This is a genomic window from Tropicimonas sp. IMCC6043, from assembly GCF_004146235.1.
Classification (GTDB): domain Bacteria; phylum Pseudomonadota; class Alphaproteobacteria; order Rhodobacterales; family Rhodobacteraceae; genus Tropicimonas.
The window spans coordinates 57,672-140,474 of record NZ_SELO01000009.1; the positions used below are offsets into that span (position 1 = coordinate 57,672).

At 65.8% G+C, this 82,803-nt stretch carries 91 protein-coding genes, 1 tRNA gene and 1 pseudogene (1 of these 93 cut by a window edge); 41 read left to right on the forward strand and 52 right to left on the reverse strand.

What is annotated here, in order from left to right:
- Together EU800_RS10985 and EU800_RS10990 are read left to right on the forward strand one after the other, a co-directional pair.
- Nucleotides 1–1,051, forward strand: partial view of a hypothetical protein gene (locus tag EU800_RS10985; RefSeq protein WP_129631861.1) — the 3' portion only. Its footprint begins 242 nt before the window's first position; 1,051 of the gene's 1,293 nt are visible here — the last part of the coding sequence; its start codon lies off the left edge, out of view; the stop codon is at nt 1,049–1,051.
- A gap of 66 nt (nt 1,052–1,117) precedes the next feature.
- On the forward strand, nt 1,118–1,306 hold the full coding sequence (locus EU800_RS10990) for a hypothetical protein (RefSeq protein ID WP_129631864.1): 189 nt from the start codon (nt 1,118–1,120) through the stop codon (nt 1,304–1,306).
- A gap of 6 nt (nt 1,307–1,312) precedes the next feature.
- Here the strand turns inward: EU800_RS10990 and nqrM are convergent, their stop codons facing one another.
- Both nqrM and EU800_RS11000 read right to left on the reverse strand, forming a co-directional pair.
- Nucleotides 1,313–1,552, reverse strand: a complete 240-nt coding sequence (gene nqrM, locus EU800_RS10995) for a (Na+)-NQR maturation NqrM (RefSeq protein ID WP_129631867.1) — start codon at nt 1,550–1,552, stop codon at nt 1,313–1,315.
- Nucleotides 1,553–1,582: 30 nt separating this feature from the next.
- Nucleotides 1,583–2,608 carry an FAD:protein FMN transferase gene (locus EU800_RS11000; protein WP_129631870.1) on the reverse strand — a complete coding sequence of 342 codons (1,026 nt, stop codon included), beginning with the start codon at nt 2,606–2,608 and terminating at the stop codon, nt 1,583–1,585.
- Between the two features lie 242 nt (nt 2,609–2,850).
- Between EU800_RS11000 and EU800_RS11005 the strand changes: the two genes are divergently transcribed.
- From EU800_RS11005 to nqrF, 6 genes are read left to right on the forward strand one after another with little or no spacing between them, the layout of a single operon-like run.
- The gene (locus EU800_RS11005) at nt 2,851–4,200 is read left to right on the forward strand and encodes a Na(+)-translocating NADH-quinone reductase subunit A (protein WP_129631873.1); all 1,350 of its coding nucleotides are present in this window, start codon (nt 2,851–2,853) and stop codon (nt 4,198–4,200) included.
- 3 nt (nt 4,201–4,203) lie between these two features.
- On the forward strand, nt 4,204–5,415 hold the full coding sequence (locus EU800_RS11010) for an NADH:ubiquinone reductase (Na(+)-transporting) subunit B (RefSeq protein WP_129631876.1): 1,212 nt from the start codon (nt 4,204–4,206) through the stop codon (nt 5,413–5,415).
- Entirely contained in the window at nt 5,408–6,214 is an 807-nt protein-coding gene (locus tag EU800_RS11015; RefSeq protein ID WP_129631879.1) for a Na(+)-translocating NADH-quinone reductase subunit C, read from the forward strand. The genes EU800_RS11010 and EU800_RS11015 overlap by 8 nt, the downstream gene beginning before the upstream one ends.
- A complete protein-coding gene (locus EU800_RS11020) occupies nt 6,214–6,867 on the forward strand; it encodes an NADH:ubiquinone reductase (Na(+)-transporting) subunit D (RefSeq protein WP_129631882.1) in 654 nt (217 codons plus the stop codon). The genes EU800_RS11015 and EU800_RS11020 overlap by 1 nt, the downstream gene beginning before the upstream one ends.
- Nucleotides 6,867–7,475 carry an NADH:ubiquinone reductase (Na(+)-transporting) subunit E gene (gene nqrE, locus EU800_RS11025; protein ID WP_129631884.1) on the forward strand — a complete coding sequence of 203 codons (609 nt, stop codon included), beginning with the start codon at nt 6,867–6,869 and terminating at the stop codon, nt 7,473–7,475. The genes EU800_RS11020 and nqrE overlap by 1 nt, the downstream gene beginning before the upstream one ends.
- A gap of 12 nt (nt 7,476–7,487) precedes the next feature.
- Nucleotides 7,488–8,708 (forward strand): NADH:ubiquinone reductase (Na(+)-transporting) subunit F, encoded by a 1,221-nt coding sequence (gene nqrF / locus EU800_RS11030; RefSeq protein WP_129631887.1) that lies wholly within the window; start codon nt 7,488–7,490, stop codon nt 8,706–8,708.
- A gap of 297 nt (nt 8,709–9,005) precedes the next feature.
- Here the strand turns inward: nqrF and EU800_RS26805 are convergent, their stop codons facing one another.
- Nucleotides 9,006–9,347, reverse strand: coding sequence for a phasin family protein (locus EU800_RS26805; protein ID WP_165354630.1), 342 nt, complete (start codon nt 9,345–9,347; stop codon nt 9,006–9,008).
- Between the two features lie 217 nt (nt 9,348–9,564).
- Here EU800_RS26805 and EU800_RS11040 point away from each other — a divergent pair, with 217 nt between their 5' ends.
- Nucleotides 9,565–10,194: a 50S ribosomal protein L25/general stress protein Ctc gene (locus EU800_RS11040; RefSeq protein WP_129631893.1), complete on the forward strand. Its 630-nt coding sequence runs from the start codon at nt 9,565–9,567 to the stop codon at nt 10,192–10,194.
- Nucleotides 10,195–10,515: 321 nt separating this feature from the next.
- On the opposite strand, the gene EU800_RS11045 is transcribed toward EU800_RS11040, so the two are convergent.
- The 4 genes and pseudogenes from EU800_RS11045 to EU800_RS11060 all read right to left on the reverse strand — a co-directional run bounded on the left by EU800_RS11045 (nt 10,516) and on the right by EU800_RS11060 (nt 12,514).
- On the reverse strand, nt 10,516–10,776 hold the full coding sequence (locus EU800_RS11045; protein WP_129631896.1) for a hypothetical protein: 261 nt from the start codon (nt 10,774–10,776) through the stop codon (nt 10,516–10,518).
- A gap of 441 nt (nt 10,777–11,217) precedes the next feature.
- Complete coding sequence (locus tag EU800_RS11050; protein ID WP_129631899.1) at nt 11,218–11,556, reverse strand: hypothetical protein; 339 nt, start codon at nt 11,554–11,556, stop codon at nt 11,218–11,220.
- A 254-nt stretch (nt 11,557–11,810) separates the two neighbouring features.
- Nucleotides 11,811–12,035, reverse strand: a pseudogene (locus EU800_RS27515) (50S ribosomal protein L25); the annotation flags it as partial.
- A gap of 167 nt (nt 12,036–12,202) precedes the next feature.
- Nucleotides 12,203–12,514: an antibiotic biosynthesis monooxygenase gene (locus EU800_RS11060; RefSeq protein ID WP_129631902.1), complete on the reverse strand. Its 312-nt coding sequence runs from the start codon at nt 12,512–12,514 to the stop codon at nt 12,203–12,205.
- Between the two features lie 79 nt (nt 12,515–12,593).
- Here EU800_RS11060 and pth point away from each other — a divergent pair, with 79 nt between their 5' ends.
- On the forward strand, nt 12,594–13,274 hold the full coding sequence (gene pth, locus EU800_RS11065; protein WP_129631905.1) for an aminoacyl-tRNA hydrolase: 681 nt from the start codon (nt 12,594–12,596) through the stop codon (nt 13,272–13,274).
- Nucleotides 13,275–13,292: 18 nt separating this feature from the next.
- Here the strand turns inward: pth and EU800_RS11070 are convergent, their stop codons facing one another.
- On the reverse strand, nt 13,293–13,478 hold the full coding sequence (locus tag EU800_RS11070) for a hypothetical protein (protein WP_129631908.1): 186 nt from the start codon (nt 13,476–13,478) through the stop codon (nt 13,293–13,295).
- A 220-nt stretch (nt 13,479–13,698) separates the two neighbouring features.
- Here EU800_RS11070 and EU800_RS11075 point away from each other — a divergent pair, with 220 nt between their 5' ends.
- Both EU800_RS11075 and EU800_RS11080 read left to right on the forward strand, forming a co-directional pair.
- The gene (locus EU800_RS11075; RefSeq protein WP_129631911.1) at nt 13,699–14,610 is read left to right on the forward strand and encodes a LysR substrate-binding domain-containing protein; all 912 of its coding nucleotides are present in this window, start codon (nt 13,699–13,701) and stop codon (nt 14,608–14,610) included.
- Nucleotides 14,611–14,686: 76 nt separating this feature from the next.
- A complete protein-coding gene (locus EU800_RS11080) occupies nt 14,687–15,067 on the forward strand; it encodes a DUF2237 family protein (RefSeq protein WP_129631914.1) in 381 nt (126 codons plus the stop codon).
- Here the strand turns inward: EU800_RS11080 and EU800_RS11085 are convergent.
- The 10 genes from EU800_RS11085 to ihfB form a co-directional block, all read right to left on the reverse strand.
- Nucleotides 15,053–15,616, reverse strand: coding sequence for a helix-turn-helix transcriptional regulator (locus EU800_RS11085; protein WP_242500507.1), 564 nt, complete (start codon nt 15,614–15,616; stop codon nt 15,053–15,055). The genes EU800_RS11080 and EU800_RS11085 overlap by 15 nt on opposite strands.
- Entirely contained in the window at nt 15,588–16,007 is a 420-nt protein-coding gene (locus tag EU800_RS11090; protein ID WP_129631917.1) for a hypothetical protein, read from the reverse strand. Before EU800_RS11090 ends, EU800_RS11085 begins: the two co-directional genes overlap by 29 nt.
- Nucleotides 16,008–16,113: 106 nt before the next feature.
- Complete coding sequence (locus EU800_RS11095; protein ID WP_129631920.1) at nt 16,114–16,539, reverse strand: hypothetical protein; 426 nt, start codon at nt 16,537–16,539, stop codon at nt 16,114–16,116.
- Nucleotides 16,540–16,736: 197 nt separating this feature from the next.
- The gene (gene trpB, locus EU800_RS11100) at nt 16,737–17,969 is read right to left on the reverse strand and encodes a tryptophan synthase subunit beta (RefSeq protein ID WP_129631925.1); all 1,233 of its coding nucleotides are present in this window, start codon (nt 17,967–17,969) and stop codon (nt 16,737–16,739) included.
- Nucleotides 17,970–18,092: 123 nt separating this feature from the next.
- Nucleotides 18,093–18,326: a hypothetical protein gene (locus tag EU800_RS11105; RefSeq protein ID WP_129631928.1), complete on the reverse strand. Its 234-nt coding sequence runs from the start codon at nt 18,324–18,326 to the stop codon at nt 18,093–18,095.
- Nucleotides 18,323–18,766, reverse strand: a complete 444-nt coding sequence (locus EU800_RS26810) for a Panacea domain-containing protein (RefSeq protein WP_165354631.1) — start codon at nt 18,764–18,766, stop codon at nt 18,323–18,325. The genes EU800_RS11105 and EU800_RS26810 overlap by 4 nt, the downstream gene beginning before the upstream one ends.
- A 179-nt stretch (nt 18,767–18,945) precedes the next feature.
- The gene (locus EU800_RS11115; RefSeq protein WP_129631934.1) at nt 18,946–19,395 is read right to left on the reverse strand and encodes a GNAT family N-acetyltransferase; all 450 of its coding nucleotides are present in this window, start codon (nt 19,393–19,395) and stop codon (nt 18,946–18,948) included.
- Entirely contained in the window at nt 19,392–20,036 is a 645-nt protein-coding gene (locus tag EU800_RS11120) for a phosphoribosylanthranilate isomerase (RefSeq protein ID WP_129631937.1), read from the reverse strand. The genes EU800_RS11115 and EU800_RS11120 overlap by 4 nt, the downstream gene beginning before the upstream one ends.
- A gap of 4 nt (nt 20,037–20,040) precedes the next feature.
- Nucleotides 20,041–20,406, reverse strand: a complete 366-nt coding sequence (locus tag EU800_RS11125; RefSeq protein WP_129631940.1) for a lipopolysaccharide assembly protein LapA domain-containing protein — start codon at nt 20,404–20,406, stop codon at nt 20,041–20,043.
- 13 nt (nt 20,407–20,419) lie between these two features.
- On the reverse strand, nt 20,420–20,707 hold the full coding sequence (gene ihfB, locus EU800_RS11130; protein ID WP_129631943.1) for an integration host factor subunit beta: 288 nt from the start codon (nt 20,705–20,707) through the stop codon (nt 20,420–20,422).
- Between the two features lie 273 nt (nt 20,708–20,980).
- On the opposite strand from ihfB, the gene EU800_RS11135 reads away from it, so the two are divergent.
- The 4 genes from EU800_RS11135 (at nt 20,981) to EU800_RS11150 (ending at nt 23,451) form a co-directional block, all read left to right on the forward strand.
- Entirely contained in the window at nt 20,981–21,907 is a 927-nt protein-coding gene (locus EU800_RS11135) for a cation diffusion facilitator family transporter (RefSeq protein ID WP_129631946.1), read from the forward strand.
- Between the two features lie 118 nt (nt 21,908–22,025).
- Nucleotides 22,026–22,286 carry a PepSY domain-containing protein gene (locus EU800_RS11140; RefSeq protein WP_129631949.1) on the forward strand — a complete coding sequence of 87 codons (261 nt, stop codon included), beginning with the start codon at nt 22,026–22,028 and terminating at the stop codon, nt 22,284–22,286.
- A complete protein-coding gene (locus tag EU800_RS11145; protein WP_129631952.1) occupies nt 22,286–22,948 on the forward strand; it encodes a cytochrome b/b6 domain-containing protein in 663 nt (220 codons plus the stop codon). Before EU800_RS11140 ends, EU800_RS11145 begins: the two co-directional genes overlap by 1 nt.
- A complete protein-coding gene (locus EU800_RS11150; protein WP_129631955.1) occupies nt 22,945–23,451 on the forward strand; it encodes a helix-turn-helix transcriptional regulator in 507 nt (168 codons plus the stop codon). Before EU800_RS11145 ends, EU800_RS11150 begins: the two co-directional genes overlap by 4 nt.
- A 109-nt stretch (nt 23,452–23,560) precedes the next feature.
- Here EU800_RS11150 and EU800_RS11155 read toward each other — a convergent pair whose 3' ends face one another.
- Nucleotides 23,561–24,547, reverse strand: coding sequence for an AraC family transcriptional regulator (locus EU800_RS11155; protein ID WP_165354632.1), 987 nt, complete (start codon nt 24,545–24,547; stop codon nt 23,561–23,563).
- A 113-nt stretch (nt 24,548–24,660) separates the two neighbouring features.
- Between EU800_RS11155 and EU800_RS11160 the strand changes: the two genes are divergently transcribed.
- Nucleotides 24,661–26,166, forward strand: a complete 1,506-nt coding sequence (locus tag EU800_RS11160; protein ID WP_129631961.1) for a DUF1254 domain-containing protein — start codon at nt 24,661–24,663, stop codon at nt 26,164–26,166.
- Nucleotides 26,167–26,248: 82 nt separating this feature from the next.
- Here EU800_RS11160 and rpsA read toward each other — a convergent pair whose 3' ends face one another.
- The 5 genes from rpsA to EU800_RS11185 form a co-directional block, all read right to left on the reverse strand.
- Nucleotides 26,249–27,928 carry a 30S ribosomal protein S1 gene (gene rpsA, locus EU800_RS11165; protein ID WP_129631964.1) on the reverse strand — a complete coding sequence of 560 codons (1,680 nt, stop codon included), beginning with the start codon at nt 27,926–27,928 and terminating at the stop codon, nt 26,249–26,251.
- A 270-nt stretch (nt 27,929–28,198) separates the two neighbouring features.
- On the reverse strand, nt 28,199–29,203 hold the full coding sequence (locus EU800_RS11170) for an aldo/keto reductase (protein ID WP_129631967.1): 1,005 nt from the start codon (nt 29,201–29,203) through the stop codon (nt 28,199–28,201).
- Between the two features lie 15 nt (nt 29,204–29,218).
- Complete coding sequence (locus tag EU800_RS11175) at nt 29,219–29,842, reverse strand: d(CMP) kinase (protein ID WP_129631970.1); 624 nt, start codon at nt 29,840–29,842, stop codon at nt 29,219–29,221.
- 227 nt (nt 29,843–30,069) lie between these two features.
- Complete coding sequence (gene aroA, locus EU800_RS11180) at nt 30,070–31,419, reverse strand: 3-phosphoshikimate 1-carboxyvinyltransferase (RefSeq protein WP_129631973.1); 1,350 nt, start codon at nt 31,417–31,419, stop codon at nt 30,070–30,072.
- Between the two features lie 84 nt (nt 31,420–31,503).
- A complete protein-coding gene (locus EU800_RS11185; RefSeq protein ID WP_129631976.1) occupies nt 31,504–32,217 on the reverse strand; it encodes a tRNA (guanosine(46)-N(7))-methyltransferase TrmB in 714 nt (237 codons plus the stop codon).
- An 86-nt stretch (nt 32,218–32,303) separates the two neighbouring features.
- Between EU800_RS11185 and EU800_RS11190 the strand changes: the two genes are divergently transcribed.
- The 5 genes from EU800_RS11190 (at nt 32,304) to EU800_RS11210 (ending at nt 36,424) form a co-directional block, all read left to right on the forward strand.
- A complete protein-coding gene (locus tag EU800_RS11190; RefSeq protein ID WP_129631979.1) occupies nt 32,304–32,885 on the forward strand; it encodes an HD family hydrolase in 582 nt (193 codons plus the stop codon).
- Nucleotides 32,886–33,157: 272 nt separating this feature from the next.
- On the forward strand, nt 33,158–34,294 hold the full coding sequence (ribB, locus tag EU800_RS11195; protein ID WP_129631983.1) for a 3,4-dihydroxy-2-butanone-4-phosphate synthase: 1,137 nt from the start codon (nt 33,158–33,160) through the stop codon (nt 34,292–34,294).
- A 6-nt stretch (nt 34,295–34,300) separates the two neighbouring features.
- On the forward strand, nt 34,301–34,861 hold the full coding sequence (locus tag EU800_RS11200) for a 6,7-dimethyl-8-ribityllumazine synthase (protein WP_129631986.1): 561 nt from the start codon (nt 34,301–34,303) through the stop codon (nt 34,859–34,861).
- A complete protein-coding gene (nusB, locus tag EU800_RS11205) occupies nt 34,858–35,313 on the forward strand; it encodes a transcription antitermination factor NusB (RefSeq protein ID WP_129631989.1) in 456 nt (151 codons plus the stop codon). The genes EU800_RS11200 and nusB overlap by 4 nt, the downstream gene beginning before the upstream one ends.
- Nucleotides 35,314–35,497: 184 nt before the next feature.
- The gene (locus EU800_RS11210; protein ID WP_207209889.1) at nt 35,498–36,424 is read left to right on the forward strand and encodes a transglycosylase SLT domain-containing protein; all 927 of its coding nucleotides are present in this window, start codon (nt 35,498–35,500) and stop codon (nt 36,422–36,424) included.
- Between the two features lie 22 nt (nt 36,425–36,446).
- On the opposite strand, the gene EU800_RS11215 is transcribed toward EU800_RS11210, so the two are convergent.
- From EU800_RS11215 to EU800_RS11235, 5 genes are all read right to left on the reverse strand, one after another.
- Nucleotides 36,447–37,223: an enoyl-CoA hydratase-related protein gene (locus tag EU800_RS11215; protein WP_129631994.1), complete on the reverse strand. Its 777-nt coding sequence runs from the start codon at nt 37,221–37,223 to the stop codon at nt 36,447–36,449.
- Between the two features lie 80 nt (nt 37,224–37,303).
- Nucleotides 37,304–37,771: a cytochrome c-type biogenesis protein gene (locus EU800_RS11220; protein WP_129631997.1), complete on the reverse strand. Its 468-nt coding sequence runs from the start codon at nt 37,769–37,771 to the stop codon at nt 37,304–37,306.
- Entirely contained in the window at nt 37,768–39,750 is a 1,983-nt protein-coding gene (locus EU800_RS11225; protein WP_129632000.1) for a heme lyase CcmF/NrfE family subunit, read from the reverse strand. The genes EU800_RS11220 and EU800_RS11225 overlap by 4 nt, the downstream gene beginning before the upstream one ends.
- 136 nt (nt 39,751–39,886) lie before the next feature.
- Nucleotides 39,887–40,072, reverse strand: coding sequence for a hypothetical protein (locus EU800_RS11230; RefSeq protein WP_129632003.1), 186 nt, complete (start codon nt 40,070–40,072; stop codon nt 39,887–39,889).
- A gap of 104 nt (nt 40,073–40,176) precedes the next feature.
- Nucleotides 40,177–40,659: a hypothetical protein gene (locus tag EU800_RS11235; protein ID WP_242500514.1), complete on the reverse strand. Its 483-nt coding sequence runs from the start codon at nt 40,657–40,659 to the stop codon at nt 40,177–40,179.
- A 109-nt stretch (nt 40,660–40,768) separates the two neighbouring features.
- On the opposite strand from EU800_RS11235, the gene moaA reads away from it, so the two are divergent.
- Nucleotides 40,769–41,770 (forward strand): GTP 3',8-cyclase MoaA, encoded by a 1,002-nt coding sequence (gene moaA, locus EU800_RS11240; protein ID WP_129632006.1) that lies wholly within the window; start codon nt 40,769–40,771, stop codon nt 41,768–41,770.
- A 104-nt stretch (nt 41,771–41,874) separates the two neighbouring features.
- Here the strand turns inward: moaA and EU800_RS11245 are convergent, their stop codons facing one another.
- The 3 genes from EU800_RS11245 to EU800_RS11255 all read right to left on the reverse strand — a co-directional run bounded on the left by EU800_RS11245 (nt 41,875) and on the right by EU800_RS11255 (nt 44,090).
- The gene (locus EU800_RS11245; protein WP_129632009.1) at nt 41,875–42,465 is read right to left on the reverse strand and encodes a rhodanese-like domain-containing protein; all 591 of its coding nucleotides are present in this window, start codon (nt 42,463–42,465) and stop codon (nt 41,875–41,877) included.
- A gap of 98 nt (nt 42,466–42,563) precedes the next feature.
- On the reverse strand, nt 42,564–43,364 hold the full coding sequence (locus EU800_RS11250; RefSeq protein WP_129632012.1) for a glycosyl transferase: 801 nt from the start codon (nt 43,362–43,364) through the stop codon (nt 42,564–42,566).
- A 69-nt stretch (nt 43,365–43,433) separates the two neighbouring features.
- Nucleotides 43,434–44,090, reverse strand: coding sequence for a DNA-3-methyladenine glycosylase (locus EU800_RS11255; protein WP_242500515.1), 657 nt, complete (start codon nt 44,088–44,090; stop codon nt 43,434–43,436).
- A 158-nt stretch (nt 44,091–44,248) separates the two neighbouring features.
- On the opposite strand from EU800_RS11255, the gene EU800_RS11260 reads away from it, so the two are divergent.
- Nucleotides 44,249–45,463, forward strand: a complete 1,215-nt coding sequence (locus EU800_RS11260; RefSeq protein WP_129632018.1) for an MFS transporter — start codon at nt 44,249–44,251, stop codon at nt 45,461–45,463.
- Nucleotides 45,464–45,532: 69 nt separating this feature from the next.
- Here EU800_RS11260 and EU800_RS11265 read toward each other — a convergent pair whose 3' ends face one another.
- The 3 genes from EU800_RS11265 to EU800_RS11275 all read right to left on the reverse strand — a co-directional run bounded on the left by EU800_RS11265 (nt 45,533) and on the right by EU800_RS11275 (nt 48,533).
- Nucleotides 45,533–46,765, reverse strand: coding sequence for an HlyD family secretion protein (locus EU800_RS11265; RefSeq protein ID WP_129632021.1), 1,233 nt, complete (start codon nt 46,763–46,765; stop codon nt 45,533–45,535).
- Nucleotides 46,766–46,768: 3 nt separating this feature from the next.
- Complete coding sequence (locus EU800_RS11270; protein ID WP_129632024.1) at nt 46,769–47,215, reverse strand: hypothetical protein; 447 nt, start codon at nt 47,213–47,215, stop codon at nt 46,769–46,771.
- A 145-nt stretch (nt 47,216–47,360) separates the two neighbouring features.
- Nucleotides 47,361–48,533, reverse strand: coding sequence for a type III PLP-dependent enzyme (locus tag EU800_RS11275; RefSeq protein WP_129632027.1), 1,173 nt, complete (start codon nt 48,531–48,533; stop codon nt 47,361–47,363).
- Nucleotides 48,534–48,882: 349 nt separating this feature from the next.
- Here EU800_RS11275 and EU800_RS26815 point away from each other — a divergent pair, with 349 nt between their 5' ends.
- Both EU800_RS26815 and EU800_RS11285 read left to right on the forward strand, forming a co-directional pair.
- The gene (locus tag EU800_RS26815) at nt 48,883–49,326 is read left to right on the forward strand and encodes a DMT family transporter (RefSeq protein ID WP_165354633.1); all 444 of its coding nucleotides are present in this window, start codon (nt 48,883–48,885) and stop codon (nt 49,324–49,326) included.
- 108 nt (nt 49,327–49,434) lie between these two features.
- Nucleotides 49,435–50,178, forward strand: coding sequence for a hypothetical protein (locus tag EU800_RS11285; protein WP_129632033.1), 744 nt, complete (start codon nt 49,435–49,437; stop codon nt 50,176–50,178).
- A 65-nt stretch (nt 50,179–50,243) separates the two neighbouring features.
- On the opposite strand, the gene EU800_RS11290 is transcribed toward EU800_RS11285, so the two are convergent.
- From EU800_RS11290 to EU800_RS11300, 3 genes are all read right to left on the reverse strand, one after another.
- Nucleotides 50,244–51,698: an NAD(P)(+) transhydrogenase (Re/Si-specific) subunit beta gene (locus EU800_RS11290; protein WP_129632036.1), complete on the reverse strand. Its 1,455-nt coding sequence runs from the start codon at nt 51,696–51,698 to the stop codon at nt 50,244–50,246.
- Between the two features lie 13 nt (nt 51,699–51,711).
- Entirely contained in the window at nt 51,712–53,286 is a 1,575-nt protein-coding gene (locus EU800_RS11295; RefSeq protein WP_129632039.1) for a Re/Si-specific NAD(P)(+) transhydrogenase subunit alpha, read from the reverse strand.
- 126 nt (nt 53,287–53,412) lie between these two features.
- Nucleotides 53,413–53,877 carry an isoprenylcysteine carboxylmethyltransferase family protein gene (locus EU800_RS11300; RefSeq protein ID WP_242500516.1) on the reverse strand — a complete coding sequence of 155 codons (465 nt, stop codon included), beginning with the start codon at nt 53,875–53,877 and terminating at the stop codon, nt 53,413–53,415.
- Between the two features lie 276 nt (nt 53,878–54,153).
- On the opposite strand from EU800_RS11300, the gene EU800_RS11305 reads away from it, so the two are divergent.
- Entirely contained in the window at nt 54,154–54,648 is a 495-nt protein-coding gene (locus tag EU800_RS11305) for a GNAT family N-acetyltransferase (RefSeq protein WP_165354634.1), read from the forward strand.
- 35 nt (nt 54,649–54,683) lie between these two features.
- Here the strand turns inward: EU800_RS11305 and EU800_RS11310 are convergent, their stop codons facing one another.
- From EU800_RS11310 to EU800_RS11330, 5 genes are all read right to left on the reverse strand, one after another.
- Entirely contained in the window at nt 54,684–55,460 is a 777-nt protein-coding gene (locus EU800_RS11310) for a gamma-glutamyl-gamma-aminobutyrate hydrolase family protein (RefSeq protein WP_129632045.1), read from the reverse strand.
- 102 nt (nt 55,461–55,562) lie between these two features.
- Complete coding sequence (locus tag EU800_RS11315; protein WP_165354635.1) at nt 55,563–57,752, reverse strand: malate synthase G; 2,190 nt, start codon at nt 57,750–57,752, stop codon at nt 55,563–55,565.
- Between the two features lie 469 nt (nt 57,753–58,221).
- The gene (locus EU800_RS11320; RefSeq protein WP_129632051.1) at nt 58,222–58,680 is read right to left on the reverse strand and encodes a chemotaxis protein CheD; all 459 of its coding nucleotides are present in this window, start codon (nt 58,678–58,680) and stop codon (nt 58,222–58,224) included.
- Nucleotides 58,681–58,739: 59 nt separating this feature from the next.
- Complete coding sequence (locus EU800_RS11325; RefSeq protein WP_129632054.1) at nt 58,740–59,789, reverse strand: chemotaxis response regulator protein-glutamate methylesterase; 1,050 nt, start codon at nt 59,787–59,789, stop codon at nt 58,740–58,742.
- A 66-nt stretch (nt 59,790–59,855) separates the two neighbouring features.
- A complete protein-coding gene (locus EU800_RS11330; protein ID WP_165354637.1) occupies nt 59,856–62,870 on the reverse strand; it encodes a methyl-accepting chemotaxis protein in 3,015 nt (1,004 codons plus the stop codon).
- Between the two features lie 29 nt (nt 62,871–62,899).
- Here EU800_RS11330 and EU800_RS11335 point away from each other — a divergent pair, with 29 nt between their 5' ends.
- Nucleotides 62,900–63,598: a cyclic nucleotide-binding domain-containing protein gene (locus tag EU800_RS11335; protein WP_129632060.1), complete on the forward strand. Its 699-nt coding sequence runs from the start codon at nt 62,900–62,902 to the stop codon at nt 63,596–63,598.
- 124 nt (nt 63,599–63,722) lie between these two features.
- Nucleotides 63,723–64,172, forward strand: a complete 450-nt coding sequence (locus tag EU800_RS11340) for a hydrogenase maturation protease (protein WP_165354638.1) — start codon at nt 63,723–63,725, stop codon at nt 64,170–64,172.
- On the opposite strand, the gene EU800_RS11345 is transcribed toward EU800_RS11340, so the two are convergent.
- Nucleotides 64,160–64,879, reverse strand: a complete 720-nt coding sequence (locus tag EU800_RS11345; protein ID WP_129632066.1) for an alpha/beta fold hydrolase — start codon at nt 64,877–64,879, stop codon at nt 64,160–64,162. The two genes, EU800_RS11340 and EU800_RS11345, sit on opposite strands and share 13 nt — an antisense overlap.
- Nucleotides 64,880–64,967: 88 nt before the next feature.
- On the opposite strand from EU800_RS11345, the gene EU800_RS11350 reads away from it, so the two are divergent.
- From EU800_RS11350 to EU800_RS11360, 4 genes are all read left to right on the forward strand, one after another.
- Complete coding sequence (locus EU800_RS11350) at nt 64,968–65,462, forward strand: DUF2478 domain-containing protein (RefSeq protein ID WP_129632069.1); 495 nt, start codon at nt 64,968–64,970, stop codon at nt 65,460–65,462.
- Between the two features lie 111 nt (nt 65,463–65,573).
- Nucleotides 65,574–65,738 (forward strand): hypothetical protein, encoded by a 165-nt coding sequence (locus EU800_RS26820; protein ID WP_165354639.1) that lies wholly within the window; start codon nt 65,574–65,576, stop codon nt 65,736–65,738.
- A 107-nt stretch (nt 65,739–65,845) separates the two neighbouring features.
- Nucleotides 65,846–66,946: a flagellar motor switch protein FliG gene (locus EU800_RS11355; RefSeq protein ID WP_242500518.1), complete on the forward strand. Its 1,101-nt coding sequence runs from the start codon at nt 65,846–65,848 to the stop codon at nt 66,944–66,946.
- A 208-nt stretch (nt 66,947–67,154) separates the two neighbouring features.
- Complete coding sequence (locus EU800_RS11360) at nt 67,155–68,117, forward strand: lysophospholipid acyltransferase family protein (protein WP_129632072.1); 963 nt, start codon at nt 67,155–67,157, stop codon at nt 68,115–68,117.
- A 2-nt stretch (nt 68,118–68,119) separates the two neighbouring features.
- Here the strand turns inward: EU800_RS11360 and EU800_RS11365 are convergent, their stop codons facing one another.
- Nucleotides 68,120–68,839: a thioredoxin family protein gene (locus EU800_RS11365; RefSeq protein ID WP_129632075.1), complete on the reverse strand. Its 720-nt coding sequence runs from the start codon at nt 68,837–68,839 to the stop codon at nt 68,120–68,122.
- Between the two features lie 95 nt (nt 68,840–68,934).
- Nucleotides 68,935–69,399 carry a hypothetical protein gene (locus EU800_RS11370; RefSeq protein WP_129632078.1) on the reverse strand — a complete coding sequence of 155 codons (465 nt, stop codon included), beginning with the start codon at nt 69,397–69,399 and terminating at the stop codon, nt 68,935–68,937.
- Nucleotides 69,400–69,727: 328 nt separating this feature from the next.
- Between EU800_RS11370 and acnA the strand changes: the two genes are divergently transcribed.
- Entirely contained in the window at nt 69,728–72,481 is a 2,754-nt protein-coding gene (gene acnA, locus EU800_RS11375) for an aconitate hydratase AcnA (RefSeq protein WP_129632081.1), read from the forward strand.
- 86 nt (nt 72,482–72,567) lie between these two features.
- On the opposite strand, the gene EU800_RS11380 is transcribed toward acnA, so the two are convergent.
- Both EU800_RS11380 and EU800_RS11385 read right to left on the reverse strand, forming a co-directional pair.
- On the reverse strand, nt 72,568–72,882 hold the full coding sequence (locus EU800_RS11380) for a GYD domain-containing protein (protein ID WP_129632084.1): 315 nt from the start codon (nt 72,880–72,882) through the stop codon (nt 72,568–72,570).
- Nucleotides 72,883–73,047: 165 nt separating this feature from the next.
- Complete coding sequence (locus EU800_RS11385) at nt 73,048–73,722, reverse strand: PEP-CTERM sorting domain-containing protein (protein ID WP_129632087.1); 675 nt, start codon at nt 73,720–73,722, stop codon at nt 73,048–73,050.
- A 296-nt stretch (nt 73,723–74,018) separates the two neighbouring features.
- On the opposite strand from EU800_RS11385, the gene EU800_RS11390 reads away from it, so the two are divergent.
- Complete coding sequence (locus EU800_RS11390; RefSeq protein ID WP_242500519.1) at nt 74,019–74,564, forward strand: hypothetical protein; 546 nt, start codon at nt 74,019–74,021, stop codon at nt 74,562–74,564.
- 37 nt (nt 74,565–74,601) lie between these two features.
- Here EU800_RS11390 and EU800_RS11395 read toward each other — a convergent pair whose 3' ends face one another.
- The gene (locus EU800_RS11395) at nt 74,602–75,351 is read right to left on the reverse strand and encodes a cytochrome c biogenesis CcdA family protein (protein ID WP_129632093.1); all 750 of its coding nucleotides are present in this window, start codon (nt 75,349–75,351) and stop codon (nt 74,602–74,604) included.
- A gap of 128 nt (nt 75,352–75,479) precedes the next feature.
- Here EU800_RS11395 and EU800_RS11400 point away from each other — a divergent pair, with 128 nt between their 5' ends.
- The 3 genes from EU800_RS11400 (at nt 75,480) to EU800_RS11410 (ending at nt 77,827) form a co-directional block, all read left to right on the forward strand.
- Nucleotides 75,480–75,710 carry a sulfurtransferase TusA family protein gene (locus EU800_RS11400; RefSeq protein WP_129632096.1) on the forward strand — a complete coding sequence of 77 codons (231 nt, stop codon included), beginning with the start codon at nt 75,480–75,482 and terminating at the stop codon, nt 75,708–75,710.
- Between the two features lie 19 nt (nt 75,711–75,729).
- Nucleotides 75,730–76,572, forward strand: coding sequence for a fumarylacetoacetate hydrolase family protein (locus EU800_RS11405; protein ID WP_129632099.1), 843 nt, complete (start codon nt 75,730–75,732; stop codon nt 76,570–76,572).
- A gap of 82 nt (nt 76,573–76,654) precedes the next feature.
- A complete protein-coding gene (locus tag EU800_RS11410; protein WP_129632102.1) occupies nt 76,655–77,827 on the forward strand; it encodes a pyridoxal phosphate-dependent aminotransferase in 1,173 nt (390 codons plus the stop codon).
- Between the two features lie 32 nt (nt 77,828–77,859).
- On the opposite strand, the gene EU800_RS11415 is transcribed toward EU800_RS11410, so the two are convergent.
- Together EU800_RS11415 and EU800_RS11420 are read right to left on the reverse strand one after the other, a co-directional pair.
- Entirely contained in the window at nt 77,860–78,501 is a 642-nt protein-coding gene (locus EU800_RS11415) for a DUF924 family protein (protein WP_129632105.1), read from the reverse strand.
- 193 nt (nt 78,502–78,694) lie between these two features.
- Complete coding sequence (locus tag EU800_RS11420; RefSeq protein ID WP_129632108.1) at nt 78,695–80,014, reverse strand: ATP-binding protein; 1,320 nt, start codon at nt 80,012–80,014, stop codon at nt 78,695–78,697.
- Nucleotides 80,015–80,056: 42 nt separating this feature from the next.
- On the opposite strand from EU800_RS11420, the gene EU800_RS11425 reads away from it, so the two are divergent.
- The 3 genes from EU800_RS11425 (at nt 80,057) to EU800_RS11435 (ending at nt 81,764) form a co-directional block, all read left to right on the forward strand.
- On the forward strand, nt 80,057–80,935 hold the full coding sequence (locus EU800_RS11425; protein ID WP_129632111.1) for an MBL fold metallo-hydrolase: 879 nt from the start codon (nt 80,057–80,059) through the stop codon (nt 80,933–80,935).
- A gap of 87 nt (nt 80,936–81,022) precedes the next feature.
- Nucleotides 81,023–81,097 (forward strand) — tRNA-Asn (locus EU800_RS11430).
- 142 nt (nt 81,098–81,239) lie between these two features.
- Nucleotides 81,240–81,764, forward strand: coding sequence for a UPF0149 family protein (locus EU800_RS11435; protein ID WP_129632115.1), 525 nt, complete (start codon nt 81,240–81,242; stop codon nt 81,762–81,764).
- Nucleotides 81,765–81,893: 129 nt separating this feature from the next.
- Here EU800_RS11435 and EU800_RS11440 read toward each other — a convergent pair whose 3' ends face one another.
- Complete coding sequence (locus EU800_RS11440) at nt 81,894–82,409, reverse strand: hypothetical protein (RefSeq protein ID WP_129632118.1); 516 nt, start codon at nt 82,407–82,409, stop codon at nt 81,894–81,896.
- Nucleotides 82,410–82,803: the final 394 nt, after the last annotated feature.

The following is an 82,803-nucleotide window of genomic DNA, read 5'->3' on the forward strand; positions in this document are numbered from 1 at the left end:
TCACGTGCAGGTCCTGCGGGGCGGCCATTCCTGGTTCGTGCGCCGCGCCATGCGGCACCTTCCGGAGACGCTGGGCGAAATCGACCAGGGGCTGCGGGCGCTGAACGCGCAGGCGCATCGCGAGATCTTTGGCCAGATGCAAACCTGGATCGCGATGAACCCCAAGAACGTCACCACCCTGACCGGATTCATCAACGGGATCGCACCGGAACTCCAGAAGCTCGACAGCCCGTTCCGCGTCCTGTCGGATCTCGACAGCCTCGTCGTGCGAATCGCCGACTGGATCACCACGCTGCCCAGCCTCGCGGTGGTCGAAGACGAAGCCCACCCTGCCGCGATGCGCGCGATCCTCGCAAGTCATCCGGATTTCGAGAAGCGCCGCACGACGCGGGGAATCGCCCGCACCGACATGTTCCTGAGCGACGAGACGCATCTCGGCCTCGGCATGGTCGCGGCCTCGCTCGAGCCGCCGGAGCCGACCGTCCACATGGGCGGCAGTTGGCATCTCACGATCGGCCCGGAGCGGGTCGAGCCCTGCTACTGGATGCGTACCTCGGCCGGCCACCGCTTCGGCGCCGCCCTCGAGGAAGGCTACACGCTCTTCGAAGCCGTCCCGGACCCGGCGATGGACCGCGGCGAACCGATTTCGCCCGAGGAACTGGAGAAGATCGAGAACGACGACATCGACGCGATCCAGTTCCACAAGCCGCACGCTGTCGGCCGCCGCCTCGCCGTCATCGCGCCGGAAATGGCTGATATCGCGAAACGGGCCTGCCGCGAGCTGCTCGCCTCCTACGCGATCGACCTGCTCTTCCGGCGGCTTCCGCGCCGCGTGGACGTGACCTGCGTGTCCGTGCACCGGATCCGCCGCGACCCCGACGGGAAACCGGAGGCGGTGATCATGATCGTCGCGGACAAGGGACAGATGGGCGCAACGGTCATCGTCAATTACCGCGGTGCGCGGCTCGTGTCCGAGCCGACGCATGAGACGATCCTCTCGGTCACCCGCGCCGAGATCTGGGCACACAGGCTCAAGCTCACGAAGTCCTGAGCGCGGCAGCTGGCACGCGGGCGCCGACTGTGCGATGACAGTCGTGTCCGCTTCCGGAGGCTTGCCTTGCCCGACACGCTGTCCCTGACGCCGCTGACTGCCACGCTGCTGTTTCTCGTCCTGGTGTTTTCCGGCCGGGCCTTCAGGCAGACCTGGAAGGCGCAGGCGCCGGGCTGGCGGCTCCGGGCATGGCTCTACGGTACACCGGCGCTTCTGGGATTCCTGGCGTTGGCTCTGTTGCCACTGCAGGTCTGAGCAGGCTTAGCGCGACCCCATCTCCGCGGCCATCCGCTGCGCGCGTTTGCAGTGAATCCGGTCGCGCAGCGGCGAATCGGGATCAATGTCCTGCTGGCAGACGACGCACTTGTCCGCACCGGCAATGGCGTTCAGCCCGCCGCAGCTACCCTTGATCCGCATCCGCTGCCCGACAAGGATGACTCCCACCGCCATCGCGAGGAAGACAGTGCCGAGCAGCAGGAAGGCGAGCAGGAAGGTGGCCATCGGATCTCCTTTCGGGGCGTCCTGCGCAGTCTACTCGGCGTCGCGCAGTTTTTCAAAGGCGGGGCTGGCCGCCTTCACGTAATCCTGACCGGCCTCCGACTCGGCCCGCGAGATGAAGAAGACGGCGAGGTCGTTCGCCTCGGCGATCCGCATCCCCTCCTCCGCGCCAAGCACCATCATCGCGGTCGCCAGCGCATCGGCCATCATGCCGTCCTCGGCCAGGATCGTGACCGAGGTCGTCCGGTGGGTGACCGGCCGGCCGGTGGTCGGGTCGATGATATGCGAGTAGCGCACGCCATCTTGTTCGAAGAAATTTCGGTAGTCGCCCGAGGTGGCCATGCCGAGGTCGGAGACAGGCAGCACCATCTCGACCGAGTTTGCCTTGCCCTCCGGCGTCTCTATGCCGATCTTCCATTTCTCGCCTTCGTCGTTCCGGCCTGCGGAAACGAGGTCGCCGCCGATCTCGACGAGGTAGTTCTCGATGCCGAAGCCGCGCAGCGCCTGCGCGACCGCGTCATTTCCATAGCCCTTGGCGATGGCCGAGAGGTTGACGGACACCTCCGGATCGCGCTTCGCCAGGGTCTCGCCGTCAAGGGCGACCAGATCGGCCTGACCGACATGGGTGAGCGCGGCCGCGATCTCCGCATCCGACGGGATCGGATCGCCCGGCTTCTTGGCCCCGAAGCCCCAGAGCTCAATCAGCGGGAAGAGCGTCACGTCGAACTTTCCTTCCGAAAGCGCGTGCACCTTGTCCGCGGCGGCCATGACATGGGCGAACTCGGCCGAGATCGCGACCGGTTCGGTGCTCGCCATACCGTTGAAGCGCGACACCTCCGATTCCTTGTCCCAGTTTGACATCGAGGCATTCACCGCCGCCAGAGTCTCCTCGATGGCCAGGGCGATCTCGGTCTCGGTCACCTCGTCAGGCACGCCGACCGCGGTGACATGATAGGTCGTCCCCATCGTCTCGCCGGAGAAACGATACGTCTCGCCCTCGTCCCCCGAAAAGCAGCCGGAGAGCGCAAGGCCGACGGGAAGGAAAAACAGAGCGCGCATGGAGCATCCCCGCGATACGGACTGGATTTCGGAGGGTCTGGCACCTTTCGGGTCCGGCTGTCAACGCGGAGGCCGGGATGGACCATCCGAGACCGTCACGGCCATGTTGCGCCGCAGCATCGGTCTGATTATGAAGGGAAGGTCTGTATGCTCAAGTGTACGATGACCTTCCCAGCAGGTCGGGCTACACTTGGCGGCAGATCGGAGAAAAGATCGAACCGGAACGGAAGTCGCAGGGACACATGCCCGAATTCTCCTTCAAGAAAGGTCTGGACCTGCCGATAACCGGCGCCCCGGACCAGGTGATCCACGACGGGCCGGCACTCGGCTCGGTTGCGCTGATCGGGCCCGACTCCCTTGGCCTCAAGCCCCGGATGCTGGTCTCCGAGGGAGACAGTGTCCAGCGCGGTCAACCGCTCTATTGCCACAAGGATTCGCCCGAGGTGCTCTTCACTGCGCCGGCCACCGGCCGCATCCGGGCGATCAACCGCGGCGCGCGGCGGGTGCTGCAATCCGTGGTGATCGACATCGACGACATCACCGAGGAGGGCATGGATTTCGGCCCGCTCCCGGACGGCGCGGACGCCGACACGATCGCAGAAAAGATAAAGAAGTCAGGTCTCTGGACGGCGTTCCGCACGCGACCTTATTCGAAGATCCCGCCCGCCGGCAGCCGCCCCGCGGCGATCTATGTCACCGCGATGGACAGCGAGCCGCTGGCACCCGACCCGGCGGTGATCCTTGCCGAGAGGGCGGAGGATTTTTCGGCCGGCCTCGCGGCCGTGGCGCAGCTCAGCGCGGGCAAGACCTGGCTCTGCCACGCCACGGGCGCTGCAATCCCGGGCGGCGACACCGCCGGCGTCGAGGTCGCGACCTTTTCCGGCCCGCATCCCGCGGGCCTTCCCGGCACGCACATGCATTACCTCGGCCCACCCTCGCCGCAGCGCATTGTCTGGACCATCGGATACCAGGACGTCGTCGCCATCGGCCACCTGATGCGGACCGGCCGGCTTGACAGTTCGGTCGTTATCTCGCTCGGCGGTCCCCGCGCCGCCAACCCGCGCCTGATCCGCACCAAACTGGGCGCGAATCTTTCGGAACTCACGGCAGGCGAGATCACCGGCGACGACCCGCTCCGGGTGATCTCCGGCTCGGTTCTCTCGGGGCGGATGTCGGATGGTGGCGCCTTCGACTATCTCGGCCGCTATGCCCGCGCGGTGACGCTGATCACCGAGGACCGCGAGCAGGTCCTGCTCGGCTGGCTGCGCCCGCGGCCCGACCAGTTCGCAGTGATGCCGATTCTGACTTCGGCGCTGGACCGGCTGAAGAGGTTCCCGATCGCCTCCAATCTCAACGGCGCGCGGCGGGCGATGGTGCCGACGGGCGTCTTCGAGGAACTGGTGCCGCAGGATCTCCTGCCGACACAGCTCCTGCGCGCGCTCCTCGTCATGGACACCGACAGCGCCCAGGCGCTCGGCGCGCTGGAGCTCGACGAGGAAGACCTCGCGCTTTGCACCTTCGCCTGCCCGGCCAAATACGAGTACGGCCTCGCGCTGCGCGACTGCCTCACCAAGATCGAGAAGGAGGGCTGAGCGATGGGTCTGCGCGCGTTCTTCGACCGGATCGAGCCGAGTTTCCAGAAAGGCGGCCGGTACGAGAAATATTTCGCCCTCTACGAGGCCGTCGAGAGTTTCCTCTACACCCCCAGGACCGTGGCCACGGTAGCACCGCATGCGCGGAGCTTTACCGACATGAAACGGATCATGACCTTCGTGGTCATCGCCACGATCCCCTGCATCCTCTTTGGGCTCTGGAACACCGGCTACCAGGCCAACCGCGCCATCGCCGATCTCGGGCCGGAGGCGCTGACCGGCTGGCGAGTGGGCGTGATGCAGGCGCTTGGTGGATTCGGGCTCAACCCGGACAACCTGCTGGCCAACATGTTCCACGGCCTGCTCTGGTTCCTGCCGATCTACATCGTGACGCTGGTCGTCGGCGGCATCTGGGAAGTGGTTTTCGCGGTCATCCGCGGCCATGAGGTCAACGAGGGTTTCCTCGTGACTTCAATGCTCTACGTTCTGATCCTGCCGGCCTCCGCGCCGCTATGGCAGGTCGCGCTCGGGATCTCCTTCGGCGTCATCATCGGCAAGGAGGTCTTCGGCGGCACCGGCAAGAACTTCCTCAACCCGGCGCTGGTCGGCCGCGCCTTCCTCTATTTTGCCTATCCCGCGCAGATGTCGGGCGACAGCGTCTGGACGCCGGTCGACGGCTTCTCCGGCGCGACCGCGCTCGGCATCACCGCCCGCGAGGGCGTACCCGGCCTCGCCTCTGCCGATATCACCTTCTGGGACGCCTTCTGGGGCACGATCCAGGGATGCATCGGTGAGACCTCGGTGGTCATGTGCATGATCGGGCTCGCCTTCCTGCTCGTCACCAAGATCGCCAACTGGCGCCTCGTGGTCGGCTGCGTGGCCGGTACCATCGGTTTTTCGGCGCTGCTGAACTTCATCGGCTCCGACACCAACCCGATGTTCGCCATGCCCTTCTGGTGGCACATGGTGCTCGGCGGCTGGGCCTTTGGCCTCGCCTTCATGGTCACCGAGCCGGTCTCGGCGGCGCACACCAATGTCGGCCGCTTCTGGTATGGCGTGCTGATCGGCTTCATGGTGGTGATGATCCGCGTCATCAACCCGGCCTTCCCGGAAGGCATGATGCTCGCCATCCTCTTCGCCAACATCTTCGCCCCGCTGATCGACTGGTTCGTGGTGCGGGCCAACATCGCTCGGAGGGCAAAGCGCAATGCCTGAGAACGACACCAGGGGTTTCTTCGAGCGCTGGAAGGCGCTGCCGGTCGACTCGGTCCCCAAGACCGTCACCGTCGCCGTCGTGCTCTGCCTCTTCTGCTCGATGGTCGTGGCCGCCGCGGCGGTGAGCCTGCGCCCGATCCAGGAGGTGAACAAGCTCCGCGACAAGCAGATCAACATCCTCCAGGTCGCCGGTGTCTACGAGCCAGGGATCAACATCCAGGAGGCGTTCGCCGCCTTCGAGCCGCGGGTGGTGGACCTCGAGACCGGCACTTTCACCGATGAGTTCGACGCCGCCAACTTCGACGACCGTGCCGCGGCCTCCGACCCGGCGCTTTCCGTTGCGCTTGAGGACGACCCCGCCGGGATCGGCCGGCAGAGCCGCTACCAGACGGTCTACCTGCTCAACGACGCGGCCGGTAACATCGACAAGGTGATCCTGCCGATCCACGGCTACGGCCTTTGGTCGACGCTGTACGGCTTCATCGCGCTTGAGGAAAACGGCAACGACATCTACGGGCTCCAGTTCTACGACCACGCCGAAACGCCGGGCCTCGGCGCCGAGGTCGACAACCCGCGCTGGAAGGCGCAATGGGCCAGCAAGGCGCTGCGCGACGAGAGCGGCGCGCTGAAAATCTCGGTGGCCAAGGGCGGCGCGCCCGCCGGCGAGGAACAATACCATATCGACGCGCTCGCGGGCGCGACACTGACCTCGGTCGGCGTCGACAACCTCGTCCGCTTCTGGATGGGCGAAGACGGCTTCGGCCCCTTCCTCGATAATCTCAAGGCGGGAGCACTCTGATGGCGCAGACGAGACGCACATACCTTGTTGATCCGCTGGTCGACAACAACCCGATCACGCTCCAGGTCCTCGGCATCTGCTCGGCGCTGGCGGTGACCTCCTCGCTCAAGGTCTCCTTCGTGATGGCGCTCGCCGTGATATTCGTGACCGGTTTTTCCTCGATGTTCATCTCGATGCTGAGAAACCAGATCCCGAGCTCGATCCGGATTATCGTGCAGATGGTTATCATCGCCAGCCTGGTGATCCTCGTCGACCAGATCCTCAAGGCCTTTCTCTACGAGATCTCCAAGACGCTCTCGGTCTTTGTCGGCCTGATAATCACCAACTGCATCGTGATGGGCCGTGCCGAGGCCTTCGCGATGAAGAACCCGCCGCTCGACAGCTTCGTCGACGGGGTCGGCAACGGGCTCGGCTATGGCTTCATCCTGATGCTCGTCGGCACGATCCGCGAGCTCTTCGGCGCGGGCTCCCTCTTCGGCATCACCATTCTGCCCACGGTCAACAACGGTGGCTGGTACGTGCCCAACGGAATGCTGCTGCTGCCCCCCTCTGCCTTCTTCATCATCGGGCTGATCATCTGGGCCTTCCGGTCCTGGAAGCCGGAACAGGTCGAGGAGCGCGAGTTCAGCATCCAGAAAGTGGAGGCGCATTGATGGAAGGGCTGCTCTCGCTCGCGGTCAAGGCGATCTTCGTCGAGAACCTCGCGCTCTCCTTTTTCCTCGGGATGTGCACCTTCATCGCCGTGTCGAAGAAGATCTCCACCGCCATCGGCCTCGGCATCTCGGTCATGGTGGTCCAGACCATCACCGTGCCAGCCAACAACGTCATCCTGAACGGGCTGCTGAAGCCCGGTGCCCTCTCCTGGGCGGGGTTCGGCGACGTGGACCTGACCTTCCTCGGGCTCATCTCCTATATCGGGGTGATCGCGGCCATGGTGCAGATCCTCGAGATGATCCTCGATAAATACTTCCCGCCGCTCTATAACGCCCTCGGCATCTTCCTGCCGCTCATCACCGTGAACTGCGCCATCCTCGGCGGCTCGCTCTTCATGGTGGAACGCGACTACAGTTTCCCCGAATCTGTGACCTACGGCCTGTCCTCCGGATTCGGTTGGGCACTCGCAATCACCGCCATGGCCGGGGTGCGCGAGAAACTGAAATATTCTGACATCCCGGACGGGCTGCAGGGCCTCGGCATCACCTTCATCACCGCCGGGCTGATGGCGATGGGCTTCATGTCCTTCTCCGGCGTGAAGCTGTAAGGGAGCCGCGAGATGACGACATTCATCCTGGGAGTCGCCCTCTTCACCCTGATCGTTCTGGCGCTGGTGACGATCATAATGTTCGCCCGCTCCCGGCTGGTCGCGCAGGGCGACGTGGCGATCACCATCAATGGCGAGAAGACGATCCACGTGCCGGCCGGCGGCAAGCTCCTGCAGACGCTCGCCGGGCAACATCTCTTCGTTCCCTCCGCCTGTGGCGGCGGCGGCACCTGCGCGCAGTGCCGGGTGCGGGTGCATTCCGGCGGCGGCTCGATCCTGCCAACCGAAGAGACACACATCACCAAGCGCGAGGCCGCCGAGGGTGACCGGCTCTCCTGTCAGGTCGCGGTCAAGCAGGACATGGAGATCGAGGTCCCCGAGGAGGTCTTCGGCGTCAAGAAATGGCGCTGCAAGGTGCGCTCCAACGACAACGTGGCGACCTTCATCAAGGAGCTGGTGCTCGAGCTGCCCGAGGGCGAGAACGTGAACTTCCGCGCCGGCGGCTACATCCAGATCGAAGCCCCGGCGCACGAGCTGAAATACACCGAGTTCGACATTGCCGAGGAATATAGGGAGGACTGGGACCGCTTCAACCTCTGGCAATACGAGAGCCGCGTCGAGGAGCCGGTGGAACGCGCCTATTCGATGGCAAACTACCCCGAGGAGAAGGGCATCATCATGCTCAACGTCCGCGTGGCCTCGCCACCGCCGGGCGCGGTGGGCATCCCGCCGGGCAAGATGTCGAGCTACATCTTCAACCTCAAGCCCGGCGACGAGGTCACCATCTCCGGCCCCTTCGGCGAGTTCTTTGCCCGCAAGACAGACAAGGAGATGGTTTTCGTCGGCGGTGGCGCCGGCATGGCGCCGATGCGCAGCCACATCTTCGACCAGCTCAAGCGGCTCGCCACCACGCGCAAGATTACCTTCTGGTACGGCGCGCGCTCGAAGCGCGAGATGTTTTATGTCGAGGATTTTGACCGGCTCGCCGCCGAGAACCCGAACTTCACCTGGCATGTCGCGCTGTCGGACGCCCTGCCCGAGGACAACTGGACCGGCTATACCGGCTTCATTCACAACGTCCTTTACGAGCAGTATCTCAAGGACCACCCCGCGCCCGAAGATTGCGAATACTACATGTGCGGACCGCCGATCATGAACCAGTCGGTCATCAACATGCTGCTCGATCTCGGCGTGGACCGCGAGGACATCATGCTCGACGATTTCGGCGGCTGATCCGGGATCGGGGACGTGCGACGGGCCGGGGCGGATTGCTCCGGCCCTTTTTGTCTGGCGCGCGATCCGAGAGCCCGTCCCGGCCGGAGGTGGGAGAGGCGCCGCGCCATCGACGAGCCGCGGCGCTCATCCCCATTGGCAAATACGTCAGCGCGGCCCAACGGTCGATGCCAACGAAAACGGCCGCCGCCCGGCTCCGATGAGCCGAACGACGGCCGGGAGCAGGATCAAGGCCCCACCCCGCGCAAGCGCCGCCCCTTTCGGGTCCTCCCCGACGCCCGCGAAAGAACCGGCGGGTCAGTTCTCCTCTTCTGCCGCCACCCCCATTGCCTCCTGGCTCATGCGAACCAGTTTGCCCGTTTCGGCGGAATACTGGCCGAACGCCTCCTTGAGGAATTTCCCCTGCACCTCGCGGAAGCTCGCCGCGTCGCGGCATTGCATGAGTTCCGCCTGAAACTCGAGATCCTGGCGGATGCGGTCGGAAACAAACCTCGCCAGCTCTGTATTGACCTCCAGAGCCGTCTCGTACCACGCGGGATTGGTCCAGGCCCATGCGCCCAGTCCCGCCTTCTGCCAATCCTCGAAGATCGACATCATCGTCGCTGTCGCTGTCTTGACGGCGTCCGTCTCGGCTGTCATCGCACACCTCCCCCCTGCACGACTCGCTGATCGGTTGGGCCAACATGCCGCAAGGTCAGGCGACTGTCCTTGACCTGTGTCAACGCCCCCCCCCCCGAGGATTCTCCCGGCCGGCGAGATTTTCCCTTTCCAATCGCGGCGAACCGGCCTATAGCCGCAGCTTCCAAACCCACCGGGCATACACCCTTGGAGGATGCCCATATTCTAGGAGATACCAATGGCTGGTGAGATTCCTGATCTTCACGCCACGGTTCGTGCGGGGACGGGCAAGGGGGCCGCTCGCCAAGCTCGTCGCGACGGGCTTGTACCGGGCGTGGTCTATGGCGGAAGCGCCGACCCCGTCACGATTAACCTTCCCTTCAACGAGCTGATGAAGCGCCTCAAGGCAGGCCGCTTCCTGTCGACGCTGTTCAACCTCAAGGTCGACGGCCATGACGACGTCCGCGTGATCTGCCGCAGCGTGCAGCGCGACGTGGTGAAGGACCTGCCGACCCATGTCGACTTCATGCGCCTGCACCGCAGCACCAAGGTCAACCTGTTCATCCCGGTCGAGTTCACCGACGAAAAGGATTGCCCCGGCATCAAGCGCGGCGGCGTTCTGACGGTGGTGCGCCCGGAGATCGAACTGGTGGTGACCGCCGGCGACATCCCCGAAAAGGTGGAGATCTCGCTCGCGGGTCTCGACATCAACGATCACATCTCGATCTCGATGGTGAAGCTGCCCGAGGGCACCAAGGCGACCATCGACCGGGATTTCAACATCGCCTCGATCTCGGCGCCTTCCGGCCTCAGCGCTGGCGGCGGTGGCGGCAGCGAGGACGAGGAAGAAGAGACCGAAGAGGCCTGATTCTCTTCCCCAAGTTCGTTTCGAAGGGCGTCCCGCATTGGGGCGCCCTTTTCGATTCGTGGAGGATCTCGGTGGTTGCGGAGCCCGGAGCGGCAATGAACACCGCGCGCCCCGGCGGACCACGCCCAAGCGTGCCCACACGGAGCCTACGTCGCCGTGTCCATCATGTTTAGCGTCACCAACCAGAGACTCGATCCGGCCTTGTACCGACCGAAGGAGCCGTCAGGAAGACGACATTTCGAGGACCCGCACGGGTCTCGCAAAGTGCAGGCGCGGCGTCAGCCTCTCCCGGAAGGTGTTCCGAAGGAGATCACTCGACGATCAACCGGCGAAATAGATCACGATCGTGTCCGGGTGCACGCCGTCATATTTCATCGCTTCCGCTCCCGCCTCGCTCTTCAGCATGGCTTCCATCGCATCCATGTCTGCGACTTCCATGGAGAGCGCGACCCTTCTTTCGTCGCCCGGCAGAACGTAGGTCTGGAGGTCGGTGGCGATGCCCTCGAACACTTCCGCCCGCTTCGGGGACGCGAGCCAATGAGCGACGTCGTCGACGTCATGGGTGACGATGAGTTTCGGCATGTCGGGTGTCCTCCCCTTTTTGAATCCTGGCAGCTGCTTGCGGGATGGGGCGCTTCTGGCGTCCGCGTCATTCTCCGCCAACGCCGTTTTCTTTTCGTCTAAGATCGCCTTCTGCCCCTCCCTTGACAGGGATTGCCCCTGCGTAAGTTTCAGCATGTTGCCTTTCTGCGGATGCCGCAACGATTCTCGTCGGACAATGCCGCTTGGCTCGAACACGCTTCCGGAGGACAACTTCGAGGAGTTTGTGTTCCGAACTTCGGGAGTGCGGACAAAGCTGGCAGCCAATGACGGCACTTCGGGCTACCCAGCTATTCCCGTTCGGCTGCCATTCCCTCAGAATCCAGTTTTCTTTACTGGTGCTTCTTCAAATAGCCAAATACGAATTGGCCCGGCCACAAGGGCGGCCGGGCTTCTGGCTTTTGGGTACTGTGCGCTGGTTCCCTAGTTCGGATCCGCATCATGTGGACCATCTTCGCCATGGTGATTTGGCGTGTGATGCCCGGGATGTTCGCCGCCATTGCCGCCGCCGTTGTCGACGCGGCCATTATCGCCGCTTTCAACAAGTCCCTTCGGGACGGACATCTCATGACCTTGGTGGTCCACCGATCCCCAGCCGTTCTTGTTACCGTTGTCGACTCCGTTGCCGTTGCCGATCCCAGCCAGGGCGACACCCGGCACACCGACAATTGCCGCAATAGCGGCTGAATAGAATAAACGTCTCATTTTCATCCTCCAAACTTCAGGAACTTCAAGGTATGCCATTGCCTGTTTGCGTGCCATGTATGCACCGAGTGGCACACGCTGAATTGATCTCGGCTTGCGGCCCTTCGCGCGGGACGATGCATCTCTCACGAAGGTCTGCCAAGGGCTCAGAGCGGCCATTGGGGCCGAGAGCTTCGCAATATCTTTGTCTCACCATGAAACACGAAGGCCGCCCCAGTGCGTGACGCCCTTCGACGCAAACTGGAGAAGGAGATCAGGCCTCTTCGGTCTTTTCTTCCGCGTCCTCGCCACCGCCACCACCACCGCCGCCAGCTGCTCAGGCCGGAGAGTGCCGAGATCGAGGCGATGTTGAAGTCCCGGTCGATGGTCGCCTTGGTGTCTTCGGGCAGCTTCACTCTCGAGATCGAGATGTGATCGTTGATGTCGAGACCCGCGAGCGAGATTTCCACCTTCGAGGGGATGTCGCCAGCGGCTACCACCAGTTCGATTTCCGGGCGCACCACCGTCAGAACGCCGCCGCGCTTGATGCCGTTGCAAACCCGTGACCGGGCAAGCCACGCCACGGAACCGAGTATGCATACCTGGTGGCTTCGCAGGCCCGGCGGATGTTCGGCGACCACAGAAAATGCCAGAGTGGTCCGCACAGGTGATTTCCAGATCGGAATGCACCCGAGATGCCGAGCACCGCCCCCTGCCCTGCGCCCTATTCGATCTGCTGGACCGAGGTGAACACTTCCAGCTCCGGTGGCCCGAGATAGATGTCCCGGCTCTCCCCCGCCCCGGCATGGGCCTGCCGGAACGCCTCCGATTTGGTCCAGGCCCGGAACGCCGCCTCGCTCTCCCACATCGTGTGGGACGCGTAGAGCCGGTGCCCCTCGGCCTCCGGCCCCTTCATCAGGTGGAAGGCGACGAAGCCCGGCACCTCCGGCAGTTTCGTCTCCCGCCCCTTCCAGATCGCCTCGAATTCCGCCTCGCAGCCCGGCTTGACCCGGAAACGGTTCATTGTGAGATACATCGCACGCTCCTTGAGGCTGGCATCGGGCCAGAGTTCACGGCATGAGAGGGTCAGGGTCAACCACAACCGGAGGCGCCCCTTGCAACTCTTCGTCGGCCTCGGCAACCCGGGCCCGAAATACGCCCGCAACCGGCACAATATCGGCTTCATGGCGGTCGAGCGGATTGCCGAAGATCACGGGTTCGGCCCTTGGCGCGGCAAGTTCCAGGGCAGCCTCGCGGAAGGCCGCCTCGGCTCGGAGCGGGTGATGCTGCTCAAGCCCGAGACCTTCATGAACCGCTCCGGCCAGTCGGTCGGCGAGGCGATGCGATTCTTCAAGCTCGAGCCGGGCGACGTCACCGTGTTCCACGACGAGCTCGACCTCGCCCCCGGCAAGGTCCGCGTCAAGGAGGGCGGCGGGCATGCCGGGCATAACGGGCTGCGCTCGATCCACGCCGCCATCGGACCGGATTACGCCCGTGTCCGCCTCGGCATCGGCCATCCCGGCCACAAGGACGCGGTCTCGGGCTACGTGCTGCACGATTTTCCCAAAGCTGACGCTGACTGGCTCGACGACGTCCTGCGCGGGTTGAGCGACGGCGCGGCGGACCTTGCCGCGGGCGATGCAGGAAAGTTCATGAACGCGGTGGCGCTCCGGGTGAACCCGCCGCGCTCATCGGCAACGGCGCCGAAGGCGGCCGAGGCCCCGAAGGCCGAGGCGCCGGCCGCCCAGCCGGAAGAGAGAAGCCCGATTCAGAGGCTGATCGATCGTTTCAGGTGATCTCTGGCAGATCCGGGCTCAGCCCGCGTCAGCGAGGATCTCGACCTCGGATTCCCCCGCGGGCGGCGTCCGGACGACCCGGTACCCCGCTCCGGACCAGGCCCTGCCGCCGCGCCCTTCCGGCTCCAGGCCGATATCAGCGAGCAGGTGGGGCGCAGTGCTGGCAAGGCGGGCAAGCTCCGCGCGCAAGCGTCGCTGCGCCATCTCGGGGCCTTCCCCCAAGTGATTTCCACTCAACGCACACCACATCCTCCGGACGCGGCTGAACAGCTCCGAAAAGAACGAATTTTCGCAGGATCTGACCATTGTCATGAAAATTCTCCGCGTTTCCTGATCGCTCTCCGAGACTACAGCGAAGCCCCCATTGCCAACAAACCATGTTTTCTCCCATAGTTGGTGAGAAAAACTGATCCTGGGTCCACTCGTGAAACTCCCCTCGCTCAACGCCCTGCGCGCCTTCGAGGCAGCCGCCCGGCACCAGGGCTTCGTCGGCGCGGCCGAGGAACTCCACGTGACCCGCGGCGCGATCAGCCGGCAGGTAAAGCTTCTGGAGGAACAGGTCGGCGCCCCGCTCTTTCGCCGCACCGGCCAGGGTGTGCGCCTGACGGAGGCCGGGCAGCGGCTGCTCCCGGTTCTCACGGAATGCTTCGAGAGGATCGCCCGGGAAACCGGCCGGATCTCCGCCGAGCAAGCCGGCCTGCGCATTATCTGCCCACCGGCAACCTCGATCCGCTGGCTCATTCCCCGGCTGGACCGGTTCCGCCGCGCGCATCCGGAGATCGACATCCGCCTGACGACGGATTTCCACAGGGGCGGTGGGTTCGACACGCAGGAATACGATATTGGTTTCTCCTGCGAGATCTGGCCGAACCGGCCGGACGGAATCGAGGTCCTGCCACTCTTTCCGGTACTTCTGACCCCGGCCTGCGCGCCATCGCGCCTCGAAAGCGGACCCGCGCTCGAACGCCCCGAGGATCTGCGCCATCACCCCCTGTTGCACGAGACCCCGAGTCATGCCGACTGGGCCGACTGGATCCGCACCTTCAAGGTTACCGGGCTGGACCCGGCATCGGGGCAGGACTTTCCCAATCTCGACATGGCGACCAAGGCGGCTGTGATGGGCGCCGGGGTGGTGATGGCGGATCTCGTTCTGACCCGGGACGAGCTCGAAGCGGGCATGCTCGTCACCCCTTTCCCGGAGATGACCTGTGAGTCGACATTCGGGACGATCTGCCTGCTGGGTCCCGGCGAGAAATGGCACGACCCAAAGGTCCGGCTGTTCCGCGACTGGGTTATCCACGAGGCCGAGGCCGATCGCAGGGCGCTCGGGTGGTAGCGGCCGCGCCGGGCCGCGCTCTCGACAGGGCGGATTGCGCGGCTATGCTTGACCGGGACCCATGCGGAGCCAAGCCATGCTGAAGGACCCCTCCACCAATATCCTTGGAAGTGCGCTCGAACCCTGCTCGCTGAACCCTGTGACCGGGTTCTTTCGCGACGGCGCCTGCAATACCTGCGACGAGGACCGGGGCAGCCACACGGTCTGCGCGGTGATGACCGAAGAGTTCCTTGCCTATTCGAAATATGTCGGCAACGACCTCTCGACACCCCGGCCCGAATTCGCCTTTTTCGGCCTGAAGCCCGGCGACCGCTGGTGCCTCTGCGCCGCCCGCTTCCTGCAGGCGCATGACGAGGGCTGCGCGCCGAAGGTCAACCTGCTGGCGACCCACGCCCGCGCGCTGGAGATCGTGCCGCTGGAAGTGCTCTACACCCACGCGGTCTCAGCCGGGGATTAGCGCCGCCGGCATCGCCTTCTCGTCCATCAGGTCCTCGAGGAAGAGGCTGACAAGCTGCACCCGGCCCGTGACCCCCGCCTTGCGGTAGATCGCGTTGGTCTGCGCCTTGACCGTGCCCTCCGAGGTCTGCCGGTATCCGGCGATCTCCTGGGTCGAGAACCCCTTTATGACGAAGAAGGCCACGTCCATTTCGGCCGGAGTCAGGCCCCAGTCGTCGAATCGGGCCATAAGCAGCTCGTGAAAGGCGCTCGATAGCATGGCAAGCTTTTCCTCGGCAGCCTGCCTCTGCGCGTCGCTGCGCAGGAGGATCACCAGCCCGAGGATCGCGCCCGAGATCAGCCCCGCCGCGGCGCCGATTTCGATCAACTCGTGCAGGTGCCAGGAGATCGGCGTGTCGCGGATGCCGAGCAGCGGGCCGAGACTGTCGTAGGTGAAGAAGACCGCGCCGACAATCTGCAGCCCGACAACGGCCAGCATGATCGTCTTCGGAGCGCCACATCCCGTGGGAACGCGCGCCATGTCATCGGCCGTTGGTCTTCTCCTGGCCATTGCCGTCCTCTTTCCCGGCCCCGTCGCGTCCCTGCCCGCTGTCTTCGGTGGCGCCGCGATCGGCCGGGCTGTCGTCTGCTGTGCCATCGGCCTTGCCGTCGGCGCCTTGAGTCCCGCTCTCGTCCGGTCGCGCTGGATCATCACCCTTGGACACATGTTGCACAAGGTCGCGCAGCACCTCTCCGGTCCGCAGGTTGAGAACGATCTCGCGGCGGAGCCCCGGCGCCTCGGCGACGATCCGGTACCGCCCGAGCAGCGTGCTCCGGCCCTCCACAACGTCGAAACCCTGCGCCTGCAATTCGCCCACAACCCGGTCTTGCAGGCTCTCGGCGCTGGCCGGTCCCGGGGCGAACAGGCTCGCGGCGAGAAGACAGGTCAGAAAAATTCGCATCGCAGGCTCCGTCTGGCATGAGGTCGGCGCCCGGTCTGGGGGCTCCGGGCGCCTGGGAGAGCTTGGCCGCAGCGGGAGGGCGCCCGAGCGGCCGGTCCCGGGGGGATCAGCTCTCTGTCCCGGTGTTACCCTTGTCGCCATCGTGGTCGCGATCCCGCGTCCGGTCCTGGTCAGGTTCGCCGTCGAGATCGCAGCTGCCGTCTCGGTCGCGATCACGATCCCGATCTGCGTCGTTGGCAGTATCCTGATCACCGCCATAGGCCGCGCGATGCTGCCGGTCAACGTCGCCGTAGGTGCTCTGGCGTTCGTCCCTGAAAATTTCGCCCGTGCGTTCGAACAGCGCGATCACGCGCAGTTCGTCGCCCCGATGCGCGCGGATCCGCGTCTGCCACATGTTGTGATGCACGTGGATCAGCGTGTAGCCCTCGGACGTCAGCCGCGCCACGACATCCTGCGCGACATCGGCGCGAGCGATGGCAGGGCTCGCAAGCAGGGTCGACAGGGAAAGGACGAAAACGGTCCCGTATTTCATGATGGGCCTCCCGGTCATGTGCTGCGTGTTTCCATGGTGCAATCGAAACACGATGACCGGTCGCGCGCCATTCACCGCGGGTTTATCCGGGCATCCCCCAACCGCAGTAGGCCCGAGATAAACTCGGGTTTAGGCGATGATGTGCCCGGGCCGCGGCGGTGGAGACCCGCCGCTGTCCGGCGCGCGGAGCGACCGGCTCAGTCCGCCGCGCTCATGTCGATGCCGAGCGCGCGGGCGACGGTGAAGATGTCCTTGTCGCCGCGACCGCACATGTTCATGCAGATGATGTGATCCGCGGGCAGCGCTGGCGCGATCTTCATCACATGGGCCAGGGCGTGCGACGGCTCGAGCGCCGGGATAATCCCCTCCTGCTCGCAGCAGAGCTGAAAGGCCGCCAGCGCCTCGACATCGGTGATCGAGACATATTGCGCCCGCCCCGTGTCGTGCAGCCAGGAATGCTCCGGCCCGATGCCGGGATAGTCGAGCCCGGCCGAGATCGAATGGCCCTCGAGGATCTGCCCGTCCTCGTCCTGGAGCAGGTAGGTCCGGTTGCCGTGCAGCACGCCCGGCCGACCGCCGGTGAGCGAGGCGCAATGTTCCATCTTCTCGTTGACGCCCTTGCCGCCGGCCTCCACGCCGATGATCGCGACTTCCTTGTCATCCAGGAACGGGTAGAACAGTCCCATCGCGTTCGACCCGCCGCCGATCGCCGCGATCAGCGTGTCGGGCAGCCGCCCTTCGCGCTCGATCATCTGCGCCTTGGCTTCCTTGCCGATGATCGACTGGAAATCGCGCACCATCGCCGGATAGGGGTGCGGCCCGGCCACCGTGCCGATGCAGTAGAACGTGTCGCGCACATTGGTCACCCAGTCGCGCAGCGCGTCGTTCATCGCGTCTTTCAGCGTGCCGCGGCCGGAGGTTACCGGCACCACCTCTGCACCGAGGAGCTTCATCCGGAACACGTTCGGCGCCTGCCGCTCGACATCGGTCGCACCCATGTAGACCACGCATTTCAGCCCGAACTTGGCACAGACCGTCGCCGTCGCCACGCCGTGCTGGCCGGCGCCGGTCTCGGCAATGATCCGGGTCTTGCCCATGCGGCGGGCGAGGATGATCTGGCCGAGCACGTTGTTGATCTTGTGCGCACCGGTATGGTTCAGCTCGTCGCGCTTGAGATAGATCTTCGCGCCACCCAGATGCGCCGTCAGGCGGTCGGCGAAATAGAGCGGCGAGGGCCGGCCGACATAATGCGTCCAGAGATCCTGCATCTCGGCCCAGAAGCTCTCGTCGGTCTTGGCGTGCTCGTATTCGGCCTCGAGGTCGAGGATCAGCGGCATCAGCGTCTCGGAGACGAAGCGTCCGCCATAGAGTCCGAACCGCCCGCGCTCGTCGGGCCCGCTCATGAATGAATTGATCAGATCCTCGGCCATGGTGTTCCTGCTCCTGTTTCCGCCCGTCCGGGCAGTTGGCAGACCCTACACAATGGCCGAAGCGGGAAAAACCCCCGGGGACCGGGTACAGCGGGAAATTTCCCCGTGCGGCGTGGTGGCGGATCAGCCCGCCCGCACCCGTTTCGGCGCCGCCTCTGCCGGCGCAGCCACGGGTGCCGGGACCACGACGACGGCATCGGCCACCACCGCCCGGACATCTCCGTCCGCGCCGTTCCTCCGACGGCGCGGTTCCGTCGTCCAGTATGTCGCCGGGCCGGTGGACAGGGATCGCGTCAGCCGGATCGCGTGAAGCATGCCGAGCGCCGCCGGAACGCCGAAAAAGGGGATCGGGATCATCGCCCTGCCCTCCCGGCGCCCCCGCCGCGCGCCCCGGCGATCTCGATCTCGCTGATCTGGAAGCTGCCGCCGGCACGGGCCCCGCCGCCATGCGCCCTCTGCCAGGGGGCATCGTCCCGGGCGAGCGCGTCGAGTTCGCTCTCGCCAAGCGATCCCAGCCGGTCCAGCATCGCCCGGACGACGGCCGCATGCGCTTGAGTCAGGCCGCCGCCCGGTCCCCCGAGATCGCCGGGGTGCACCAGAAGGCGCCCCTGCAGGCGGAAATAGAGCGCCGGACAGACGGGGCCGTGGTCCCAGGCCTCGATCGGCTCGTGAAACAGCGGCTCGAGACCGTCGGCCAGGGCATCCTCCTGGGCGAAATAGACGAGGCGCTCGAGCTTCTCGGGCGCCAAGTGCCCGGTCTGCGAGAGGATATGTTCGGCAATGGTGAAGACGGACATTGGCTGGCCTTCCGATACGTTCCTGTCCCGCCGCGCGGCGCAATGCACTGGCCCCGATCCTTCGCGGTCGCCGTTGCTACGGGACGTCAATGACCGCAGGCTAGCGCAGCGCCACGTCAGCTTTTGGGCACCGGTATGGAAGCAAGGTGATGTTGCAATTTCGCTAATGCGGGCGCGTATCAGCGCAGCATTTTCTTGAACCCGACATGCGAGGCCACATAGCCCAGATCCAGGTAGAAGCTGTGCGCCCGCTCGCGCTCCCGGTTCGATGTGAGCTGGATCAGACCACATCCGCCAGCCCGCGCGCGCATCTCCGCATCTGCCACCAGTGCCGCGCCGAGGCCCTTGCCGCGGCGATGCGCAGCGACCCGCACGCCCTCGATCTGCGCCCGCCGGGTCGCCGTCAGCGAGAGGCCGGAGATCAGCGTGATCTGGTAGCACGCGACCACCTCGCCGCCGGATTCGCCGACAATCAGGCGGTTGCCGCGCTCGGCCTTCATCGCGTCGAACGCGGCGAGATAGGGCGCCATTTCGCCGCCCTCGCGGCCCTGGCCGAGTTCGTCATCGGCCAGCATCGCAACGACCGCCGGTACGTCGCCGCGCCGCGCTTCCCGCCAGATCACGCTCATGATTTCGCCGCCGTGACGAAGGCCGCGATCTTCGCGGCATCCTTATCGCCCGGCGCCGCCTCGACGCCGGAGGAGACATCGACCTGCCGCGCCCCGGTCAGGTGGATCGCCTCGGCCACATTCTCCGGGGTCAGGCCGCCCGCCAGCATCCAGGGAACCGCCCAACGCCGCCCGGCGATCAGGCGCCAGTCGAAGGCGAGCCCGTTGCCGCCCGGAAGCTCGGCACCTGCCGCTGGCTTGGCATCGACGAGGAGCTGGTCCGCCACCCGGCTGTACTCGGCCAGCGCCGGCAGGTCCGCCTCGCCGGCAACTCCGACCGCCTTCATCACCGGCAGACCGTAGCGCGCGCGCAGCGCCGCAACGCGGTCGGGGCTCTCGTGGCCATGCAATTGTAGCATATCGAGCGGAACCGTCTCGACGATCCGGTCAAGCTCCGCGTCCTCGGCATCGACGGTCAGCGCCACCTTGGCGAGGCCCGGCGGCGCCTCCAGCGCCAGCGACCGCGCAGCGTCCGGTTCCATGTGCCGCGGCGATTTCGCGAAGAACACGAATCCCGCATAGGCCGCGCCGGCACGCGCCGCAGCGGCGAGGTCCTGCGGCCGGGTCAGGCCACAAATCTTGACTCGGACAGTTTCGGGCAAAGGATCAACTTGCCTTCCGGGTCTCGGCCTCTTCAAGGATCGCCAGCACGTCGTCCTTGCCGTCGTTCTTCTCGGCCTTCAGGCGCGTCACCTCGCGGTGCAGCGATTTCACCTGGCGCTGGCGCTTGCTGACCTCGGAGCGATGCTTGCTCTCGCGAATCCATTCGAGCAGGTAGCCCAGCAGCAGCCCGACTCCGACGCCGCCGAGGACGATGATGAACAGCGGCAGCGAAATCCCGAAATTCCAGTTCGCCAGCGTCGCCAGCGAGTCCGGAAGCACGGTCAGCGTCACCATCGAACGGTTGGCCAGGGCCATGACGACGAGGGCGGCGACGATCACCCCCACAAGCAGATAACGGATGTAACGCATCTTGCGCTCCCCTTCAGCTCTCGTGGCCGTTCAGCCTGTCCCGCAGCAGCTTCCCGGTTTTGAAGAATGGTACGTGTTTCTCTTCGACATCCACGGCCTCCCCTGTCCGCGGATTGCGTCCGGTTCTCGCATCCCTCTTCTTTACGGAAAACGCGCCGAAACCGCGCAGCTCCACCCGGTCTCCCCGCGCCATCGCGTCGATGATCTCCTCGAAGACCGTGTTGACGATTTTCTCGACGTCGCGCTGATAGAGATGCGGGTTTTCATCGGCAAGGATCTGGATGAGTTCGGAACGGATCATGTGTCTCCCCCAAGCCCGCCTTAAAAATGGCGGCGTACCTGTCGTGTAGCTTGTCCGACTATACGGCATTTTTCCTGCGCTGAAATGGGAAAGGCAGGAAAACGCCCCGAAATACCGCCCCTAAAGCCCGGTAATCAGGCGGAAAACCAGCCCCGGCGCCGGCATTCTCCACGCCTCCTGGCCGGGCCGGGCATTAGCCCCGCCGAATCGCCGGCCGATTTTCGTGCCGCGCACCCTCTGGCCAAAGCGGTCAGGATCGGTCAATCAGGCGGCATGCCGACGCGCTCCCGCACTGACCTTTTCGCCCTCGGTTCCATCGCCGTCGCGTTCGCCGTTCTGGCGCTCAAATCCGTCGCCTGGTGGCTGACCGGATCGCCCGCGCTGCTGTCTGACGCGCTCGAATCACTCGTCAATGTCGCGGGCGCGTTGATGGCCTGGACGGCAATCCGGATCGCCAGCCGCCCGGCCGATGCGAACCACCCGTTCGGCCACCACAAGGCCGAGAATTTCTCCGCCATTGTCGAAGGCAGCCTGATTATCGTCGCCGCGTTGCTGATCGTACAGAGCGCCTGGCACAGCATTCTGGAGCCCGGCCGGGTCGAACTCGGCCTGCCCGGCCTCGCGATCAACGCGCTCGCCGGCGCAATCAACCTTGCCTGGGCACGGATACTGATCAGGGAGGGGCGGCGCGCCCGGTCGCCAGCGCTCGGCGCTAGCGGCCGCCACCTGATGAGCGACGTCTGGACCTCCGTCGGTGTCCTTGCCGGGCTCCTTGTGGTCATGGCGACAGGCTGGGCCTTGCTCGACCCGATCCTCGCCATTCTCGTTGCCGCCAACATCCTGCGCGAGGGCTGGCAGGTGATCTTCTCCTCGGCGGGAGACCTGATGGACTCGGCCGCCCAGCCGGAGGATCGCGACATCATCGAGACCGTCGTCCGCGATGCATCGCGCGGTGCGTTGCAGGTGCATGACATCCGCACCCGGCGTGCTGGTCAGATGCTCTTTGTCGAGTTCCACCTCGTCGTCGACCGCGAGATGAGCGTCGGCGACGCGCATGCCATTTGCGACACGATCGAGGCCGCGGTGACCGCACGCCTCCCCGGCTCGCGCACGACGATCCATGTCGAGCCCGACGAGAAGCTCAAGGCGACAGGGCTGCTCCCCGCCGGGGCACCGGATCCGGACGTTTCAGAGCTGTAAGCGCGCGCTTACGGCCCCACAGAGCAGCAAAATCCCTATCGAAGATCTGAAGGGTAGCCGTCAGGTGGTTCCGCGGCGGGCATGGCGTCCGTCCCCGGAACGACCGAAAGGAATCCAGATGAAATACATTCCCCTCCTTGCCCTCGCGCTCGGCCTCGCCCCGCTTGCCGCCGGTGCGACGCCTGCTGTCGGTGATCACGTGGGCACCAACCCCACCGACGCCACCGCGGCCCTGGAAAAGGCAGGCTGCATGGTCTCCGAATTCGAGGCAGAAGGCGGCAAGATCGAGGCGAAATGCGCCGACTCCGCCGGCGCCCGTTGGGAGGTTTATATCGACCCCAAGAGCGGCGACGTCACGAAGGTCTCGGTGGACGACTGATGGCGGGGCCGCATCCGGAGAATGGCAACGGGGGCGCGATCGCGCCTCCGGACCCGTGGGACCCGCTGGTTCGCTTCAGCCACTGGGGCATCGCGGCGGCGGTCATCGCCAATGGCCTGCTCACCAAGCCGGGCGGCACCTTGCATGTCTGGATCGGCTGGGTCGCGATCGGGATCCTCGCGGCACGGCTCGTCTGGGGCCTTGTAGGCCCCGCCGAGGCGCGTTTCTCGGCCTTCCCGCCCGACCCGCGGGCTGCGATCTCGCATGTCCTGTCGCTGTTCCGGCCCGGGGGGCCGCGCGAACACCCCTCGCACAACCCCGCCGCCGCGATGATGGTCTATGCGCTTTGGCTCTGCCTCGTTGTCGTCATCGGCACCGGGCTGGTGATGACCGATGCGAAGAGTCCGCTTCAGATCTCGCAGGAACGGGCCGCCGTTGCCGCAGGCGACTGGTCCGTGCTTGTCAATGACGATGGCGAAAGCGAGGGTGGCGGCGAAGATCACGACGAGTCGGGAGAGCTGGTCAAGGAGGTGCACGAAGTGGCGGCGAACCTGATGCTGATCCTGGCGCTTGTCCACGTGGCCGGTGTGGCGGTGGAAAGCAGGGCTCTGCGGCGCAACCTCGTCCATCCGATGCTGCTCGGCTCCGGAAAGGGCAGATGACGGAGACGACCCGAGGAAACGGAAGAACGCCGGCGGCCGCGCTCGCAGCCTTTGTGCTCGTGCAGGGCATCGCGGCCGCCTTCTTCATCTCCGACGCGGCGCATGACCTGAGTCACGGGTTCGGCAACATGGAGTCGCTGTCCGAACTCTTCATCTCTCTGGTCCTCGTCGCAGGGATCTTTCTGGCAAGCTGGCAGCTCCGGCGAATGATCTCCGAGATCAAGGACAAGGACCGGGCGCTCGCCGTGGCGCGGGGCAATTTCGCGCGGGTGATCGCGACGCAGTTCACCGACTGGGGGCTGACACCGGCCGAGCGCGATGTCGGCCTGTTCGCCCTGAAGGGCCTCGACGTGGCCGAGATCGCCGCGCTGCGGGGCGCCGCCACCGGCACCGTCCGCGCCCAGCTCGCCAGGATCTATGCAAAGGCCGGGGTATCGAACCGCGCCCAGTTCGCCGCCTTCTTCGTCGAGGAGTTGCTGGCCGACGGCGCGCCCGACACGTAGCCGCAGGGTTCGGCTTGCCGCCGGAGCAACCCACGACTGGTCCCGGACCGGATTTTCGTCAGTCGCGACACGGTCGGGCCTATCCGGCCTCGCCGTCCCGGCGCGCCCGCTAGGCCGAAGGCGTCGTGCCGGTCCACCGGCGAAAGGCGTGCACGAAACTGCTCGGCGTCGCGAAATCGACGATCTCCGCGATGTCGCCGACCGGCAGGCGTGTCAGGCTCAACAACTCGCACGCCACAGCGGAGCGCACCTGATCCCTGATCTCCGCAAATCCGGTGCCTTCCCGGGCGAGCGCGCGGCGCAGCGTCCGAACATCGATGTCGAGATGGCGCGCCACCTCGGGCATTGTCGGCGGTCCGTCCTGCAAACGCGTGCGCAGGACATGTCGGGTGCGCCCGGCCCATCCCCAGGGTGCGCGCGCCAGGTACGACGCAACCTTTCCCAGTGCCGCATCCCGTGCGCCCGCATCCGCGGTCGTCAGAGGTCGCGCCATGGCAGAGCGCGAGAGGAACATGCAGGTGCGCGCCTGACCGAACCTGACCGGCGCCCCGAGGCTGCGCCACGGCGCAGGATCGGCCGGGGCGGGACGCATCAGGGTGATTTCATTCGGCCGGACCATCCCCCGCGCCAGCTCGGCGATCAAGGCGCTGCCCACCGCGATGACAGCGTCATGGATGACCGGCGAGGCCGCATGGGCTGAATCGTAGATCCCATAGCCCCACATCACCTCGTCCCCCACCCTGTGGAGATAGACCGCCGCACCGGTGCAGTTCAGGATCTGAAAGGCGGCAAAATCCGCCAGCGCTTCGCCCAGCGTCGCGGCATGGCGCATCACGTCTCCGACGGGCCCCAACACGCCGAGCCCAAGACGCCGCCCGAGCTGCAACCCGATATCTGCGTTGCCACTCAGGGTCGCGGACCGTTCGAGGATCTCCAGGAACGCGGCAAAGGGGATGAAGCGGTCCGGCCCGATGTCGTCAACGGACAGGCCGGTCCCGTCAAGCGCATCCTCGAGGGACACGCCGGCCGCCGCCAGCAGCGGCGCAAGCTGCACCAGCGGGGCCGCGCGCTGCAAAGCGATCTTGCGTGTCTCCAAGGCAGGGTCCTGTCCGAAAATGGCAAACGGTGCGGTCAGTGAGAGCATACGCTCTTTCCCGCCACAAGGACGTGAACATCTGCCTCGCATCCGCCATTCCGGGAGAGATACACATGCGACATTCGCTCGCCATTCTCGGTCTCGTCGCCACCGCCGGTCTCCCGGCGACCATGGCGCGCGCCGAAGACTACACCTACCAGACCGATATGCCGCCGGGCGTGGCAGCCCCCGACACGGTCGAAACACGCCTCGGGACGCTGAAATTCAACTACGGCTATCCCGATGACCAGACCGCCCAGATTCTCTGGGACAATCTCGACTTCCAGCGCGCGGTGCAGTCCTACCTCCTCGCGCTGCCACCGGTGAACCAGGCGGCCAACCGCAACGCGATCCGGCCGCTCGGGCCGGTCAACAAGACCGTGCCGATCTTCGAGCAACTGGTGACGCCGGAGCAGATCTTCCTCACCGCGAACGACAACACCGTCTATTCGTGGTCCTGGCTCGACCTGAAGGACGGCCCGCTGGTGGTCGAGGTGCCGCCCAAGGTGCTCGGGCTGGTCGACGACATGTGGTACAAGTGGGTCATCGATGTCGGCATCACCGGCCCCGACAAGGGTAAGGGTGGCAAATACCTGTTCCTGCCGCCGGGCTGGACGGGCGAGGTGCCGAAGGACGGCTATGTCGAAGTCCTGCGGATGCCGACCTTTAACCCCTGGCTGGTCTGGCGCAGCTTCCTCACCGACGGCGACCCGACGCCGGGGATCGACCTGGTGAAGAAACACACCCATTTCTATCCATTGGGTGGCGCACCAGAGGAGATGACCTATGTCGACCTCTCGTCGAAGGGATACTTCAACACTGTGAACCCCGCCGGCTACGCGTTCTGGGAGCTCCTGAACCAGGTCGTGCAGGAAGAGCCGGCCGAGTCGCTCGACCCCGTGACGGCGGGTTTCTTCGCCTCGATCGGCATCGAGCACGGCAAGCCCTTCGCGCCTGACGCGCGGATGAAGAAGATCCTGAGCGAAGCGGCCGCGGTGGGCGATGCCACGGCGCGCACCATCGCTTACCACACGCGCGGCAAGGAGTTCTTCATCTATGACGACAGCCAGTGGCAGGTCGCCTTCGTCGGCGGCTACAAGTTCCAGTCGCAGCCGGGGGTGAACAACCTGGACGGAGCCAACTTCTTCTACTTCATGGCCACGGGCGTCACGCCGGCGATGGAGATGAAGATGGTTGGCGAAGGCTCGCAATATGCCTGGACCGCGCATGACAAGGACGGCGCGGCGCTCGATGGTGGCAAGAGCTACCGTCTGCACCTGCCCAAGGACGTGCCGGTGAAGGATTTCTGGTCCGTGATCCTCTATTCGAACCAGACGCGCTCGATGATCCAGACCGACCAGAAACACCCCTCGGTCTCGAGCCAGCAAACCGACCTGTTGGTCAATGACGACGGATCGGTCGATGTCTGGTTCGGACCGGACGCCCCCGCAGGCAAGCAAGCCAACTGGGTCCAGACCGTTCCTGGCCAGACCTGGAACGCGATCCTGCGGCTCTATGGACCGCTCGATCCCTGGTTCGACAAGAGCTGGCGGCCGGGCGAGATCGAGCGGGTCGACTAGGCCGCCCGGGCTGCCCGAAAAAGGAAAGGACCGCCGCGGATGCCGCGGCGGTCCTTCTTTTCTTGTGGATCCGGATGTCGGATCAGTCGTCGCCCTTGAGCGCCGCACCCAGGATGTCGCCCAGCGACGCCCCCGAGTCGGACGAGCCGAACTGCTCCACCGCCTCGCGCTCCTCGGCGATTTCACGCGCCTTGATGGAGAGGCCGAGGCGACGCGTCTTGCTGTCGATATTGGTGACGCGCACATCGACCTTGTCGCCGACCTGGAAGCGCTCGGGACGCTGCTCGGCACGGTCGCGGCTCAGGTCGGAGCGGCGGATGAAGGACTTCATGCTCTCGTATTCCACTTCGATGCCGCCATCCTCGATCGCCGTCACGGTGACGGTGATGATCGAGCCGCGCTTCACGCCGCCCGTGGCTTCGGCAAACTTGTCGCCGCCGAGCGCCTTGATGGAGAGCGAGATGCGCTCCTTCTCGGTGTCGACCTCGGTGACCACGGCCTTGACCACGTCGCCCTTGCGGTATTCCTGGATGGCTTCCTCGCCGCGCTGATCCCAGCTGAGGTCGGAGAGGTGAACCATGCCGTCGATATCGCCGTCGAGGCCGATGAACAGACCGAATTCGGTGATGTTCTTGACCTCGCCCTCGACCTGCGTGCCCTCGGGATGGGTCTCGGCGAAGACGTCCCAGGGGTTGCGCATGGTCTGCTTGAGGCCGAGCGAAACGCGGCGCTTGGCAGTGTCGATCTCGAGCACCATGACCTCGACCTCCTGGGAGGTGGAGACGATCTTGCCCGGATGGACGTTCTTCTTGGTCCACGACATCTCGGAGACGTGCACCAGGCCTTCGACGCCCGGCTCCAGCTCGACGAACGCACCGTAGTCGGTGATGTTCGTGACGCGGCCGGTATGGACCGACTCCAGCGGGAACTTGGCTTCCACCGTGTTCCACGGATCGTCCTGCAGCTGCTTCATGCCGAGGCTGATGCGGTGGGTGTCCTTGTTGATCTTGATGACCTGGACCTTGATGGTCTCGCCAATCGACAGGATCTCGGAGGGGTGGTTCACGCGGCGCCAGGCCATGTCGGTGACGTGCAGCAGGCCGTCGACACCGCCGAGATCGACGAACGCGCCGTATTCGGTGATGTTCTTGACCACGCCGTCAACTGCGTCGCCCTCGGTGAGCTTGGCAATGACCTCGGCGCGCTGTTCGGCGCGGCTCTCCTCGAGGATGGCACGGCGCGAGACAACGATATTGCCGCGGCGGCGGTCCATCTTGAGGATCTGGAACGGCTGCTTGAGGCCCATGAGCGGGCCGGCGTCGCGCACCGGGCGCACGTCCACCTGGCTGCCGGGCAGGAAGGCCACGGCGCCGCCGAGATCGACGGTGAAGCCGCCCTTGACGCGGCCGAAGATCGCGCCTTCGACGCGTGCCTCGTCGGCATAGGCTTTCTCGAGACGGTCCCAGGCCTCTTCGCGGCGGGCTTTCTCACGGCTGATGACAGCCTCGCCACGGGCGTTCTCGACCCGGTCGAGGAACACTTCGACCTCGTCGCCCACGGCGATTTCCGGGGCTTCGCCCGGATTGGCGAATTCCTTGAGTTCGACACGGCCTTCCATCTTGTAGCCCACGTCGATGATCGCCTGACCGGCTTCGATCGCGATCACGCGGCCCTTGACGACGGAACCTTCGTCCGGCGTGTCGATGTCGAAGCTCTCCTGAAGGAGGGCCTCGAATTCTTCCATGGATGCTTTAGCGCACATTCAGTTCTGTTTCCTTTACTTGACGCTTTGACTGGCCGGGCGGTTGTCTCCGCCGGTCTTTGGGGTTGGTCGGGAAAGGCGATCCGGAAATAACATTCAGGGCCGGAGGTTTCCCCGACCCTGCCTGCGAGTCCCGGCGTTGGCCGCCTTTTGGTTGACGTGGCTGCGTATAAGCCCTTCTTCCGCGTCCGGCAAGAGCGTTTTGGCCTTGTTTTCATGCCTCCGGCGAAGGCAATTCCCGGCCGGAGGGCCCCTTGTCGCCCATGGGCATCAGCAATAGCGCTCGGGGCCGAACCACTGAGCGTCCGAATAGCGGTCGCCATGCGCCCAGCCGACGGGCAGGATCCGCTCGATCTTGGCCAAATCCTCGGGGTTGAGCGCAACTCTCGTCCCGGTGACGAGTTCGGCGAAATGGGTCAGCGATCGCGTGCCCGGGATCGGCACCACATGGTCCCCCTGCGCCAGCAGCCAGGCGATGGCGAGGCCGGCGGCGGGCACGCCCATCTCGGCCGCAAACGCTCGGAATCCGTCGGCAATCTTCATGTTGGCCGACCAGTTCGGCTCCTGGAACCGCGGGTTCTGTGGGATCAGGTCGCATTCCGCGAAGCGTTCCTTCGGGATCGGGTGGTCGGTCAGCATCGAGCGGCCGACCGGCGAGAAGGCCACGAGCGTAGTGCCGAGCGCGGCACAGGTCTGCACGAGGCCGAGTTCGGGCGCGCGGGTCCAGAGCGAGTATTCCGACTGCACCGCGGCGATCGGATGGATCGCGGCTGCCCGGCGCAGGGACGCCGGCGCGATCTCCGAAAAGCCGATGGCGCGGGTCTTGCCCGCCTTCACCAGTCCGGCGAGCGTCTCGGTCACTTCCTCGATCGGCCGCGCCGCCTCGCGACGGTGAACGTAGAAGAGATCGACCGCCTCGACGCCGAGGCGTTTCAGGCTGCCTTCCAGTTCGGCGGTCAGATGGCCCGGGGAATTGTCGAAGCGACGTGCGCCGGTATCGGGATCGCGCGTAATGCCGGCCTTGGTGGCGATGTGGAGGCGGTCGCGCGTGACCGCTCCGCGCGCCTTGAGAAAAGCGCCGATTACCCGTTCCGACCGGCCTGCACCGTAGACATTCGACGTGTCCAGATGAGTGACGCCCGCCTCGAACGCTGCATCGAGCAGGGCCATCGAGGCGCTGTCCTCGGTCGGTCCGTAGAAATCGGTGAATGACATCGCCCCGACTCCGATGGCCGAAACCATCGTCCCGTCGGCTCCCATCCTGCGCTCATGCATCGGCGGTCCCCGGTATCATCGCCCGTTGCGGTCCGCGGCATCCTGCACCGCGGCAATCGCGGTGGCAACGGCCTGCTCGATGGACATGGTCGAGGTGTCGAAGACCTGCGCATCCGCCGCCGGTTTCAGCGGCGCAGTCGCGCGGGCGGCGTCGCGGCGGTCGCGTTCGGCGAGATCGGCGGCGACCGCTTCCAGCGTCACCGCGTGGCCCTTGCCCAAGAGCTCCCGGTATCGGCGATCGGCGCGGACGGCGTCGGTCGCAGTGACGAAGAGCTTCACCTCGGCATCTGGGCAGATCACCGTGCCGATGTCCCGCCCGTCGAGCACCGCGCCGCCTTGCCGGCGGGCGAAGGCGCGCTGGAACGCGACAAGCGCCGCGCGCACCTCGCCCATCGCCGCGACCTGGCTCGCGGCCTGGGCGACGTCCGGCCGGCGCAGACTATCGGATTCGACAACCTCCGCAGAGGTCAGGGCCTTGGCCGCCGCAACCGGGTCCATGCCGTCGAGCACCCGGCGGCCGACGGCTCGATAGAGCAGTCCGGTGTCGAGATGACCGAAGCCGAAATGCGCCGCCACCGCGCGCGCAATCGTGCCCTTGCCGGCCGCGGCCGGCCCGTCGATGGCCACCGTGAGACTCATGCCTGACGCCTCCTCTCCCCCATGTGGACGTTCCTAATAACCCATTCGGTGGAGGGTGGAAACCTGGGGGAATGCGGACTCAAACCGATCCGTTGTGTCTCAGACTGGGTGTCGGTCAGCTACATAGGTTCGAGCCACGCGCCATGGCGCGCTTCCACACCCAGCTCCGACCAAGGTCGGCGTCAGACCAACCGAACCCGTCGCATGCCGTCCAGCCTGACGACCTGTCAGTCGTCCTGCGTCATCTGCGCGCCAAGGCCGGTCATCAGATCCTCGAAGATCGGAAAGGAGGTCGCGATCGGGCTTGCGTCGTCGACCGTGACCGGGCGTTTCGCTGCCATGCCGCAGATCAGGAAGGACATGGCGATGCGGTGGTCGAGCCGGGCCGCCGCCATCGCCCCGCCCCGAACTCCCCCCGGTCCGCGCCCGTGGACGGTGAAACTGTCGTCGCTCTCCTCGACCTCGACGCCGCAGGCCCGCAGGCCGACCGCCATCGCGTCGATCCGATCGCTCTCCTTGACGCGCAATTCGTGCACGCCGGGCATATGCGTGATGCCCTCGGCAAAGGCCGCGACGACCGAGAGGATCGGGTATTCGTCGATCATCGAGGGCGCGCGCTCGGCGGGCACCTCGATGCCGAGCAGATCGGGTGAGAACCGCGCGCGCAGATCGGCCACCGGCTCGCCGCCCTCCTCGCGCTCGTTCTCGAAGGTGAGATCCGCACCCATCTCCTTCAACGTCGTGTAAAGACCGGCGCGGCTCGGGTTGAGGCCGATATTCGGCACCAGAACGTCCGAACCAGGCACGATCAGCGCCGCGCAGACCGGAAAGGCCGCCGAGGAGGGATCGCGCGGCACGGCGATGGTCTGGGGCACCAGTTCCGGCTGGCCGGTGAGGGTGATGCGCCAGCCGTCTTCGACCTTCTCGGTCACCACCTCGGCGCCGAAGCCGCGCAGCATCCGCTCGGTGTGGTCGCGGGTGGCGGCGCGTTCTGTCACCACCGTCTGCCCCGGCGCGTTGAGACCGGCCAGCAGCACCGCGGACTTGACCTGCGCCGAGGCCATCGGCGTGGTGTAGTCGACCGACAGCGGATCCACCGCGCCGACCAACGTCATCGGCAGCCGCCCGCCGGCGCGACCGACGGCCCGGCATCCGAAAAGCGCCAGCGGATCGGTGATGCGTCCCATCGGCCGGGAGCGCAGCGAGGCGTCGCCGGTGAAGGTCGCCGTGATCGGGGTCGTCGACATGGCGCCCATGATGAGGCGTACGCCGGTGCCGGAATTGCCGCAGTCGATCACGTCCTCGGGCTCGGCGAAGCCGCCGACGCCGACGCCGTGGACCGACCAGTCGCCCTCCCCGTGCTGCGTGACATCGGCGCCGAAGGCCGCCATCGCCTTTGCTGTGTCGAGCACATCGGCGCCCTCGAGCAACCCCGTGATCCGGGTCTCGCCCACAGCCATCGCGCCGAGGATCAGAGCGCGATGCGAGATCGACTTGTCGCCCGGCACATGGGCAATGCCGTTGAGAGGGCCACCGGCGTGGGCGGTCATTTTCCGTTCGGGGCCATGGGCTGACATGCGGATCTCCTCGGCGTGGTCCGCGCCGCCATTAGCCCAGCCGGCGCGAAGCGTCCAGCGGCCGTGTCGGCGGCGCTCGCGCGGTTAGACGCGGCGGAAGGTCAGGTAATGCGGCACCCTGCCCTCGCGCAGCGCCTTCTTCTCGTAACGGGTCGAGAGCCAGTCGTCCCAGGGCTCGCGCCAGTCCGCCGGCCTATCGGCGGTCCAGGCGAAGCCGTGGCGCGGCACCTCGACGAGCGTCTGGCGGACATAATCGGGGATGTCGGTGGCGACGCGGAGGATCGCGCCCGGCTTCATCACCCGGGCCAGCGGCTCCAGATGCTCCGCCGTCACGAATCGCCGGCGATGGTGCTTCTTCTTCGGCCAGGGGTCCGGATAGAGCAGGAAGGCACGGGAGATCGAGGCCGGGGGCAGCACGTCGAAGAGGTCGCGCGCGTCGCCCGGATGGACGGCCACGTTCTCCGCCCCCGCCTGCCGGATCTTGCCCAGCAGCATCGCGACTCCGTTGATGAAGGGCTCGCAGCCGATGATCGCGACCTCCGGGTTGGCCACGGCCTGATGCACCATGTGCTCGCCGCCGCCGAAGCCGATCTCGAGCCAGATCTCGCGATCCCCGAACCGCGCAGCGAGGTCGAGCGGGTGCCGCTCGGGATTGGCGTCCCAATCCACCGGCCCGGGTGAGAGCGCCGCCAGATCTTCCTCGAGATAGCCCTGCTGGCTCGGCCGCAGCGTCTTGCCGTGGCGGCGACCGTAAAAATTGCGCCAGGGGGCGCCGGAGGGGCTGGAGGGTGTCGACATGGGCCGGGGCAATGGCAAAGCGCGGCGCCGGGGTCAAGAGTGCGCGCCCTCTTGCCCTTGCGCGCAGCTGGGCATAGTGGCGTCGCATGACCGATCGCCTCACTGCACAGTTCGCCTTCCTCCAGGAGATTGACCGCCTCAAGGGCGTGACCCGCGCGACTCCGATCGGCGACAATTCGCGGCCCGAGAATTCCGCCGAACATTCCTGGCACATCGCCACCTACGCGCTGGTTCTGGCCGACCAGGCCGGGCCCGAGGTCCGGATCGACCGGGTGATCCGCATGCTGCTCCTGCACGACATCGTCGAGATCGACGCCGGCGACATGCCGATCCATCTCGCGCATGATGCCGAGGCCCATGCCGCCAAGGAAGCGGCCGCCGCCGAGCGCATCTTCGGCCTGCTGCCCGAGGATCAGGCGGCGGAGTTCCGTGCGCTCTGGGACGAGTTCGAGGCGGCAGAGAGCCCCGATGCGATCTTTGCGAAGTCGATCGACCGGGTGCAGCCGCTGTTGCTGAACCTCGCCTCCGGCGGCGGAAGCTGGATCGAATACGACGTGACGATGGAGCAGATCGACACCCGCGTCGGTGAAAAGGTCAAACGCGGCGCGCCGCGCCTCTGGGACCATGTCCGCGCCCGCGTCGCGCCCTATTTCGGCACGTCGCGCTGAGGCGATGCGCGGGTGACACCAGTTCCCCCAGGCAGGGAGATCTTGGCCGCTCCGAGCTACCAGTCAACGAAGACACCAATCGACACGGACACGGAACCGGTTCCACACAAAGACAATCGTTACTGAAGAAAGCCGGCATTTCCCGAGCGTCACCCGACAGCAGCAAATATACATCTACAAGATATGTTTTCAAGTCGGGATATCCTCACGTTACCGCCCAGGCCCCGGTTGCGCCAACGTGACGCGTCTGGTATTCAACGCTGCCTTGGGCTATGCCGCGGCCCAGACAGCCCCGGGGAACCACATTGACCGACGCCAGCCCAGACTCCCTTTCCGACGCCATTTCCTCCGTCGAGGAGATCATCGAGGACGCCCGCAACGGCCGCATGTTCATCCTCGTCGACCACGAGGACCGCGAGAACGAGGGAGATCTCGTCATCCCGGCACAGATGGCCACACCCGATGCGATCAACTTCATGGCCACCCATGGACGCGGCCTGATCTGCCTGACGCTGACCGGCGAGCGGATCGATGCGCTCGGCCTGCCGCTGATGGCCTCCTACAACTCGTCGCGCCACGAAACGGCCTTCACCGTCTCGATCGAGGCGCGCGAGGGGATCTCGACCGGCATCTCGGCGCATGACCGCGCCCGCACCGTCGCAGTGGCCATCGACAGCCGGACGACGGCGGCCGATATCGCGACGCCCGGCCATGTCTTCCCGCTCCGGGCCCGTGATGGTGGCGTGCTCGTGCGCGCAGGCCACACCGAGGCCGCGGTCGACGTCTCGCGCCTCGCCGGGCTGAACCCGTCGGCGGTCATCTGCGAGGTGATGAAGGACGACGGCTCGATGGCCCGCCTGCCCGACCTCATCGCCTTCGCACAGAAGCACGGCATGAAGATCGGAACGATCTCCGAGCTCATCGCCTATCGCCGCCGCCACGACAACCTGGTGCGCGAGACCGAGACGCGCGAGGTTACCTCGGTCTTCGGCGGCGCCTGGACCATGCGCGTCTTCACCGAGGAGACCGAGGGCACGGAGCATGTCGCGCTGGTCAAGGGCGACATCACCACGCCCGAGCCGGTGCTCGTGCGCACCCATGCGCTCGAGCCGATGGCCGACCTGCTCGGCATCGGCATCGACGAGCCCGACCTGCTGGGCCGGGCAATGCGGATCATCGCCGAAGAGGGCCGCGGCGTGGTCTGCCTGTTCCGCGAACCGCAGCGCAAGCTGCACCGTCCCGAGGAGGACGGCCCGCGCATCGTCAAGCATACCGGGCTCGGCGCGCAGATCCTGTCCAATCTCGGCCTGCGCGAGCTGATCCTGCTGACCAACTCCCCCTCTACCCGCTATGTCGGCCTTGACGCCTACGGGCTCGCCATCGCCGGCACCCGCCCGATCACGGAGTAAGCCGCCATGGCGCAAGCCGAAAGCCACCACATCCTGCCGCTTCCCAGCTTCGACAAGCCGGTGAAGCTCCTCATCGTCGTTGCGCCCTACTACAAGGACATTGCCGACGAGCTCGTCGCCGGCGCCAAGGCCGCTATCGAGAAGGCCGGCGGAAGCTGGCAACTCATCGAGGTGCCCGGCGCGCTGGAGATCCCCACGGCGATCCGCATCGCCTATCGGCAGTCGAATTTCGACGGCTTCGTCGCGCTTGGTTGCGTGATCCGCGGCGAGACCACGCATTACGACACGGTTTGCAACGACAGTTCGCGGGCGCTGACGCTGCTGGGGCTCGACGGCGCCTGCATCGGCAACGGTATCCTGACGGTGGAAAACCGCACCCAGGCCGAGGTCCGAGCCGAGGCGGCGGGCCAGGACAAGGGCGGCCATGCTGCTGCGGCGGCGCTGCACCTGATCGCGCTGACCCGCCATTTCGGCAGTTCCGACAAGGATATCGGCTTTAAGCCGCTGCGCTACGAGGTGCAGATGGCCGGCGAACTCGACACCTCCGATGGCACGACCAACGCATGAGCGACGCGAAGCAACGGCGCTCCGCTGCCCGGCTCTATGCCGTGCAGGCGCTCTTCCAGATGGAAGTGTCGGGCCAGACGATCGAGTCGGTGACGCGGGAATTCGAGGATCTGCGCTTCGGCGCGACCTATGACGAGATCGAGTTCGCCGAGGGCGACCCGGAGACATTCCGCGCCCTGGTCGAGCGCGCCGTGAATGAACAGGCGAAGATCGACCAGATGACCGACCGTGCCCTGGTCGCCAAATGGCCGATCGACCGGATCGACCCGGTTCTGAGGGCGCTTTTCCGCGCCGCGGGCGCGGAGCTGGTGGCGGCGAAAGTGCCGCCGAAGGTCGTCATCACCGAATTCGTCGATATCGCCAAGGCGTTCTTCCCCGAGGGCCGCGAGCCCAAATTCGTCAATGCCGTGCTCGACCACATGGCGCGCGAGGCGCAGCCGGAGCGTTTCTAGGACCGATCCTGGGGGAGGTGACCGGACAGGCACCAAGGACTTTCTTGACGGGTGAAACGAGAGCCGTGCCAAGGGCGCTTGGATGCTCCGACAATGCCTCACGGCAGCGCCTTTGGGACCGCTTTCGCTTCAGAATCCCCCGAATCCCTGTATGTCTGGGCTCGGAAGTTCCGGGGAGCGGGTCTTGCGCAGGGCGATCGTCATTCTTGTCTGTCTCATCTGCCTCTGTGCGGCTGTCGCACCGGGCCCGGCGCTTTCGTCCGAGCCCCATGTCCGGCCCCTGCCACGCCCGGCAGATCTCGGCCGGGCCGACCGGCGCTGCACCGATGACGGCGCGCTCTGCATCACTCTCGCAAACTACGTCCCCGACATCTGCCGCGCCATCGAGACGTCGGCTGCCGAAACCGGGCTCAACACCGGCTTCTTCGCGCGGCTGATCTGGCGCGAGAGCCTGTTCGACGCAGGCGCCGTGAGCCCGGCTGGGGCACAGGGCATCGCCCAGTTCATGCCGGCCACCGCCGCGCTGCGCGGGCTTTCCGATCCGTTCAACCCGGCAGAGGCACTCCGCGCCTCGGCGCGCTACCTTGCCGAGCTGGGCGAGACCTATGGCAATGTCGGGCTGGCGGCGGCGGCCTATAACGCGGGCGAGGCGCGGCTGGAGGATTTCCTCGCGCGTGGCCGGCGCCTGCCTCTGGAGACACGGATCTATGTCCTCGGCATCACCGGTTATTCGGCGACGGACTGGCGCGACGATCCGCCCGAAGACTGGGATCTCGCGCTGTCCGACACGGAGGCATTCACCTCCTCCTGCCAGGCGCTGGCACGCAACCGCTCCTTCTCGGGCTTCCGCGATCCGATGGCGGCGCGGCCCTGGGCGGTGATCGTGGCGGCAAACCCCGAGCGGTTGATCGCGGAAACGCGACTGGCCGAGATCAGGGAGCGATCTGAACTCGTTAGCGCCTCCCGGACCGATATCCGGCGGATGCGCCTGCCGGCCAAGCACGGCACGCAATGGGTGGCACAGATTGGCGCCGACGACCGCAGAGAGGCCGACCGGCTCTGCGGGCGGCTGCGCAGCGGTGGTGTCGGCTGCATCGTGCTCCGGAACTGACGCGCTGGCGGGCGCGGCCCGCCTACCGACCCTCGAACCGGGGTTTGCGCTTTTCGAGGAAGGCAACGATGCCTTCCTTGAAATCGCGGGTCTGGCCGCACTCGCCCTGCATCTTTGCCTCGAGTTCGAGCTGCGTCTCGAGGCTGTTGTCATAGGTCTCGCGGATGGCGCGTTTGACATGGGCATAGGCCGCGGTCGGGCCCTCGGCGAGTTGCCGGGCGCGGGACCACCAGTGATCGGCGAAATCCACATCCGGAACCGCCTCCCAGATCATCCCCATGGCATCGGCCTCGCGCGCCGGTATCGGCTCGGCAAAGAGCGCCGCACCCATCGCCTTGGCAAAGCCCACCTTGCGCGGCAACCAGTAGGTGCCGCCGGCATCGGGGATGAGGCCGATCCGGGTGAATGCCTGAAGGAAGACCGCACTCTCCGTGGCGATCACCACGTCGCAGGCAAGCGCGAGATTGGCCCCCGCACCGGCCGCCGCGCCGTTGACCGCCGCGAGAGTCGGGATGGGAGAGTCTTGGATCGCCTGAAGCAGCGGCGTGTATTCGTCGCGCAGGAGCCGCTCGAGGTCGATATTGGCCGGGTTCGCCCTGTCGCCGAGATCCTGACCTGCGCAGAAGGCGCGGCCGGCACCTGTCAGAACCATGACCCGCGCCTCGCTGCCGGCGCGTTTCACAGCATGCGCGAGTTCGGCCCGCATCTGCGTGTCGAGCGCGTTCGCGACCTTCGTCCGGTTCATCGTCACGATGGCGATGTCCTCGCGGACGGCATAGCGGATGGTCTCGTATTGCACGGCGCTCTCCCATTGCGGATCGGCGCGCAGAATAGGCAAATCCGCGCCATAGGAAAGAGGGCGCAGACCGAGACGGGACGTCACTCCTTGAGAAGGTCCTTCAGCCGCGCCTCTTCCTCGGGGCTCAGCCCTTCGGCCGCGACATCGGGCGCACCGCGGCGGCCGCGCACATAGCCGACCCCCACCGCCGCGGCGATGAGCAGCATCGCCGGCCCGGCGATCCAGAGGATGAGATTTGCGCCCGTCGCCGTCGGCTTCAGCAGCACATATTCGCCGTAGCGGTCGACGATGTAGTCGACGACCTCTTCGTCGTTGTCGCCTGCCACCAGCCGCTCGCGGACCAGAACACGCAGGTCGGACGCAAGCTGCGCGTTCGAGTCATCGATATTCTCGTTGCGGCAGACGAGGCAGCGCAGCCCCTTGGAGATCTCCCGCGCACGCGCCTCGAGCACCGGATCGTCCAGAACCTCCGAGGGCGTCACGGCGCTTGAGGGTCCGGAGAACAGGAGTGAGGACAGGAGCAGCAGGGCGGTGGCGAGGCGCTTCATTCGGCGGGTACTCCGGCGGCGGCAGCTCGGCGGCGGCGGGCGCCTGCGGCGACGCGGTAGCGGCGGTCCGTCAGCGAGAAGATGCCGCCGAGAGCCATGATGATGCAGCCCGCCCAGATCCAGTTGGCGTAGGGCTTCACATAGGTGCGCACCGCCCATCCGCCATCGGCCTGCGGATCGCCGATGACGAGATAGACGTCCCGGAAGATCCCGTTGTCGATGCCTGCCTCGGTGGTCGGCATCTGCGCGACGGGATAGACACGCTTCTCGGGATGCTGCACCGACACCTCGCGTCCATTGCGATGGATCGCCATGGTCGCCATGGTCGACATGTAATTGGGCCCCGGCACCTCGCGCACTTCCCTGAGCTCGATCTCGTATCCGGCATGTTCAAAGGTCTCGCCGACCTGTGCGACGCGGATGTCTTCCGACTGCCACGCCGTCAGCCCGGCGATGCCGAAGAAGGTGATCGCTAACCCGAAATGCGCCGTCGCCTTGCCCCAGTCGGCCCCCGGCAGCCGGCGCAGGCGGCCGAGGCGACTGAGCAGGTCCCCGCGCCCGGTGCGGCTCCAGAGATCCACCGCGACGCCGAGCGCAACCCAGGTGGCCAGGGTGAGCCCCACAGGGGCGAGCATCGACCCGCCGGTCTGCATCACCCAGACCAGCGCGCCCGCAGCAAGCGACAGGACGAGCACGCCCCAGAGCGGCTGCATGGTCCGCGCGAGGCTCGCGCGTTTCCAGGCGAGCATCGAGCCGATCGGCAGCAGCGCGGTCAGCGCGATCATGAAGGGCGTGAAGGCCGAGTCGAAGAATGGCGCGCCGACCGAGAGCTTGCGGCCGAAGGCCATCTCGGCCACCAGCGGCCAAATCGTCCCGACGAAGACGACGAAGGCGGAGACGGCCAGCAGGACGTTATTGGCCACCAGCGCGCTCTCGCGGCTGACCACGGCAAAGACGCCCTTGGCCTCCATGGCAGATGCGCGCGCGGCGTAGAGCGTCAGCGCGCCGCCCATGAAGACCGCAAGGATGGCGAGAATGAAGACGCCGCGCTCGGGGTCGTTGGCAAAGGCGTGGACGCTGGTGATGACGCCGGAGCGGACCAGGAAGGTGCCGATGAGCGAGAAGCCGAATGCCATGATCGCCAGCAGGATGGTCCAGCTCTTGAGCGCCTCGCGTTTCTCCACCACGATCGCCGAGTGCAGCAGCGCGGTGGCCAGAAGCCAGGGCATGAAGGAGGCGTTCTCCACCGGATCCCAGAACCAGAAGCCGCCCCAGCCGAGCTCGTAATAGGCCCACCAGGAGCCGAGCCCGATGCCGACGGTGAGAAACAGCCAGGCGGCCAGCGTCCAGGGCCGGACCCAACGTCCCCAGGCGGCGTCGACCCGGCCTTCGATCAGCGCGGCGATGGCGAAGGAAAAAGCCATCGAGAGGCCGACATAGCCGAGATAGAGGAAGGGCGGGTGGAAGGCGAGGCCGGGGTCCTGCAACAGCGGGTTGAGGTCCTCGCCATTCATCGGCACCGGCTGGGCGAGCCGGGTGAAGGGGTTCGAAGTGAACAGGATGAAGCCGTAGAAGGCGACCGAAATAGAGGCCTGTACGGCCAGCACACGGGCCTTGAGCGAGGGCCTGAGATTCGCACCGAAGACCGCGGCGCAAGCGCCGAAGATCGCCAGGATCAGCACCCAGAGCAGCATCGAGCCCTCGTGGTTCCCCCAGACGCCCGAAACCTTGTAGAGCATCGGCTTGGCGGTATGCGAATTGAGCACCACCAGTCGAAGCGAGAAATCCGAGGTGACGAAGGCATAGGTGAGCGCGGCAAAGGACACGCCGACCAGCAGGAACTGCGTGACGGCGGCCGGTTCGGCCACCGCCATCCAGCCCGGCCAGCGCCGGGCCGCGCCGATCATCGGCACGGTCATTTGCACGAGCGCGACGAGCGCGGCGAGGACGAGGGCAAAGTGGCCAAGTTCGACTATCATGGACGGGAACCTAGCGGAGCAAAGGGCGGCGGGCAACGGCGCTGAGCGCGTCGGGACGACCCACCAGTCCCAATATATTCAGGAATCTGCAGACGGTCACGCAGGCGTGATGAACCGGGGGCGGAATCGGCTCGCATCATCGCTTCGGCGGCGGATCGGTCAGCAGGTTGACGAGGGTCGCCCCGACGATCCAGATGGCCAGCATGAGGAAAGTTGCCAGGGCGTAGGAATAGAGATTGCCGACATAGCCGCCCAGCCCGGCAACCAGCCCGACCGCACCATTGACGGCCTGAAGCTCCCGGCGCTTCGACTTGAGATCCATAGCTGCCCTCCCTGTCGTCCGGCGGTCGCACCTTCGGCCCCCAGCCCATTTGACGCCATGACATGGATCATCCTGACACCTAGACGGAGCCGTCCCTGCCCGTCCTATCCGCTGAACACCGTCAGCTCCGGCAGCGCCGTCAGCGGCGCCTTGAGCACTCGCATCGCCGGCAGGCTGACTCGCGTTCCGGAACCTGGCGCGCCGCCCGACGGCCGCAGCTCGACCTGAACGGAAGTGCCTTCGGTGGGATATTCCAGCCGTCCCATCACGACCTTGTCGACAAGCGCCGTCTCGGCCCAGAATCCCGGGTCGGTCGGGTCGCCCAGAGAGGCGATCGTGGTTCCAAGCCGCATCTCGGAGATCACCGGCGCGGCGGCAGCGGCGGCGCGCTGCTCCGCCGTGGTGGTGTCGAACTGCTCGGGGGTCGCGGCGTCCGCGACGGGCACCGGCGCCGTGCTCGCGGCCTCCGTCGTTCCGGTCGAATCGTTTGGCCCGGCCGGCGCGCCGGGCATCCTTCGGCTGATCTCGCCACAGCTCGCAAGGGCGAGTCCGAGAAACGCGATCGTGATCGATTCTCCCAGACGCATTGCGGCCTCCTCTGCCTTGGCTCACCGCAAGAGTGCCGTCCGCGGCACGCCGGCGCAACCGCTTTGCCGCCCTTGCCAGTGCCCCCACGGCAGCATAGCTTTCAGGACCATGGACGCGCCCCTCATCGATCCGTTCCAGCGCCCGGTGACCTATCTCAGGGTCTCCGTGACCGACCGCTGCGATTTTCGCTGCAGCTATTGCATGTCCGAAGACATGACTTTCCTGCCGAAGCGGCAGTTGCTGACGCTGGAGGAGCTCGACACGGTCTCCACGGCCTTCGTCCGGCTGGGCCTGCGCAAGCTGCGCGTCACCGGCGGCGAGCCTCTGGTCCGGCGCGGGATCATGACCTATTTCGCCGCGATGGCACGGCACCTGGAAAGCGGCGCTCTCGACGAGTTGACCCTGACCACCAACGGCTCGCAGCTCCACCGCTTCGCCGGCGAGCTCGCCGGGCTCGGCGTCCGCCGCGTCAACATCTCGCTCGACACGCTTGACGAGGCCAAGTTCGCCCGGATCACCCGCTGGGGCCGCCTTCCGCAGGTGATGCGCGGCATCGAGGCGGCGCAGGCCGAAGGTCTTCGGGTGAAAATCAACGCCGTGGCGCTCAAGGGGTTCAATGAGGATGAACTCTTCGACATGGTCGAATGGTGCGCCGCACGCGACATGGACCTGACCTTCATCGAAGTGATGCCGATGGGCGACATGGGCAGCGCGGACCGGATCGAGCAATACTGGCCGCTCGCCGATCTGCGCGCGCAGCTTGCGACACGCTACCGCCTCACCGACCTCGCTGAGAGCACCGGCGGCCCGGCCCGCTATGTCCGGCTCGAGGAAACCGGGCAGAAGGTCGGCTTCATCACGCCGCTCACGCATAATTTCTGCGAAAGTTGCAACCGCGTGCGGCTGACCTGCACTGGCGAGCTCTACATGTGCCTCGGCCAGGAGGACCGCGCCGACCTGCGCCCATCGCTGCGCGAGCCCACCGCGCCCCCGCTCGAGGACGCGATCCGCGCCGCCATCGCCCGCAAGCCGAAGGGGCACGATTTCGACTATTCGCGTCAGCAGGTCGCCGGCCAGATGCCCCGGCACATGAGCCATACCGGGGGCTGACCGCAGCACGTCCCACGGACGTCGATAGATCCCTCCGGTCTATGGCTCAAAGGTAGTTGCGGTCCCGGACCTCCGCCCGGGACCGACCGCACCCAAAACCCATATCAGCCCCCCGGCATCGCGACCGTCAGCCCGAGCATCCGCCAGCCCTGCATGCCGGCCCGGTAGTAGTAGATCTTCTCAGCCGGGAAACCGGCCTCGATCATCCGCCGCGCCGCGGTGGGCGACTGCCCGCACCAGGGCCCGTTGCAATAGAGCGCAACCGATTTCACCCCTTCGCCGTCGCAGATCCAGCCGTCGAAATCCGGCTCGCAGCCAAGCTCGCCAAGACGGTCGGCCGCCTCGGTATAGGGAACGTTGATCGCACCGGGAATGGCGCCGCCCTCGAAATCCGGCCGCACGCGCCCGTCGATCACCACCACGTCGGGGTCGTTGAGAAACCCGAGAATCTCCAGCTCGCCCACCGGCGTCACGCCCTCGGCCGGGATCATCGGCTGGATGCAGAAATTCGGACAGGGCCGCGCGATTCGGGCAAAATCGCCCTCGATCACAGCGCCGTTGTCCTGATTCCTCGAAATCTCGACCACACCACCGGCCGTCTCCACCTCGACGCGCATCAGATCCTTGGTGATCCCGACCGGGTCCGCCTGGACCGTGGTCGCCGCCATCGCCAGAAAAGCTGCCAAAACGCGCATTCTCGTCCTCCCGTTTACCTGAACACGTTCCGGGCAGATTACATACCGCGAACGCATTCGCAAATACGATTATAAAATTGCGTGTCTGCCTCGACGGCTCAGCCCCAGGCGCCGCCGAGATCCGCCCGCGCCCGGTCGATCCAGTGCTCCCTGAGCCAGGAACAGGGGCGCGTGTGCCGGAAGACCGAGCCATGATAGCCCGCGACTGCCTCCGACATCTTCGGTCGGCCGTGGAAACAGACCACCCGGGCATTTGCCGGCAGGCGCGGCTCCGCGAGGTAGTTCATCGGCGGCAGGCGTAGGCAGCCGTGCTTGAAGCTCACCACCTGGTCGGGCGGCAGGTAGGCGAAAGCTCCGCGCGCCTGTGCCACCGTCGAGGTGTAGCGCTGCTCGGAGCCGCGCGCCTTCTCCACCTCGCCCTTCGGATCGGCCGCCAGCACCTCGTAGAGCCAGCCATGCAGCCCCGGATCGTAGCGAAAGACCGAGCCGTGCCCGGTCTTCCGGCCCCGCCGCGCTTCCACCCAGTCGGCCCGCATCGCCACCTTGCCAGGAGCAAATTGCAAAATCTCGTCGAGGTTTCCGGTGATCACCACGTCGAGGTCGAAGCCAAGGAGCGGCCCTTCGAGATCCGGGATCAGCCCGGGTCGGAACAGGCTCACCTTGCGCATCGCCCCCTGCCGGTTCGCTACCGCCAGCGCAGCGTCCATCTCCTCCAGATAGGGCTCGCGCGGCAGGTCGAGAATCTCGATATCCGGATGCAGCCCCTCGGCATGCTCGGTCATGCAAAAGAACCGCACCTTGCCGGTGAGGTTCCTCCGCGCCCCGGAATAAAGCCGGTTCACATATTCGGGCCCGAATAGGGTGCCCCACTTGATACAGATGACATTGGCGACCGGCATGCGTCCCTCCTGCGCCCCGCTCTAGCGTGAAGCCGCCGGACCCGCCAGTCTCCGATGCCGGGCTTGACGCTAGCCAACTCCCTCCCGGCCCTTCGCGACCCGGAAATAGGCCCAGAGAAGCCGCGCCGCGACCCCGCGCCAGGGCGACCACGCCTCGGCCATCTGCCGCAGCACCTTTTCATTCGGCCGTTCCTCAAGCTCGAAAAGCATCCGCGCCGCCTCATGCAATGCAAGGTCGCCCGGCGCGAACACATCCGCCCGCCCGAGCGAAAACATCGCATAGATCTCTGCCGTCCACCGGCCGATCCCGGGCACCGCCGTCAGCTCGGCCACGACCGTTTCTTCCGGCGCTTCGCGCAGCGCCGCGTAATCGAGCCGCGCCCCTGCCAGCGCCTTGGCATAGCGCACCTTCTGCCGGCTGAGCCCGCAGGCCCTGAGGTCGTCTTCCCCGGCCCCGGCGACCTTGCGCGGTCCGGTCAGCCGCGCCGTCTTGAGCTTGCGCCAGATCGAATCCGCTGCGGCCACCGAGACCTGCTGGCTGACGATCGCCGCCAGAAGGGCTTCGAATCCGTCCTTTCGACGACGCAGCGGAAGCGGCCCGGTCTGCGCCAGCGCGGTCGCGAAACGCGGCTCGGTGGCGGCGAGCCAGGCCGCCCCCTCGGCTACGCAATCGGCTGTCCGGATGATCCGGCCAACCTCACATTCTGCGTGAGTTTTACATTCCAATATTCTGTTATCGTAAGATTTTTCCACTATTTTAGCCTGCATCAGGGCCGCCATTCCTGCAGGATAGAGTCGCCACACCGCCTCGGGAAGCCCGAATGTTGCGGATTCGAAATCGCCGGGCCTTGCCTTGATCTCCCAGACGCGGCAAACGACTTTCGATGCGAGACACCACCGATCCCCGGCCCGACACCCGCGCCCGCCGCAACGTGATGATCCTCGTTGCTGCGCAGGCCGTGCTCGGCAGCCAGGTGGCGATGATCTTTACCGTGGCCGGGCTTGCCGGCCACATGCTTGCCCCCAATGCCTGCCTCGCCACGCTGCCAATCTCGCTTATCGTCATCGGCTCGATGACCACCGCACCGTGGCTCTCCTCGGCGATGCAGCTCTTCGGTCGCCGCGCCGGCTTCTTCATCGGCGGATTCGGCGGCGCGGCCGGCTCGGCCATCTCCGCATACGGCCTCTATTCCGGCAGCTTCGCGATCTTCCTCCTGGGCTCCTATTTCACCGGTATCTATGTCTCGGCCCAAGGCTTCTACCGCTTCGCCGCCGCCGACACCGCAACCGGCGACTTCCGCGCCAAGGCGATCTCCTACGTGCTGGCCGGCGGCCTGATCTCGGCGGTGATCGGCCCGACGCTCGGCACCAGCCTCGCCGATAGCTTCGTCATCCCCTTCCTCGGCACCTATCTTGGCGCCATCGGCATCAACCTCGCCGGCATGCTGCTCTTCCTCTTTCTCGACATACCGAAACCGCCCCGCCCGGTCCCCGGCACGCCCACCGGGCGGACCCGGCGCCAGTTGCTGGCCGATCCCCAGATTCTCGTCGCGATCATCTGTGCCATGATCTCCTACGCGCTGATGAATCTCGTGATGACATCGACCCCGCTCGCCGTCGTCGGCTGTGGCTACGACACTGAGACGGCCGGCTTCGTCGTCACCGCCCATGTGCTGGCCATGTTCGCGCCGTCCTTCTTCACCGGCCACCTGATCGCGCGCTTCGGCGTCCGCACCATCATCTCGACCGGCCTCGTGATCCTTGCAGGTTCAGGCGCCGTCGCGTTGCAGGGCGTCGACCTCGCGAATTTCTTCATCGCGCTCTTTCTGCTCGGGATCGGCTGGAACTTCGGCTTCATCGGCGCCACGACGATGCTCTCCCAGGCGCACTCGCCCGAGGAGCGCGGCCGGGTGCAGGGGATGAACGATTTCCTCGTCTTCGGCTGCGTCGCGCTGGCCTCTGTGGTGTCGGGCGGGCTGATGAACTGTTCGGGCGGCGACGCGGTCGCGGGCTGGACCTCGGTCAACCTTGCCATGGCGCCGTTCCTCGCGCTGGCCGGCGGCGCGCTGATCTGGCTGACGCTCCGGCCAGAGGACTGAGACGCCGGGCGGACTTCTTCTGCTCGAAAGTATCCGGGAGGGGGCAGCGCGCGCCCCCGCCCGGCCGCCTCAGTGCCCCGACAGGACCAGCGTGTTGACCGGCAAGAGCAGCGCCTGGATCCGCAGGATCAGCGCGTGGACCAGCCCCACCGTGTCGACGATATGAAGATAGATCCCCTGCCAGAAGCCGACCTCGCCGCTCTCCAGACGCGCGTGATTGTCCGTGTAGACGTTCACGATGCATTTAGACCCGGGCGGGATGCGGTCGGTCGAGCCCTCGAAGATCTCCTGAAGGAGCACCGTGATGGTGCCCGGCCGGGCACGGTCCTGCACGTCGAGAAGCGTGTCCGAGGGGCGGAACTGGCCCGCGGCGATAAACGGCATCACCGCGGCCACCTGCATCGGCACGATGACGAAAGGCTGCGAGAGGCATGTCATTTCGGCAATCATGCCGGGGTGGATCACCTGCCCCGAGAGCTGATTGAATCCGGCCTGAAAATAGCCGTGGCTGATCTGGGGCGGCACCAGCACACCTGCCGGACGCAGGACCGGGTTGACGATGTCGCCCGGTTGCAGGGCGAATTGCTGCACGATCCCGTCCACCCGCGCATAGACCACCGTCTTGGCCAGCGCTGCCTCGGCCTCGGCGAGCTGCGCCTCGGCGGTCTCCTGCCGTGCCGGCAGCGCGGTGCCGATCTTGGTTTCAACCGCCTTGAGCTGCGCCCGCGCCGTCTCGAGCGCGCCCGAGCGGGAATCCACCGTGTTGCCGAGCCGTTCGACCTCGCGCGGGCTTGTCGCCGCGGAGCCCTCGTCGAGCAGCTTCTTGCGAAGCTCGTATTCCTCGAGCGCCTGTGTATAGGCGCCCTCTGCCTGGTCGACCGTCCCCCGGGCGGCCGCCAGCTCGGACTCGGCGGTGACGAACTCCGCCTCGACTTCGGCGATCCGCTTGCGCGCCGTCTCGACAGCCGCCTGTTGCGCGCTGTCCTCCAGCGAGAAGATCGGCGCACCCGCTTCCACACTGGAATTGTTGGCGACAAAGACCTCCTTCACCCGCCCCGGCCCTTCGGAGAGGATCGTCACGGTGCGGAAGAAGGAGGTCACGTCGGTCGTCGACGGGTGGTAGTAGAAGACGATCGTGATCAGCGTCACCGTCAGCATCAGGCAGGCGGTGATGCCGATCCGCAGCTCGTACCAGACCGTGAAGAACGTGATCTCGTGACCCAGCCGCTTGCCCTGTGCGTAATGGCGGTAGAGGTAGTCGGGATAGACCGTGAGCAGCGAACAGAAGAGCAGTTCCAGCATCGATCAGGCCTCCCGCCCGGTCGCGTCTGGCGCCGCCGGCGCAGCCTCCTGAGGCGCTGCGGCGGGCTCCGGCGCTCGCGCACCGGCCTCAGGCGGGCCGTCTCCGGCGCGGCGGGCGATCCGCGCCAGCGACTCGCTCATCGAGATGAAGTGGCGCTCGTATTGCGGCAGCTCGATCGCGGCCAGCAGCAGCGCCGCGATCCAGAAGATGTTGTTATGGGTGAAGAGCGCCACGACGGCCAGGATGGCGACAAGCTGCATATGGGTATGGCCGCCCTCATGCGCCATCTGCTCCGGGAGCGCGTGCAGCTTGAAGTAGAAAATGCCGAGCGCAAGGATCATCAGGACAACCGAGATCACCACGACGACGAAGAGCACATCCGTCTGTCCGGGAACGGCGACATAGGGGGGCAAATGTATCGCGCCCTCCGTCACAGCGGTATCGGCCATTCAACTCACTCCATGCAAACGGGATTCCCGGACACTGACTGGCATACTTGCGGCGCCGAGCCAAGGATTTCGGCCGCGAAAAAACAAACGGGCCGGGCAGTCCTCCCCCTGCCCGGCCCGACACCGCCACGAGGGTAGCGGGTTGTCAGATCGCGACCACCGCGAGCGGCGGAAAGCCGTTGAATCCGACCGAGGAATAGCTCGACGTATAGGCGCCGGCATTGCGGATCAGCACCCGGTCGCCGGCGGCAAGCGTCAACGGCAGGTGGACGGGTCGCTTCTCGTAGAGCACGTCGGCGCTGTCGCAGGACGGGCCGGCGAGGATGCACGGTCCCTCGGCCTCACCGTCGCGGGCGGTCTCGAGCTGGTAGCGGATCGCCTCGCCCTCGGTCTCGGCGAGCCCGGAGAACCGGCCGATATCGAGATATACCCAGCGATGCGCGTCAAGCGAGCTCTTGCGCGAGACCAGCATCACCTCGCAGGCCAGCACGCCCGACTCCGCAACCAGGCCGCGGCCCGGCTCGGCCATCACCCGCTCGACCGCGCCGAAACGCGCCCGGACCTGCGCCATGACGCCGGCGGCATAGGCGGTCGGCGCCTCGATCGCCTCGCCGTAGAAGGCCGGGAAGCCACCACCGATGTTGAGCAGGCGCAGGTCGTGGCCGAGCGCCCGCGCGTCGTGCCAGACACCGGCCATCTCGTCGAGCACAGCGCCCCACATCTCCGATTTCCGGGTCTGCGAGCCGACATGGAAGGAGATGCCCACCGGGTCGAGCCCGAGCATCTTCGCATGCCCCATCAGCGCAATCGCGCTGTCGCGGTCGCAGCCGAACTTGCGGCTGAGCGGCCAGTCGGCCTGGCTGTTGGTGACCAGAAGGCGGATATAGACCTGCGCGCCGGGCGCGTGGTGGGCGATCTTCTCGATCTCCTCCTCGGCATCGGCGGCAAAAAGCGTGATGCCGACCTGGTGGGCGAAGGCGATGTCGGAGGCGCGCTTGACTGTGTTGCCGAAGGAAATCGCCTCGGGGCGGGCACCGAGCGACAGGCAGAGCTCGATCTCACCGCGGGAGGCGGCGTCGAAATGCGAGCCGAGTTCGACGAGCCGCGACAGCACCTCGCGCTCCGGATTCGCCTTGACGGCGTAGTGGATGTCGGCGCTGCCAAGCCCTGCCTTCAGCGCGAGATACTGCTGGGCGACGATGTTGGTGTCGATCACCAGCGTCGGCCGGTCAAATTCGGTGACGGCAAGGTAGGATTCGAGGCGCGAGGACAGGGGAAGGGCGCGCGAGGCAAGCGCCTCGCCGAAATGCATCGTCATCGGTCATCTCCAATAGACCCGGCCATCTATGGCCGCTCAGTTCCAAGGGAGACGTTACCGTCGCTACGTAAACACGTGTCGCGAGATGCTTCCGGCCAGAGGCGCGTGCGTTGGCGTCTTATTCGCGCATTTGGGGCAGAACGGGATTCGGCGCAAGAGATTTTTCGAGGCGCCCCGAGGAATTTTCACGCCGCCCGAAAACGATGCAGACCTGCGTCACCACGGGCGCACCTGCCCCGTCCTCCGACGCACCTGCCGCCGGGGACGAAGCGCCGGCGCCGTGGCATGCGAGAGACGCGTGACAGGCGCCGCATTCTGCTACGCTGCCCAAAAACGGGAGATGTGCAAAATGACAGTTCCACTGGTTCTTCTGGCGCTGCTGGTCGGCGCCACGATGTCGGTCTATCTGCCGATGATCGCGCGGATGGCCGCCCTGCTGGGCTCGGCACCCTTGGCCAACGTGCCATTCTACGCGTTGGGGTTGGTCACCTCGATCGTCATCGCCGTGGCGACCGGCAGCCGGGCGGCGGAGTTCCGGATGCTGTCGACCCTGCCGCCATGGCTATTGCTCGCCGGCGTCATGAGCGCGGGGATGATCATGGGCTCGTCTTTCCTTGTCCCCAGGATCGGCATCGGCGCCTTCTTCGTGCTGATGGTCTCCGGCCAGGTGCTCGCCGGGCTCGTCTTCGGCCAGCTCGGCCTGTTCGGCGTGCCCGCAAGCGTCTTGTCGATCGGCAAGGTCGGCGGCGCGCTGATGGTGATCGGCGGGGTCTGGCTGATCACTTTCTTCTGACCGGAACCGCGCCGGACGCGTGGGAGCCAGCAACCGCGTGACCGGTGCGGCGGGATCGGCTATGGCTCTCGCCAGCATCGAGTTTCTGGGTCACGAAGGACGGTTCACATGGCAGCAGGTTTCGGGACGTTTCTCACCATTCTGGTCCTCTGCGGCGTCCATGTTGCGTCCGGCATGGAGCGCGTGCAGCGCCGCCGCTGGACGCCGCGGCTGCTCTCCATGGCGGCCGGGATCAGCGTCAGCTACGTCTTTCTCGACCTGATGCCTGCACTGGCGCAGAAACAGGCCGTCATCGAGCGGGCCGGACTCCTGCCGCAGCTCGACCACCACGTCTACCTCTTAGCGCTCATCGGCTTGGTGGTGGCCTTCTGGGTCGAGACCGCGTCGCGCGCCTCGCGCCGACGTCACCGCGAGGCGGGCGCGCCGGACCGAACCGGTGCGGCCACCTACCGGCTCAGCATCGCCTCCTTCGTCGTGCTCAACGCCGCCATCGGCTATGCCACCGGCAGCCCCGGCGACGAGGCGGTGGAGCCGCTCTGGCTCTTCGCCCTCGCACTCGCCCTGCATTTTCTCGTCAACGACCATTCGCTGGTCGAGCATCACGGGCCGCGCTACCAGCGTTTCGGCCGCTGGTGGCTGGTCCTCGGCCTCCTCGCCGGCTGGCTGATCGGCATCGACAAGCGCCTCGAAATCCCCGAGGTGGCGCTGGCGCTTGCGCTCTCCTATGTCTCCGGCGGCACGATCCTCAACATCCTGCGTCACGAACTGCCGGACACCGACCGGACAACCGATGTCGGCGCCTTCCTCCTCGGGACGCTGCTCTACGGAACCCTGCTGCTCCTGCTCCGCTGACCGCCCCGAAACGCAGACGGGCGGCAGGTTGCCCTGCCGCCCGCCGCGTCCGTTGTCCGATCCGGTCAGTCGATCCGGGTCAGCAGGTCGTCGAGGCTCTTCTTGGCGTCGCCGAAGAACATCCGCGTGTTCTCCTTGTAGAAGAGCGGGTTCTCGATGCCCGAATAGCCCGTGCCCTGGCCGCGCTTGGAGACGAAGACCTGCTTGGCCTTCCAAACTTCGAGCACCGGCATGCCGGCGATCGGCGAGTTCGGGTCTTCCTGCGCGGACGGGTTCACGATGTCGTTCGAGCCGATGACGATGACCACGTCCGTTTCCGGGAAATCGTCGTTGATCTCGTCCATCTCGAGCACGATATCGTAGGGCACCTTGGCCTCGGCCAGCAGCACGTTCATGTGCCCCGGCAGACGCCCGGCGACCGGGTGGATGCCGAAGCGGACCTCCTTACCCTTGGCCCGAAGGCGCCGGGACAGCTCGGCCACGCTCTGCTGCGCCTGCGCCACCGCGAGGCCGTAGCCCGGCACGATGATGACGCTGTCGGCATCGTCGAGCGCGGAGGCCACGCCGTCGGCGTCGATGGCGATCTGCTCGCCGGTGACTTCCGCCGCCGGTTCGCCCGAACCGCCGAAGCCGCCGAGGATGACGCTGACGAAGTGCCGGTTCATCGCCTTGCACATGATGTAGCTCAGGATCGCACCCGAAGAGCCCACCAGTGCGCCGGTAACGATCAGCAGGTCGTTGCTGAGCGAGAAGCCGATCGCCGCCGCGGCCCAGCCCGAGTAGGAGTTGAGCATCGAGACCACGACGGGCATGTCGGCGCCGCCGATCCCCATGATCAGGTGGTAGCCGATGAAGAACGCCAGCAGCGTCATCAAGAGCACCATCCAAAAGCCGGTGCCGGCGGGGGCGTTGAAATACATCACCAGGAGGATCAGCGACAGCGCCGCGGCGGCCGCGTTCAGCAGGTGCCCACCGGGAAGCTGCTTCGGCTTGCCGTCGATATTGCCCGCGAGCTTGCCGAAGGCGATCACCGAACCGGTGAAGGTCACCGCACCGATGAAGATGCCGAGGAACAGCTCGACCTTCAGGATGTTGATCAGAGCGCCCGCTTCCGGGTCCTCGATCTTGTGAACCAGCGCGGCGGCGAAGCCCTCGGCAGCGTGCCGGGCCGCCTCGTCCATGCCAAGCACGTTGGAGAGCTCGAGATGGGCGTTGAAGCCGACGAAGACCGCGGCGAGACCCACGAGCGCGTGCATGGCGGCGACGAGCTGCGGCATCTCGGTCATCTGCACCCGCTTGGCGATGTAGACGCCGATGGCGCCGCCGCCGGCAAGCAGGATGAGCGACAGGATCCAGAGGCCGGAACCCGGCCCGATCAGCGTCGCGAAGACCGCCAGCGCCATGCCGACGATGCCGTACCAGACGGCCCGCTTGGCGCTCTCCTGGCCGGAGAGCCCGCCCAGCGAGAGGATGAAGAGGACGGCCGCAACAATATAGGCGGCAGTGGTAAAGCCTTCCATTGTCTCGCCCTCCTTAGGATTTCTGGAACATGGCGAGCATGCGCCGGGTTACGAGGAAACCGCCGAAGATGTTGATCCCGACCATGAAGACCGAGAGCGCGGCGAGGATGACGACCAGCCATCCGCCCGAGCCGATCTGCATCAGCGCGCCGAGGATGATGATCGAGGAGATGGCGTTGGTGACCGCCATGAGCGGCGTGTGGAGCGAGTGGGAGACGTTCCAGATCACCTGGAAGCCGACGAAGACAGCCAGCACGAAGACGATGAAGTGCTGCATGAAGCTCGATGGCGCAAAGGCACCGACGAGGAGCAGGAGCGCGCCACTGATGCCGAGCAGCAGGGCCTGGCTCCGGGTCTGCTTGCGGAATTCCTCCCGCTCGAGCGCCAGCTTCTCTTCCCGCGTGAGCTCCTTCGGCTTCTCGGCCGGCTTCTTGACCGCGATCGCCTGGATCTTGGGCGGCGGCGGCGGGAAGGTGATCGCACCCTCGTGGGTGATCGTGGCCCCGCGGATCACGTCATCGTCCATGTTGTGATTGACCGTGCCGTCCTTCTCGGGCGTCAGGTCAGTCATCATGTGACGAATGTTGGTGGCATAGAGCGTGGAGCTCTGCGCCGCCATCCGGCTCGGGAAATCCGTGTAGCCGACGATGGTCACGCCATTGTCGGTCACGATCTTCTCGTCCTTGACCGTCAGCTCGCAGTTGCCGCCGCGCTCGGCAGCGAGGTCGACGATCACCGAGCCGGGCTTCATCATCTCGACCATGTCCTTGGTCCAGAGCACCGGCGCGTCCCGGTTGGGAATGAGCGCGGTGGTGATGACGATGTCCATTTCGGGGGCGAGTTCGCGGAACTTGGCAAGCTGCGCCTCGCGGAACTCGGGGCTCGAGGGCGCCGCGTAGCCGCCGGTGGCCGCGCCGTCCGTCTGCTCCTCGTCAAACTCGAGGTAGACGAACTCGGCACCCATCGACTCGATCTGCTCGGCCACTTCGGGCCGAACGTCGAAGGCATAGGTGATGGCGCCCAGCGAGGTCGAGGTGCCGATCGCGGCAAGCCCGGCGACGCCGGCACCAACGACCAGTACTTTCGCGGGAGGCACCTTGCCGGCGGCCGTCACCTGGCCGGTGAAGAAGCGGCCGAAATTGTTGCCGGCCTCGATCACTGCCCGGTAGCCGGCGATATTGGCCATCGAGCTGAGCGCGTCCATCTTCTGCGCCCGGCTGATCCGCGGCACCATGTCCATCGCGATGACGGAGGCGCCCTTTTCCTTCGCCGCTTCCATCAGCGCCTCGTTGGAGGCCGGATAGAAGAAGGAAATCAGCGTCTTGTCGGCACTGAGCAGGCCGATCTCCGCGTCTTCCGGCGGCCGCACCTTGGCGATGATGTCGCTCGCGGCATAGAGCTCCTCTGCGGACCCCAATACCTCAACACCCGCCTCGGCATAGGCGGCGTCCGAGAAGCCGGCGGCCTTCCCGGCCCCGCTCTCGATCGCGCATTCGTACCCGAGTTTCTGTAGCTGCTTGGCGGAATCGGGTGTCATGGCGACACGCGACTCGCCCGGGAATACCTCCCGCGGGGTACCTATCTTCACGTATCCGTCCCTTTCGTTCGGATGCGGTCGAGGCTTGCCCAACCGCATATGTCGTTCTCCGAGGCCGTGTTTGGCACCCATACTGCGGGTTTTCCAGCGCAAAGGAGGCAGGCGCGGCGTTATGCTCTAGAGCCAGCGTCGGGTGCGGGCCGACCATTGCGCGAATTGGGGGCCGAAATCCTCCTGGAGCCAGCGCTCCTCCTCGAGGATGAACCGGTCGGTGATCAGCCACATGAAGAGCGGAACGAGGATCAGGCTCGGCCAGGCGGACCAGTGGACGATCAGCCCCAGGAGCACCATCAGGTCGCCGAGATAGATCGGGTTTCGCGTGCGCGAAAAGACTCCGTTGGTCACCAGATGCCGCGCATGATGATGGGGAATCACAGTGGTGTGGTTCTGCTGCATCTGCACCACGGCGACGAGCATCAGCAGGATCCCGCCGCCCACCAGCAGGCCCGCCGCGATGTCGGTCAGCGGGTGGTCGACCGGCGCCACCGGCAGGCTGACCGCCTGCACCCGCGCCAAGATCAGAAAGAGCACCAGCCAGAGCGGCGGCAGATCAAGCCATTTCCACAGCGGCATCTTCGGCATTGGTCGCTCCCGGCCACAAAACATCGCGGTCACTGATACATCCGCCGGGCGCGCCTGCAAGCCCGCGGCTTCGGACGGCCATTCCATCCGTTGTCGGGATGAGGTTTGAACGGAAGCGCAGTTTTCAGTTATTGATCGGCGATGTCCTTGCAGCTCCGGCCGCGGCGCGTGCCCCGTGGGCGCAATCGAGGGAGATATGATGACCGGTTTCGCCAGTATTTGCGGCCCATTGTCCCTGCGCCGTTGCCCGGGACTCGGCATGACGGGCTTCCACGAATGAATTGGGAGATTCGCGCGGGCGGAGCAGCGGAGGCCGCTTCCTGCATGGACGTCTATGTGGATGCGGTGCGCAACGGGACGGCAGGGCACTACACGCCAGCTCAGGCGCTCGCCTGGGCGCCGACCGAGGCGGTCGAGGACTGGCTGCCGCCACGACTGGCCGCCGGGACGACATGGATTGCCTGGTCGGCGACGCGCGCCGAAGGATTCCTGACGGTGACGCCTGCGGGCCATCTCGATTTCTTCTTCGTCCGCCCCGAAGCTCGCGCAAGCGGCCTCGCCGCAGCGCTCTACGCGCACCTGATGACTTGGGCGGACGCGCAGGGACACGACCATCTGACCACAGATGCCAGCCACCTCGCCCGCTCTTTCCTTGAAAAGCGCGGCTGGCGGATGATCGCGGGCGAAACCGCAATCCGCCACGGCGTGGCGCTCAAACGCTGGCGGATGGACTGGCAACGCCCCTCGGAAACGTCCGGCGTGGCCACCTAACGCCCTGAATCTGTGTGAAACTCCGTCGGCCCACCTCAGGCGGTACGGAGCGCCGGCCCCTGTCGCCGCGCCGCCCAGTCGGCCACCGCCTCCCCGAACGCTTCGAAGAGCGGCCGCGAGACCGGATCGCAGGCGGCGCGATATTCCGGATGCCATTGCACCGAGAGGGTAAAGCCCGGCGCGCCCTCGACATGGATCGCCTCGGGCGTTCCGTCCGGCGCGCGGCCCTCGATGACGATCCGCTTGCCGGGCTGGCAGATTCCCTGTCCGTGCAGCGAATTGGTCATCACCTCCAGCGTGCCGTAGAGCCGGTGAAACACGCCTCCTTCGGTGAAGCGGACGCAGTGGCGCAGGGCGAATTTCTCGTCCAGCGTGCCGTCGGGCGGCATCCGGTGGTTCATCCGCCCCGGCAGGTCCCGGATCTCCGGGTGCAGCGTGCCGCCCATCGCGACATTGACCTCCTGAAAGCCGCGGCAGATGCCGAGAAAGGGTTGGCCGCGCTCCACCAGCGCCCGGATCAGCGGCAGGGCGACCGCGTCGCGCGCCCGGTCGAAGGCGCCATGCGCTTCCGTCGCCGTCTCGCCATATTCCTCAGGATGCACGTTGGGTCGCCCGCCGGTAAAGAGAAAGCCGTCGCAGACCTCCATCAGATCCTCGACCCGCACGAAGCGCGGATCGGCCGGCACCACCAGGGGCAGCGCTCCGCAGACCTCCGCCACGGCCTCCGAGTTCATCGTCCCGCCGGCATGGGTCGGGTATTCGTCGTTGATCAGGTGTTGGTTGCCGATGATGCCGACGACGGGACGCGCCATGGTGCCTCGCTGGTTGCTCTGCCTTCTACATAGACCGGCCGGCGGCTGCCTCAAAGACTCTCTCGCGCACAGATCCCTGCGCCGCCGCACCAACCTGCGCCGTCAGTCATCGGCCTCCTTGCGGGCTTCCTTGGCCTTCACCTGCCGCCGCCGGTAATGCAGCGTCGGCTCGGTGTAGCCCGAGGGCCAGTTGCCGTCGTTGAACACGAGGTCACAGGCGGCCTGGAACGCATGCCCTCCGAATTCCGGCGCCATCGGCCGGTATCCCGGCTCCGCCTCATTCTGCGCGTCGACCTTCCGGGCCATCCGGCGCATCACGTTCATCACTTTCGGCTCGTCGACCATCCCGTGGTGCAGCCAGTTGACCAGCGCCTGGCTGGAGATCCGGCAGGTTGCCCGGTCCTCCATCAGGCCCACATCGTTGATGTCGGGCACTTTCGAACAGCCTATGCCGTGATTGACCCAGCGGACCACGTAGCCGAGGATGCCCTGGCAGCAGTTCTCCACCTCGGCCTCAATCTCCGCCTCGGTGAGGTCGCGCTCCAGCAGCGGGATGGTCAGCAACTCCTCGAGCGAGGCCCTCGGTCCGTCGGAGATCTCTTCCGCGATCTCCGCCTGGCGTCGTGCCACGTCGACGATGTGGTAATGCGTGGCGTGGAGAACCGCCGCGGTCGGGCTCGGCACCCAGGCGCAGTTCGCGCCGGCCTTCGGGTGGGCGATCTTCTGCGCCAGCATGTCGGCCATCCGGTCCGGCGCCGCCCACATTCCCTTGCCGATCTGCGCCCGCCCCCTCAGCCCGCAGGCAATCCCGATATCGACATTGCGAAGCTCGTAGGCTGCCAGCCAGGGAGCGTTCTTCATGTCGGCCTTGGGCATCATCGGCCCCGCCTCCATCGAGGTCGAGGTCTCGTCTCCGGTGCGATCGAGGAACCCGGTGTTGATGAAACAGACCCGATACTTCGCGGCGGCAATGCAGGCCGCGAGATTGGCCGAGGTGCGGCGCTCCTCGTCCATGATCCCGATCTTGACCGTATAGCGCGGCAGCTCGAGAATTTCCTCAACCCGGGTAAAGATGGCATCGGCGAAGGCGACCTCGTCGGGCCCGTGCATCTTCGGCTTCACGACATAGATCGAGCCCGCGGGCGCATTTACCGGCCCATCCGGGCGGCGCAGGTCATGCAGCGCGATCATCACCGTGACCAGCGCATCCAACAGGCCCTCGCCGATCTCCGCTCCCTCGGACTCGCACACCGCCGGAGTCGTCATGAGATGGCCGACATTGCGCACGAGCATCAGCGCGCGCCCCCTGAGCCGGGCCGGCCGTCCGTCGGCGGCGACGAATTCGACGTCATCCTCCAGTGCCCGGACGAAGCTGCGCCCGCCCTTCTCGACCTCGGCGGTCAATTCACCGGTCATCAGGCCGAGCCAGTTGCGATAGGCCAGCGCCTTGTCGGGGCCGTCGACACAGGCGACGCTGTCCTCCATGTCCATGATCGTGGAGACTGCCGCCTCGAGAAGGATATCGGAGATCCCGACCGGGTCGGCCTTGCCGACGACGCTCGTCGGGTCGATCAGAAGACGGATATGCAGCCCGTGTGCCCTCAGCACCAGCTCGCGCAGCCCGCCGTCGCCACCCGGGACAATGCCGGCGAACTGCGCCGATTCGGCCAGAGCCGTCATCCGGTCGCCGAGCCGGAGGCCGAGCATCGGCCCGTCGAAGGTAAAACCGGTGACCTCGGACCAGCGGCCGACTGCGAGCGGAACCGCCTTGTCGAGATGCGCCTTGGCCCAGGCGACCACGCGCGTGCCGCGTTCGCTGTCATAGGCACCCGACGGCGGCGGAGAACCGATCGCATCTGTGCCGTAGAGCGCGTCATACAGGCTTCCCCAGCGCGCATTGGCCGCGTTCAGCGCGTAACGCGCATTGGTCACCGGCACGACGAGTTGCGGCCCGGCGATCTCGGTGAACTCCGGCTCGACATTCTGCGTTGCGATCTCGAAACGCGCAGGTTCCGGCACGAGATATCCGATCTCGCGCAGGAAACCCGTGTAGGCGTCCATGTCGAATGGATGATCCCGGTTCTGCAGATGCCAGGCGTCGATCTTCTGGTGGATCTTCGCTCTCAGATCGAGAAGTTCCCGATTGCGCGGTCCGAACTCGGCGACCATGGACGCGAGACCGTCCCAGAAACGGTCGGGGTCCACACCGGTTGCGGGCAGCGCCTCCGCCTCGAGGAACGCCGCCAAACTCGTTTCGACCTGCAATCCGCTCCGACCGACAAATTCGTCCACCACCGTCCTCCGCGCTGCACCCGTTCGACTGCCCGGGAACCCTAGCAGAAATGTCGCCTGCATCAATCAGCCCGCTGTCCCGCACGTGTTTTTTGCGCCGCGGCGTAGTGAGTCCCGATGCGTGGACCCGCGGAAACCGAGCCGCTGGCGATGCCCGGCCTCACAACGGCCGCCCCGCCCAAGCGCTTGAGACGCGTACCGGGCCTCGTGCTTCGCCCAGACAACTGCTTCCTGAAACCGGGATTTCTCGCCATCGCCGGCGCACCCGGGTTGGACGCCGGCCCCGCAGATTGGGCCTGCCGCAACTGGCCCGCTCCGGTGGCGGATCGCGAACCGGACACCCGGGGGGGGGCCCGTTGCACGGATGGGCGTGATCGGACAGTCACGCGCAGGTCGATCGAGTCCAGAATGACCATGGCCGCGGCCGATTGACTCGAGGCTGGTCGTTGTTCGCGGCTCTGCCAGGAACTCAGAACAACTCGACACCGTTTTGTTCGCCATACGGCGCCGGACGGCACACCGGTTTCGCGTCATCTGGGAGCGTGCGGAGCAACATTTGACGCGCCTTTCCCGTCGCCGGCCAGAACTGGATCCTGCGCCCGACGATCCCGCCCAGACTGCTCGCGATGCAGGGAATGTTCTCGCGGTGGCAAAACTCCTTGGCAAAGCGCGCATTGGCCTGGCCAATGTCGCTGAGCCCCTCGATCATCCGTGCTCCACCGAACAGCTTCGCGCGCAGTCGCCGCCTGTCTGCACCTCTCCGAAGCAAAGCGTTGATCAGCAGCTCCATGGCGTTGGTCCCATGCGATCGGGAGTGCAGATCGCTTCCGCAATTGTCCGGCAGCAGGATGTGATTCATCCCTCCAAGCGCGCTGTCGGGATCCCAGAGACAGGTGGCCACGCAAGACCCGAGAACCGTCGTGATCATGGTATCCGGACAGTCCGAGATTGCCTGCTCCCCCTGAGACACGTGCAGGACCTGAGATCTCACGCGCGCGTCACTCCGAGTGGCGCTCGAACTGCATGCCCTTTTCCAGTCTCCCGAAGGATCGACCCGCTGATCTTGTTCAGGTTCTGCGTCACGCAGGCGCCCCCGAGTTCCACGGCGACCCGCGGCATACCGTAGACAACACAGCTTTCCTCGTCCTGCGCGATCGTGAAAGCCCCGCCCTGCCGAAGCTCGGCGAGCCCCTGCGCGCCGTCCCGGCCCATTCCGGTCAACAGCACGCCCACGATCTGTTTTGACATCGAGACCGCGGATCGGAACAGAACGTCCACGGAAGGTCGGTGACCGGACACTTTTTCGCCCGCCAGGAGGTGACTCACGCCACCGCTGAGAAACTTCCCCAGCTTGAGATGACACGACCCACCCGGTGCGATCCGGACCATCCCCTGATCGAGGCGCTCGCCATCTCGTGCGAGACTGACATCGGGTTGGACTCTCCTGGACAGGCGATCCGCGAAGCTCTCGAGGAAGCTTTCGGGCATGTGTTGTGCGATCAGCGTTGGCGGGCAATTCGCCGGATAGCCGGCCAGCAACTTCTCCAGTGCGTCGACCCCGCCGGTCGACGCTCCGATCAGAACGATCTTGCCGTTCCAGACGAAGTTGCCGGGCGGTGCGGCGTCCAGCGTGGCACGGCCGGGGAGACGCGCACAGGACGCGACATAGACGCGCTCTGCGAGCGTCCGAAAAGTCTCCGGCGATGCACCGCTGGGTTTTCCGATACAGTCGATCGCCCCGAGCGACAGAGCTTCCACGGCGGCCGCACTTCCCTTGTGCGTCTCCGTCGAAAACATCACGACCGGAAGCGGCCGGAGGCGCATCAGCCTCTCGAGAAAGGAGAGACCGTCCATTCGCGGCATCTCGACATCGAGCGTTATTACATCAGGGTTGGTCCGCTTGATAATGTCCCGCGCCTCGTAGGGATCTCCCGCTTCTCCGACCACGGCGAACCGTCCGTCCTCCAGAAGTTGCTTTCGGACCAGAGCCCGCATCACCACTGAATCGTCGACAATCACTACGCGTTTCTGTTCCATATCGTTATCGTTTCCGACACTCGCAGGCTCTCCTCCCGAGGCGCCCTCGGGTCACGGCGCTGCGGATCAGAAATCCTCCCAGTCGCTGTCCAGGTCGGCCTCCGTTACCGGCATCGGCGTCGACGCGGAGACCGCTCCTGCACTCGCCAAGGCCTGCTTTGGCGCCGGGCGCGCAGATTGCGGCGGCTTGATGCCACGCTGCGCGACCCTGACTCGTTCAGAACGAACGCCTGTGCGGAACCGTGCCATCGTGTCGGCGAGCGCCGACGCCTCGCGCGTGAGCGCGTGGCTTGCCGCCCTGGTTTCTTCGAACATGGCGGCGTTCTGCTGGGTCACCTGGTCGAGCTGGTTGACGGCGGTATTGATCTCCGCCAGCCCGGTGGATTGCTCCCGCGCCGAAACGGCGATCTCCGAGACATGGCCGGCGATGCCCGAGACGCTCTCGACGATCCGTTTCAGGGCGGTCCCCGTCTCACCGACGAGTTCCACGCCCTTGCGGACATGCTCTCCGCTCCTCGAGATCAGGTCGTTGATCTCCCGGGCGGCATCGGACGAACGCTGGGCAAGCGCGCGCACTTCGGAGGCGACGACGGCGAATCCACGGCCTGCCTCGCCCGCGCGGGCGGCCTCGACGCCCGCGTTGAGAGCCAGCAGGTTGGTCTGAAAGGCGATGTCATCGATGACGCCGATGATCTTCGAGATCTGCCCGGAGGAGGTCGCGATCTCTCCCATCGCCGAGACCGCCTGTTCGACCACATCGCCGCTCTTCTCGGCATTCCCACGCGCATCCACAACCACCTCGTTGGCACGGGCAGCGCCTTCGGCAGCGGAGCGGACGCTGGAGGTCAGCTCGTCCAGCGCCGCGGCCGTCTGCTCAAGGGTCGCCGCCTGTTTCTCGGCGCGTCGGGACAGATCCTCCGCGGCAGTGTTGATCTCTGTCGCCTCGCCATGGATGGACGCGGCGTTTTCAGCAACCTGGGTCATCGCTGTCATCAGGTTCGACGCCGATTGGTTAAAATCCTTGCGCAACTGTTCGTATTCGTCGGGGAAAGCCGTGTCGATCGACACCCTCAGATTTCCCTTGGAAAGTTCTGCCAGACCGACCCGGAGACCGTCGAAAACCCTTGCCTGGGCCGCAACCATGGCACGAAGGCGCTCTTCGGCATCCCTGATCTCCATGGCAGTTTCCGTGACGTCGGTTCCTATGAACAGGTACCGCAGCACACGCCCTTGCCGGTCCAGTACCGGGTCGAAGCTTCCGTCGACCCAGGACTCCCGCCCCCCCACGCCGGTGACGCGGAAGGTGCCCCGGACCACCTCGCCCGAGCGAAGACGCTCGAGCATCTCCTCCGACCCAACCTGTGTACCAGTGTCGGGAGCGAAATGGCTCAGAAGACTCCGTCCGATCGACTCCGCCTGCTCTGTTTCCAAGCATTCGGCCATGAGGGCGTTAGCCCGAAGAATTGCTCCGTCCGTCTCGATCCGGGCGGTCAGAAGATTGTCGTCGATCGTCCTAAACAAGGCCTCCTGCATCAGCGCGTCGGTCACGTCCTGCCATTCCATGACATTTCCCACATAGGCCCCGCCGGCGTCGATCACTGCACTGATCGTCAGGGCGAAATCGGTCTCGCCCAAGCGAATGTCGGCGGTGGCGGGCAGGTCCTCGGGTCCGGACAGGAGTCTTTCGATCTGGCTTAAGTCCCTGTGGACCATCTGAATCGGCTGACCGACAAGGCTGTCGGGGTCGAAGTCCGGGCAGTTGTCCTTCAGCGCCTCGACATGCAGACGCAGGATCCGGTCGAGCGCCGGATTCAGATACAGAATCCGCATGTCGCGACCGACAAGCATCGTCGCGGCGGTGGTTGCCGCAAGCGCCGCGCTCTGGAACCCTGTGTCATGTTCGGCCGCGCACGCGCTCTTGAAGTCGTCGCGAAGATCGACCAGCGCGGCGGCGATGTCGCCGATCTCGTCGCGTCGGCCAAGACACGGCACTTCGATCTCGAGGTCGCCCTTGCCGATATCGCTCATCGCGCGTCGCAGTTGCCCCATCGTTGCCGCCGTGCTGCGCGAAAGCATCCAGCCGAGCAACGAGCTCACGACGAGGATCAGACCGGCCTTCCAGGCGACGGAGACAAGAAAGGCGCGCGACGGAGCGAACAGGCTCTCGAGCGGTTCCGCTGCGACAACAGCCCAGGTCGAACCGGGGACGGGCACCGGTGCAAACGCAAGCAATCCTGGCGCGCCCTGCAGGGTATCGGCGCGGATCGTCCCGGACCTGCCTTGCAGCGCCGAAGTCACCGCGTCGGAGGACATCGACCGGATCCGTGCCGTCGGCGCTGTTGCGAGCGTCGAGTCGCTGCGCAGCGCGCCGTCCGGTCCGACGAGGACGACCTCCGAACCGTCGGGAAGGTCGCGGCCAGACTGCAGGATCTCGTTGAGCCGGGTGATCGGCTTTCGATGAATCAGGACACCGAGAACCTCGTCGTTCGAGGCGCGAACAGCGCCTGCCGCGAAGACCGACGGGATGCCACCGGCGGGGTCATATCGCACGACATCACTCACCACAGCCCTTCCCGGCGCCGCAGCACTGGCCGCCGCATAGATCGCGGCGAGCGGATCTCCCGAGCCGTCTGGCGCGAGCGTCGTGCCGAAATCGTCGGCCTTGGCCAGCGTGTAGACGACGTTTCCCTGCTGATCGACGAGAAGAATGTCAGACAGCCCGCCACGCTTGGCCTGGGCAACGAAACCATCATGGAAACCGGCTTGGGTGGCCGCATAATGGGTGTTCGCGGGCGCCTCATCGTCCCGTTGGAACGGGAGGCTGAGCGCCATCACGGATTGCTGTGTGCCGGCCAGCCCGATCTCGAGTTCGACCGCATCGCGGAACTCCTCGAAGAACTCGGTGGTCTGTTCGGCCCGGGTCCGGGCTGCCAGTTCCAGGCGCCGCGCCGCGTCCACCATCGATTGCTCACGCATCTCGCGCCATGCGAAAAGCGTGGTTGTGCCGATGGCGAGAAGACCGATCACGGTCACGATCAGCGGCAATTTGATCGCGAACCTGAAGTTGTTCAGCAAACGCATGGGTTCACGGCCTCCGTAAGCCAGTACACATGTCGACGGCGATCCGCCGCGACAGCTCATCGCGGCAACCATTGCCACAAGGCATGAAAATCCGCTTAAGTGGTTCGGCGAGAGCGCGACTTGACGACATTTCATTGACATGGATCATGCACGTCGGTCGTGTCCGCCCGCTAGATTGGGTCTCGCCCGCCGGTTCGGCGCCGGCTGATCGGTGCCGGGAGCCGGGTTTCGTCGGGCCGGACGCGGCAAGCCCAGGAGCGCCGAAACGCATGAATCTGATCGAATCCCTTCTGGCCGACCATCCCGACTTCCATGCCTTCGACGCGGAGGAACGCCGGCAACTGGCCCGGCATGCCCGGATGGAAACCTTCCCGGCCGGCTCGACGATTTTCCAGGAAGAGGATGTCGCCGACGCGGTCATCCTGATTCTGGAAGGCGAAGTCGCGGTGCAGAATGCCCTGCCCGACCGCGACCCGGTTCGAATCGAGACGCTCTCTGCGGGAGACATCCTCGGCTGGGCCTGGCTGATGCCGCCGTTTCGGCGCCTGTCGGACGCCGTTGCCCTGAGCGATGTACGGGCGGTGGCATTGGACGCCGCGGGCGTGCGGGCGCTTTGCAACGCCCATCCCGCGCTCGGCTACCGGCTCTACCAGAACTGGCTGCCGCACCTGGCCGACCGGTTCCGTGCGCAGAGGCTGCAACTGCTCAGCGCGCTGACCGGCGGATAGTCGCCGCACCGCAGCAAGATCTTGAAATCGTGTAGTCTAGCTGCCATATTTTCGCATTGGGAAACAATCGGCCCGGCGACCGCAGACGGCGCGGCTGCCCGCGGCGCCGCGCAGAGGAATGTGGATGGGAAAGACCGGACAAAGGGTCCATATCGGCCTCGGCGTGGCCAACCGGCGCGATGGCGGCGTCGGGATCTGGCTTGCCCGGGCGCTTTCCCAGCGCGGATTGCCGGTACTCACGATCTCCCGCGACGACGCTGCGCTGATCGAGGCGATGGACACCCATTCCGACCTGGTGCTCCTCGACGCGACCCATGCCGGGCACCCTCCGGGTACAGTGACGCGGATCGACGCCGCCGCCGGACCGGTGCCGCAAGACCTTTTCCGTCACCCGGCCGGCAGCATTGGCCTCGGCGAGTTGGTGGAAACCGCCCGCTCGCTCGGGTGCCTGCCGCCGAAACTGCTGTTGATCGGAATCGAGGGGCAGGATTTCTCGCAAGGCGTCGGGCTCTCTCCAAAGGTGGAGTGGGCCGCGGCACGACTGATCGAGACGCTCGCGGCTCAGACCGGCTGATCGAGCAGCCCGCAGAGGCGCCTTGCGAGCAGATCCGGCCTCGAGAGCTGCGGGAAGTGTCCGCTGGAAATCTCCTCGATGCGGCGGCAGGGGCTTTCGTCGCACATGGCGCGTTGCAGCCAGGGCGTCACTGTCCGGTCTTCGGTGCAGAGGATGTAGTCGCGCGGCACGGAGCCGAAACGCCCGGCGCTGAGCGCGATCCGATCGGTCTGACCGGCATCGGGTTGCGGCCCGAGCAGCGCCAGCGCCCTGTCCTGCGCCGCCCGGTCGAGATCCTGGAACAGGATGTCGCGTGCCGCCTCGGGATCCAGCGCGGTCGTGCCGCGCTCCCGGCCACGGCGAACCGCAGGGCCGATCGTCTGGGGTTCGCGGCGCTTGATCGACAGGAGCGACTCGCCGTCGCGCGGCAGGAACGCGGCAACATAGACGAGCTGCCGCACCCGCTCCGGCACACGCTCCGCCGCCGCCGAGATCGCCATGCCGCCCATAGAATGACCCACCATCACCGCCGGGTTGCCCGAGGCGAGCCGTGCTGCCAGTGCCGCGCCATAGGTGGCCAGGCCGACGTCGGAGGGCGGCGTCGGATCGGCGCCATGGCCGGGCAGGTCGACGGCCTCGACCGAATGGCCGGCCGCCCGGAGCAGATCCGGCACCCTGCCCCAGATCTCTGCCCGTCCCCAGGCGCCGTGAACCAGGATGATGCGCATCTCCTCCTCCCATGGCGTCGGTCGGGCTTCTTCCCGCCATCACATTCGTGCTAGAGCGGGTCAGGCGACGAGACAAGAAGCAGAGACCATGCGACTGGCTCATATCCGATCCGACATCCCCGGCGAGATGAATGCCACCCTGCGCCGTCTGGCGGAGGCGCGCGCGGCCGAGGGCGCGCGTGTCGTTGGCGCCGTCCAGATCAATCGCCGCCCGGTCGAGGACGGGCCCAGCGACATGGACCTCCGCCTGCTGCCCGACGGGCCGGAGCTGCGCATTTCGCAATCCCTGGGTCCGGGCTCCAGCGGCTGTCGCCTCGACCCGGAGCGGCTGGAGATCGCCGTGCATGAATGCGAAACGCGGCTGGCGGCTGGCGCCGATCTGCTGATCGTCAACAAGTTCGGCGGCCACGAGGCCGAAGGGCGCGGCTTCCGCGGCCTGATCGGCACGGCGCTGGCCGAGGGCATTCCGGTCGTCGTCGGCGTGACGGAGGGCTCGATCGGCGATTATCTCGCCTTCTCCGATGGGATCGGCGAGGAACTTCCTTGCGATCTCGACCGCCTCCTTGCCTGGACCCGCGGCTGAGTTCTGTACGGCCTGAGCAACGGTGCCGAACCGAACGCGGCGCGATCACAGCGTTTTGACCCGGGGCGAAAGCGTGCTACCGTTACGTCACGTTCGAACAGGGAGACTACCATGCGCTTCAAATTGTCCGCGGCGATCCTCCTTTTGTGCTTCGCGCCGGCGGCCGCCATTGCCCAATGCGCCATTCAGCACAATCAGCAGAGCGTGAGCCAATGCCCCGAGGGCGCCAGCTACGACGTCACCACCGGAACCTGCGTTCAACCGTCCACCAGCTGACGCAACCCGCATATCGACGCGCGGCGTTACCGGTGACACATCGCCGGTAACGCCCTTTTAAGTCGGTGCCGGATACCCTGCCATCTAGCGATGCGCAGGTGCCGGCGATGAACGACGACATTTCCCCGATTCCATTAGCCATCCCGTCCGCCCATCCGGTGTCGGGAGCGCCCGCCTCGATGCCAGCGGCCGCGCCACCCGCGCCGCGCAAGCAGCTTTCCCGGCAACAAAAGGCCGCCGTGGTCGTCCAGCTTCTGCTCGCCGAGGGCGCGGCGCCGCCGCTCTCCGACCTGCCCGAGACATACCAGGTCGCGATCACCAGAACTCTCAGCGAGATGCGCAGCGTGGACCGCGACACGCTACAGGCGGTGATCTCGGAATTCGTCAGCGAGATGGACTCGATCGGACTTACTTTTCCCGGAGGCATGGAGGATGCGCTCGGCGCCGTCGACGGTCATATCAGTGCTGCGACATCGTCCCGGCTGCGCCGAGAGGCCGGCATCGCCGCGCGGGGCGATCCATGGGACCGGATCTCGGGTCTGGCGCCAGAGCGGCTGATCAAGGTGCTCGAGCAGGAAAGCACCGAGGTCGGTGCGGTCATGCTGTCCAAACTCTCTGTCGCCCAGGCGGCGAAACTCCTTGGAATGCTGTCGGGCATGCGCGCCCGCGAGCTTTCCTACGCGATCTCGCGCACCGGATACGTGTTGCCGGAGACCGTCCAGCGGATCGGCCTGTCGCTCGCCTCCCAACTCGATGCCGAACCGATGAGCGCCTTCGATGTCGACCCGGTGGAACGTGTCGGCGCGATTCTCAACTACAGCCGCGCGGCCACACGCGACGAGGTGCTGGTCGGGCTCGATGAGACTGATGCCGAATTCGCCGCGGAGGTGCGCCGCGCCATCTTCACCTTCGCCAATATCCCCGCTCGGGTCACGGAACGCGATATCCCCAAGATCGTTCGCGGCATCGAGCAGAGCGTATTGGTCAAGGCGCTCGCGTCCTGCGAAGGCGACGGGACCATGGAAGCGGCGCGCGACTATGTGCTCGACAATATCTCCAAGCGGATGGCCGAGTCGCTGCGCGAGGAGATCGCCGAGGCCGGCAAGGTCTCCGCGGTTGAGGGCGAGGAGGCCATGAACGCCGTCGTCAGCGAGATCCGGCGACTTGTCGAGGTTGGCGAGGTGCTGCTTCTCGCCGAGGAGAATTAGGAGCGGACTTCGGTCGGCGCTCCACCCAAGCCGCCACACCTTTCGATAATGGCAGCGGCCGGCATGGTTGCGATGCGGCACGGACCACCATCATGACCGGCGTGCACCGACACCTGGAAATGACGTCGTCCCCGATCCGGCCCCGCTCGGACAGGCTTGTGAACACGCGCAGGCTTGCCTATGTCTGCGGGCCTCGAAGGGGGGGCCCATGGGATCGACGGATCGGCAGAGGGACGCGGCGTCGGGCAGCACTGCCGACTGGCTTCAGTACCGCGCCCTGCGGGCGACGATCTGGGCCGCCTGCCGCCTGCCCTACGCCTGGCGCGTGCCACTCTTCGGTGCCCTGGCGCGTGGCGCGGTACGGGTGGTAAGCGTCTTCCGGCGGCGGATGCTCGACAATCTCGACTATGTCTGGCCCGACCGCCCGGAAAGCGAGCGGCGGGCCATTGCCCGCGCGGCGGCCGACAATATCGGCCGCACGCTGATCGAGCATTTCTCGATGGAAGACCTCGCAGCGCGCATGCAGGGGGTCGAACCCGAAGGTCCGGGCTGGGAGGTGCTCCGTGCGGCGCAGGCAGCCGGCCGGCCGGCGATCCTGATCACTGGCCACTACGGCAATTACGAGCTGGCCTATATCTGCCTGACCGCGCGTGGCATGTCGGCGGGCGGCCTCTACCGTCCCATGCAGAATCCGTTCGTGAACAGGCACTATGTCGACGCGGTCGCCTCGCTCGACCGCGGACCGCTCTTCGAGCAGGGCCGTGCCGGCATGGGCAAGCTGCTGCGCCACCTTCGCGGCGGCGGCACGGCGATCATCCTCAACGACCTCTATGTCGGCGGCGGGATCGAGATGGACTTTCTCGGCAAACCGGCGCGCACCGCGCTCTCCTCCGCGGACTTTGCCCTGAAACTCGACGCCCCGCTGATCCCCTTCTACGGCATCCGCCAGGCCGACGGGCTCAGTTTCCGCTTCGTCCTCGAGGCACCGATCCCGCCCGGCACGCCCGAGGAGATGACCGCCGCTTTCAACCGTTCGCTGGAGGCGCGCATCCTAGAGGATCCGGGCCAGTGGTTCTGGATCCACCGGCGCTGGAAACGCAAATGGATGGGCGGCAAGGGTATGCAGCCCGGGCTTCACCCGGCGGCGTTGCCACGGCAGAAATCACGCTGAGTTCAGGGGAGCCGCAGCGCGCCGACGATCGCGCCCTGTTTGGCCTGCTGGACGATCACCGCGCTCTTCTCCGGGCCCGGGACGGGAAAGCTCATGTCGAGCGGCTCGAGGCCGGACCAGTCGCCGAGAACCCGCCAGTCGGTGACGATATTGATGTATTCCATCGTCTGACCGGCATTCTCGCCGCGCTCGATACGCACGGTCTTCTCCGGCAGGAAGCGCACGAGCTGCACACGGTAATTGCCGGGAACGTCCGGCTTCGGCGCGGTCACCCGGATCGAATCGCCCGACCGCCGCGCCGACAGATCCACCACCGGACCCATCTGCAAATGCCGCATCACCGCGTCAGTGACGGCCATCGGCCGTGTGCCGACGATCTGGTCCACCCCGCCGACGACCATCTGCGGTGTGTAGATCGTGCGCGAGCCGGCGGAATGCGCATAGCGCTTCTGACGCGCCGTATGCTCCGGACGGGCGAAGGAATCCTTCCAGCCGATGTAATCCCAGTAGTCGACATGCAGCGCCAAGGGCAATACGTCGGACCGCTCGGCCAGTTCCTGAAGCAGCGCGTCCGCGGGCGGGCAGGAAGAACAGCCTTGGGAGGTGAAGAGTTCGACCACCACCGGACCGGCCTTCGCGCCAGGATCGGCCTGAGCGGCCGGCGTCTGCCACAGCAGCCCCATGGCTGCCACCAGTCCTGCAATCAGGGTCTTCGCTCTCATCGGTCGCCTCGGTTCTTCGATGATGACCGTCATAGCCGCCGCGGGCAGCGACGGCCAATCAACAAGACGTGGGCAATTCGTAACGTTGTCCTGCGTCAGTCCGGGTCGGGGTGATAGATTCGCCGATAGGGGTCGGGGATGCCGCCGACGCCATATCTGTTGTTCCAGTCCTTCGGAATGCCGCCGCTGGCGGTGGCGTATTCCTCGGCCGGGATGGCGTCCATTACCGGCTGCACCTTCTGGCGGATCTCGGCGCGGCTGCTGGCGCCGAGCTTGCCGGTCACCGAGGCGACCCATTCGGCCACCCGCGCCTCGTCCACATCGAGGCAGACCGCGATCTCGTGATTCGAGCGCCGGTCGAGGACCATCTGCAGCGCCACATGTTCGGCCGGCGACATCGAATGCAGGGCCCCGATCACCCGCGCCGGAAATCCTGCCGCGATCAATCCGAGCGCATCGTAGAGCCCCAGCATCCGGTCGATCTTCTGTTCGATCCGGTCAACCTGCGCCTGCAGTTCCGCGAGCCGGTCCGCATCCGCCTGATTCCCGCTTTCCGCCATCGTCTCCTCCAGCCAAACCCCGCATATCCTACACGAGCGCGCCGGCTGCGCCAGCCTGAGACAGTGAGACAGCTCGCGTAGAGTGTTCATTAGGGGCTCCGGAATTGCCTTTGCGCATATGGTCTTGCGGGAGAGGAGAATGCCCTGCCGCCCGCACTCCCCCGGCCGGCGCCGGCCTCATGTCGCAGGCCGCGCGCAAAGTCTCTTGCTTTCGGTGTGCAATGGTATACATAGCCGGCAAGACCCACCGATGAGCCCTTGATTGCTTGGCCGCGCTCGGGCACATGACTCATCAGCGAACCCCTGGACCTGGAAGGGAGGCCACGAGATGCCGATCAAAGTTGGAACGGACACCGCCAAGACCCGCAAGGATCTTACCGTCGGCGACAAGACAATCTCCTACTACTCCATCCCGGCGGCGCAGGCCGCAGGGCTCGGAGATTTCTCCAACCTTCCCGCCGCGCTCAAGGTGGTGCTGGAGAACCTGCTGCGCTTCGAGGATGCGGGCTTCACCGTCTCGGTCGACGACATCAAGGCCTTCGCCGAATGGGGCGCCAACGGCGGCAAGAACCCGCGCGAGATCGCCTATCGCCCGGCCCGGGTGCTGATGCAGGACTTCACCGGCGTGCCCGCCGTGGTCGACCTCGCGGCGATGCGCGACGGCATCGTCGGGCTCGGCGGCGACGCCCAGCAGATCAACCCACTGAACCCGGTCGATCTCGTCATCGACCACTCGGTGATGATCGACGAATTCGGCAACGCGCGCGCCTTCCAGATGAACGTGGACCGCGAATACGAGCGGAACATGGAGCGCTACACCTTCCTCAAGTGGGGTCAGAAGGCGTTCGACAACTTCCGCGTCGTCCCGCCGGGGACCGGCATCTGCCACCAGGTGAACCTTGAATACCTCGCCCAGACGGTCTGGACCGACACCGACCAGTCGGGCAAGGAAGTCGCCTATCCCGACACGCTCGTCGGCACCGACAGCCACACCACCATGGTCAACGGCGCCGCCGTTCTGGGCTGGGGCGTGGGCGGCATCGAGGCCGAGGCCGCGATGCTCGGCCAGCCGATCTCGATGCTGATCCCCGAGGTCGTGGGCTTCAAGCTCACCGGCGAGATGGTCGAGGGCACCACCGGCACCGACCTCGTGCTGAAGGTCGTCGAGATGCTGCGCAAGAAGGGCGTGGTCGGCAAGTTCGTCGAGTTCTACGGCCCCGGCCTCGACAACCTGCCGCTGGCGCAGCGCGCCACCATCGCCAACATGGCCCCCGAATACGGCGCCACCTGCGGCTTCTTCCCCGTCGATGACGAGACCCTGCGCTACATGCGCCAGACCGGGCGTGACGAGGACCGCATCGCGCTGGTCGAAGCCTATGCCAAGGAGAACGGTATGTGGCGCGGCGCCGACTACGCGCCGATCTACACCGACACGCTCGAGCTTGACATGGGCGAGATCGTTCCGGCGATCTCCGGTCCGAAGCGCCCGCAGGACTACGTTGCCCTGACCGGCGCGGCGGAAGCCTTCAAAAGGGTCGTGGCGGATTACCGCGGCATCGACATCTCCGCCGAGGCCAAGGACATGGCCGGAGAAGGCGGGCTCGCCACCAAGCCGCGCGAGATCATCAAGTCGGTCAAGGTGGAGGGCGAGGAATACGAGCTCAACGACGGCTCCGTGGTGATCGCCTCGATCACCTCCTGCACCAACACCTCGAACCCCTATGTGCTGATCGGCGCCGGTCTCGTCGCCAAGAAGGCGCATGAGCTGGGTCTCACCCGCAAGCCGTGGGTCAAGACCTCGCTGGCGCCGGGCTCCCAGGTGGTCACCGAGTATCTCGACGCCGCCGGGCTCACCGAGCATCTCGACGCAATCGGCTTCAACCTCGTCGGCTATGGCTGCACCACCTGCATCGGCAACTCCGGACCGATCCAGCCGGAGCTCTCCAAGGCCATCGCCCAGGGCGACCTCGTGGCGACCTCGGTGCTCTCGGGCAACCGCAACTTCGAAGGTCGGATCTCCCCGGATGTCCGCGCCAACTACCTCGCCTCGCCGCCGCTGGTAGTGGCCTACGCGATCGCCGGCGACATGAATATCGACATCACCTCGGAGCCTCTGGCCCAGACGCCGGATGGCAAGGACGTCTATCTCAAGGACATCTGGCCGTCGAACCAGGAGATTGCGGAACTGGTCGAAAAGACCGTCACCCGCGAGGCCTTCCAGGCGAAATATGCCGACGTCTTCAAGGGCGACGAGAAGTGGCAGGCGGTCGAGACGACGGAATCGGAGACCTATGACTGGCCGGCCTCCTCGACCTACATCCAGAACCCGCCCTATTTCCAGGGCATGTCCAAGGAGCCGGGCAAGATCACCAATATCGAGGGCGCGCGCGTCCTCGCGGTGCTCGGCGACATGATCACCACCGACCACATCTCGCCCGCAGGTTCCTTCAAGGCGGAGACGCCGGCCGGCAGATACCTCGTCGAGCGCCAGGTTCCCGTGCGCGAGTTCAACTCGTACGGCTCGCGTCGCGGCAACCACGAGGTCATGATGCGCGGCACCTTCGCCAATATCAGGATCAAGAACGAGATGCTGGACGGCGTCGAGGGCGGATACACCAAGGGGCCGGACGGTGCGCAGACCTCCATCTACGACGCCTCGATGGCCTATCAGGACGCCGGCATCCCGCTCGTCGTGTTCGGTGGCGAGCAATATGGCGCGGGCTCCAGCCGAGACTGGGCGGCGAAGGGCACCAGCCTGCTCGGCGTCAAGGCGGTGATCGCCGAAAGCTTCGAGCGCATCCACCGCTCTAACCTCGTCGGCATGGGCGTGATTCCCTTCGAGTTCACCGGCGGCGACACCCGCAAGACGCTGGGGATCACCGGCGACGAGACGATCTCGATTTCCGGACTCGACACGATCCAGCCGCTTCAGGAAGTGCCCTGCACAATCACCTCGCCGGACGGCACGGTGAAGGAGATCACCATCAAATGCCGGATCGATACGGCGGTGGAGATCGAATATATCGAGAATGGCGGCGTGCTGCACTACGTGCTGCGCAACCTCGCCCAGGCGGCCGGCTGATACAGGCCGTTACGACCGATTGCAGAATGCCCCGGCGCGTGTCGCCGGGGCTTTTTTTTGTTCAGTATGTCTGATCAGCGCAGGACTCAGCTCGGACCCTTGTATGCCGACGCGGCCTTCCCAGCGGCCGCAAGGACCGGCTCCATGTCCAGAACTTCCAGCAACTCGAGCTTGGCGATGCTGCCGCTCGCCAGAACCGCGGCCGCGACCCCGACGGCGGTCGCCTGATCCGGAACATCCACGATCACGACGGTATCATAGGCTCCGCGGGTGAACTGAAGGCTGACCAGAGTCCCCCCCACGGCCGCCATGGTCTTTTCCACGGCCGCCACACGGTCGCTTCCGGCAATGATTCCCTTCACCGCTGCGGGGGTGAAGCACGAAAGAAAGATGGCACGCATCGACTGTCTCCCTGTTTATGGAAGGATCGGACACGGAGACGCCGGCGGGATTTCCCGGCCGCGACCGGGGAAAGGTTCGGCGCACCGGACCAGCCGGCGAAAAACGCCAGGTCCCCCGACCCTACCACGAAGAGTGGGGTTTCCCTAGCGTCAACCCTGCTCGGGTCAGCCCGCTCGACGCCTGCGCGTCGAAAGCGCACCGAAACCCGCCAGGCCGATCGTGAGCAGCGGCAGGCTCGCCGGCACGGGGACAGCTACGGCGGCGTCGACGACTTCGGTCAGGCTGCGCAGCGGCTCCATCTCGAAGTTGTCGAAGGCAATCCCGATGTTGCGCGACCGGGTAGCGGTGCCGAGGATCTCGATGCGGTGAATGCCCTCGGAAAGGCCGCCGAATGCAACGGTGGTTACCACCTGGTCGCCGGTCACGTCATCAGAATCGTCCCGGCCGAGCAGTGTGCGGTGGCCAAGCACGGACCCGTCCAGCGCAAAGGCCGTGACGTTGAAGATTTCGGGGCCATCGATGTCGACCATGTCGAAGCGGACATTCTGGGCCAGCCCGCCGAGCGAGATGGTCAGGTCCGTGAACCCGCTCAGGTCGGTGGCGAGGAAATAGTCGCCAAGCGCACCCGTGGGCTTGGGCCTGTCGCCCGGGTAGAACCCGTGAACCGCGCCGCCGACCTTCACCAGGCGGATCTCGTCGCTCGAGGAAAAGGTCACTCCGAAGGCGGAATACTCCGTGCCGTCCAGCACCTTGAGTTCGGCGCCGGTGCCGATGTCCTCGAAATCGATCGACAGCGCTATGGCCGGCCCGACCGCGCCAATCGCAGCCGCTACAGTCAAAACTCGTCCAAACCTCCGAAACGTGGTCACTCCTCACAAAATACCTGCCGGCCCCGCCGGTTGTTTTTCGCGGCTCCTTCCTCCCGCGGAAACTGGGCGAACTCGCGACGATTTTTCGGGTTTTTCGGCATGACCTCAGATGGCGCACCCTGCCCCCTGCACTATCCCGGATGCCGGCGGAGATTGTGTCCAGAGGCAACACCGCACCGCCGGTCGCATCCATCGGGCCCGCACGGCTCGAAGCCATGGACAGGCCCGACCTCGCGCCATAGCCTGCCGGAATGATGATCCCTCTGTTGCTCCTTCTGCTGTCGATCGCGGGCGTCGCTGCAGCGCTCCTCGTGCCGATGCTCGGCGACCTGCTTCTGGTTGCCGTGCCCTCCGCCCTGGCCAGTCTCTACCTCTTGATCAAGGGCTGGGCTGGCAAGCCCGGCGGGAAACACCCGATCGTTCTGGACGGGTCCAACGTCATGCACTGGAAGGACGACACCCCGCGACTCGAGACCCTGCGCGAAGTGACCGACCGGTTGACGGCGCTCGGCTTCACGCCGGGCGTGATCTTCGATGCCAATGCCGGCTACAAGCTCGACGGGAAATTCCAGGGCGAAAAGGACCTGGCGCGACGGCTCGGCCTGCCGCGGGACCGGGTCATGGTCGTGGACAAGGGCAATCCGGCCGACCCGATCATTCTCACCGTCGCCCGCGATCTCGACGCGCGCGTGGTCAGCAACGACCGGTTCCGCGACTGGGTCGAGGATTTCCCGGAGTTGGGCGAACCGGATCGCGTGATCCGCGGCGGCTATCGTGACGGCCGGCTCTGGCTCGACGTGGACGGGCACTGACCTCCGGGCCGCGCAGGACGCTGAGCATCTACGCCGGTCAACCGAGCTGCGCCAGCGCCGGAAAGGTCTCCAGGAGCCACCAGGAGAATTGCGAGAACCCGCCGGTCAACATCATCAACCCGATGGTCCAGAGCAGCAGCCCCATGATCCGCTCGATCTGCTCCATGTGACGTTTCATCCAGGCCATCAGCCCGGTCAGCGACGGGAAGAAGGCGGCGACCAGCAGGAACGGAATGCCAAGGCCCGCCGCATAGACCCCGAGCAGCATCGTGCCGCGGGACAGGCTCGCCTCCGAGGCCGCGAGGCTCAGGATCGCACCGAGCTGCGGGCCGATGCAGGGGGTCCATCCGAAGGCGAAGGCGAGCCCAAGCACATAGGCGCCGAAGGCCGAGCCGCCCCGGTCGCCGGCATCGAGCCGTGCCTCGCGTTCGAGGAAGGGAATGCGGAAGATGCCGAGGAAATGCAATCCGAAGACCATCACCAGAAGGCCGGCCAGCGTGTTGAAGACCTGCTGGTTCTGCAGGAAGAAGGCGCCAAAGGCCGAGGCGGTGAAGCCCAGGAAGAGGAAGACGGTCGAGAGCCCCATCACGAAGAACAGCGCCGTCAGGACCACCCGCCGCCGCCCGCCGCCGCCCGACATGTCCGACATGCTGACCCCGCCCATATAGGCGAGATAGGGCGGCACGATCGGCAGCACGCAGGGGCTGAGAAACGAGATCAGGCCCGCTACGAGCGCAATCGTCATGGCCGGCAACAAGGCCGCGTCGATGATGTCCAGTCCGAACATGGAGCCTCCTGTCCGCACCGATCTATCCTGTCGCGCGCGCGCGGTCCACGCGCTTTCAGGTCACAACAACGTGGACCGCGCGCTGATGCCCGCTGGACGGGCGGCGGGCGCGCGCCTAGACAGGTGTCATGACCGATCCGATCTCGCTCGACGCCCGCGGCCTGCTTTGCCCGCTGCCAGTGCTGAAGGCCCGCAAGGCGCTCGCGCCGCTGGCCCGCGGCGCCGAGCTCTGCGTCCTGTCGGACGACCCGGCCGCGGTCATCGATTTCCCGCATTTCTGCTCCGAGGCCGGCCATGCGCTTCTCGGGCAGGACCAGGCCGGGGACCACGTGGCATTCCGCATTCGCAAGGGCGGCTGATCCGCCCGGGAGGACAAAGATGAAACTCTGCCGCATTCGCACCGAGACCGGGACGATCCCCGCAATGATCGACGCCGACGGCACGCCGCGCAGCCTCGCCTCCATGATGGGCGATCTCACGGCCGGCACGCTGGATTCCGGCGCGCTCGAGAGCTTGGCGCATATCGACCCGTCGAACTACGAGGCGGTGGAAAACGCCGACTACGCCCCGATCCTCGCCGATATCCGCAGGATCTTCTGCATCGGCCTGAACTACCGCGACCATGCCGAGGAATCCGGCATGCCGATCCCGGAACAGCCGATCCTGTTCATGAAAGTCTGCGAGGCCACCGGGGCAAATGACCCCGTGACCATCCCGAAAGGCTCCGAGAAAACCGACTGGGAGGTCGAGCTTGGCGTCGTGATCGGCCGCGAAGCCGCGCATGTCACGGTCGAGGACGCCCTCTCCCATGTCGCCGGCTATTGCGTGGTCAACGACCTTTCCGAACGCAGCTTCCAGCTCGAATGCGGCGGCCAATGGGTCAAGGGCAAGTCCTGCGATGGATTCGGCCCGGCCGGTCCCTGGCTGGTCACGCCTGACGAAGTGCCCGACCCGCAGGCGCTCGACATGTTCCTCGATGTCAACGACGAGCGCTGCCAGACCGGCAACACCGCCACGATGATCTTCTCGGTGGCCGAGATCATCAGCTATCTCAGCCGGTTCATCACGCTGAAGCCCGGCGACCTGATTTCCACCGGAACGCCGCCGGGCGTCGGCATGGGGATGAAGCCGCCACGCTATCTCAAGCCGGGCGACGTGATGCGCCTCGGCATCGCCGGCCTCGGCGAGCAGCGGCAGGTCGCGCGGGCCTGGGGTGCCTGACCCCGGGTCTTCTTCTGCTTTGAAATACCCCCGTCAGAGGCACGCCGCGCCGGCGGCGCTCCCTGTCCTGAAAGGACCGAAAATGAAGACCATCGCCGGTTTCGACCGGATCGGAGAGGAGAACGCCTTTGCCGTCCTGGCGCGCGCGGGCGAACTCGCCGCCGAAGGCCGCGACATCATCAATCTCGGCATCGGCCAGCCCGATTTCCCGACCCCGCCGCATATCGTCGAGGCCGCGATCCGGGCGCTCAGGGACGGCCATCACGGCTATACGCCGGCGACAGGCATCCTCCCCCTGCGCGAGGCGGTGGCCGCCGACCTGCACCGCCGCTTCGGTGCCGAGGTCAACCCCGGCAACGTGATGATCGTGCCCGGCGGCAAGGTGACGATGTTCGCCGCCATCCTGATGTTCGGCGCGCCGGGAACGGAGATCCTCTATCCCGACCCCGGCTTCCCGATCTACCGCTCGATGATCGAGTTCACCGGCGCGACGCCCGTCCCGGTGCCGATCCGCGAGGAGATGGGCTTCGCCTTTTCAGCCGAGGAAACGCTCGCGCTGATCACGCCGGCCACACGCCTCATCATCCTCAACTCTCCCGCCAATCCCTGCGGCGGGGTCACGCCGCGCGCAGAGGTCGACCGTCTCGTGGCGGGCCTCGCCGAACACCCCGAGATCGCCATTCTGTCGGACGAGATCTACGACCAGATGCTCTATGACGGCGAGGAACACGTCACCCTGCTCGATTACCCTGAGATCCGAGACCGCCTGATCCTGCTCAACGGCTGGTCCAAGACATATGCGATGACCGGCTGGCGGCTCGGCTACTCGGTCTGGCCCGACGCGCTCTACGACAAGATCCGAAAACTTGCCGTCAACGCCTGGTCCTGCGTCAACGCGCCGTCGCAATACGCCGCGCTCGCCGCACTGACCGGCCCGCAGGATGCCGTCGGCGCCATGGTCGCCGAGTTCGACAACCGCCGCCGCCTCGTCGTCGATGGCCTGAACGCCCTCCCCGGCGTGAGCTGCATCACCCCGAAGGGCGCCTTCTACGCCTTCCCGAATGTCCGCCAAACCGGCTGGAAAGCCAAGAAACTCGCCTCGGCTCTTCTGGAAGAGGCAGGCGTCGCCACGATCGGTGGCCCAGATTTCGGCATCCTCGGCGAAGGATATATCCGTCTCAGCTACGCCAACTCGGCGGAGAACATCGCCCGCGCACTGGAGCGGATGGAGGCCTACCTGACGCGCACCGGCTAAGACAAGGCACGGCGATCACCCGTCGCCTATTCCTACGACTTGCTTGGCAAATGCGGGAAATCTCCTGCCGCGATATAGACCTCCTCTTCGGGGCTCGACACACGGCCATAGATCGGATTCCTGTGCGGATGCCGGCCGAAACGCTCGATGATGCCGCGAACCCGCGCATTCCGGGCACGCAGCGAGTCGGCCGCATATTCGAGGGCGGGTGGCAGTTCCGCGATGATTTCTTCCGTGATCTCGTCGATCAGGTCAAAGCGCGCAAGGTGATCGGGTCCCTCGCAATGGGCAAGCGAGATCAGGTAGAACAGTTTTTCCCAGGCCTTGATTGCCTTGAAATGGCCATTCCGGATTCCCTCCATTGCAAGGCGGGTGGCCTTGCAATCCTGCGCAAAGGCTCCGGGAGTGTCCCGCCAGAGGGACCGTGGAAACTGGTCCAGGGCAAGGATCAGGGCGAGCCGCCCGCGCGGCGTCTCGGCCCAATCATCCAGAAGGCCCTGAGCGGCGGCGGTGGTCAGTCCGACGAAATGAGTGCAGATATGATCGTCCACCCCACCCTGCATCCGGTGTTCGATCCAGGCTTCGAAGGCGTCCCGGCTCTCGCAGAAGCCGTCGTCGGGAAACCAATAGTCGAGCACGTCGTCCGGACTGTAGTCGCGCACTGCAGCGTCCATGGAGAACTCCGTGTTGTTGCAGGACGCAGCCTAGCGCGGCTTCCCACAGATCCAAAGCCTTACGACAGACCCCCGCGAACGGCTCCGCGTCCCGATCCGCTGCCCGGGTCACCTGCCGGAGACTCAGAAAGATGCCAGCGCTGCCGTGGCGATAGTTGCGAAGACCAGCGCCGGGCCCGTTCCAACCTTCCGCTCACCGCGCCAGCACCAACTCAGCCTTAAGTCCGCCGAGTGCCTCGCTCGCACCCAGCCGGAGCGTCCCGCCATGCCGGCGAGAGATGTCGTAGGCGATCGCGAGGCCGAGCCCGACCCCTGACCCGCTGTCCTGATTGCGCGCCGGATCGAGCCGGGCGAAGGGCTTCATCGCTTCCGCCCGCAGGTCCTCCGGGATTCCCGGGCCGTCATCCTCCACCGTGAAGATCACCTGCCGCTCCCGCATCTCCACGGACACGCGCGCCTGCTTGCCATACCGCAGGGCATTGTCCAGCAGGTTGCCGAGCGCCCGTTCCACGGCGGTGCGGCGCAGGATGACGGTCTCCTCCTCCGGCGTCGGCCGCAGTTCGACGTTGCCGCCGATCCGTGTCGCCTTATCGACGACGGTGCGTGCAAGATCGGAGGGCCGCACCGGCACGGGGTCGTCGAAATGGTCGGAGCGGGCGAAGTCGAGAAAGGCATCGATCAGCCCCTCCATGTCCACGACATCCTGCCGCAATTCCTCGACCCCCTCCTCCTCGGGCATCATCTCGAGCGTCAGCTTCATCCGCGTCAGCGGCGAACGAAGGTCGTGACTGACCCCGGAGAGCATCATCGTGCGTTGCTCCATATACCGCAGGATCCGGCTGCGCATGTCGAGAAAGGCCCGCCCCGCAGCACGGACCTCGAGTGCGCCCGACGGCTTGTAATGCACCACCCGCCCCTTGCCGAACTCTTCCGCCGCATCGGCCATCCGCGTGATCGGGCGGAGCTGGTTGCGCAGGTAGAGGAAGGCGATTCCGGTGATCAGCACGCCGATCGTTGCGAGCACCACGAGGAACTGGTGCGGGTTGGAGGCCGAGGCACGCCGTCGGCTGAACTCGACATTGACCGGGCCATGCGTGGTTTCGAGCTGCAACCGGACGATCCGACTCGAAGAGGCGAGGTCGACGGCGCTCACATCACCGATCCGGTCTTCGAGCGTGTCGACAACGGCCAGCCCCGACACGTCGTAGAAGGTCCGCTCGACACCGCTGCGCCGCTCTGTCGCCGGCCAGATCTGCATGGCCAGGGTATCGGCCAGCGGCGCGACTTCGGCGAGGCCGGTATCGAGATCCGGCGCCGCCTCGATCCGGTCCTGGATCGCCCGCAGCTCCAGCACCACGCCGTAGGTCAGCTGCCGCGTCACGTCCTCGAAATAGCGCTGCACGAAGACCACGGACACCACGATCGTCAGAACCACGACCGGCACCACGAGGATCAGCGCGGCGCGCCCGTACAGGCCACGCGGCATGGAGCGTTTGAGCCAGTCGAGATTCATGGCACAAGGCTATCGTCGCGACGCATCGAGAGGAACGGCAAAATGGCCCCGCGCCCCGACCAACCCGAGCCCGGGCTGCGCCGCCTGACGGCGCCCAACCCCTCGCCGATGACCTTTCGCGGCACCAACACCTATATCCTGGGCAGCGGCGACGTCGCGGTGATCGACCCGGGACCGGACGACCCGGCTCATCTCGCGGCGATCCTCGCCGCTCTGGATCCCGGCGAGCGCGTCAGCCACATCTTCGTCACCCATTCGCATCTGGACCATTCGCCACTGGCCCGCCGCCTCCGCGAACGGACCGGCGCACCGGTGCTGGCCTTCGGCACGCACGAGGACGGACGCCGGCCGGTGATGCAGCGGCTGGCAGCGGAGGGAACCATCGGCGGCGGCGAGGGGATCGACCATGCCTTCGCCCCCGACCGCCGCCTCGCCGACCGGGAGAGCGTGGCGGGCGACGGCTGGCAGATCGAGGCGCTCTGGACGCCCGGCCACATCGCGAACCACATGTGCTTTGCCTGGAACGGCGCGCTCTTCACCGGCGACCACGTCATGGGATGGGCCTCCTCGCTGATCTCGCCGCCCGACGGCGACCTCACCGCCTTCCTCGACTCCTGCGCCCGGCTCGCCACCCGCGAGGACCGTGTCTTCTATCCCGGCCATGGCGACCCGGTCCCCGACCCCACGTCCCGGCTCGCGTGGCTCATCGACCACAGGCGCGAGCGCGAGCGGCAGATCCTCGACGAACTCGCGCGCGGCCCGGCCACGATCGGTACCCTCGCCGCGCGGATCTATACCGACACACCGTCCCGGCTCCGGTCGGCCGCCGAGCGCAACATCCTCGCCCATATCATTGACCTGGAAGAGAAAAACGTTGTTTCTAGCGCGGCGGACCAAACCGGTCTCGTGTGCCTTGCCTAGACGGGAGCGCGCGGACCGAGGATTGTGACAAAATCACAAAATGCCTCTGGACGCCTTCTGGGTGCATTGCTATATCCGCCCTCGTGTTCCGGCGTAGCTCAGCGGTAGAGCAGTTGACTGTTAATCAATTGGTCGTAGGTTCGATCCCTACCGCCGGAGCCAAAAATACCAACAATATCAGAATATTGAATAATCGTGCCCATTTGCGCTTCAGTAGCGCCGCGTTCGGTCCAAACAACCGTCCAAACAGAACGCTGTTTCCAAGCCAGATTTGGCCCCTCATCCAACTGGAGCCTTCTGCCCGATGGATCCCTTTCAGCAACTCGACCAGTACCTCTCCTCCGATGACGCGCCCGAGACTTCGATGGCAATTTCAGATCTCGACGGCTTCCTGACCGGCGTGGCCTGTCTTCCGGAAGAGATCCCGGAGGAGGTTTGGATGGTCACCGCTCTTGGAGATCCTGATGCCGTGCCGGACGACATCAAGAAACTAGTTACTGATCGGTTCGACGAAATCCACTCGATCTTGGAGCAACAATCTCAGCCTATCGAACCAGTATTCTGGCAGATGAAGGAAGGCCATGTAATCGCCATGGACTGGTGCGAAGGTTTCATGGACGCCGTAAAGCTGGCACCTGCAACTTGGAAGTCCAAGGTCGAGACATCTGAGGGTGCGAAGCTCATGCTGCCAATCCTAGCCCACATGTTCGACGATCGCGGCAACTCGCTCTTTGGACTGCATCAAGAAGAGATCGACGACACGCTAGCTGCCGCAGCGGATGCAATCCCGAAGGTTGTTCCGGCGATCTATGCGCTGTTGAGGGAGTAGCTGGACCGCTCAATGTCGGCGGCGATAAGGCTCCAAAGTCATTCGCTGCTCCTTGGTGGCCACAACGTCGTTCGATTTGCTGCAAATCAGCAACATGTGGCTAGCGCGCTCGTTTTGTCACATGCACGTCTACGGAAAACAATACACATCGTCTGGTGTCGCCAGCACCCGGCTCATCCCCAATTTGCCGTCAGGGGCCGGACCGTCCCATTGTGAGCAGTCACGCGTGATCCGGCCGTCCGTGCTGGCGACACACTCCAAGAGCCGAAACCGCACAGCCGTATACGTGCGCCGCCGGGGGGCGAGATCCCTCTTCGTATTTTGGGCGCGGCGCGCCGTGCAGCGCAGGATTAGGTGTGCGCGTTGAAATCGTCCAGTACATTGAAGTGCTGCCGTAGTATTTGCAGTCGCAAGCCCCTCGCCGATCAGAGCGTTCTCCAGCACCGTGCGGCCCGTGGCACCGCTCAGCGCGAAATAGCCGTGACGCGTGCCGCCTGAGACCTGCCGAGGCGAGCTACCCAGTGATGATCCAATGCGCGCCACGCCCACCGTCACGCACCCGACATTTCCATGCTCGGCAAAACAGTCACGGGCGATCTTGCGCATGTCCTTAGTCACATTCTTTCCGGTGATATCAATCTTCATGGCGAGTTCCTCCCCCGTCGACCGTCCCTGCAAGTATTTCCCGTGCGGTCATTCGTAACCGAAGGGTTGGCGAGCGCTGCTGCGGCGGTTAACCCTCGATGCCGCCGCAAGAGTTGGGCCTTCGGAAGGATGTGAAGAACTTCCAAAGAACTCATCTTGCCCAGCATGTTCTTCTTCAACGCGATCCCGGTGCCGAAATCCCGCGCCTCCCCCATCCTGGTCAGCATGTAGAGGACGGGGTAGAACCGCGTCCCTGGGCTCCAGCCCCGGAAATGGCCTGGTTCGATCCGAAGGCCACCATGCCAGAGGCGGAGTTAAGTGATCCATGCCCTCGCTGCGGAAAACCCCGTTCTCGAGGCGCCGATCACGGCTCCAAACGCTTGTTCTAGACCTA

What these genes read in the sequence shown, in the direction of transcription:
- nqrM (WP_129631867.1), bottom strand. Translation starts at nt 1,552, where the DNA reads ATGGCCACCTTCCTGCTCGCCTTCCTGCTGCTCGGCACTGTCTTCCTC.
- EU800_RS11000 (WP_129631870.1), bottom strand. Translation starts at nt 2,608, where the DNA reads ATGCGCGCTCTGTTTTTCCTTCCCGTCGGCCTTGCGCTCTCCGGCTGC.
- EU800_RS11005 (WP_129631873.1), top strand. Translation starts at nt 2,851, where the DNA reads ATGCCCGAATTCTCCTTCAAGAAAGGTCTGGACCTGCCGATAACCGGC.
- EU800_RS11010 (WP_129631876.1), top strand. Translation starts at nt 4,204, where the DNA reads ATGGGTCTGCGCGCGTTCTTCGACCGGATCGAGCCGAGTTTCCAGAAA.
- EU800_RS11015 (WP_129631879.1), top strand. Translation starts at nt 5,408, where the DNA reads ATGCCTGAGAACGACACCAGGGGTTTCTTCGAGCGCTGGAAGGCGCTG.
- EU800_RS11020 (WP_129631882.1), top strand. Translation starts at nt 6,214, where the DNA reads ATGGCGCAGACGAGACGCACATACCTTGTTGATCCGCTGGTCGACAAC.
- nqrE (WP_129631884.1), top strand. Translation starts at nt 6,867, where the DNA reads ATGGAAGGGCTGCTCTCGCTCGCGGTCAAGGCGATCTTCGTCGAGAAC.
- nqrF (WP_129631887.1), top strand. Translation starts at nt 7,488, where the DNA reads ATGACGACATTCATCCTGGGAGTCGCCCTCTTCACCCTGATCGTTCTG.
- EU800_RS26805 (WP_165354630.1), bottom strand. Translation starts at nt 9,347, where the DNA reads ATGACAGCCGAGACGGACGCCGTCAAGACAGCGACAGCGACGATGATG.
- EU800_RS11040 (WP_129631893.1), top strand. Translation starts at nt 9,565, where the DNA reads ATGGCTGGTGAGATTCCTGATCTTCACGCCACGGTTCGTGCGGGGACG.
- EU800_RS11045 (WP_129631896.1), bottom strand. Translation starts at nt 10,776, where the DNA reads ATGCCGAAACTCATCGTCACCCATGACGTCGACGACGTCGCTCATTGG.
- EU800_RS11050 (WP_129631899.1), bottom strand. Translation starts at nt 11,556, where the DNA reads ATGGCACGCAAACAGGCAATGGCATACCTTGAAGTTCCTGAAGTTTGG.
- EU800_RS11060 (WP_129631902.1), bottom strand. Translation starts at nt 12,514, where the DNA reads ATGTATCTCACAATGAACCGTTTCCGGGTCAAGCCGGGCTGCGAGGCG.
- EU800_RS11070 (WP_129631908.1), bottom strand. Translation starts at nt 13,478, where the DNA reads ATGGCGCAGCGACGCTTGCGCGCGGAGCTTGCCCGCCTTGCCAGCACT.
- EU800_RS11080 (WP_129631914.1), top strand. Translation starts at nt 14,687, where the DNA reads ATGCTGAAGGACCCCTCCACCAATATCCTTGGAAGTGCGCTCGAACCC.
- EU800_RS11085 (WP_242500507.1), bottom strand. Translation starts at nt 15,616, where the DNA reads ATGGCCAGGAGAAGACCAACGGCCGATGACATGGCGCGCGTTCCCACG.
- EU800_RS11090 (WP_129631917.1), bottom strand. Translation starts at nt 16,007, where the DNA reads ATGCGAATTTTTCTGACCTGTCTTCTCGCCGCGAGCCTGTTCGCCCCG.
- EU800_RS11095 (WP_129631920.1), bottom strand. Translation starts at nt 16,539, where the DNA reads ATGAAATACGGGACCGTTTTCGTCCTTTCCCTGTCGACCCTGCTTGCG.
- trpB (WP_129631925.1), bottom strand. Translation starts at nt 17,969, where the DNA reads ATGGCCGAGGATCTGATCAATTCATTCATGAGCGGGCCCGACGAGCGC.
- EU800_RS11105 (WP_129631928.1), bottom strand. Translation starts at nt 18,326, where the DNA reads ATGATCCCGATCCCCTTTTTCGGCGTTCCGGCGGCGCTCGGCATGCTT.
- EU800_RS26810 (WP_165354631.1), bottom strand. Translation starts at nt 18,766, where the DNA reads ATGTCCGTCTTCACCATTGCCGAACATATCCTCTCGCAGACCGGGCAC.
- EU800_RS11115 (WP_129631934.1), bottom strand. Translation starts at nt 19,395, where the DNA reads ATGAGCGTGATCTGGCGGGAAGCGCGGCGCGGCGACGTACCGGCGGTC.
- EU800_RS11125 (WP_129631940.1), bottom strand. Translation starts at nt 20,406, where the DNA reads ATGCGTTACATCCGTTATCTGCTTGTGGGGGTGATCGTCGCCGCCCTC.
- ihfB (WP_129631943.1), bottom strand. Translation starts at nt 20,707, where the DNA reads ATGATCCGTTCCGAACTCATCCAGATCCTTGCCGATGAAAACCCGCAT.
- EU800_RS11135 (WP_129631946.1), top strand. Translation starts at nt 20,981, where the DNA reads ATGCCGACGCGCTCCCGCACTGACCTTTTCGCCCTCGGTTCCATCGCC.
- EU800_RS11140 (WP_129631949.1), top strand. Translation starts at nt 22,026, where the DNA reads ATGAAATACATTCCCCTCCTTGCCCTCGCGCTCGGCCTCGCCCCGCTT.
- EU800_RS11145 (WP_129631952.1), top strand. Translation starts at nt 22,286, where the DNA reads ATGGCGGGGCCGCATCCGGAGAATGGCAACGGGGGCGCGATCGCGCCT.
- EU800_RS11150 (WP_129631955.1), top strand. Translation starts at nt 22,945, where the DNA reads ATGACGGAGACGACCCGAGGAAACGGAAGAACGCCGGCGGCCGCGCTC.
- EU800_RS11160 (WP_129631961.1), top strand. Translation starts at nt 24,661, where the DNA reads ATGCGACATTCGCTCGCCATTCTCGGTCTCGTCGCCACCGCCGGTCTC.
- rpsA (WP_129631964.1), bottom strand. Translation starts at nt 27,928, where the DNA reads ATGTGCGCTAAAGCATCCATGGAAGAATTCGAGGCCCTCCTTCAGGAG.
- EU800_RS11170 (WP_129631967.1), bottom strand. Translation starts at nt 29,203, where the DNA reads ATGCATGAGCGCAGGATGGGAGCCGACGGGACGATGGTTTCGGCCATC.
- EU800_RS11175 (WP_129631970.1), bottom strand. Translation starts at nt 29,842, where the DNA reads ATGAGTCTCACGGTGGCCATCGACGGGCCGGCCGCGGCCGGCAAGGGC.
- aroA (WP_129631973.1), bottom strand. Translation starts at nt 31,419, where the DNA reads ATGTCAGCCCATGGCCCCGAACGGAAAATGACCGCCCACGCCGGTGGC.
- EU800_RS11185 (WP_129631976.1), bottom strand. Translation starts at nt 32,217, where the DNA reads ATGTCGACACCCTCCAGCCCCTCCGGCGCCCCCTGGCGCAATTTTTAC.
- EU800_RS11190 (WP_129631979.1), top strand. Translation starts at nt 32,304, where the DNA reads ATGACCGATCGCCTCACTGCACAGTTCGCCTTCCTCCAGGAGATTGAC.
- ribB (WP_129631983.1), top strand. Translation starts at nt 33,158, where the DNA reads ATGCCGCGGCCCAGACAGCCCCGGGGAACCACATTGACCGACGCCAGC.
- EU800_RS11200 (WP_129631986.1), top strand. Translation starts at nt 34,301, where the DNA reads ATGGCGCAAGCCGAAAGCCACCACATCCTGCCGCTTCCCAGCTTCGAC.
- nusB (WP_129631989.1), top strand. Translation starts at nt 34,858, where the DNA reads ATGAGCGACGCGAAGCAACGGCGCTCCGCTGCCCGGCTCTATGCCGTG.
- EU800_RS11220 (WP_129631997.1), bottom strand. Translation starts at nt 37,771, where the DNA reads ATGAAGCGCCTCGCCACCGCCCTGCTGCTCCTGTCCTCACTCCTGTTC.
- EU800_RS11225 (WP_129632000.1), bottom strand. Translation starts at nt 39,750, where the DNA reads ATGATAGTCGAACTTGGCCACTTTGCCCTCGTCCTCGCCGCGCTCGTC.
- EU800_RS11230 (WP_129632003.1), bottom strand. Translation starts at nt 40,072, where the DNA reads ATGGATCTCAAGTCGAAGCGCCGGGAGCTTCAGGCCGTCAATGGTGCG.
- EU800_RS11235 (WP_242500514.1), bottom strand. Translation starts at nt 40,659, where the DNA reads ATGCGTCTGGGAGAATCGATCACGATCGCGTTTCTCGGACTCGCCCTT.
- moaA (WP_129632006.1), top strand. Translation starts at nt 40,769, where the DNA reads ATGGACGCGCCCCTCATCGATCCGTTCCAGCGCCCGGTGACCTATCTC.
- EU800_RS11245 (WP_129632009.1), bottom strand. Translation starts at nt 42,465, where the DNA reads ATGCGCGTTTTGGCAGCTTTTCTGGCGATGGCGGCGACCACGGTCCAG.
- EU800_RS11250 (WP_129632012.1), bottom strand. Translation starts at nt 43,364, where the DNA reads ATGCCGGTCGCCAATGTCATCTGTATCAAGTGGGGCACCCTATTCGGG.
- EU800_RS11260 (WP_129632018.1), top strand. Translation starts at nt 44,249, where the DNA reads ATGCGAGACACCACCGATCCCCGGCCCGACACCCGCGCCCGCCGCAAC.
- EU800_RS11265 (WP_129632021.1), bottom strand. Translation starts at nt 46,765, where the DNA reads ATGCTGGAACTGCTCTTCTGTTCGCTGCTCACGGTCTATCCCGACTAC.
- EU800_RS11270 (WP_129632024.1), bottom strand. Translation starts at nt 47,215, where the DNA reads ATGGCCGATACCGCTGTGACGGAGGGCGCGATACATTTGCCCCCCTAT.
- EU800_RS11275 (WP_129632027.1), bottom strand. Translation starts at nt 48,533, where the DNA reads ATGACGATGCATTTCGGCGAGGCGCTTGCCTCGCGCGCCCTTCCCCTG.
- EU800_RS26815 (WP_165354633.1), top strand. Translation starts at nt 48,883, where the DNA reads ATGACAGTTCCACTGGTTCTTCTGGCGCTGCTGGTCGGCGCCACGATG.
- EU800_RS11285 (WP_129632033.1), top strand. Translation starts at nt 49,435, where the DNA reads ATGGCAGCAGGTTTCGGGACGTTTCTCACCATTCTGGTCCTCTGCGGC.
- EU800_RS11290 (WP_129632036.1), bottom strand. Translation starts at nt 51,698, where the DNA reads ATGGAAGGCTTTACCACTGCCGCCTATATTGTTGCGGCCGTCCTCTTC.
- EU800_RS11300 (WP_242500516.1), bottom strand. Translation starts at nt 53,877, where the DNA reads ATGCCGAAGATGCCGCTGTGGAAATGGCTTGATCTGCCGCCGCTCTGG.
- EU800_RS11305 (WP_165354634.1), top strand. Translation starts at nt 54,154, where the DNA reads ATGAATTGGGAGATTCGCGCGGGCGGAGCAGCGGAGGCCGCTTCCTGC.
- EU800_RS11310 (WP_129632045.1), bottom strand. Translation starts at nt 55,460, where the DNA reads ATGGCGCGTCCCGTCGTCGGCATCATCGGCAACCAACACCTGATCAAC.
- EU800_RS11320 (WP_129632051.1), bottom strand. Translation starts at nt 58,680, where the DNA reads ATGATCACGACGGTTCTCGGGTCTTGCGTGGCCACCTGTCTCTGGGAT.
- EU800_RS11325 (WP_129632054.1), bottom strand. Translation starts at nt 59,789, where the DNA reads ATGGAACAGAAACGCGTAGTGATTGTCGACGATTCAGTGGTGATGCGG.
- EU800_RS11330 (WP_165354637.1), bottom strand. Translation starts at nt 62,870, where the DNA reads ATGCGTTTGCTGAACAACTTCAGGTTCGCGATCAAATTGCCGCTGATC.
- EU800_RS11335 (WP_129632060.1), top strand. Translation starts at nt 62,900, where the DNA reads ATGTCGACGGCGATCCGCCGCGACAGCTCATCGCGGCAACCATTGCCA.
- EU800_RS11340 (WP_165354638.1), top strand. Translation starts at nt 63,723, where the DNA reads ATGGGAAAGACCGGACAAAGGGTCCATATCGGCCTCGGCGTGGCCAAC.
- EU800_RS11345 (WP_129632066.1), bottom strand. Translation starts at nt 64,879, where the DNA reads ATGCGCATCATCCTGGTTCACGGCGCCTGGGGACGGGCAGAGATCTGG.
- EU800_RS11350 (WP_129632069.1), top strand. Translation starts at nt 64,968, where the DNA reads ATGCGACTGGCTCATATCCGATCCGACATCCCCGGCGAGATGAATGCC.
- EU800_RS26820 (WP_165354639.1), top strand. Translation starts at nt 65,574, where the DNA reads ATGCGCTTCAAATTGTCCGCGGCGATCCTCCTTTTGTGCTTCGCGCCG.
- EU800_RS11355 (WP_242500518.1), top strand. Translation starts at nt 65,846, where the DNA reads ATGAACGACGACATTTCCCCGATTCCATTAGCCATCCCGTCCGCCCAT.
- EU800_RS11360 (WP_129632072.1), top strand. Translation starts at nt 67,155, where the DNA reads ATGGGATCGACGGATCGGCAGAGGGACGCGGCGTCGGGCAGCACTGCC.
- EU800_RS11365 (WP_129632075.1), bottom strand. Translation starts at nt 68,839, where the DNA reads ATGAGAGCGAAGACCCTGATTGCAGGACTGGTGGCAGCCATGGGGCTG.
- EU800_RS11370 (WP_129632078.1), bottom strand. Translation starts at nt 69,399, where the DNA reads ATGGCGGAAAGCGGGAATCAGGCGGATGCGGACCGGCTCGCGGAACTG.
- acnA (WP_129632081.1), top strand. Translation starts at nt 69,728, where the DNA reads ATGCCGATCAAAGTTGGAACGGACACCGCCAAGACCCGCAAGGATCTT.
- EU800_RS11380 (WP_129632084.1), bottom strand. Translation starts at nt 72,882, where the DNA reads ATGCGTGCCATCTTTCTTTCGTGCTTCACCCCCGCAGCGGTGAAGGGA.
- EU800_RS11395 (WP_129632093.1), bottom strand. Translation starts at nt 75,351, where the DNA reads ATGTTCGGACTGGACATCATCGACGCGGCCTTGTTGCCGGCCATGACG.
- EU800_RS11400 (WP_129632096.1), top strand. Translation starts at nt 75,480, where the DNA reads ATGACCGATCCGATCTCGCTCGACGCCCGCGGCCTGCTTTGCCCGCTG.
- EU800_RS11405 (WP_129632099.1), top strand. Translation starts at nt 75,730, where the DNA reads ATGAAACTCTGCCGCATTCGCACCGAGACCGGGACGATCCCCGCAATG.
- EU800_RS11410 (WP_129632102.1), top strand. Translation starts at nt 76,655, where the DNA reads ATGAAGACCATCGCCGGTTTCGACCGGATCGGAGAGGAGAACGCCTTT.
- EU800_RS11415 (WP_129632105.1), bottom strand. Translation starts at nt 78,501, where the DNA reads ATGGACGCTGCAGTGCGCGACTACAGTCCGGACGACGTGCTCGACTAT.
- EU800_RS11420 (WP_129632108.1), bottom strand. Translation starts at nt 80,014, where the DNA reads ATGAATCTCGACTGGCTCAAACGCTCCATGCCGCGTGGCCTGTACGGG.
- EU800_RS11425 (WP_129632111.1), top strand. Translation starts at nt 80,057, where the DNA reads ATGGCCCCGCGCCCCGACCAACCCGAGCCCGGGCTGCGCCGCCTGACG.
- EU800_RS11435 (WP_129632115.1), top strand. Translation starts at nt 81,240, where the DNA reads ATGGATCCCTTTCAGCAACTCGACCAGTACCTCTCCTCCGATGACGCG.
- EU800_RS11440 (WP_129632118.1), bottom strand. Translation starts at nt 82,409, where the DNA reads ATGAAGATTGATATCACCGGAAAGAATGTGACTAAGGACATGCGCAAG.